The organism is Proteus sp. CA142267, assembly GCF_003336825.1.
Lineage (GTDB): Bacteria > Pseudomonadota > Gammaproteobacteria > Enterobacterales > Enterobacteriaceae > Proteus > Proteus terrae.
The window spans coordinates 461,372-576,714 of sequence record NZ_QPMG01000001.1 but is presented as its reverse complement, the minus strand read 5'-3'; the positions used below and the strand labels follow the sequence as shown (position 1 = coordinate 576,714).

The 115,343-nt window shown below is 37.1% G+C and carries 98 protein-coding genes, 1 tRNA gene and 2 riboswitches (2 of these 101 running past the window's edge); of the genes, 51 read left to right on the top strand and 48 right to left on the bottom strand.

Going from position 1 to position 115,343, the window contains the following annotated elements:
- The 3 genes from C0T34_RS02650 to fliZ form a co-directional block, all read left to right on the top strand.
- Window positions 1–605, top strand: partial view of a FliC/FljB family flagellin gene (locus C0T34_RS02650; RefSeq protein WP_109849664.1) — the 3' portion only. 514 nt of this gene lie to the left of the window's left edge; 605 of the gene's 1,119 nt are visible here — the last part of the coding sequence; the start codon falls outside the window, past its left edge; its stop codon occupies window positions 603–605.
- Between the two features lie 442 nt (window positions 606–1,047).
- Window positions 1,048–1,770 (top strand): RNA polymerase sigma factor FliA, encoded by a 723-nt coding sequence (locus C0T34_RS02645; RefSeq protein ID WP_036912728.1) that lies wholly within the window; start codon window positions 1,048–1,050, stop codon window positions 1,768–1,770.
- Between the two features lie 58 nt (window positions 1,771–1,828).
- A complete protein-coding gene (gene fliZ / locus C0T34_RS02640; protein WP_075673009.1) occupies window positions 1,829–2,359 on the top strand; it encodes a flagella biosynthesis regulatory protein FliZ in 531 nt (176 codons plus the stop codon).
- Between the two features lie 438 nt (window positions 2,360–2,797).
- Here fliZ and putA read toward each other — a convergent pair whose 3' ends face one another.
- A complete protein-coding gene (gene putA / locus C0T34_RS02635; protein WP_109849663.1) occupies window positions 2,798–6,766 on the bottom strand; it encodes a trifunctional transcriptional regulator/proline dehydrogenase/L-glutamate gamma-semialdehyde dehydrogenase in 3,969 nt (1,322 codons plus the stop codon).
- Window positions 6,767–7,243: 477 nt separating this feature from the next.
- Here putA and putP point away from each other — a divergent pair, with 477 nt between their 5' ends.
- A complete protein-coding gene (gene putP, locus C0T34_RS02630; RefSeq protein WP_098942453.1) occupies window positions 7,244–8,728 on the top strand; it encodes a sodium/proline symporter PutP in 1,485 nt (494 codons plus the stop codon).
- 106 nt (window positions 8,729–8,834) lie between these two features.
- On the opposite strand, the gene C0T34_RS02625 is transcribed toward putP, so the two are convergent.
- Together C0T34_RS02625 and C0T34_RS02620 are read right to left on the bottom strand one after the other, a co-directional pair.
- A complete protein-coding gene (locus C0T34_RS02625) occupies window positions 8,835–9,665 on the bottom strand; it encodes a hypothetical protein (RefSeq protein WP_098942454.1) in 831 nt (276 codons plus the stop codon).
- A gap of 227 nt (window positions 9,666–9,892) precedes the next feature.
- Window positions 9,893–10,741, bottom strand: coding sequence for a hypothetical protein (locus C0T34_RS02620; RefSeq protein ID WP_109849662.1), 849 nt, complete (start codon window positions 10,739–10,741; stop codon window positions 9,893–9,895).
- Between the two features lie 158 nt (window positions 10,742–10,899).
- Between C0T34_RS02620 and C0T34_RS02615 the strand changes: the two genes are divergently transcribed.
- From C0T34_RS02615 to C0T34_RS02590, 6 genes are all read left to right on the top strand, one after another.
- Complete coding sequence (locus C0T34_RS02615) at window positions 10,900–11,346, top strand: DUF6386 family protein (RefSeq protein WP_098942456.1); 447 nt, start codon at window positions 10,900–10,902, stop codon at window positions 11,344–11,346.
- A 651-nt stretch (window positions 11,347–11,997) separates the two neighbouring features.
- On the top strand, window positions 11,998–12,528 hold the full coding sequence (locus tag C0T34_RS02610) for a fimbrial protein (protein WP_075674142.1): 531 nt from the start codon (window positions 11,998–12,000) through the stop codon (window positions 12,526–12,528).
- Between the two features lie 61 nt (window positions 12,529–12,589).
- Complete coding sequence (locus tag C0T34_RS02605) at window positions 12,590–13,315, top strand: molecular chaperone (RefSeq protein WP_109849661.1); 726 nt, start codon at window positions 12,590–12,592, stop codon at window positions 13,313–13,315.
- 16 nt (window positions 13,316–13,331) lie between these two features.
- Window positions 13,332–15,860, top strand: a complete 2,529-nt coding sequence (locus C0T34_RS02600; protein ID WP_109849660.1) for a fimbria/pilus outer membrane usher protein — start codon at window positions 13,332–13,334, stop codon at window positions 15,858–15,860.
- On the top strand, window positions 15,857–17,236 hold the full coding sequence (locus C0T34_RS02595; RefSeq protein ID WP_226892283.1) for a fimbrial protein: 1,380 nt from the start codon (window positions 15,857–15,859) through the stop codon (window positions 17,234–17,236). The genes C0T34_RS02600 and C0T34_RS02595 overlap by 4 nt, the downstream gene beginning before the upstream one ends.
- 2 nt (window positions 17,237–17,238) lie before the next feature.
- Entirely contained in the window at window positions 17,239–17,928 is a 690-nt protein-coding gene (locus tag C0T34_RS02590; protein ID WP_098942459.1) for a molecular chaperone, read from the top strand.
- Between the two features lie 238 nt (window positions 17,929–18,166).
- Here C0T34_RS02590 and C0T34_RS02585 read toward each other — a convergent pair.
- Window positions 18,167–18,242 (bottom strand) — tRNA-Lys (locus C0T34_RS02585).
- Between the two features lie 260 nt (window positions 18,243–18,502).
- Between C0T34_RS02585 and cycA the strand changes: the two genes are divergently transcribed.
- The 3 genes from cycA to C0T34_RS02570 all read left to right on the top strand — a co-directional run bounded on the left by cycA (window position 18,503) and on the right by C0T34_RS02570 (window position 21,674).
- Complete coding sequence (cycA, locus tag C0T34_RS02580; protein WP_098942460.1) at window positions 18,503–19,915, top strand: D-serine/D-alanine/glycine transporter; 1,413 nt, start codon at window positions 18,503–18,505, stop codon at window positions 19,913–19,915.
- A gap of 293 nt (window positions 19,916–20,208) precedes the next feature.
- Complete coding sequence (locus C0T34_RS02575; RefSeq protein WP_075674138.1) at window positions 20,209–20,646, top strand: universal stress protein; 438 nt, start codon at window positions 20,209–20,211, stop codon at window positions 20,644–20,646.
- A gap of 209 nt (window positions 20,647–20,855) precedes the next feature.
- Window positions 20,856–21,674 (top strand): MBL fold metallo-hydrolase, encoded by an 819-nt coding sequence (locus C0T34_RS02570; protein ID WP_098942461.1) that lies wholly within the window; start codon window positions 20,856–20,858, stop codon window positions 21,672–21,674.
- A 74-nt stretch (window positions 21,675–21,748) separates the two neighbouring features.
- Here the strand turns inward: C0T34_RS02570 and C0T34_RS02565 are convergent, their stop codons facing one another.
- Together C0T34_RS02565 and C0T34_RS02560 are read right to left on the bottom strand one after the other, a co-directional pair.
- Complete coding sequence (locus C0T34_RS02565; protein ID WP_109849659.1) at window positions 21,749–22,333, bottom strand: GrpB family protein; 585 nt, start codon at window positions 22,331–22,333, stop codon at window positions 21,749–21,751.
- Between the two features lie 255 nt (window positions 22,334–22,588).
- On the bottom strand, window positions 22,589–23,035 hold the full coding sequence (locus tag C0T34_RS02560) for a universal stress protein (RefSeq protein WP_098942463.1): 447 nt from the start codon (window positions 23,033–23,035) through the stop codon (window positions 22,589–22,591).
- 235 nt (window positions 23,036–23,270) lie between these two features.
- Here C0T34_RS02560 and psiE point away from each other — a divergent pair, with 235 nt between their 5' ends.
- Window positions 23,271–23,684, top strand: coding sequence for a phosphate-starvation-inducible protein PsiE (gene psiE / locus C0T34_RS02555; RefSeq protein ID WP_023581865.1), 414 nt, complete (start codon window positions 23,271–23,273; stop codon window positions 23,682–23,684).
- A 147-nt stretch (window positions 23,685–23,831) separates the two neighbouring features.
- Window positions 23,832–24,647, top strand: coding sequence for a 23S rRNA (guanine(745)-N(1))-methyltransferase (rlmA, locus tag C0T34_RS02550; protein WP_098942464.1), 816 nt, complete (start codon window positions 23,832–23,834; stop codon window positions 24,645–24,647).
- A 92-nt stretch (window positions 24,648–24,739) separates the two neighbouring features.
- Here rlmA and mntP read toward each other — a convergent pair whose 3' ends face one another.
- From mntP to pabB, 4 genes are all read right to left on the bottom strand, one after another.
- Window positions 24,740–25,327, bottom strand: a complete 588-nt coding sequence (gene mntP / locus C0T34_RS02545; protein ID WP_098942465.1) for a manganese efflux pump MntP — start codon at window positions 25,325–25,327, stop codon at window positions 24,740–24,742.
- Window positions 25,328–25,412: 85 nt separating this feature from the next.
- Window positions 25,413–25,525, bottom strand: a riboswitch (yybP-ykoY riboswitch).
- Between the two features lie 508 nt (window positions 25,526–26,033).
- Window positions 26,034–27,395: an L-serine ammonia-lyase gene (locus C0T34_RS02540; protein WP_098942466.1), complete on the bottom strand. Its 1,362-nt coding sequence runs from the start codon at window positions 27,393–27,395 to the stop codon at window positions 26,034–26,036.
- Between the two features lie 184 nt (window positions 27,396–27,579).
- Entirely contained in the window at window positions 27,580–28,143 is a 564-nt protein-coding gene (locus C0T34_RS02535; RefSeq protein WP_098942467.1) for a CoA pyrophosphatase, read from the bottom strand.
- Window positions 28,130–29,515 carry an aminodeoxychorismate synthase component 1 gene (gene pabB / locus C0T34_RS02530; protein ID WP_098942468.1) on the bottom strand — a complete coding sequence of 462 codons (1,386 nt, stop codon included), beginning with the start codon at window positions 29,513–29,515 and terminating at the stop codon, window positions 28,130–28,132. The genes C0T34_RS02535 and pabB overlap by 14 nt, the downstream gene beginning before the upstream one ends.
- A gap of 112 nt (window positions 29,516–29,627) precedes the next feature.
- On the opposite strand from pabB, the gene C0T34_RS02525 reads away from it, so the two are divergent.
- Window positions 29,628–29,810: a YoaH family protein gene (locus tag C0T34_RS02525; RefSeq protein WP_069367593.1), complete on the top strand. Its 183-nt coding sequence runs from the start codon at window positions 29,628–29,630 to the stop codon at window positions 29,808–29,810.
- A gap of 96 nt (window positions 29,811–29,906) precedes the next feature.
- Window positions 29,907–30,296: a protein YebF gene (yebF, locus tag C0T34_RS02520; protein WP_075674065.1), complete on the top strand. Its 390-nt coding sequence runs from the start codon at window positions 29,907–29,909 to the stop codon at window positions 30,294–30,296.
- A gap of 103 nt (window positions 30,297–30,399) precedes the next feature.
- Here yebF and C0T34_RS02515 read toward each other — a convergent pair whose 3' ends face one another.
- On the bottom strand, window positions 30,400–30,633 hold the full coding sequence (locus C0T34_RS02515; RefSeq protein ID WP_075674064.1) for a DNA polymerase III subunit theta: 234 nt from the start codon (window positions 30,631–30,633) through the stop codon (window positions 30,400–30,402).
- A gap of 1,343 nt (window positions 30,634–31,976) precedes the next feature.
- Here C0T34_RS02515 and C0T34_RS02510 point away from each other — a divergent pair.
- Both C0T34_RS02510 and C0T34_RS02505 read left to right on the top strand, forming a co-directional pair.
- The gene (locus C0T34_RS02510) at window positions 31,977–33,449 is read left to right on the top strand and encodes a sodium:alanine symporter family protein (RefSeq protein ID WP_088495266.1); all 1,473 of its coding nucleotides are present in this window, start codon (window positions 31,977–31,979) and stop codon (window positions 33,447–33,449) included.
- A 99-nt stretch (window positions 33,450–33,548) separates the two neighbouring features.
- Window positions 33,549–34,388, top strand: a complete 840-nt coding sequence (locus C0T34_RS02505; RefSeq protein WP_098942469.1) for an N-acetylmuramoyl-L-alanine amidase — start codon at window positions 33,549–33,551, stop codon at window positions 34,386–34,388.
- Between the two features lie 108 nt (window positions 34,389–34,496).
- Here the strand turns inward: C0T34_RS02505 and brnQ are convergent, their stop codons facing one another.
- The 3 genes from brnQ to C0T34_RS02490 all read right to left on the bottom strand — a co-directional run bounded on the left by brnQ (window position 34,497) and on the right by C0T34_RS02490 (window position 37,466).
- Window positions 34,497–35,843, bottom strand: coding sequence for a branched-chain amino acid transport system II carrier protein (gene brnQ, locus C0T34_RS02500; RefSeq protein ID WP_098942470.1), 1,347 nt, complete (start codon window positions 35,841–35,843; stop codon window positions 34,497–34,499).
- A gap of 302 nt (window positions 35,844–36,145) precedes the next feature.
- Window positions 36,146–36,952 carry a sugar-phosphatase gene (gene yidA / locus C0T34_RS02495; RefSeq protein WP_098942471.1) on the bottom strand — a complete coding sequence of 269 codons (807 nt, stop codon included), beginning with the start codon at window positions 36,950–36,952 and terminating at the stop codon, window positions 36,146–36,148.
- A gap of 127 nt (window positions 36,953–37,079) precedes the next feature.
- The gene (locus C0T34_RS02490; protein WP_006533085.1) at window positions 37,080–37,466 is read right to left on the bottom strand and encodes a helix-turn-helix domain-containing protein; all 387 of its coding nucleotides are present in this window, start codon (window positions 37,464–37,466) and stop codon (window positions 37,080–37,082) included.
- A 360-nt stretch (window positions 37,467–37,826) separates the two neighbouring features.
- Here C0T34_RS02490 and mgrB point away from each other — a divergent pair, with 360 nt between their 5' ends.
- Window positions 37,827–37,982, top strand: a complete 156-nt coding sequence (gene mgrB, locus C0T34_RS18285) for a PhoP/PhoQ regulator MgrB (protein WP_226892284.1) — start codon at window positions 37,827–37,829, stop codon at window positions 37,980–37,982.
- 149 nt (window positions 37,983–38,131) lie between these two features.
- A complete protein-coding gene (locus C0T34_RS02480; RefSeq protein WP_098942472.1) occupies window positions 38,132–39,514 on the top strand; it encodes an amino acid permease in 1,383 nt (460 codons plus the stop codon).
- 115 nt (window positions 39,515–39,629) lie between these two features.
- On the opposite strand, the gene pagP is transcribed toward C0T34_RS02480, so the two are convergent.
- A complete protein-coding gene (pagP, locus tag C0T34_RS02475) occupies window positions 39,630–40,265 on the bottom strand; it encodes a lipid IV(A) palmitoyltransferase PagP (RefSeq protein WP_109849658.1) in 636 nt (211 codons plus the stop codon).
- Window positions 40,266–41,099: 834 nt separating this feature from the next.
- Window positions 41,100–41,188: riboswitch (TPP riboswitch) on the top strand.
- Between the two features lie 51 nt (window positions 41,189–41,239).
- On the opposite strand from pagP, the gene thiD reads away from it, so the two are divergent.
- A complete protein-coding gene (thiD, locus tag C0T34_RS02470; RefSeq protein ID WP_109849657.1) occupies window positions 41,240–42,037 on the top strand; it encodes a bifunctional hydroxymethylpyrimidine kinase/phosphomethylpyrimidine kinase in 798 nt (265 codons plus the stop codon).
- A 63-nt stretch (window positions 42,038–42,100) separates the two neighbouring features.
- Here the strand turns inward: thiD and fbaB are convergent, their stop codons facing one another.
- The 8 genes from fbaB to C0T34_RS02430 all read right to left on the bottom strand — a co-directional run bounded on the left by fbaB (window position 42,101) and on the right by C0T34_RS02430 (window position 55,442).
- Window positions 42,101–43,150, bottom strand: a complete 1,050-nt coding sequence (fbaB, locus tag C0T34_RS02465; protein WP_098942475.1) for a class I fructose-bisphosphate aldolase — start codon at window positions 43,148–43,150, stop codon at window positions 42,101–42,103.
- A gap of 49 nt (window positions 43,151–43,199) precedes the next feature.
- Window positions 43,200–44,093: a lipid kinase YegS gene (gene yegS, locus C0T34_RS02460; RefSeq protein ID WP_109849656.1), complete on the bottom strand. Its 894-nt coding sequence runs from the start codon at window positions 44,091–44,093 to the stop codon at window positions 43,200–43,202.
- Window positions 44,094–44,391: 298 nt separating this feature from the next.
- Window positions 44,392–45,771: a tRNA 5-hydroxyuridine modification protein YegQ gene (gene yegQ, locus C0T34_RS02455; protein WP_075674055.1), complete on the bottom strand. Its 1,380-nt coding sequence runs from the start codon at window positions 45,769–45,771 to the stop codon at window positions 44,392–44,394.
- Between the two features lie 120 nt (window positions 45,772–45,891).
- The gene (baeR, locus tag C0T34_RS02450; RefSeq protein ID WP_088495278.1) at window positions 45,892–46,599 is read right to left on the bottom strand and encodes a two-component system response regulator BaeR; all 708 of its coding nucleotides are present in this window, start codon (window positions 46,597–46,599) and stop codon (window positions 45,892–45,894) included.
- A 23-nt stretch (window positions 46,600–46,622) separates the two neighbouring features.
- Window positions 46,623–47,999 carry a two-component system sensor histidine kinase BaeS gene (baeS, locus tag C0T34_RS02445; RefSeq protein WP_109849655.1) on the bottom strand — a complete coding sequence of 459 codons (1,377 nt, stop codon included), beginning with the start codon at window positions 47,997–47,999 and terminating at the stop codon, window positions 46,623–46,625.
- Complete coding sequence (mdtC, locus tag C0T34_RS02440; RefSeq protein WP_098942479.1) at window positions 47,996–51,079, bottom strand: multidrug efflux RND transporter permease subunit MdtC; 3,084 nt, start codon at window positions 51,077–51,079, stop codon at window positions 47,996–47,998. The genes baeS and mdtC overlap by 4 nt, the downstream gene beginning before the upstream one ends.
- Window positions 51,076–54,207 carry an MdtB/MuxB family multidrug efflux RND transporter permease subunit gene (locus C0T34_RS02435; RefSeq protein ID WP_109849654.1) on the bottom strand — a complete coding sequence of 1,044 codons (3,132 nt, stop codon included), beginning with the start codon at window positions 54,205–54,207 and terminating at the stop codon, window positions 51,076–51,078. The genes mdtC and C0T34_RS02435 overlap by 4 nt, the downstream gene beginning before the upstream one ends.
- Window positions 54,207–55,442, bottom strand: a complete 1,236-nt coding sequence (locus C0T34_RS02430) for an MdtA/MuxA family multidrug efflux RND transporter periplasmic adaptor subunit (RefSeq protein ID WP_109849653.1) — start codon at window positions 55,440–55,442, stop codon at window positions 54,207–54,209. The genes C0T34_RS02435 and C0T34_RS02430 overlap by 1 nt, the downstream gene beginning before the upstream one ends.
- 562 nt (window positions 55,443–56,004) lie before the next feature.
- Here C0T34_RS02430 and dtpA point away from each other — a divergent pair.
- Complete coding sequence (gene dtpA / locus C0T34_RS02425) at window positions 56,005–57,471, top strand: dipeptide/tripeptide permease DtpA (protein ID WP_098942482.1); 1,467 nt, start codon at window positions 56,005–56,007, stop codon at window positions 57,469–57,471.
- A 164-nt stretch (window positions 57,472–57,635) separates the two neighbouring features.
- On the opposite strand, the gene C0T34_RS02420 is transcribed toward dtpA, so the two are convergent.
- Window positions 57,636–59,009 (bottom strand): MFS transporter, encoded by a 1,374-nt coding sequence (locus tag C0T34_RS02420; protein ID WP_098942483.1) that lies wholly within the window; start codon window positions 59,007–59,009, stop codon window positions 57,636–57,638.
- 770 nt (window positions 59,010–59,779) lie between these two features.
- Here C0T34_RS02420 and C0T34_RS02415 point away from each other — a divergent pair.
- Window positions 59,780–60,001 carry a hypothetical protein gene (locus tag C0T34_RS02415; protein ID WP_109849652.1) on the top strand — a complete coding sequence of 74 codons (222 nt, stop codon included), beginning with the start codon at window positions 59,780–59,782 and terminating at the stop codon, window positions 59,999–60,001.
- Between the two features lie 68 nt (window positions 60,002–60,069).
- Here the strand turns inward: C0T34_RS02415 and mgtE are convergent, their stop codons facing one another.
- The 6 genes from mgtE to purM form a co-directional block, all read right to left on the bottom strand.
- The gene (gene mgtE, locus C0T34_RS02410; protein WP_098942485.1) at window positions 60,070–61,533 is read right to left on the bottom strand and encodes a magnesium transporter; all 1,464 of its coding nucleotides are present in this window, start codon (window positions 61,531–61,533) and stop codon (window positions 60,070–60,072) included.
- 232 nt (window positions 61,534–61,765) lie between these two features.
- Complete coding sequence (ppx, locus tag C0T34_RS02405) at window positions 61,766–63,298, bottom strand: exopolyphosphatase (RefSeq protein ID WP_098942486.1); 1,533 nt, start codon at window positions 63,296–63,298, stop codon at window positions 61,766–61,768.
- 4 nt (window positions 63,299–63,302) lie between these two features.
- Window positions 63,303–65,384, bottom strand: coding sequence for a polyphosphate kinase 1 (gene ppk1, locus C0T34_RS02400; protein WP_075671908.1), 2,082 nt, complete (start codon window positions 65,382–65,384; stop codon window positions 63,303–63,305).
- A 46-nt stretch (window positions 65,385–65,430) separates the two neighbouring features.
- Window positions 65,431–66,021 carry a spermidine N1-acetyltransferase gene (speG, locus tag C0T34_RS02395; protein ID WP_098942488.1) on the bottom strand — a complete coding sequence of 197 codons (591 nt, stop codon included), beginning with the start codon at window positions 66,019–66,021 and terminating at the stop codon, window positions 65,431–65,433.
- Window positions 66,022–66,127: 106 nt separating this feature from the next.
- Entirely contained in the window at window positions 66,128–66,757 is a 630-nt protein-coding gene (gene purN / locus C0T34_RS02390; RefSeq protein WP_098942489.1) for a phosphoribosylglycinamide formyltransferase, read from the bottom strand.
- Between the two features lie 13 nt (window positions 66,758–66,770).
- The gene (purM, locus tag C0T34_RS02385; protein WP_098942490.1) at window positions 66,771–67,811 is read right to left on the bottom strand and encodes a phosphoribosylformylglycinamidine cyclo-ligase; all 1,041 of its coding nucleotides are present in this window, start codon (window positions 67,809–67,811) and stop codon (window positions 66,771–66,773) included.
- Window positions 67,812–68,042: 231 nt separating this feature from the next.
- On the opposite strand from purM, the gene upp reads away from it, so the two are divergent.
- The 4 genes from upp to hda all read left to right on the top strand — a co-directional run bounded on the left by upp (window position 68,043) and on the right by hda (window position 72,585).
- Complete coding sequence (upp, locus tag C0T34_RS02380; RefSeq protein ID WP_006533051.1) at window positions 68,043–68,669, top strand: uracil phosphoribosyltransferase; 627 nt, start codon at window positions 68,043–68,045, stop codon at window positions 68,667–68,669.
- A gap of 191 nt (window positions 68,670–68,860) precedes the next feature.
- The gene (uraA, locus tag C0T34_RS02375; protein ID WP_098942491.1) at window positions 68,861–70,162 is read left to right on the top strand and encodes a uracil permease; all 1,302 of its coding nucleotides are present in this window, start codon (window positions 68,861–68,863) and stop codon (window positions 70,160–70,162) included.
- Between the two features lie 287 nt (window positions 70,163–70,449).
- Window positions 70,450–71,655, top strand: a complete 1,206-nt coding sequence (locus tag C0T34_RS02370; RefSeq protein ID WP_088495294.1) for a mechanosensitive ion channel domain-containing protein — start codon at window positions 70,450–70,452, stop codon at window positions 71,653–71,655.
- A gap of 222 nt (window positions 71,656–71,877) precedes the next feature.
- Window positions 71,878–72,585 (top strand): DnaA inactivator Hda, encoded by a 708-nt coding sequence (gene hda, locus C0T34_RS02365; protein ID WP_006533048.1) that lies wholly within the window; start codon window positions 71,878–71,880, stop codon window positions 72,583–72,585.
- Between the two features lie 207 nt (window positions 72,586–72,792).
- On the opposite strand, the gene C0T34_RS02360 is transcribed toward hda, so the two are convergent.
- The 3 genes from C0T34_RS02360 to C0T34_RS02350 all read right to left on the bottom strand — a co-directional run bounded on the left by C0T34_RS02360 (window position 72,793) and on the right by C0T34_RS02350 (window position 76,574).
- Window positions 72,793–74,043 carry an MFS transporter gene (locus tag C0T34_RS02360; RefSeq protein WP_098942492.1) on the bottom strand — a complete coding sequence of 417 codons (1,251 nt, stop codon included), beginning with the start codon at window positions 74,041–74,043 and terminating at the stop codon, window positions 72,793–72,795.
- A gap of 693 nt (window positions 74,044–74,736) precedes the next feature.
- Window positions 74,737–75,093, bottom strand: a complete 357-nt coding sequence (arsC, locus tag C0T34_RS02355; RefSeq protein WP_109849651.1) for an arsenate reductase (glutaredoxin) — start codon at window positions 75,091–75,093, stop codon at window positions 74,737–74,739.
- An 8-nt stretch (window positions 75,094–75,101) separates the two neighbouring features.
- A complete protein-coding gene (locus tag C0T34_RS02350; RefSeq protein WP_098942494.1) occupies window positions 75,102–76,574 on the bottom strand; it encodes a M48 family metallopeptidase in 1,473 nt (490 codons plus the stop codon).
- A 154-nt stretch (window positions 76,575–76,728) separates the two neighbouring features.
- Here C0T34_RS02350 and C0T34_RS02345 point away from each other — a divergent pair, with 154 nt between their 5' ends.
- A complete protein-coding gene (locus C0T34_RS02345; protein WP_098942495.1) occupies window positions 76,729–77,805 on the top strand; it encodes an AI-2E family transporter in 1,077 nt (358 codons plus the stop codon).
- Between the two features lie 85 nt (window positions 77,806–77,890).
- Here the strand turns inward: C0T34_RS02345 and bcp are convergent, their stop codons facing one another.
- Window positions 77,891–78,361, bottom strand: a complete 471-nt coding sequence (bcp, locus tag C0T34_RS02340; RefSeq protein WP_088495299.1) for a thioredoxin-dependent thiol peroxidase — start codon at window positions 78,359–78,361, stop codon at window positions 77,891–77,893.
- 17 nt (window positions 78,362–78,378) lie between these two features.
- Window positions 78,379–78,936, bottom strand: coding sequence for a glycine cleavage system transcriptional repressor (locus tag C0T34_RS02335; RefSeq protein WP_036912784.1), 558 nt, complete (start codon window positions 78,934–78,936; stop codon window positions 78,379–78,381).
- A gap of 215 nt (window positions 78,937–79,151) precedes the next feature.
- Between C0T34_RS02335 and dapA the strand changes: the two genes are divergently transcribed.
- From dapA to purC, 4 genes are all read left to right on the top strand, one after another.
- On the top strand, window positions 79,152–80,051 hold the full coding sequence (gene dapA, locus C0T34_RS02330; protein WP_023581903.1) for a 4-hydroxy-tetrahydrodipicolinate synthase: 900 nt from the start codon (window positions 79,152–79,154) through the stop codon (window positions 80,049–80,051).
- A gap of 16 nt (window positions 80,052–80,067) precedes the next feature.
- On the top strand, window positions 80,068–81,114 hold the full coding sequence (bamC, locus tag C0T34_RS02325) for an outer membrane protein assembly factor BamC (RefSeq protein WP_098942496.1): 1,047 nt from the start codon (window positions 80,068–80,070) through the stop codon (window positions 81,112–81,114).
- A gap of 277 nt (window positions 81,115–81,391) precedes the next feature.
- Entirely contained in the window at window positions 81,392–81,982 is a 591-nt protein-coding gene (locus tag C0T34_RS02320) for a phosphatase PAP2 family protein (protein WP_098942497.1), read from the top strand.
- A 524-nt stretch (window positions 81,983–82,506) separates the two neighbouring features.
- On the top strand, window positions 82,507–83,220 hold the full coding sequence (purC, locus tag C0T34_RS02315; protein ID WP_109849650.1) for a phosphoribosylaminoimidazolesuccinocarboxamide synthase: 714 nt from the start codon (window positions 82,507–82,509) through the stop codon (window positions 83,218–83,220).
- Window positions 83,221–83,376: 156 nt separating this feature from the next.
- On the opposite strand, the gene C0T34_RS02310 is transcribed toward purC, so the two are convergent.
- Complete coding sequence (locus C0T34_RS02310) at window positions 83,377–83,988, bottom strand: glutathione S-transferase family protein (RefSeq protein ID WP_098942499.1); 612 nt, start codon at window positions 83,986–83,988, stop codon at window positions 83,377–83,379.
- A 92-nt stretch (window positions 83,989–84,080) separates the two neighbouring features.
- Window positions 84,081–84,779: a YafY family protein gene (locus C0T34_RS02305; RefSeq protein ID WP_098942500.1), complete on the bottom strand. Its 699-nt coding sequence runs from the start codon at window positions 84,777–84,779 to the stop codon at window positions 84,081–84,083.
- 224 nt (window positions 84,780–85,003) lie between these two features.
- Here C0T34_RS02305 and C0T34_RS02300 point away from each other — a divergent pair, with 224 nt between their 5' ends.
- The 3 genes from C0T34_RS02300 to C0T34_RS02290 all read left to right on the top strand — a co-directional run bounded on the left by C0T34_RS02300 (window position 85,004) and on the right by C0T34_RS02290 (window position 88,453).
- The gene (locus C0T34_RS02300) at window positions 85,004–85,888 is read left to right on the top strand and encodes a neutral zinc metallopeptidase (protein ID WP_098942501.1); all 885 of its coding nucleotides are present in this window, start codon (window positions 85,004–85,006) and stop codon (window positions 85,886–85,888) included.
- 61 nt (window positions 85,889–85,949) lie between these two features.
- Window positions 85,950–86,402, top strand: a complete 453-nt coding sequence (locus tag C0T34_RS02295; protein ID WP_098942502.1) for a DUF441 domain-containing protein — start codon at window positions 85,950–85,952, stop codon at window positions 86,400–86,402.
- Window positions 86,403–86,404: 2 nt separating this feature from the next.
- Window positions 86,405–88,453 carry a GNAT family N-acetyltransferase gene (locus C0T34_RS02290; RefSeq protein WP_109849649.1) on the top strand — a complete coding sequence of 683 codons (2,049 nt, stop codon included), beginning with the start codon at window positions 86,405–86,407 and terminating at the stop codon, window positions 88,451–88,453.
- Here C0T34_RS02290 and C0T34_RS02285 read toward each other — a convergent pair.
- The gene (locus tag C0T34_RS02285) at window positions 88,416–88,625 is read right to left on the bottom strand and encodes a YpfN family protein (protein ID WP_075671870.1); all 210 of its coding nucleotides are present in this window, start codon (window positions 88,623–88,625) and stop codon (window positions 88,416–88,418) included. The two genes, C0T34_RS02290 and C0T34_RS02285, sit on opposite strands and share 38 nt — an antisense overlap.
- A gap of 98 nt (window positions 88,626–88,723) precedes the next feature.
- Here C0T34_RS02285 and C0T34_RS02280 point away from each other — a divergent pair, with 98 nt between their 5' ends.
- Entirely contained in the window at window positions 88,724–89,107 is a 384-nt protein-coding gene (locus tag C0T34_RS02280; RefSeq protein ID WP_098942505.1) for a DUF454 family protein, read from the top strand.
- 2 nt (window positions 89,108–89,109) lie between these two features.
- Here the strand turns inward: C0T34_RS02280 and C0T34_RS02275 are convergent, their stop codons facing one another.
- The 3 genes from C0T34_RS02275 to C0T34_RS02265 are packed head-to-tail and all read right to left on the bottom strand — an operon-like array spanning window position 89,110 to window position 91,282.
- On the bottom strand, window positions 89,110–89,778 hold the full coding sequence (locus C0T34_RS02275) for a M15 family metallopeptidase (protein WP_109849648.1): 669 nt from the start codon (window positions 89,776–89,778) through the stop codon (window positions 89,110–89,112).
- A complete protein-coding gene (gene dapE, locus C0T34_RS02270; protein ID WP_098942507.1) occupies window positions 89,775–90,905 on the bottom strand; it encodes a succinyl-diaminopimelate desuccinylase in 1,131 nt (376 codons plus the stop codon). Before dapE ends, C0T34_RS02275 begins: the two co-directional genes overlap by 4 nt.
- Before the next feature lie 5 nt (window positions 90,906–90,910).
- The gene (locus tag C0T34_RS02265) at window positions 90,911–91,282 is read right to left on the bottom strand and encodes an ArsC family reductase (protein WP_098942508.1); all 372 of its coding nucleotides are present in this window, start codon (window positions 91,280–91,282) and stop codon (window positions 90,911–90,913) included.
- 206 nt (window positions 91,283–91,488) lie between these two features.
- On the opposite strand from C0T34_RS02265, the gene C0T34_RS02260 reads away from it, so the two are divergent.
- On the top strand, window positions 91,489–92,049 hold the full coding sequence (locus C0T34_RS02260) for a hypothetical protein (RefSeq protein ID WP_098942509.1): 561 nt from the start codon (window positions 91,489–91,491) through the stop codon (window positions 92,047–92,049).
- Window positions 92,050–92,128: 79 nt separating this feature from the next.
- On the opposite strand, the gene C0T34_RS02255 is transcribed toward C0T34_RS02260, so the two are convergent.
- Entirely contained in the window at window positions 92,129–92,752 is a 624-nt protein-coding gene (locus C0T34_RS02255) for a response regulator (RefSeq protein WP_069368881.1), read from the bottom strand.
- 555 nt (window positions 92,753–93,307) lie between these two features.
- Between C0T34_RS02255 and maeB the strand changes: the two genes are divergently transcribed.
- The 5 genes from maeB to C0T34_RS02230 all read left to right on the top strand — a co-directional run bounded on the left by maeB (window position 93,308) and on the right by C0T34_RS02230 (window position 102,075).
- Complete coding sequence (gene maeB / locus C0T34_RS02250; protein ID WP_098942510.1) at window positions 93,308–95,590, top strand: NADP-dependent oxaloacetate-decarboxylating malate dehydrogenase; 2,283 nt, start codon at window positions 93,308–93,310, stop codon at window positions 95,588–95,590.
- A 181-nt stretch (window positions 95,591–95,771) separates the two neighbouring features.
- Window positions 95,772–96,641 (top strand): ChaN family lipoprotein, encoded by an 870-nt coding sequence (locus tag C0T34_RS02245; RefSeq protein WP_109849647.1) that lies wholly within the window; start codon window positions 95,772–95,774, stop codon window positions 96,639–96,641.
- 45 nt (window positions 96,642–96,686) lie between these two features.
- A complete protein-coding gene (locus C0T34_RS02240; RefSeq protein WP_233063621.1) occupies window positions 96,687–97,469 on the top strand; it encodes a TonB family protein in 783 nt (260 codons plus the stop codon).
- A 27-nt stretch (window positions 97,470–97,496) separates the two neighbouring features.
- On the top strand, window positions 97,497–99,665 hold the full coding sequence (locus tag C0T34_RS02235; RefSeq protein ID WP_098942513.1) for a S9 family peptidase: 2,169 nt from the start codon (window positions 97,497–97,499) through the stop codon (window positions 99,663–99,665).
- 166 nt (window positions 99,666–99,831) lie between these two features.
- Window positions 99,832–102,075 carry a TonB-dependent receptor gene (locus C0T34_RS02230; protein WP_109849645.1) on the top strand — a complete coding sequence of 748 codons (2,244 nt, stop codon included), beginning with the start codon at window positions 99,832–99,834 and terminating at the stop codon, window positions 102,073–102,075.
- 107 nt (window positions 102,076–102,182) lie between these two features.
- Here the strand turns inward: C0T34_RS02230 and xseA are convergent, their stop codons facing one another.
- Window positions 102,183–103,565, bottom strand: coding sequence for an exodeoxyribonuclease VII large subunit (gene xseA, locus C0T34_RS02225; RefSeq protein ID WP_109849644.1), 1,383 nt, complete (start codon window positions 103,563–103,565; stop codon window positions 102,183–102,185).
- 169 nt (window positions 103,566–103,734) lie between these two features.
- Between xseA and guaB the strand changes: the two genes are divergently transcribed.
- The gene (guaB, locus tag C0T34_RS02220) at window positions 103,735–105,201 is read left to right on the top strand and encodes an IMP dehydrogenase (RefSeq protein WP_098942516.1); all 1,467 of its coding nucleotides are present in this window, start codon (window positions 103,735–103,737) and stop codon (window positions 105,199–105,201) included.
- 101 nt (window positions 105,202–105,302) lie between these two features.
- Window positions 105,303–106,880: a glutamine-hydrolyzing GMP synthase gene (guaA, locus tag C0T34_RS02215; RefSeq protein ID WP_109849643.1), complete on the top strand. Its 1,578-nt coding sequence runs from the start codon at window positions 105,303–105,305 to the stop codon at window positions 106,878–106,880.
- A gap of 81 nt (window positions 106,881–106,961) precedes the next feature.
- On the opposite strand, the gene C0T34_RS02210 is transcribed toward guaA, so the two are convergent.
- The gene (locus C0T34_RS02210) at window positions 106,962–107,585 is read right to left on the bottom strand and encodes an XRE family transcriptional regulator (protein WP_239450313.1); all 624 of its coding nucleotides are present in this window, start codon (window positions 107,583–107,585) and stop codon (window positions 106,962–106,964) included.
- 107 nt (window positions 107,586–107,692) lie between these two features.
- Complete coding sequence (locus C0T34_RS02205) at window positions 107,693–108,094, bottom strand: hypothetical protein (protein ID WP_109849642.1); 402 nt, start codon at window positions 108,092–108,094, stop codon at window positions 107,693–107,695.
- A gap of 338 nt (window positions 108,095–108,432) precedes the next feature.
- Here C0T34_RS02205 and C0T34_RS02200 point away from each other — a divergent pair, with 338 nt between their 5' ends.
- Both C0T34_RS02200 and C0T34_RS02195 read left to right on the top strand, forming a co-directional pair.
- The gene (locus C0T34_RS02200) at window positions 108,433–109,212 is read left to right on the top strand and encodes a nucleotidyltransferase domain-containing protein (protein WP_098942519.1); all 780 of its coding nucleotides are present in this window, start codon (window positions 108,433–108,435) and stop codon (window positions 109,210–109,212) included.
- Window positions 109,196–110,248 carry a nucleotidyltransferase domain-containing protein gene (locus C0T34_RS02195; RefSeq protein ID WP_109849641.1) on the top strand — a complete coding sequence of 351 codons (1,053 nt, stop codon included), beginning with the start codon at window positions 109,196–109,198 and terminating at the stop codon, window positions 110,246–110,248. The genes C0T34_RS02200 and C0T34_RS02195 overlap by 17 nt, the downstream gene beginning before the upstream one ends.
- A 128-nt stretch (window positions 110,249–110,376) precedes the next feature.
- Here C0T34_RS02195 and sra read toward each other — a convergent pair whose 3' ends face one another.
- Window positions 110,377–110,610 carry a stationary-phase-induced ribosome-associated protein gene (gene sra, locus C0T34_RS02190; RefSeq protein WP_098942521.1) on the bottom strand — a complete coding sequence of 78 codons (234 nt, stop codon included), beginning with the start codon at window positions 110,608–110,610 and terminating at the stop codon, window positions 110,377–110,379.
- Between the two features lie 331 nt (window positions 110,611–110,941).
- Window positions 110,942–111,250 (bottom strand): divalent-cation tolerance protein CutA, encoded by a 309-nt coding sequence (cutA, locus tag C0T34_RS02185; RefSeq protein ID WP_098942522.1) that lies wholly within the window; start codon window positions 111,248–111,250, stop codon window positions 110,942–110,944.
- A gap of 371 nt (window positions 111,251–111,621) precedes the next feature.
- On the opposite strand from cutA, the gene C0T34_RS02180 reads away from it, so the two are divergent.
- From C0T34_RS02180 to C0T34_RS02165, 4 genes are all read left to right on the top strand, one after another.
- The gene (locus C0T34_RS02180; protein ID WP_109849640.1) at window positions 111,622–112,605 is read left to right on the top strand and encodes a sugar-binding transcriptional regulator; all 984 of its coding nucleotides are present in this window, start codon (window positions 111,622–111,624) and stop codon (window positions 112,603–112,605) included.
- 254 nt (window positions 112,606–112,859) lie between these two features.
- The gene (gene modA, locus C0T34_RS02175) at window positions 112,860–113,615 is read left to right on the top strand and encodes a molybdate ABC transporter substrate-binding protein (RefSeq protein ID WP_098942524.1); all 756 of its coding nucleotides are present in this window, start codon (window positions 112,860–112,862) and stop codon (window positions 113,613–113,615) included.
- Between the two features lie 99 nt (window positions 113,616–113,714).
- Window positions 113,715–114,491, top strand: coding sequence for an ABC transporter permease (locus C0T34_RS02170; protein ID WP_098942525.1), 777 nt, complete (start codon window positions 113,715–113,717; stop codon window positions 114,489–114,491).
- Window positions 114,485–115,111, top strand: coding sequence for an ATP-binding cassette domain-containing protein (locus C0T34_RS02165; protein ID WP_109849639.1), 627 nt, complete (start codon window positions 114,485–114,487; stop codon window positions 115,109–115,111). The genes C0T34_RS02170 and C0T34_RS02165 overlap by 7 nt, the downstream gene beginning before the upstream one ends.
- 21 nt (window positions 115,112–115,132) lie before the next feature.
- On the opposite strand, the gene C0T34_RS02160 is transcribed toward C0T34_RS02165, so the two are convergent.
- Window positions 115,133–115,343: the 3' portion of a helix-turn-helix transcriptional regulator gene (locus tag C0T34_RS02160; protein ID WP_098942527.1), read on the bottom strand. It continues 482 nt past the right edge of the window; 211 of the gene's 693 nt are visible here — the last part of the coding sequence; its start codon lies off the right edge, out of view; the stop codon is at window positions 115,133–115,135.

Genomic DNA, 115,343 nt, shown 5'->3' with positions numbered 1-115,343 from the left:
ACGATAAGTTATATACCGAAACAACGGTTAAGAAAGGTGTAACTGAAAAGGGAGCTGCTGTGGCAAAAAGTGAGCTTAATAAAATTGTAGCAGGTGCAACTCAAATGTCAGGTGCTGACACTTTGTCTGCATATAAGGAAGATGGTAACGAAGTCACAGGAAAATATATCTATCATGATGATTCTGGTTCTAAAGACTATTTAGTTTCAGCATCTGATCTTGAATTAACAGGTAGTAAAAATGATGCAGTGAGCATAAAAGCAGCATCAAAAATGAAGGCTAACGAATTCACTTCCAGTGTAGGTACTGATGTTAAAACATTAACTGTAAATGATGATGCACTCTCAACATTAGATAGCGCGATTAATAAAGTAGACGAAGCACGTTCAAAATTAGGTGCAGTGCAAAACCGTTTTGAATCAACAATTAACAATCTGAACAACACTGTTAATAATTTAACTGCTTCACGTAGCCGTATTTTAGATACGGATTATTCAACAGAAGTTTCAAATATGAGTAAAAACCAAATCTTACAACAAGCAGGTACATCCGTCTTAGCACAAGCGAATCAAATGCCTCAAAATGTGTTATCATTATTACGTTAATTTTCTCTTGAAATAATCCTCAATTAACACCCACTTCAATTTTTTGCAGTGGGTGTTTTTTCATCAAAACAGTCGTTTTTTTAATTAATCATTTATGAGTATTCCAACTCGTGAATTAGACGCTAAAATCCCACAAAATAAAATACTATGATTTATATGTTATTTTTTTATGAACAGAATGCACATTCAATGCATCAATTTCTTTTAATGAGATAAATTATCAATTTAATTAACGGTTTTTCCAAGGATTAGCAGTGGATGTTTTAAGGTAAAGTAGTTCTCGTAATGCAATGACAAATTAATTTATCAATGAAAACCCGATTATTGCTGAAAATTTGGCATAGGTGAAAAAGAGGCGCTTTTGCTTCACTGTTCAGCCGATTGCTAAATTTATTTCGCCAGATAATGGTTTCCGGTCTTTTATCCAAAGGTGTCTTTTGTTGTGAGTGATTTGTATACCGCCGAAGGCGTGATGGACAAAAATAGCCTCTGGGAGCGATATGTCCCGTTGGTTCGCCATGAAGCATTACGATTACAGGTCAAGTTACCTGCGAGTGTTGAATTGGATGATCTTTTGCAAGCAGGTGGAATTGGGTTGCTAAATGCCGTTGAGCGTTATGACTCAATGCAAGGTGCTGCCTTTACCACTTATGCTGTTCAACGTATCCGTGGCTCTATGTTAGATGAGCTGCGCAGTCGAGATTGGGCGCCACGTAGTGTGCGTCGCAATGCAAGAGAAGTAACACATTCTATTCATCAATTAGAGCAGGATCTAGGACGACCACCATTAGAACAGGAAGTTGCTGATCATTTGCAGATTGAGTTAGCAGAATACCGGCAGATCCTATTGGATACGAATAACAGCCAATTGTTCTCTTATGACGAATGGCATGAAATTTACGGTGAAAGCTGTGAACCGTCTCAAGACGAAGATCATGATGACAATCCATTACAGATGTTATTAGAAAGTGATATTCGCCAAAGAGTCATAGACGCGATAGAATTGCTTCCCGAAAGGGAAAAAATGGTTCTTACTCTGTATTATCAGGAAGAACTTAATTTGAAAGAAATAGGCGCAGTGCTTAATGTCGGGGAATCCCGCGTGAGCCAGCTACACAGCCAAGCCATAAAAAGGCTGCGAGCACGCTTAAACCCAGAGAAATAGAAGTTTTGCTTATTTTTGTTTTTGTTTATTAAGACTACAACACAGGGCTTTATCTCTTATGTCTGTTTCAACACAAAAGAAACGGCCGCTAAGCCGTTACATTAAAGACTATAAACACAGCCAGACTCATTGTCTACATTGCCACAAGGCGCTTGATCGGATCTCTCTCGTATTCAATCGCCAAGTTATCAATAAAGAAGCCATTTCTGAAATGACTGATCTAATTGATGATGAAACGTGGGAAACGTTACAAGAGAAGTTCTCTGCGCTATGCCGTTTTTGTAGTGAGATTTACTGTAATAGTGAAACTGATTACTTTGACATTATGTCTTTTAAGCAGTATTTGTTTGAACAAACGGAGATGAGCCACAGTACTGTTCGTGAGTATGTGGTTCGTTTACGTCGGCTCGATGAATTACTGACTTCCACTAATTTTCCTCGTCAAGAGTTTACGACAGAGAAAATTCAGTCAGACCTGAGTAAAAAGCTCACTCCCTCTGCATTTAGTAACTACAATATTGCACTACGTAAGTACGAGCAATATCTTGATTGGTGCCAAGAGCCTCCATCAATGAGTAGCAGTCACTAATTGCGCTCAAGAGAGACCTTAAAAGGAGTAGCCTAGCCTGCTCCTTTTTCTATTCTATTAATCCTAAATCCTTCCTATTTTTTCTTGCTTAATTTCTTTTTTATTTCTAAAACTATCTATCAACGATAAAAAGCAATGTTGTACTAAGTAAATTGCATCAATAGATAAAAAAAGCGCCCACAGTGGGGCGCAAGTTTCAGGTATTCATAAAGATATAATTAAATCAACTTCTAGGTTGACTTGGGCATAAGTATATTTACTAAACTAATTCGTCGCGAATAGTAAATATAAAAAAAGTGAGAACAGTCACAGCATTAAAAAAAATAACACTTTTGACTATCTCTTTAGAAATAATAGGGTAATAAAAGAAAAAACCACCTTTAAGAAAACAGACTTTAAAGGTGGTCTCAAAGACAAGGAGAGAAAGAGAAGGGGTAATTAACTAATCGTCATTAAGCTTGCATTACCTCCAGCTGCCGCTGTATTAATGCTTAATGCTCTTTCATGCAATAAACGCTCTAACAATATACCTGTTTCACCACGAGAGAATCCTTGAACAGAAATTATAGCCCCTTTGCGTTGAGCAATTTTCTGGCAAGTCTCACGTAATTGGTCACCATCACCATGGTAAATCACAGCATTTATTTTCAGTGACTCATCATTCCAGCTTTCAGTCAATGTAATGGCTTTTCTGACAATATCAGGTAATTCACGATATGTTTTTTGTGAGAATGGGCTATTAACGACAATGGCATGACAACCAGAGGCGAGAACAGCAGCAATTTGAGTCAATGCATCTTGCTCGTTATCGGAAATACACAGTACATTGCCACAAGGAACTAATTGATAAGTATTGCGTTCGCCAGTAGGGCCCGGTAATACACGCAGTGTTCCTGCTTGGGATGCAAGGGCATATTTCTCTAAAGCTTCATAGTGTGGTTTATCCGCTTTGTTTGATAGCCATTCCATGTACTTATGATATGTCTGTAATAACGTATTACGCATAGAAGTATCAAGAGGAAGTGTCTCATCTTGGCGTGCTAGTGTTTGCGTTGCGGCATTTTCAGGGCGTTTAGATAACAAGCGATATAGATAAACAGGACCGCCTGCTTTTGGACCTGTACCCGATAATCCTTCACCCCCAAAAGGCTGAACACCCACAACTGCACCGACCATATTGCGGTTAACGTATAAATTTCCGACTTTAGCATTTGAGGCAACATAAGCAATGGTTTCATCAATACGCGTATGAACGCCCATTGTTAATCCGTATCCTGTTGCATTAATCTCTTCTAGCAAAGCGGGTAAATCTTGGCTTGCATAACGCACGACATGTAACACAGGGCCAAAGATTTCTTTCTTCAATGAACTGACTTTATCTAACTCAATTAAAGTCGGTTGAACAAAGGTACTGTGACTTTCAGCGTGTTTTGACAAACTATTGTGTGATGCTTGATAAATCTCGAAGCCAGTTGTACGCATAGATTGAATATGCTTCTCTATGCCTGATTTTGCTTCTTTATCGATAACAGGGCCAATGTCTGTAGATAGCAAACTTGGATCACCCATTGTTGCTTGTGCCATTGCACCTTTAAGCATCTCGATAGTACTCTCAGCCACTTCTTTTTGAATACATAACAGACGTAAAGCAGAGCAACGCTGACCTGCACTATCGTAAGCTGATGCCATTACATCAGTTACCACTTGCTCTGTTAATGCAGATGAATCAACAATCATGGCATTTAAGCCACCAGTTTCTGCCACTAAAGGCACTGGGCGACCTTCGCTGTCTAATCGACCAGCTAAGGTCTTTTGTAAAATATGAGCAACATCCGTTGAGCCTGTAAACATCACACCACGAACACGCTCATCTGCGACTAAACGTGCACCAATGGTTTCACCTTGCCCCGGTAACAGTTGTAGTGCAAAAGAAGGAACACCTGCTTGATGGAAAAGCTCAACGGCTTTCGATGCAATTAAAGGTGTCTGCTCTGCGGGTTTTGCTAGAACGGTATTACCTGCTGCTAAAGCTGCCGCAATTTGCCCGCTGAAGATAGCTAATGGGAAGTTCCAAGGGCTGATACAAACCACAGGCCCTAAAGGTCGATGTGTATTGTTATCAAAGTCTTGGGCGACTTGAGCTGCATAATAGTAGAGAAAATCAATGGCTTCGCGGACTTCAGCAATCGCATTGCTGTAAGTTTTACCTGCTTCGCGCACTAGTATTCCCATAAGAGGACCCATTTGTTGCTCCATTAATTCCGCAGCACGGATTAAAAATGAAGCTCTTTGCGCTGGTGGTGTTGCAAACCAGATTTCACCTTTTTCTTGAGCAATGGTTAAGGCAAAATCTGCCTCGGCTTCTGTGGCTTCTCTTACTGTACCGACAATATCCGCATGATTGGCAGGGTTTAATACAGATTGAGGTTCTTGTGTTTTTTCCGAAGAGCTAAACGTATCACCTAATAAAGGTTCGCAATGTATATTTTCAGTTGCTGATGTTAATAAGGCACTAGAAAGCGATGCCAAGCGATGTTCGTTTGACATATCAATGCCCGGTGAGTTCTTACGTTCATCACCATACAGTTTATGAGGAAGCGGAATTTTAGGATGAGAAAGTCCAACTTGGCCTTCGGCTTGAGCCATTCTATTCACTTCCTTGACTGGATCTGCCACTAACTCATCGAGAGAAATTGTGGTATCAGCAATTCGGTTTACAAATGATGTATTAGCTCCATTTTCAAGTAAGCGACGCACTAAATAGGCAAGTAATGTTTCATGAGTCCCTACGGGCGCATAAATACGACAAGGGCGGCCTAGTTTTCCGTCTGCAATTTTACCAACAACTTGAGCATAAAGTGGTTCACCCATACCGTGTAAACACTGGAACTCGTATTGTCCGGGGTAATAGTTTTGACCCGCTAAGTGATAAATTGCTGATAGTGTGTGCGCATTATGTGTAGCAAATTGCGGATAAATAAAATTAGGTGATGCGAGTAGTTTTTTCGCACAGGCTAGGTAAGAGACATCAGTATACACTTTGCGAGTATAAACAGGGTAATCTTCAAGTCCATCGATTTGAGCGCGTTTTACTTCGCTATCCCAATAGGCACCTTTCACTAAACGGATCATTAAGCGACGACGGCTACGACGAGCCAAATCAATCACATAATCAATAACTAATGGACAACGCTTTTGGTAAGCCTGAATAACAAAACCAATACCATTCCAACCTGCTAATTCAGGTTCAAAACAGAGTCTTTCAAGTAGATCGAGTGAAATCTCAAGTCTATCTGCTTCTTCTGCATCAATATTAATACCAATATCGTATTGCTTTGCTTGTAACGTTAATGAGAGTAGGCGAGGGTAAAGCTCTGACATAACTCGCTCATATTGAGAACGACTATAACGAGGATGTAATGCTGAAAGCTTGATAGATATTCCTGGGCCTTCATAAATGCCTCTGCCATTAGAGGCTTTACCAATGGCGTGGATGGCTTGTTGATAAGAGACTAGATAATCTTGTGCATCTTTTTCTGTTAATGCGGCTTCTCCTAACATGTCATAAGAGTAGCTAAAGCCTTTTTCTTCAAGTTTGCGTGCATTTGCGAGTGCTTGAGAAATCGTCTCACCAGTAACAAATTGCTCACCCATTAAACGCATCGCCATATCAACGCCTTTACGAACTAATGGCTCGCCACTTTTGGTGAGAATGCGATTTAAAGAGTTAGATAGCTTTTCTTCATTATGGGTAGAAACTAATTTACCTGTGAATAATAATCCCCATGTAGCTGCATTCACAAACATAGATTGGCTTTGTCCTAAGTGTGAGCGCCAGTTTCCATGACTGATTTTATCGCGGATAAGTGCATCACGAGTGGCTTTATCAGGAATACGTAATAAAGCTTCTGCTAAACACATTAAAGCGACACCTTCTTGTGAAGAAAGTGAGAATTCCTGTAATAGACCTTGAACTAGCCCCGAGCGTCCAACACCATTTTTCTGTTTACGTAATTTTTCGGCAATGGAATAGGCTAATTTATGCGTTGCTTGGGCTTCATTTTCAGGTAAAGTCGCTTGTTGTAATAACATAGGCACAGCTTGAGTTTCAGGTGTGCGATATGCAGAAGTAATTGCTGAGCGTAAAACAGACTGCGGGTGAATATGTTCAGCAAACTCCAAGAAAGGCTGATAATGAGCGGTTGGTATTTCAGTGCTTTCATCAATATCTTGCTCTGCAACTGTTGAGTGACCAAGATTAACCTGATCATTTTCGATTTGTTCTAGATAATCGAAAATAGCCTGTTTAATTAACCAATGCGATGTTCTATCTAATTTCTGTGCAGCTTCTTTTAATCTATTGCGGGTTTCTTCATCAAGTCTAACACCCATTGTTGTGCTACTCATGCAGTGCTCCTCATATTCTATTTCTAATTCACAAATACAGTTACCCGTTATTTTTATTAATATCATTCATGTTGCAACTTTGTGCAACATTGTTAACAATTTATTTATAAATAATGTGAAAGTAGTCAGGTTTTGTGGGTGATTAAAAATAGTGTAATTCGTTTTTTTTATTTATTTGCATATAAATCAATAAATTATATTTATTTTATTAATGTTTGCATTTATAATGTGACTTCGAATTAAGACAAATAGTGTGAAGTCATAAACAAAATTTAAACATTTAAACATTTAAACGTTAATTTCTTGTTAAATGCAGTTAACCTATTCTAGGATTGATGTGAATGCTTTATCTGTTGCTGTAAGAAATTATTTTAATTAAAAACTGAAAAGATCATTAATGCGCAACGAAGTGCAACGTTCCTGTACAAGTCAAAAGCATACCAATGATCGGAAACAGATTTATGGAGAACTGCAATTATGGCCCTAACTTCGCCAATGCTAATTACATTTACGATCTATATCTTAGGTATGCTTTTTATTGGCTACCTTGCTTATCGTTCAACGAAAAATTTTGATGATTATATTCTTGGCGGTCGACGACTAGGCAGTGTAGTTACTGCGTTGTCAGCGGGTGCTTCAGATATGAGTGGCTGGCTATTAATGGGATTGCCCGGTGTGGTTTTTTTCGCAGGTATTTCAGAAAGTTGGATAGCTATCGGGCTCTGTTTAGGTGCATGGTTAAATTGGCGTTTAGTTGCTGGGCGTTTACGTTTGCAAACTGAAAAAAATAATAATGCATTAACGCTGCCTGATTACCTAACATCGCGTTTTGATGATAAAAGCAAAATGCTACGTATCATCTCAGCGTTAGTTATTCTTACCTTCTTTACTATCTATTGTGCATCAGGTGTCGTTGCTGGTGGAATGTTGTTTGAATCTACGTTCCATATTCCTTATCACGAAGCGATGATTTATGGTGCACTTGCAACGATTGCATATACCTTTTTAGGTGGTTTTCTTGCTGTAAGTTGGACTGATACTGTTCAGGCAACTTTAATGATTTTTGCTCTGATCCTGACACCTATTATTGTTATTTTCTCAGTAGGTGGTATTGATACTTCTGTTGCCATCATTAAAGCAAAAGATCCCTCTTATTTGGATATGTTCAAAGGCCTTGATTTTATCGCCATTATTTCGTTATTAGCATGGGGATTAGGTTATTTTGGACAACCTCATATCCTTGCACGTTTTATGGCGGCTGACTCTAACCAAACTATTCGCAAAGCTCGTCGTATTGGTATGACATGGATGATCCTCTGTTTAGGAGGAACTGTTGCGGTTGGATTCTTTGGTATTGCTTACTTTGAAATGAATCCGGCACAAGCGGGTGCTGTAACAGCTAAAAATGAACGTATCTTTATGGAATTGGCTTCTCTGCTGTTTAATCCATGGATCGCAGGTATTCTGTTGTCTGCAATTTTAGCTGCGGTAATGAGCACATTAAGCTGTCAATTATTAGTCTGTGCAAGTGCATTAACTGAAGATTTATATAAACCATTTATTCGTAAAAGTGCGAGCCAAAAAGAGCTAGTTTGGGTAGGGCGTGGCATGGTGTTATTAGTGGCAATTATCGCAATCTTCTTAGCGCGTGATCCTAACAATAAGGTGCTTGATTTAGTCAGTAACGCGTGGGCAGGTTTTGGTGCCGCCTTTGGTCCTGTGATCCTTATTTCTGTTCTGTGGAAGCGCATGACCCGTAATGGTGCATTTGCTGGAATGTTGATTGGCGCTTTAACCGTACTAGTGTGGATGCAATATAAATGGTTTGGGTTATATGAAATTATTCCTGGTTTTATCTTTGCCTCTATCGCTATCGTTGTGATTAGTTTAATGGGTAAAGAACCAAGTAAAGAGAACCAACAGCGCTTTAATGAAGCTGAAGCTCAATATCGTAATACATAATAAAAGATAGCTATCAGCTAAATAAAAGGTCACTTTTTTTTAAAGTGACCTTTATTGTTTAATATCATTAATTCAAAATAGATAATTTTTATTAATAATAAGTAACTTATTCATAATATTCGAATTTATTATATATAGTTGCTGTACTTGTATCGATTATTATATCATCTTTTCTAACTTCACTTACCATATTCCAAGTTAAGCAGTTATTATATTTATCCCATTCTTGGCAAGTACTATCATATTCTCTTATGTCGTCATACATACTGGTAAATATTTGCATTTGATGTAAGACTTTACCATTTTCGTCATAATTAAATTCTAACATAACTTCATTATTATCAATTGCTTTTAAGAGACGGCCTTCATTATCATAAGAATAATAAATTGTACTTCCCTGATTTTTAGCGCTAGATTCAATTATTGTTTCTGATGCAATCTTACTGCCATCATAAAAAATTTTTGAAAAATCAGTACCTATAAGTGATCCATCTCCATCATAGAAATGAGAGGTTTTATCTATTAGCTGGTTTTGATTGTTTTTACCATATACTTCATGAAGATAGAGGGTATAGATCTTGTGTAAACTCTTCAGCTGGTATTTATATTTAATATTGTAAGGTGTTGACATTCTTACAAGATTTGTTTCTATTCGCTCATGAATATATTCTTGTGTAGAAGAATCAAATTTAGTGAGAGAGCCACATTCATCAAATCGAACTTCACCTTTATAGGCTTTAAATCGACCTTTTTCAGGTAATGTGCTAGTGATGATGATGGATTTTATAGGCCCATAATAAAACTCTAACATGGCAGGCATATTATTAGACTGGTTCACTTGTTTTTGTGATTTGTCACAAGATGCTGGCATTGCAAATGCTGGGAGTGAAATAAAAAGTGTGTATAAAGAAAAAATAAAAAGAAGTGATAATTTCATATAATGAGTCATCTTAAATTTTATTAAAAGTGAACACGCTATAAAGCATATTCATCATTAATTGATTTAAGTAGTTTTACACAAATTGTTTTTTAATGAAAGTATCACGAAGGAGTATCTAACCATAGATAAGAAGATATGTAATAAATATAAAAACCAGTCTATTTTTGATGGTCTGATTTTTATATTATTAACTTAAAGTTGATACGAAAAATATAATATAAATATTATTCGTAGTAAATAAACTCGTTATGAAGCATGGCCTTACTAAAATTCACCACATCATCATCAAATTTAATCGTACTCTCAAGCTCCTCTTTTGAACAATTAGCAAATTTGTCCCATTCAAGGCAAGTCGTGATAAAGGCTTTATCTTCTCCATTAATGCCCTTGATATAGTTCGATTGTTTGATAGTTTTTCCTTCTGAATCATACTGATACTCTACATTTACTTTTCCGTCTTCTATTACGGATTGTAGTTTTCCTTGAGGATTGTAGGTGTATTCTGTTGTGATAGTCTCAGTTGTAGGATCAGATGATTTGCTAGTTTCTTTGATAATGCGACCATCTTTATAGTCGAATTGGCTGGTGATAGTATCTAGTAAAGTGCCATCATCTGCGTAATATTGAATGACTTTTTTGTTGAACCGGTTCTGTTCATCTTTATGATAGGTTTCTTGCATGTAGATAGAATGTGAGCCATAGGTATTTTTTACTTGAAATTGATATCGAATAACAGAAGGGTTATTCGGTAATGTCCTTATTAAATTAGTTTCTACATTGCCTTCAAGATACTCCTGCATTGATGTGCTATTTTTCAATAATTCTCCACATTCATCAAAGTGAATTTCGCCTTTTAGTGCTTTAAAACGTCCGTCGTGGGGGATGGTGCTTGTCATCGCGACTGATTTAACAGGACCGTTATAAGAAGTGAGTAATATAATATTGTTATTGGCGATATTGGTTTGTTTTTCAGTATCGGAGCATTGAGTTGAAGCCGCGATTGCTGAAAATGAGGAAACCGCATAAAGGGAAAGGATGATAAGGAGTAGTTGTAGTTTCATAAGACCGTCCATGTATATATACGTATTCAAGCTACATTTTGATTCATAAAATATAGGTCTAGTATAGGGAATTAGTTTGCTAAATTGTATAGATAAAATCCTATATGATTAACTGGTATATAAAGAAAAAATAATTTGGTACGTTCAGAACTGTTTTTGGGAGCATTAAGATGTCAAACGTGTTTTCTTTTATGACTGATATAGCAACTCTGGCTATTTTTGATTTACAAGCGATCCGACATAGAAAATCAGATACAGCAGATTGGTGGAGCATACCAGATGATGAATTAGAGGAAATGAACAAGGGTAATATTGCATTTATTGGGTTAGGTAATGATGGCTTTTACACAATAAATCTATGCGACAACATTGAAGAGCCTGATGTGAAAATAAACATAAGTTGTCCATCGGGTGAAGTTTTTATTGGTGCTGGAGAGGACACTACTGGAGGTGATTTAGAGCCAGATGATCCGCAATATCGTGCCGGTGATATTATCTCGTTACCAATAGGAAATTATGAGATTTCATTAAAAAAGGCAGCAAATATTGTTTTTATTTCTATCACTCCAAGTAAAGCGAAAGCAAATAAATTTGAGAATGTTTTACGTTTAGATTAAAGAAATATATAAATGGAAATATAAAAATATAATAACAAGTGAAAAATACCGTTATTTTAAATATCGTTCTTGTACTTTATTAACAAGTTAACAAATATAAATTAAATTATTTTTGGTTATATTTAGTATGATATAGCGAATGTTATGGTTATAAATAAAATTAATCAATTAATAAAATATTAATTGATTAATGTAGTTTGAATATCACTGAAGGAAAATAGTGATATAAATAATTCCATAGTAATAAAATAAATAATGGAAAGTTTTTCATTTGTAAATTTAAAAGCGGTTGATGAATTTATTGATCTTATTTTATTAAAAATGACAAATATCAATTTAAGGCAAATTAACGTTATTTTTAATATTAATCCTAATAAAATTAACGTTTTTTTGTTAAAAAATGTGTAATAGTCGTATTTTGACTATAAGAATATACTTAAAATCGAAAGATATATACGTATTAGCCTCTATATACGATGAAGATAGTTGCATTTTATGAGTAAATAAGTTGATAATCATGCATACTTAAATATTAGCACGTAATAAACATGAAATAAGCTTATTAAGCAATTATTATTTCGTGTCTGCCTTTTCATTTATTCAAACCCAAAAATAAACTTATTTAGATATATTACCGGAGAGAGTTTTATTATGAATAAAATGCTTCTTGCTGCGATGATCGCAGGTATTTTTTCATCAACAGTTTATGCAGCTTCTGATAATACCATTCGTTTTCAAGGTGAAGTTTCTGATGAAACTTGTACTGTAACTGTTAATGGTAATTCAGCACTTCCAGTTGTTTTATTACCAACAGTACCCGTAACGGCATTAGATACAGCGGGTAAAACAGCAGGCCAAACACCATTTACTATCGCAGTGAGTGGTTGTACTGGTTCTAAACCAACAGATACAAATATTAAAACAATTTTTATTGCTAATAATCTGACAACAGAAGGTCGTATTGGTAATACTGCGGCAAATAACAATGTTAGCTTAGAAATTATTGATCCTGCAAAAACAGGCACCAAGATTGATTTAACAGGTGTAGGTAACGAAGGTTTAGTGTTAAAAGCAAACGAAAAATCAGCATCTTATGATTATGCTGTACGTTATTACGCAGATGATGTTGCAACAGCAGGCAAAGTAGAAGGTAGCGTGCAGTACTCTATCTCTTATCAATAATGCTTATATGTCTCCTTTATATAAAGGAGACATTTCTATTTATATAAGAGGAAGATAAGTAATGAAAAAAATAATAATGTTAATTGCCGTATTTTTCTTAAGTTATAGCACAGCATCGTATTCTAGTGTCACAATGCTAAAAACACGCATTATCTATTCTTCAGATTCACGCTTTGAAGTTTTAAAGTTTATGAATAACGATGAAATTCCTTACATTATGCAAATATGGGCGGATAAAGATAATCCTAATTCAACTCCAGATAATGCAGATGCTCCTTTTATTATTCAGCCTCCTGTCTTTCGTATCGACCCAAAAACAGGGAGAGATGCACGATTAATTTATACGGGTGAAGGTTTACCACAAGATAAAGAATCTATTTTCTATTTAAATGTGGCGCAAATTCCACCTAAAGATTTGAATAAAGATATAAAAGAAGGAAATAGCTTTACGGTTATTGTGCATCATCGATTAAAAATATTTTATCGTCCAACAGCGATTATCTCTCAGCTAAATAATATCGAGAAACAAATATCATTCTCGAAAGAGAGCAATGGCAATATAAAAGTCAAAAATGATTCACCTTTCTTTGTGTCATTTGTACAACTTGAAGCTACTAATGCGTCAGGACAAAAATTTGCATTTAAATCAACTATGGTATCTCCATTATCAACGGAAATATTAACCGCTGAAAATGGAGGGAAACTTTCATTTTCACCCGATAAAATAACCTATAAATACCTTAATGATCTAGGTGGGCAAAACAGCGCAACAGATTTAATTCATTAATAAAAATGGCATTGAAATGAAATTCATAGAAAAAAGCATAACGCAATTAAATAAGAGAATAAAAGTCGTATTTATAATCGGCTCATTTTCTCTATTTATTCAATCAATGCCTTCTGCATTCGCAGATGACTATGAATTTGATCCTTCTCTATTATTAGGTAGCAAGAATAATATCAACATTAATCAGCTTCATGATAGTAATTATGTGGAGCCTGGTGATTACGATGTTGATATCTATATTAATAATCGTTTTCTTGAAAGAAAAACAGTGAGTTTTCAATTAAATGATAAAGGTAAAGTGATACCGTGTTTTAATCAACAACAGATTGATGAAATGGGCATTTTGCTTGATAACGAGATCAACCAAGATAATGGTCAATGTTTAGTATTAAACCAGATCAATAAAAACATTGTAGATTCGTTTGATGCTTCTAACTTTAGAATAATGATTGCAGTGCCTCAAATCTTATTAAAACGAAGACCACAAGGCTATGTTAATGAAGACGATTTAGATGCAGGCAACACCATGTTGTTCACCAATTATTCGGGTAATTACTATAAGAATAAATCGAACGGACAAACTTCAGACTATGGTTTTGGTAGTATCAACATGGGCGTAAATCTGGGAACTTGGCAATTTCGCCAACAGGCGTCTTACTCTTATAACTCATCGAAATCGGGAAGTAATAGTGAATTTAATTGGATAAGAACTTATCTACAAAAACCTTTATTGACATTAAAGTCGATGTTAGTTGTCGGCGATATTTATACAACAGGCGCACAATTTTCAAGTCTGGCATTTAAAGGTATTCAATTAATGTCTGATGAAAGAATGTTACCGGATTCTCAAAAAGGTTATGCACCTGTTATTCGCGGAATTGCGACGACTACGGCTCGTGTGGTGATAAAACAAAATGGTATTGAAATTTATCAAACGACAGTATCACCAGGGCAATTTGAAATAGATGACCTTTATCCAACCAGTTATGAAGGGGATTTATTAGTCGAGATTAACGAGAGTAATGGCAAAGTTTCTTCTTTCACTGTGCCATTCACTGCATTACCTGAGTCAGTAAGGGCAGGTCGTTTCAAATATAACTTTACTGCGGGTGAAGTGAATAATTTCGGTTCAGAAAATAGTTATTTTTCAGATGTCGCCTTGCAATATGGTATGAATAACACTGTAACATTAAATACCGGGGTGCGTGTAGGACATCAGTATCAGGCAGTATTTGTCGGTTCTGTTATTGCCACAAAATTAGGGGCAATAGGTTTTAATTCGGCATTTTCAAATGCTGAAGTGGGTGGCAAAAATTATCAAGGTGGGCGTTTAGGTATTAGTTATAGCCGTACTTTTAGCCCAACAAATACCGTTATTACACTCGCAGGCTATAAATATTCAACAGAGAATTTCCGCGAATATAATGATGTCTTGGGGTTAAGAAAAAGTGCAAGCAATGACATGGAATGGAATTCCAGCAGCTATAACCAAGAAAGCCAGTTTACACTTAGTGTTAATCAGTCTCTTGATAAGTGGGGGCAACTTTATATTTCAGGCTCTATCAGTAACTATTATGGTAATAAAGGGCATGATGCTCAGTATCAAATTGGTTATTCAAATACCTATAAAGATATTGCTTATAGCCTTGCCTATAGTCGCCAAAAAACGGGTCAAATGACAGCGAATAATACCTTCACACCAATAACAACGGATCCGATATCAGAAGATATGGTGATGTTATCTGTTTCTATGCCATTAGGACGTTCTGATTATTCACCAATGCTATCGTTATCTTCTAGCCATTCTAGTGATGATTCGAGTTATCAAACGAATTTATCAGGGCTTTTAGGAGAAGATAAAACACTTTCTTATAGTGTAAATGCAGATTACGACACACAAAATAGAGCGGTAGGCAGTGGTTTGCATTTAATAAAACAGCTTCCTTTTACTACGTTATCAGGCAGTATCTCTAGTGGTAAACATTACACTCAAGGTAGTGTTGGTATTCAAGGTGCGTTAGTTGCACATAGTGGGGGAGTAACGTTAGGGCCTCGTATTAGTGATTCTTTTGCTTTAGTAGAAGCAAAAGGTGCAAGTGGCGCGAGTGTGAGTAATGGTATGGGAGCACGTATAGATCCCTTTGGTTATGCCATAGTGCCTTCTCTTGTCCCTTACCAATATAATAATGTTAGTTTGGATGGGAAAAATATTAGAAATAATAATATTGAGCTATTGGAAAATACTAAACAAATAGCACCATATTCAGGTTCTAGTACCAAAATCGTTTTTAAAACCCAAGTCGGATACCCTGTATTGATTTCGGTTAAGCCTGCAAATTCATTGGCATTAGGTGAAAATGTTTATGATAAAGATAGACATATTGTTGGTATGGTGGGGCAAAGCAACCAAATTTATGTCAGGGTTGAAAATAGAAACGGGACGCTGACAGTCGGTAAAGATGAAGATAGTTGTCAAATTGCTTACTCAATACCAGAAGAGAAAGAAGCCGATAAACTCATTTTATTATCAGGTCAATGCTTATGAAATTAAATCGTTGTTTACTTTCTTGTCAGTCCTCTATTTTATTGGCGTTGATGCTATTTCCTTCTTTAGCTTTGGCAACATGTTATAAAATAACAACCACAACAACGAATCCTAATAGTTCGTATTATACCGAACCCGGCAAAGGTTCAGCGAAAAGTTGGGCTGGTGCAAGAGATGATTCTGGCTCAATGGGAAGTACGCCAAAAGTAATTAATGTCAATAACGACCAGTTTCAAGTTCCGGGTACATTAGTGGCAAGTGGCTTTGTCTCTTTTTTTGAGGCTGGTTATGAAGTTTATGATCCTGAACAAATATTATTTCGTTGCACCGCCGATGAAGAGGGTAAATTAAGAGAGTTTTACTCAACTAATGGCGACTATAACTATGGTGGCAAAAATTTAGTTAATCCAGCATTAGGCTTAAATGATACTTATATTAGTCTGGCAAGAGGGTTAGGCATTCGTATTAAAAACACCATTACAGGCGAATATTATAGTCGCTATTGGAAATCTCGCGCTTTAGATAATTTAGAAAGAGATAGTTTAGGATGGATCTTAGTAAAAGCAAAAAACTTTTCTAATATGGAAGTCGAGTTATTTAAGATTAACTATGAAAGAACAAATGATATGCCACCTGCACAATCAAGTAGTGGCTTAATTACTTTTATTAATCAACCGGCAGGTTATATCGCTTTTCAAAGTTCTAACTTCTCTTATTTATTAAAAGATGGTTCAGATCACGCGACAAACTATCATGGCTTTTATGCTTATTGGCCTGCGGCTGTAAACATGTCTCGCCGTATTTATATTCGTAATGCATCCACTTGTTTTGTGCGAAATGTTACGCCTTATGTTTCATTTCCATTGGTCACTATTAATGAGTTAGCAAGTGGTAAAAAAGTGACTTTACCTATTACGATTGATTTTTATTGCCAATTAACACCACCGGCGAGTGATGGTATGAGCAATATTTCCAGTGGGACGGGGGCAGGACAAACTGCAATGGGATTTTTACCCAGACCTGCAAATGTTAATAAGGCAATTGAATTAGGATTAACAGTACCTAATGGTGCTGCAATTACCCATTTAGTGACAGACGGTTATGGTACTGACTCAAGTATGGCAAAAGGGGTTGGTGTAAGAATATATCGCCCATCAGGTGTAGCATTAAATTTATTATCAACATTAGCTAATGAAGGACAAGGTGAGGGCTACGGTTGGTATCCTGTTTATGATGATGCTAGTTCGGTCTCATTTAATAATGGTATTGCTGATTTAACTAAAACATTATATGCCTCATTAGAAGCGTTACCGAGAGAGAAAATAACTGCGGGTAAATTTAATGCGACATTACAAGTGATTATACAGGTGCAATAAATATGAAAAGGATCAGTATTTTTATTCTGTTACTGTGTTTTTCGTTTATCGCCAAAGCGAATTTAGCATTAGATGGTTCAAGAGTGGTGCTTTATCACTCGGACAGAGAAGCATCATTAAATATAAAAAATGATGGTGAGTTTCCGGTGGTGGTTCAAACATGGGTGGATGATGGTAACCCAGAAAATACCCCAGAAACCATAACCGATGTTTCCGCTTTATCACTGCCACCAGTATTACAATTAAAATCGAGTGAATCACAACAGGTACGAGTGATTAATAAATTTACCAATACAGATAAAGAGAAAGAGACACTTTATTGGCTGAATTTATATGAAATAATGCCTAAACCAGCGAATAAAAAATATGATGAAGGTTTAATTAATGTCGTCGTTAGATTACAAGTAAAAGTATTCTATCGCCCTGATGATTTAGTTATGGCGATTTCCGATGTCAGTAGCGCTCTTATTTTTACGAAATCAGATAAACAGTTAACAATTGAAAACCCGACACCTTTTTATGTCACCATTAAATCAGCATCAAGTGAAAATGACCCTAATATTCTTATTCCTATGATAGCGCCATTTTCCAAGCAGCAAACCAACCTAGTGGATAGTAGAATAAATACCATTCACTATGTTTTGATAGATGATTTTGGTGGGGAATTTAAAGATAAAAAAGAGATAAAATAGACTTTCTGGCGGTTTGTATTGAATTATCTAGATAAACTAGATTAATTGTTTGTTTTGATTGATTCTATTTATTGTAAATTTGGATGAAAAATAAGCGGATGCTATTTTCTTTAATTGCCGTATTATTTTGAGTGTTTAACTTAAGATAAATGTGACACTTTCGCGACAGTTTTATTCCAAAAACAAAAAAGCCACTTATCTCTAAGTGGCTTATCTGCCTGATTTCTCAGCGTAAATTTGGTGGGTCGTGGGAGGCTCGAACTCCCGACCAATTGATTAAGAGTCAACTGCTCTACCGACTGAGCTAACAACCCGATGCGCTGATTATTCTCCTCTCAAATGCGTTGGTCAAGCGCTTATTTTGATTTTTTTTCAAATGGATAAAATATCGCCGAGTAAATTAAAGAAAGGATCTTATCTGGTTATCAAAGCATCATTCATTTTACTAAAAGTGATCTTTTCATTACTTATACTGAGATTTGTGTCACAATAATTTCGCAAACATATTACCGCGTCAAAAAATAAAATAGCGGTGAAAACAACATCGAAAATATGAAAACACTTCAGGTATTGTATGGAAGATCAAACAGAAATTTCTCCTCCCGTTAGAGTGAAAAATGCCACTCTACAGCGTGGGCTAACAAATCGTCATATTCAATTAATTGCTATTGGTGGTGCTATCGGTACTGGTCTATTTATGGGATCAGGGAAAACCATTTCGTTAGCTGGGCCATCAATTATTTTTGTCTATATGATAATTGGCTTTGTCTTGTTCTTTGTAATGAGAGCCATGGGCGAGCTGTTATTATCGAATTTAGAATATAAGTCATTTAGTGATTTTGCTGGTGATTTATTAGGGCCGTGGGCTGGCTTCTTTGTCGGTTGGACATATTGGTTTTGCTGGGTCATTACGGGTATTGCCGATATTGTAGCTATAACGTCTTATATTAGTTATTGGGCACCTAATTTTCCTGAGTGGGGTACATCCTTTATTTGTGTGCTGACATTGCTTATTTTAAATTTAGCGACAGTCAAGCTCTTCGGGGAAATGGAATTCTGGTTCTCCATGATAAAAATAACCGCAATTGTCTCTTTAATTATTGTAGGTATTGTTCTTATCAGTATTGGATTTGAATCTCCTGCAGGGCACACTGCCGCACTAGAAAATATTTGGAATGATGGAGGAATGTTCCCTAAAGGACTAAGTGGTTTTTTTGCTGGATTCCAAATTGCTATTTTTGCTTTTGTTGGGATTGAATTAGTCGGTACCGCTGCTGCAGAAACGCGTAATCCAGAAAAATCCTTACCAAAAGCTATTAACGCTATTCCTATCCGTATTATTACTTTTTACGTATTAGCATTAGCCATTATTATGTCGGTAACTCCGTGGCGTTCTATTTTGGCAGATAAAAGCCCATTCGTTGAGCTATTTGTTATGATAGGAATACCTGCAGCAGCGAGTTTAGTAAACTTTGTTGTATTAACAGCCGCTGCTTCTTCTGCGAATAGTGGGATATTTTCCACAAGCCGAATGTTATTTGGTTTATCTAAAGAAGGTGAAGCGCCAAAACAGTTTAGTCAATTATCTAAGCGTGCAGTACCTGCGAATGGACTGTTATTTACTAGCTTATGTCTGTCATGTGGAATTATATTAATTTACTTTATTCCTGATGTTATGCACGTATTTACCTTAGTAACAACAGTCTCGGCGTTATTATTTATGTTTATTTGGAGTATGATTTTATGCTCTTATTTGGCATATCGTAAAAAACGTCCACAATTGCATGAGAAGTCTATTTATAAAATGCCTTTAGGGATTATTATGTCGTGGCTATGTCTTGGATTTTTTGCATTTATGACTGTGCTATTAGCCTTTGAACATGATACTCGCCAAGCATTAAGTGTGACTCCGCTGTGGTTTATTGCATTAGCAGTTGGTTATCAATACGTTAAGAAGAACAAACAGAAAAACGCTGTTCAAAAATAACATAGCGACGACCACATCGATTACATAGTAAAACGAGAGAGCCTTATTATTTAATAAGGCTTTTTATTAAAAATAAAATGTCATTACTAATAAAATAATTAATAGTATCTAAAATAAAAAATTATCAAGAATAAAGCTTATATTTATTTTCATTTTTTTACTTATTATCATCATTAATTTGAGTGAAAAATAGGCGTTATTTTTCCGAAATAAAATATTTTTAAAATATGTTAACTACATCCAGCATTTTTCTAAAAATACACTATCCTACAATTAAAATAAAAGGAGACGGTATGTATAAGAATATTTTGGTTCCCATTGATATTGATGAAGATAACCTGATGAACAAAGCAATTCCGTTAGTGGAAAATATTGCAAAAAATGAAGATCCTTATGTTCACTTTTTGTATGTACTTCCTAAACTTCCACAATCTTCTTATTATCGACTTGTTATGAATGGTGATCAATTAGATCAAGGATGCTTAAAAACGTCTGCGGAAAAAGAACTTAAAAAAATAATCGAACGCTTTGATTTACCTGACGATAGAATGCAAACTCACATTTGTATTGGTACACCAAGAGATGCAATATTGCAGGTTGCTGATGAAGTGAATGCGGATTTAATTGTGATTGGTTCGCATAATCCAGAAGATGATTCATATCATATAGGTTCAACTGCCGCAGATATTACACGTTATGCAAAACGTTCTGTTATGGTAGTAAGAAAATAGAGTAGTAAGATAAGCCTAATGTGCTTATAAACGATAAATAAAAATATTTGCAGATTTAGTGATATCGCTGTTATGTTCCGTTTGTGCGTAACAGCGATTATGTGGCTCAAAAGGTAAAGCAATCACACAGATAGACAGCTTTTATATTTTGAACAAATTCTTTTTTTAATTACTATAAGTTATCTCCTGATAATAATTAAAAAATCCCTATGTTAACGATCACCGCATTGCTAGAAAACAAATCAATTAATCCTGAACTTAACCACTATCCTGGTTTGTCATTATTGTTGGAAGATGATGAGTGCCAAGCTAAAATTCTCTTTGATACTGGAAAAGACCTTACTTTTATTTCAAATGCCAAAAAGATGGGTATTGATTTAACCACATTGAAAACAATTGTTGTGTCTCATGGGCATTATGATCATTTTGGTGGACTTACGCATTTGCCAGTAGATTTTTTTACTCATAAACCACGAATTATCGCTCATCCTCATCTATTTTCTGTTCGTTATTCAGCACTTTTTTTAGGCAATAAAAATATTAAATTTAAGCGATTAACGCCTTTATTTGATCGCAAAAAACTTGAAGCACAGTTCTCTTTTGAATTAACACAAGCACCGTTAGCAATTGAAGATAACTTTGTTTATTCGGGACAAGTGACCCAACGTCAAGTGAATAAACGCTACGGTGTAATTATTCATGAATCAGGTGAAGAAGATGACTATGTTCTTGATGATAGCTTTGTTGTTTGGCAAGGAAAGAAAGGCTTAGTGATTATTACAGGTTGTAGTCACTCGGGTATTGAATCCATCATTGGACACGCGAAAAGAGTAACAGGAAATAACCAAATTCAAGCGATTGTAGGAGGGTTGCATTTACGTTGTGCAACACCATCAGCATTGCAGCGTGCGAAAAAAGCCATAGATACAAATATTGATGTTTATGGATGCCATTGCACTGGTGTATTAGGACGAAAATATCTTAATGCGAAAGATTTTAATGCAGGGCAGTCTTTATCTTTTGAATAAAAACAAACGATAAAATTTATATCCTCACTTTAGGAATAGTGTGAGGATATGAAATAAAAAGGAGAATAGATTGCTTAAAGTGAATCAAAAATTCGCTGATAAATAACTTTTATAACGTGATCTTTTTTCTTATTATATTGATATACGTTTTCAACATCTTCTTTTGCATTAAGTTTTGCATCGATATACAGCTCTCTATCTTCTTTATGGTTAATTAACCAATCTCTAAATAAAATATGTCTAAGATGTTCAGGACAATTAGGCGCAAATACATGTAAATTCACCTTAGGTGTTTCTAGTTTCAACATACGATGTTGATACCACGAAGGCTCTCTTACTGTAAGTTTATAGCCTAACTGATTTAACCAAGGAATATAGCTGGGTTCATCAGCGGGATCTGCAACAATTAAGTCAATATCAATGATTGGTTTCGCATCTAACTCAGGTACTGCTGTTGAGCCAATATGTTCAATGGCTAAACATTTATCTTTTAATTTTTGGATAATATTTTCTTTTTGTTGATTAAATAATGTTACCCATAATTTATTATACGGTTCAATCTTTATTACACTTGGTGTTGGTTTTCCATTTATCCACGGATTTTCATCAGGAGAACCTTCTTCAAATGTACAGATTTTCTGTTTTAGTTCTTGATTCATAAGTGTCTAATTTAAGGTTTGGAAGATAGAGAATGAAAATAAATGTATTGGAATTAAATTAGAATAAAAGCAGAAATAGCGATAAAAAAGACCTGAAATTTTATTTTTTTAGTCTGTATTCTAACAAGTTAGCTCTTTTAAATGAAAAAATTAAGGCACATTTAGTGCTATTTATAATGAAGAAAATTGCAGACTTCTTTTGGCAATAAATAATCAAGTATTATTTATTGCCAAAAGAAAAGAAGGTGAGTGATTTTACTTGCGGATGACCATTACTGAACGTGACGTATTATTCACTATATAATCTGCTGTAGAACCCAGCAATATATTGCGTTTATTGCGTGAGCTGGAACCTATAATAAGGGTATCTGCATCAATTTTTTCTGCTAATTCTAGAATATTGTAATTAGGCGTACCAATAACGGCATGACATTGGTATTGTTCTTTGGGTAAGTTAAATTGTTGTTTTACACATTGTTCTAATTTTTCAGTTAATAGAACTAAAGCTTGTTGCTTTTTCTCAACGACAGACGTGCTATCACAATTAAGCCCATAAGCTTCTAAAGAGCGTAAATTAGGCATAACTGTAATGAAATGGAAATAATTTTCTGGTTTCCTAGCTAGGAAGTGAATATCTTCGATCATGCGCTGAATTCTGCTATCTTCTAATAAATCAATTGCAACGAGGTATTTGTTAGCCATAGTGTGCCTTTTCAATAAATTAGCCCTTAAATTAAGTATAAGTAAATTGGCTTACAAGTTGAAATTTAAAAGTAAATATTGCGATTATTGCATCATTATTCTTGGCTTTTTGGCTCTAAAAGATAAAAAATAGTGTGATGAATGCATAAATCCATTAAAATTTAGCCAAATTGCCTAATAGGCCTTTTATCATTTTTTACACATCATGGAATGATCCCACTAGGTTATAGTTTATATGAGAAAATCAAGCGAAGACTTACTGAAATGTATTGCCACTATATTACAGTGGGTACTTAATATTGGATTACTTATTTTAGCGATTGTATTGGTTAGTTTTCTTATCAAAGAAACTTACGTAATTGCTTCATTATTATTTAATTTAGGTGCAGAAGAGTCGTCTTATCAATTGCTAGAAGGTATTTTGATCTACTTTCTTTATTTTGAGTTTATTGCACTTATTGTTAAGTATTTTTTATCTGGCGGACATTTCCCTCTTAGATATTTTATTTATATTGGAATAACGGCAATCGTACGTTTAATTATTGTTGAGCATAAAGACTCTGTTGATACGCTAATTCAGTCAGGTGCAATTTTGCTGTTAGTTATTGCGTTATTTATCGCTAACACTGAAAAACTTAAACGAACTTGATTTGCCTATAAGTTGTGGCTGTTAAGTGACTTAGCATAGAAAGCATGATTTAAGATTAAAAATAAAGAGTAAGGTTTTCCGCAATATTGGGAGAGGTATGTTATTATCTCTCCCAATTTTATTCTGGGTTACACAAAAAATATTACTATGTCCTATCAATGTCCATTATGTTATCAGGCACTTTCTCTTCAAGCTCACAGTTGGGTCTGTGACAATAATCATCAGTTCGATTGTGCTAAAGAAGGGTATGTAAATCTGTTACCGGTGCAATTTAAGCGCTCAAAAGAGCCTGGTGATAGCGCTGAAATGATCAACGCACGCCGTGAGTTTTTAGATGCGGGTTTTTACCAGCCAATGCGAGATAAAGTGGCTGAGTTAATACAAACATTATTGCCTGAAGATAACAGTGTTGTATTGGATATTGGTTGTGGTGAGGGCTATTACACCAATCAGTTTTATCAAAATCTAAAATCACATAACCCGCAAGTGTATGGTTTAGATGTTTCTAAAGTTGCGATTAAATATGCAGCTAAACGTTATTCATCAATTCACTTTTGTGTAGCTTCAAGTCAACGTTTACCTTTTTGTGATGCTTCTTTAAATGCGGTTGTGCGTATTTACGCCCCTTGTAATAGTGATGAGTTAGCAAGAGTTATTGTGCACAATGGTTATATCATTACTGTTACACCAGCCCCTCGTCATCTCTATCAGTTAAAAGCACTGATTTATTCAGAAGTACATCTTCATCCATTAAAAGAAGAATATTTTGATGGATTTAATAAAGTATCTGAACATCAAGTTGCTTATATGATGAATTTAAACGGCAAGCAGGCTTTTGATTTATTACAAATGACACCATTTGCATGGCGTGCAAGTGAAGAAGTAAAACAGTCATTAGCGGAAAATAAAAATTTTGAATGTGAAACCGATTTTTTAATTCGTGTTTACCAACGTCATGCTTAATCACGCGAAATTAAAAATATTTTATTAAATTAATAAAAAAGCTTAGGTTGTAATATTTCAAACCTAAGCTTTCCAATATATTTTATTAGCGATTATTTGGCGTACATAAATAATTCTAAATGTTCGAAGACAATATTAAAGCCGATTGCAATTAATACGATCCCACCGATAATTTCTGCTTTTTTTCCAAGTACTGGACCAATATAACGGCCAATTAGCATACCCAGAGTTGCCATAATCATAGTCATCATACCAATCGTCATTGCGGTATGAACAATATTGACTTGAAGGAACGCTAAACCGACACCAATTGCCATTGCATCAAGGCTTGTTGCAATACCTGTTGCGATTAAAGACAGTGAGCCGTGGCGTTGTGGGGCATCTTCTTCACAAGGGCAATCATCATCACGTTTTAAGCTTTGGTAAATCATTCGGCTACCAAGAACAAACAGTAATCCAAAGGCAACCCAGTGATCCCATTGAATAATATATTGGCTAGTATATAAACCTAGTGCCCAACCAATAACGGGTGTGCTGGCTTCAATAATACCGAATATAAATCCAGTGCGGAGTGCTTCACGAAAACGAGGTTTGTGTAATGTGGCACCTTTACAGACTGCAACAGCAAATGCGTCCATAGAAAGGGCAAGGGCGAGAATGATAGTTGCGTAGAAACTCATAATAAAGCCTCGGTTGGGGTATTTCCATATACACACAATTGACCCCCAACCAAAGAAGTACAATCATGTGTCTATGGTCTTGCCAACCGTATTACGGCATCTGCACCACGCTAAATGAAAATAAGCGAGTATGTTGATACAGATTTCTTAAAATAATGTTTTTTATTTTAAGACAGGCTACTCCCCAATGACTTGGTGCAGAAGATAACATATTATTTTCGAAAGGCAACATATTATTTATTATATTTCAAAGATGATATTGATAATAATTATCATTATTAAGTTTGGCGGTTTTAAATATATTGTAAATAATAATCGGATGTTAAAAAAATGATAAATTTCAATATGATGAATAATTAACCACATAATAAACAATGGATTTTAATTCTTTTTATAATAAGAAATTAGTTTTTTTATAGAAATAAATACACCTAAAAATTATAAGATTTATTATTTATAAAATTAAATGCATACTAAATGAGCCTATATTTAATGCGTATATTTAATACGTATATTTAATACTTATGTTTAATATAGAAAAATAAGAAATTTTTAAATTATAGAAAGATATACGACTTAATTTTAAATGGTTACTTTATGATTATTATCTTTAGTTATCTAAGGGTTAAGCGATGATTAAAAATAAAGTAGCTAAAATAAAAAAGCCATTCATTTTGAATGGCTTTTTCCGTCTAAATAATGCTAATTAGTCACACTGGACTTTGATTGCAAGACCACCGCGTGATGTTTCACGGTATTTAGCATTCATGTCCTTACCTGTTTCATACATGGTTTCAATGACTTTATCGAGAGAAACACGAGGTTCACTGGTACGACGGATTGCCATACGTGCAGCATTAACGGCTTTAACTGAAGCAATAGCATTACGTTCAATACAAGGAACTTGAACTTGACCTGCAACTGGGTCACAAGTTAAACCAAGATTGTGTTCCATACCGATTTCAGCAGCAATACAGACTTGTTCAGGGCTTCCACCTAATAATTCAGCAAGACCCGCAGCCGCCATTGAACAAGCTACGCCAACTTCACCTTGGCAACCTACTTCAGCACCTGAAATAGAAGCATTCATTTTGTAAAGAATACCAATTGCACCAGATGCTAAGAAATAACGTAAGTAGGTTTCTTGTGTAACAGGTTCGATGCAACGATCGTAATAAGCCAATACCGCAGGAACAATACCACATGCACCATTTGTTGGTGCTGTGACCACGCGTCCACCTGCTGCGTTTTCTTCATTAACTGCCAGTGCAAACATATTGATAAGATCAACGACTTTCATTGGATCGTTTGACAGGCTGTTGCTTGATGTTAATAAGCGATTTAATGCAGCTGCACGACGAGGTACGCGTAATGGCCCCGGTAATACGCCTTCTGTATTTAAACCGTGTTCAATACACTCTTGCATTGTTTTATAAACATCAGCGAAATAAGCATTAATTTCTGCTTGAGTATGCAGATCTAGCTCATTTTTCATCATTAAGCTAGAAATGGATAAACCTGTTTCTTTACAGTGTCTTAATAACTCTTCTGCACTTGCATAAGGGTATGAAACTGGCTTGCTATTTAATGTTGATTTACCAAAATTTTCTTCATCAACGATAAAACCACCACCAATAGAGTAGTAAGTTTTTCTATAGACTTCTTTGTCGCCTGCAAAAGCATGGATTGTCATACCATTTTCATGTAATGACAGATTATCATTACTGAAATGCATACTTTCTGCTGGGAAATCGACCACTTTTAGGCCGTTTGCTAATGATAGCTTGCCAGTTTCTTCAACTTCACGAATAAAACCGGGAATGCTGTCAATATCGACAGTAGCTGGTGCGTTACCTGCTAACCCCATGATAATTGCGATATCAGTATGGTGACCTTTGCCTGTCAAAGACAAGGAGCCGTAAACATCAACAGCTACGCGAGTGACAGACGCAATCAATTCCTGGCTGACTAAATCATCGACAAATTCTTTACCCGCTTTCATTGGCCCTACGGTGTGAGAGCTAGATGGTCCGATGCCCACTTTAAACATGTCGAAAACGCTAATCACGTCAGACTCCTTAATAATAAGAGAGAGGGTTAAAAAGAATAAAATATAGTTATTTATAGTAAAGGGATCGTTTTTACGATTATATCGTCCCGTTAATGATGTAGTTTACAACATTTTTTTAAAATAGCTAAGTAGAGTTGTGAAGGCGGTGATAAAAAGCACAGGCTGAATATAAAATAGTGCATTAAGTAATATGTAAAGCGAGTCTATGTAAAATAGCAGCGGTTAATCCCCAAACAAGACGTCCATTATAGGGATAAAAGTAGATACGATGATTTTTACCAGCATGACGAAAATCTAATGGTTGATAATGTTGGGCATTAAGTACATGACTTAGTGGCATTTCAAAGATATAGGCGACTTCAGCAGGATTATGGCGTAATGGTAAACCTGCAGGAATAACACCCACAATTGGAGTGACTAAATATCCGCTAGAACTTTGTAAAGGGGCTAACTGACCAATAACGGATACTGCATTGGGTGGAATAGCCACTTCTTCATGTGCTTCCCTTAGTGCAGTTGCAATAAGGCTACTATCCTCAGGGTCACGTTTACCGCCGGGTAACGCGACTTGCCCTGCATGAGAGCGTAACGTTGATGCACGCTCAGTTAATAATAATGTTGGGTTAGGTTTATTGATAATCGGCAGCAAGACGGCCGCCGATTTTTGGGCATGAAGAGGTTGATTTACCTTGTCATCAGGTAATGTGAGTTGAAAACGATTGATAAAAGTATCAATGGGTGTCATCGATAGTAGACTCACTTAAAACAGTTAATATTTGCCCAAGTTTATCGAATGTTTCTTGGTACTCTTTGTCAGCAACGCTATCAGCAACAATACCACCACCTGCCCAGCAGTAAATTTTATTTTTTTCAGTCAATAAAGTGCGGATGCTGATATTGGTGTCCATTGTGCCACAAAAACTGATATAACCAATTGCACCACAGTATCCATGACGACGATGAGGTTCAAGTTCTTCAATGATCTCCATCGCTCTGATTTTTGGTGCTCCAGTGATAGAACCTCCGGGGAAAGCTGCTCTTAATAAGTCAGTTGCTGCTAAATGAGAAGGTAACTGTGCTGTAATTGTACTGACTAAATGATGTACTGCAGGGAAGCGCTCAACAATAAATAACTCTGGCACTTTTACTGAACCTGTTATTGCAACTTTACCAATATCATTACGCATTAAATCAACAATCATTAAATTTTCAGCGCGATCTTTACGCGAATTTGCTAATTGTTGTGCTTGTTCATCATCTTCTTCTGGCAATGCTTTACGAGGTAGCGTTCCCTTTATTGGGCGTGTTTCTATTTTATTATCAGCTAAATGAATAAAACGTTCAGGTGAAACACTAATCACAAAATTGTTGGGTAAACACATAAAAGAAGAGAATGGCGCTTTATTAGCTTGATTCAATGTTAAGAACGCATCCCATTCGCTACCTGTATAATTCGCACAAAAACGTTGAGCCAAATTAACTTGATAGCAGTCACCCGAAAGTAAGTATTGATGAATTTTAGCAATTTTATCGTTATATTCATCATTGCTAATGTTTGATTGCCAATCAGTTGTTAAAGCAAATGTAGTATCAATAGATGTGGATGCTTGGTTTTCTAACCACTGTAAACGCTCATTAATATTGTGATAGCTAATTAAAGTGGCTTTTTTTAAATGGTGATCAACAATAAGTGCCCAATCATAAATACCAATCGCCATATCTGCGAAATTAAGTTCATTTTTCGCTATTTCAGGTAAAGTTTCAAAACGACGGCCTAAGTCATAACTCCAAATACCTAAAGCACCTCCCAAGAAAGGCAACGATTCATTATGCTCTGGGTGGAAATTGAATTGTTCTAACGCAGATTGAATAAGTGTAAAGGGATCTTTTTTAGAACGTTTCACTGCACCATTTTTTTCTTTAATGGTTGTTGTTTGCTTACGCGTTTCCAAAGTTACAGCCGGGTCAGAGACAACAATATCAAAACGGTTATGAGGATGTTCGGCAAAGCCAGAATGAAGTAAACTAGACCAAGGCAATGACGCAATAGGAGAAAATACCCGTAATGCTAGATCAGGGGTATAAGTTAATTCACGTTGTTGTAATTGCATATCCATCTTATGACCATATAAACAAAGTGTGTTGTATTATTCGCACATTAAATTGTAATCAAAAAGATTACATTCATGTAAATACAAAATAGACGTTAATAAAGATAAGAGTAACATTATGTTTCTAGGAATGCCTACATTAACACATGAAGAGCAACAAAAAGCAGTAGAAAAAATTCAATCTCTTATGGCTGAGGGAATGAGCAGCGGAGAGGCAATTCAGTTAGTCGCCCAAGAATTAAGAGAGAAACATACAACCCGTGAATCTGTTTCCATCGTATTTGATGATGAGAATGAATAAAACAATTTTTTAACAAATGTCACAATTGTGTTATTGACCATGTGCTATGCTTAATGAAAACACATCCTGTTTTAAAGGATATTTTCGGGAGGTTATATGAAATTAAGCAAGTTTATTGGTCAAACAGGGATACTTGGAGCAGGTCTTTTACTTGCTGTTTCTTTTGGAGCATCTGCAGAAAGTATCGAAAAGGTTAATAAAGATATTGTGCGTTCCGCTCCCTTTGCGAGTTGCGTTAATTTAGATAATAATCAACTTGTTACGAGAGTAAAAAATGATTATCTACAAAATCGTTTACCTCGCTGGCAAGATGATAAAAATGCATTAGGCTCAAAACCTGTTGCAAGTATTAATGCCAATGAAGTTATCAAGATGGATAATAACTATCAGATGGTATTGAATGTAAGAGGAGCGAGAACAGATCTTCGTTACAATGTTCAAGTCAATTGTGATGACAATACTATTACTTATGTTTCTCCTAAATAATAGATAGACGATAGTAAGTTTTAGTTAATCTATTGAAAAAAAAGAGATAAACCTAGGTTTATCTCTTTTTTTTACCATTATCAAAATCACGGAGAATGTTTGACTATTTTTTTACCTGTGGTTCATAAGGTAAACGAGAATAGTGTTGGCTTCTTGCACGATAAAATACCAGCCTTTCTTGAAAGAAAGCATGAAAAGCTTGAGGTTGTTCTCTTAAAACAGCATCTGCTACAACGGGCATGTTATAGCGTTCTTTAAAAGCGACGCCTGAAGCAGCTAAACTTATATTTAGCTTATCTTTTTCTTCTTGTGTCAATTCTGAAAGGTTATAACCCATTATTTATCCCTCTGTAACGATATAAGTAAGGTAAAAGAGCATGCTTATTAATGCAAGCAAATAAAGATATTAGTCATTAATGTGTAGTAAAAATGATGTACTTTATTTGGGTCGATTTTTAATCAAGGTCATTAAATATAACAATAAAATCTTATTCCTTTTTAATTGTTATACCACTTTGTGGGTAATTCAAATAAGGCTAATGATAAAACAAACATTTTCAACCCTTATTAAATAGATTCTAAAATAGAGAAAAAAGCAGTTTGCCTATGAAAAGAGTAAATAATACGAATGTTTAATTTGATTTAGATCAATGAAAAGAATGAAGGATTTTGCATTGAAAATAGGTAAATAATGTTAATTTATCAATTGGATGTTTCATATGTTTTTATTTTGTATTGTTTGACAAAGAGTTATGATAAGACTCTGAAATATTGGGATAAAAAAATGCCCTGTTGGGGAAACAGGGCGAAAATTAATACAACACCAGGGAAAAACATAGTATAAATAAAATTAACCAAATGGTTAATAGGTAAACTTACGTGATTCTACATTTTTTTATTAATATGAAATAAAGTGTTATTAAACTTTAATTAATGTTCAAAGAAGAAGAGTATTATTAATGAATAGTAAGTGAATAAAAAAGAGAAGAGAAACTAATCAACAGCCTTCTTAAAAATCTAAGATAACAAACCATGTTAGAATTAATGCATTAGAGTCGTGTGATAAAATAAAAATGCAAAGTTTATTTTTTATCTAATCTTAATATCTTATTAATATTAAAGCATTTTATTAATGCGACAATATAAAATATTTATTGTTAATTGTTGTAAAAATCTTTATTTCTTAAATGTTAATTATCAAAATGTTAAATTAGATATTAAAAAATACTTTAATTAATGACTTTAGTAGTTCATTTAAATCTTATTTTAGATAAATAGAAAAGGTTATTAATTGATGATTTTTTAATCTGTTTATTTTTTTTCTAAAATGACTGATTAACTTAATGACTAAAGAGTTTACTTTACTTTTTCAAGTTAATAAAATAAAAAAATAATTATTTATCCTAATGATATGTATGGTTTTTTTATTTTGCAATATTGTTTATTTTAGTTAACGAGATAATTAAAATAAAATAATAACATGTAAAAAAATAAACAAAAAATATACATGTCACACAATATTGTGTTACATTTAGTTCGCTTTTCACACAGTAATCTTTGATATTACTTTAAGACGGATTCGATTTAGTAATTGACTCAATTACACGATATCTGCTTGTTTTTTTATTTCAATAGCGATGTAAGGATAGGTTATATACGTTATTATATAAGGGGATTAATTTGACAGGGCTAATAAACTTTGCGAATAACATTTTATGGGGATATGTTCTTATCTACTTACTTCTTGGAGTAGGTATTTACTTTACTATCCGTACTGGATTTATACAAATCCGACATTTTAGTCATATGTTCTCTATTTTAAAAAATAGCCACAAGTCAGATAAATCAGGGATCTCTTCCTTTCAGGCATTATGCACCAGTTTAGCTGCGCGTGTAGGTACTGGAAACTTGACCGGAGTCGCGATTGCTTTAACAGCAGGTGGCCCTGGCGCTATTTTTTGGATGTGGGTCGTTGCTTTAATAGGTATGGCGACATCATTAATAGAAAGTACGCTCGCGCAACTTTATAAAACAAAAGATGATGATGGTAATTACCGTGGTGGTCCTGCTTATTATATGACTAAAGGACTGAAAATGCGCTGGATGGGTGTTCTCTTCGCCATTTTCTTGATTATCGCCTTCGGTTTAGTTTTTAATGCTGTTCAAGCCAATTCTATTGCTCAAGCCACAGCTTCCGCCTTTAATTTTGATCCACTCTATGTGGGAATTTTTTTAGTACTAACCAGCGGATTTATTATCTTTGGTGGCCTGCGTTGGATTGCACGAGTTGCTGAGTTAGTTGTTCCTATTATGGCAACGGCTTATTTATTATTAGCTTTTTGGGTTGTTGCAGATCATATTGAGCGCTTACCTGAAGTTTTCATTTTAATTTTTAAAAGTGCTTTTGGATTACAGGAAGCTGCAGCGGGTGCAATTGCTTACGGTATTAGCCAAGCGATGACACAAGGCATTCAGCGCGGTTTATTTTCTAATGAAGCAGGTATGGGATCGGCACCTAACGCTGCAGCTTCAGCAACACCTTATCCACCACATCCAGCATCTCAAGGCTATATTCAAATGCTAGGTGTTTTTATGGATACCTTGGTTATTTGTAGTGCTACTGCGGTGATTATTTTATCATCAGGTGTACTCGATAGTTATCCGGAAGGCATTAACGGTATTCAATTAACACAATTGGCATTGTCATCTAGTGTGGGAGGTTGGGGGAGTACTTTTATTGCAATTGCCATTTTCTTCTTCGCTTTTACCTCTATTATTGCTAATTATGCTTATGCTGAAAGTAATATGATTTTCCTTGGACGTAATCATACAACAGGACTATTTCTTTTACGTTCAGCAGCTTTAGCTATGGTGATGTTTGGCGCTTTAGCAGATATGCCTCTTGTTTGGAAAATGGCCGATCTCTCAATGGGATTAATGGCAATGACTAATTTAATCGCAATCATCTTGCTTTCTGGTGTCGCCTTAAAATTAGTTAAAGATTATAACCAGCAACGACAAGCCGGTTTACTACCTACATTTGATATTCGTCAATATCCAGAGTTGCAAGATGATATTGAAGAAGGGATTTGGGATGAGAATATTGTTCCTGATGAGCCTTTAGTTCGATGTGAAAAAGTGGGCAATAACTAAAGTAATAATAAAAAAGCGTCAAAGCACATAACCCATATTCTTTAATATGGGTTTTTTTATTACAATTTAACTTTGGGAATATTAAATCAAGGATCAGAAATGAGGTCTAGTTGGTATTACATAGGATTACTTATTGTAATAAGTCTCTTAACCAGTTGTGCCAAGCAACCAGAATTTATTGATAGAGGTGAATATATAGTTAAAGTTATTCCTAATAAGCAGGAAGCTAATGACTGTGTAAAATATCTGGTGATGCACTATACCGCGCTAGATGATGAACGCTCACTGAAAGTTCTTACTGGGGGGCGAGTCAGTAGTCATTATTTGATCCCCACACATCCTTTATCTATTGACGGAAAACCAGTGATCACTTCATTAGTGGATGAAAGACAAGTCGCATGGCATGCGGGCATTAGCCAGTGGGGAGATGCGACTAGCCTGAATAATTGCTCCATTGGAATTGAGATAGTCAATCTGGGTTACCGTGATAATGGTAAGTTTAGGTATTGGTATTCTTATACCGCAGATCAAATCGTGACTCTGTCAGTAGTGATGAAAGATATTATTGAACGTTATGATATCGAGCCTCAAAACGTTTTAGGTCACAGCGATATTGCACCTCAAAGAAAAGTTGATCCGGGCCCTTTATTCCCTTGGGAAAGATTAGCAAACCAAGGAATAGGTGCTTGGCCTGATAAGGAATTAGTGCGAACTTATTTAGCAGATAGAGATCCTTCAGAGCCTGTTGATGTGGCAAATTTTCAAAAGTTATTACAGCAATATGGTTATCAAACACCAACAAATGGTGTGTTAGATAATAATGCACAAAAAGTCGTGAAGGCCTTCCAAATGCATTTTAGATCAACGAAAGCGAATGGGATCCCTGATGCCCAATCAGAATCGATTTTAAGGGCATTGATTGAAAAATATCGGACTTAAATTTTTCTGTGATAATTAGACAAGAAAAAAGCGCCTCCAATATGAAATTTGGTAGACGCTTTTTTATCAACTTACAATCAGCATTACAAATTAGGTGTTATATGCTGATTATTTCGCTGTATTTCCTACTGGAAGGTTTTCTTCTTTAAGGTTTAAGCTAACAACCAGAGAAATGACGAATGCAATCGCACCTGGTAATACCCAGCCTAAACCATAATCAGAAAGTGGAATATAGCTAAATAATTGTAGTAAATCAGCATTTAACCACTTCAATTGTTTCAATGTGTCGAAAAGGCTCATTAAGACGATGATTGCAATGGTAAAGCGATAGGTAAAGCGAGGTGCTTTTAATTTATTACGAATAAATTGCAGCAATACCAAGGTGACTGATGTTGGATAAATCATTAATAACGCAGGAATAGTCACCCGTAATAATGTATCAAGACCAAATGTTGATACGATTGTGGTCATTAATGTAAATACCACAACCCAGAAACGATAGCCTAAACGATGATGGAATGTCGCAAAGTAGTCTGCTGCGGCACTTGTTACACCCACAAGTGTTGTCATACTGGCTAATAAAACAATACCGCCCATCAACCAAGTCCCCACAGAGCCAAATAGTGCATCAACATAACGTGAGAAAATTTGACCACCGTTAGTGGCATTGAGTGCAGGATCAGCAAAGACTGAAACAGAGTGGCTTGTCGCACCTAAGTAGAAAAGGCACAGATAAAGTGCAGCTAACAGTAAAACTGAAATCATGCCGGCTTTTACGGTAATAAAACCGATTTGGCGTGGTTCAGTAATACCTTTGGTATATAAAGCACGAGCAACGATACCACCGAACGCCATAGCAGAAAGGACATCCATGGTTTGGTAGCCATCAATAAAGCCAGAGAAGAAACCATTAACAGCATAAAGGCCTGTTGGCTCACCAATTGGGGAAATCGGTTTAGCCACAACAGCAATACCTACAACCACCAGTAGGACTAACAGTGCCGGAGTCATAAACTTACCAATGGCGCTGATCATGGTACCTTGTTTTAGCATGAAGAACATACTAGTGATATTGAAAATAAGTGCAAAAGTAAGGTGTGTTGCCGTATTTTTCTCAATAAGCCCTAAAGGTAAGAAACCCATTTCATAAGCGGTATTGGTGACACGAGGCATTGCAAAAGTAGAGCCTACGATAAGATACAGTGCTACCCAGAAAATAACGGCAACCCATGAAGGCAAATCAACAGAAAGACGCTCACCACGTCCGCGAATTGCAACAATAACTAAGGTTAGGAAAGGGAGTAAGACACCGGTAACAAGGAAACCTAAAGATGTACTAAACCAGAGGTTTCCCGATTGAAAACCCGCCATAGGGGGAAAAATAATATTGCCGGCACCAAGGAAGAGTGCAAAAACCATCATTCCAAGAACGAGCATATCTTTTGTAGAAAGCATAACTTAAACTACCTGTCTGTGAAGAAAATATATAAATGATTTATATTTGTTATTCTACATCTAGCCTAATTAACAGCTTAATATGTTGTGAAAATGCAGTTTGAATAACGAAAAGTGAATTGATAGTAACAAATTCTGAAGGATATGTAAGAAGAAAGGCAGATTTAACGCTTATTTAACAGCAATTATAGAATAATAAAAGGCTATATTTTTGGTCGAAAAGCAGTGTGATCCTCTGCTAAGGATCACAATTGCTATATAATTTTGTAGACATTCACGATAAAACACAAAAAAGATCGTGTTTAAATAAATTTATTTATAGCGATTGCAACACCGTGCTCTTCATTAGAAAGTGTGACGAATTTAGCGACTTTCTTCACTTCTTCAGGGGCATTTCCCATCGCAACACCTAAACCTGCATATTTCAGCATTGCTAAATCATTACCTTGATCACCAATACACATGATTTTTTCTGGTGTAATTTTTAAATGTTCAGCTACTTTTTGAACCGCACTCCCTTTATTGACATTGGTGTTCAACACTTCAATAAAATAAGGAGCACTACGTAATATGCTGTATTGTTCATAAATATTAGTAGGAAGATATTGAATGGCATTATCTAAAACGGCAGGGGCATCAACAATCATAAACTTACTAAAATACATATCTGTTTGCATTTCATTTAATGGACGATAATAAAGCGGTGTCCAAGATAAAAAGGCTTCTTGGCAGGTGAAATGGCTAATATGACTATTGGTGGTATAAATCTTATTGTCACTAATAACGTGAAAATGAACGCCTATTTCACGAGCAAGGTTTTCAAAATAGAGGTAATCCTCGAAATTAAGCAGATCTTGAATAATCACTTCACCGTTATCTGCTTGATGGATTTGGCTACCATTATTGCTGATACAGTAACAATCAGAAGAATTAAGGCCGAGTATTTTTAAATAGGGAGAGATGCCATTAAAGGAGCGTCCTGAAGCTAATACAATCTTAACTCCTGCCTCTTTTGCTCGCTGGACTGCTTGTTTTACTTCTGGCGTAATTTCGTGTTGTTTGTTGAGCAAGGTTCCATCTAAATCAATAGCGATAAGCTTAATACTCATTAGCATCCCCATATTAAATAAAAGCAATCATGATAAAGGAAGGGCGAAGCGGTCTATCATCACATAGCTTGAGTATTATTTATGTGACATTAAAGGCTATCTGCATAATGCCACATAAATGGAAGGGTTAATCACAACAAGGTGATTGTAAGTGTAAAGGCTGTTTGGTTTCTAAAACGATCTCTTGATTTTGCCGAAAATCGAAAGGCGTGATGCCATACTCTTTACGGAACATATAAGTAAAGTGAGATTGTGAACCAAAACCGAAATCAAGGGCGATATCGAAGATAGAGCGCTCACTGGTGCGTAATAAATGAATAGCGCCAGCTAATCTACGCTGACGGATATACTTTCCTAAAGAGGTGCCCGTGACTTCTTTAAATATTTTTTGCATGTGCCAAAGAGAATATCCAGAATAAGCCGCCAACTCTTCAAGATGGATAACACGGCCTAAATGCTCCTCAATCCATTTACTTAACGCGCAAACCAATGCGAGATGATTATCTTGTGGCATTACAGTTCCATTCTATCAATGAAGTTAAGGTAAAAATCAAAATTAACTCCCTAATCTTATACAAAAAATGGCAGACAGAGAAACCCATATTAATGGATAGCTATCTCTAATCGTTGGCAAAATGTGTACTTAGAATAATATAAGACCATTTTGCATACAGTTTAGAGCGAAATAATGCAAATTATCTGAAGTCTGTCGAGGAAGCGTTTACCTTTCGTAATGAAAGTTATGCTAAATTTACTCATAGAGATAATTGATTGCGGATTTTATAACAACAACTCCCTGTCTTGTTATCGTATTTAAGCGAATGCTTATAATGTGATAAGTCATACTAACAAAATGTATTTAAAGGATTTTAAATTGAACGCAAAGAAAATAATTATTAGCTTAATTATTGCATTAGCCATTACCTTTGGCCTCTATCTTGTGGCTTTAGATAATTTTTGCGATCGTGGAGAGGATTTCCAACAAGGTCTTTGTCGCTTTACCACATTATTCCCCTCTAAACACCACTAAAAGATAGCTTTTCTTATTATTTTTCGCCTAGCATAAAATGTATTTGTTATTCAAGTCAGAATAGTGTTTTAATGGTGGCTTGAAATAAACAAAATCGTAAATATTAGTTTACACTTTAAGTTGATAAAATAATAAAGAGAAGAGGATGTATGGCGAGAGAGTCGCAACAGACAGAACTTAAGCGCGGTCTGAAAAATCGACATATCCAGCTGATTGCGCTGGGTGGTGCTGTCGGCGCTGGTCTGTTTCTTGGTATAGCGCAAACAATTAATATGACAGGTCCATCAGTTATCTTAGGATATGCTATTGGTGGTTTTATTGCGTTTATGATCATGCGCCAATTAGGCGAAATGGTTGCCGAAGAGCCAGTTGCGGGTTCGTTTAGTCATTTTGCTAATAAATATTGGAGCCCATTTGCAGGCTTCTTATCTGGTTGGAACTACTGGGTGATGTTTATTCTTGTCGGTATGGCAGAATTAACCGCGGCAGGTAAATATATTAACTATTGGTTACCCGATATTCCTGTTTGGGTTTCCGTTGCTATCTTCTTTGTGGCAATCAACTTAATTAATCTGATTAACGTGAAAATGTATGGTGAAACAGAGTTTTGGTTTGCCATTATTAAAGTATTAGCGATTGTCGGGATGATTTTGTTTGGAAGCTACTTATTGGCGAGTGGTAATGGTGGCCCTCAAGCTTCTGTCAGTAATTTATGGGAGCTAGGCTTTTTCCCTCATGGTTTTACGGGCTTTATGTCTGCATTAGCCATTGTTATGTTCTCTTTTGGTGGACTTGAGCTGGTGGGGATCACCGCTGCTGAAGCTGAAAATCCAAAAGTCAGTATCCCGAAGGCGACTAACCAAGTTGTTTATCGTATTTTAATTTTCTATATCGGTTCGTTATTAGTGTTACTTTCACTTTATCCTTGGACTCAAGTTGTTAAAGGTGAAAGCCCATTCGTTCTGATTTTCCATAACTTGGATAATTTCCTAATCGCGAATATTTTAAATGCTGTAGTATTAACAGCTGCACTGTCTGTTTATAACAGCGGTGTTTATTCTAATAGTCGTATGCTTTATGGTTTGGCTAAACAAGGTAATGCACCACATGCACTTTCTCGCATTAATAAACGCGGTGTGCCAGTTGTGTCGTTACTGTTATCTGCAATTGCGACTTCATTAGGTATTTTAGTTAACTACTTATTACCGAATCAGGCGTTAGAGCTATTAATGGCATTGGTTGTAACCACGTTAGTGCTTAACTGGATTATGATCTGTTTGGCAAATTTAAAATTCAGAGCCGCAAAAAACAAAGAGGGTGTAGAGCCTTTCTTCAAAGCACTTTGGTATCCATATGGTAACTATATCTGCCTTGCTTTCTTATGCATGATTTTAGTAATTATTTTATTTATGCCACAAGTGAATATTTCGGTGATTTTAATGCCATTCTGGATTGCACTCTTATGGGTTGGATTTAAGATTTCCCGTATGAAGAAAACACCTAATAGAACTCAAGCAAGCCAAGATATTTAAGTTATTAGAGATTGATTGAGTCATTTTGTTGAATAAGAAAAACGCATCTAAATGATGCGTTTTTTATATCCTATTTTTATTACTTGCATTTATTCTGATAGACAAAATAAGGAAACTATTGCCAACGTAACCAAGCAAATAATACGTTACCGTTGTTATAAGTGCCTGGTACATAGGTCGCTTGTAGTGAAAGATGCCCGTAGCCGACAGAAACTAACGGTAAAGGAAGTGGCATAGGAATATAGTTGTATTCATGGCGCGCTGTAATGCTTAGCGTAAATCCTGCCCCCATACGGAACCCGTCTTTATCACCGGGATACCACATTTTTTCAAAACCATAGCCCATAATAGGCTGCACTCGGTTATTTGAGTCCATAAATGCCATCGCATAAAGAGAGTGCCAATCACCGTCATTGTCATAACGATATTTACCCATACCAAAACCCCAAGGTGTTTCGTTATAGCGATTAGTTTTTTCTCTATCGTAAGTAAAACGGTTATGCCAAGTCCATACCGGTAAATAGTAATTATATTGGTCGTTATCCCAAGTTTGATTGACATTACGCTTAAATTTTCCCCAGTAGCTCTCTTCATTATTAGGTTGAGGCGCGTTACTAGTGGTTTGCTGGTTTTCTGTCGTAATAATCTGATGGGTATTTGTATTATTTTCAGAAGCGAAAGCTGAAGTTGTTAACGTAAGTGAAAACAACGTTGTGGCTAATACGCTAGGGTGAAAATAGGATGATGACATAATATAACTCCGAGTACGGCATAAACAGTGATTCTGGTGATGACAAATAAACATTACTAATAGTGTTATTTAATCGACAAGTATTTAAGATAAGAGGTATCTGAAACTTTACTTCTTAAATAAAATCTTAAGGGATTAGAATCGGTTAAGAAGAAAATAAATAGATTTATTGTACTTATGAACGTAATTTTGTCTGATATTAAATGCTGTTATTTTTTTATGATAATGTATTGTTTTTAATAAAAAATTAAGTTTTTATTAGATTTTAAATAAATAACTGATAAATAAGGCCTGTAAGATATAATTTAGGCTTAGTCATTTTCAACAGAAAAAATCCACAAAATATCTATTTTTATGACTTAATTGAAATATCGATATCAATAACATCAACTTATCAAAAGAGATAAATTTCCAGCAGGATAATAGAGTAACGAATAAGAAGAGTTAAATAAAAAAAAGAAAAACTCTGTGTTGGTTTATAAATCGTTTAAGTGGTGTAAGTTTTGTTTAGCGAAATGCCGATTTTTTGTGCAGATTATCCTAAAACAAAAATATTGTTTATTATTGAGATAATTTTTCTTGGCTAATGATAAGTAGCCGATGGGTATCGCGGTCTTTACTCCAGTAATAATTTATCAAGATTTATATCGTAATATTTATAGCTCATTGATTTTATTCTGTTATTTTATTTGGTGATTTATCATATTTACTTCTTCTGACAATTAATATATCGATTATCGTTAAAACGGATAAAAATAATATACAAGGCGATCCTCGCTGGTTACTAGCATCTTTATCTTGAGCGTGCGATACTCCTTATCGCCTGAATTTACAGGCTTTGGCTCGGGGCGCCTTATGGCTGAGATGAACCCGTATAACCTGATCTGGATAATGCCAGCGTAGGGAAGTCAAGGTAACTCTGCTGATTAACAGAGCCCGACTTTTCTGTAACTGGTGAAAGGAGGAGTTAATCAGTGAGATTCAATGCATTGTCTATCGCAGGCACCGATCCTAGTGGTGGTGCGGGTATTCAGGCTGATCTGAAAACATTTTCCGCACTGGGTGTTTATGGCACAACAGTAATAACAGCACTTGTTGCTCAAAATACCTGTGGTGTTCGTCGTGTCTATGATTTATCCCCCGATTTTGTTGCCGCTCAATTAGATGCTGTCTTATCTGATGTTCGAATTGATAGTGCCAAAATTGGTATGCTCTCTAATGTCGCGATTATTGATGTGGTTTGCGACAAGCTTCAGCAATATGCCATTCCTTTTGTTGTACTTGATACCGTAATGATTGCAAAAAGTGGTGATCCACTATTGCAGCCAGATGCGGTTAATAAAATGGTCAATCAGTTGTTACCTTTAGTTGATTTGATCACGCCCAATTTACCTGAAGCAGCAACACTGCTAGGTTGTGAAGTCGCTCAAGATGAAGTAACGATGAAGCAACAAGGTTATGCATTACTAAAACAAGGATGCAAAGCGGTGTTGATGAAAGGGGGGCATTTAACTGAAAATGAAAGTCCTGATTGGTTATTTACCCAAGATGGCGAGTGGCGATTCACTTCAAAACGCGTTAATACGAAAAATACTCACGGTACAGGATGTACTCTTTCAGCCGCGTTAGCTGCTATTCGTCCTCAAGTCTCTGATTGGCAAACTTGTGTTGAACAAGCAAAAATCTATTTACAGCAAGCGTTAGAACATGCCGACAGTTTAGAGGTTGGGCAAGGTTTTGGTCCGGTACACCATTTTCATCGCTGGTGGTAAGGCTGCCTACAACAACATTAAAAAAGCCACTCAGTTGAGTGGCTTTCACATTAAATCTATCAATTAAGCAATAGTGACAGATTTATTTAGATAAATATCTTGTACTGCATTAATTAGGGCAACGCCATCTTTCATTGACTTCTTGAATGCTTTACGTCCTAAGATCAAGCCCATACCACCCGCACGTTTGTTAATAACGGCAGTACGGACAGCATCTTCAAGATCATTATTACCTGAAGCACCACCAGAGTTAATTAATCCCGCACGGCCCATATAGCAGTTTGCTAATTGGTAGCGAACTAAATCAATTGGGTTTTCAGTGGTGAGTTTTGTGTAAACACGCTCATCAGTATGACCAAAACCAATCGCTTTAAAGCCACCGTTATTTTCAGCCATTTTTTGTTTAACGATATCAGCACCAATTGTAGCGGCTAAATGGTTTGCCTGACCGGTTAAATCCGCACTTGCATGGTAATCAACGCCATCTTTCTTAAAGGCTGGGTTACGTAAATAAGCCCATAATACAGTGACCATACCTAATTCATGAGCACGTTCAAAGGCCATTGAGATCTCTTCAATTTGGCGACGGCTTTCTTGTGAACCAAAGTAAATGGTCGCACCCACTGCAACAGCACCCATTTCAAAGGCTTGTTCTACACTGGCATATAGTGTTTGGTCATATTGCGCTGGGTAGCTTAGGGTTTCGTTGTGGTTTAGTTTCACAAGAAAAGGGATTTTGTGTGCGTAGCGACGAGAAACAGAAGCAAGAACACCATAAGTAGAGGCAACACAGTTACAACCCGCTTCAATCGCTAACTCAACAATATTTTTCGGATCAAAATAGAGTGGGTTTGCTGCAAAAGAGGCTGCGGCAGAGTGTTCCACACCTTGGTCAACAGGTAGGATAGACAGATAACCCGTTCCCGCTAAACGCCCGTGATTAAACAGGGTTTGCATTGAACGTAACACGCTATTAGGGCGATTGTTATCAATCATAACACGATCAACAAAGTCAGAACCTGGCAGGTAGAGATTTTCGCTCGGGATGGTTTGGCAACGATGTTCTAATAATGATTTCGCATCAGCACCTAACAAACTTACTATATCAGTCATTACATACTCCAGTTCATGATGAGATGAGAGTGATTGTCATTTATCTACATTAAGATAACAAGTCACATTGAGGCGGTAACCGGCAGTGGATCGCTTCAGGTAACACAATAAATTCAAATTTATCCCCTAAAAGGGGTTCTCCATCTAAATTAAATATCATTTCATGAGAAGCGCTAATGTTTACCCAGCGACTTTCTCGCTCGATTATCTTGTCATTCTTTTTGCTATCAAACATGCTACTTAAAATTGAAGGGAGAAGTTCATGAGCTTCAACAATGGTGAGATTAAGTTTATTGTCATTAATTAAGGCATCAGAACACAATTTTTGTCCACCGCCAGCTTGACGGCCATTGCCGACAGCCAAAATAAGAGACTCTCCTTCCCAGTGGAAATTTTCAGCTTCGATTGTGCAGTGATCCGCTTTTAAAGAATCGATACTTAAAAGGCCATTAATAAAATAGGCGGCTCCGCCCAATGCAGACTTTAACGCTTCAGGCGTTTCTGTTGTGATTTTGGTTCCAAAGCCCCCTGATGCCATATTGATAAAATAGTGGGTCTTATTCACGGCGATTACATCAATAGGTATTGCACGTCCTTTAACGGCTAAGTTAAGTGCATTTTCCATATCACGAGGAATTTGTGCGCTGGTGGCAAAATCATTTGCTGTGCCTAAGGGAATAATGCCAAGTGTCGGTAAAGATGAGGGTGAGAGGTGAATTAATTCAGAAACAACGCTATTAATCGTGCCATCGCCTCCTGCGGCAATCACCGTTTCGGCTTGCATATCGATAGCTTCTTGTACAAAACGTCGTATATCACTGGATTCCCAAGTCACTCTTACTTGGAGATTAAAACCTTCGTTACGTAATTGGTAAACCGCTTTTCTCAATGCGCTGTTGTCAGCGCTTTTTCCATTAATGATTAGCAAACTAATTTTACTCATTGATGAGTCCCTTTAATTGAATCACTCTTTTAAAGGTAATGGATATCGAGAAAATTACTATTTTTTTTACAAATGATAACGAAAAAGAGAATGAGCTGTATGCAAAGGAGAGCTATTAAGAAGGGTATAAAAAAGAAAAGGCAAATCCAAGGGAGATTGGATTTGCCAAGGAGGTGGTTCCTAGTCTTACTGTATTCATTCTAGTTCTTTATTTTTCGGAACTGATGATACGGTAAACAAATCATTATTGATGTGATCTGTATTTGAAATTGACCACTTTAAATCAGATTATGATGCTTTACTTCACTTCTACCGCATCAATTTTATGCGGTTGACGTGTTGTTGTACCTTGTAGGTTGCGGATCAGCAGAGCAAAATCTAAATCAACATCTTCAGGAACAGATAAATAAACCATGTGACCATTACCCGGTGCAACATCGGTTGGTTGTTGTTTTTTGTTAAACAGCTCTTCTAACGTGAATTGAATATTTCCAGTTGGTGTCATTAATTCTAGGCTATCACCTAAAACAAATTTATTTTTAACATCAACTTCGGCTAAACCGTTTACACGTTTACCTGTAAATTCACCGACAAATTGTTGAGTGTCAGAGACAGAGTAACCATATTCATAAGTTTGGTATGCATCATGGGTATGACGACGTAAGAAGCCTTCTGTATAACCGCGGTGAGCTAAGCCTTCTAATGTTGTTAGTAACGTTGGATCGAAGGGTTTGCCTGCAACCGCATCATCAATCGCACGACGGTACATTTGAGCTGTACGAGCACAGTAATAGAAGGATTTAGTACGGCCTTCAATTTTGAGCGAATGCACACCCATTTGAGTTAATTGCTCAACGTGTTCAATCGCACGTAAGTCTTTAGAGTTCATGATATAAGTACCGTGTTCATCTTCGAACGCAGTCATATATTCACCAGGACGTTTTGCTTCTTCGATCAAGTAAACTTTATCAGTTGGCGCGCCAACACCTAAAGTAGGCTCAACGTTTTTAACTGGGATTGGTGTGTATTTTTCGACGATATTACCTACATCGTCTTCTTTGCCTTCTTCGACTTTATATTCCCAACGGCAAGCGTTAGTGCAAGTACCTTGGTTCGGGTCGCGCTTATTGATATAGCCAGATAACAGGCAACGACCAGAGTAAGCCATACATAATGCACCGTGGACGAAAACTTCTAATTCCATATCAGGAACTTGCTTACGAATTTCGGCAATTTCATCAATAGAGAGTTCACGAGACAGGATCACACGAGTTAATCCCATTTGACGCCAGAATTTTACGGTTGCCCAGTTAACAGCATTGGCTTGCACTGAAAGGTGAATATCCATTTCAGGGAAGGCTTCACGCACCATCATGATCAAACCCGGATCAGACATAATCAGCGCATCAGGACCCATATCAATGACGGGTTTTAAGTCACGGATAAAGGTTTTTAATTTAGCATTATGAGGTGCGATATTAACCACAACATAGAAGCGCTTACCTAATTCGTGGGCTTCTTGAATACCTTTAGCAAGGTTTTCATGGTTAAACTCATTATTACGCACACGTAAGCTATAACGTGGCTGACCTGCATAAACGGCATCTGCGCCATAAGCAAATGCATAGCGCATATTTTTTAATGAGCCAGCAGGAGAGAGCAATTCGGGTGTAAACATGGTTAAATTTCCTGGTTCTGATTTCAAGTCAGTCCCCCACACATTGGGTAGGGGTATATCATAAAGGGGTGGATTCTAGCGCTTAAGTGTAGCGAGGTTCAATGTATTCCTGAAAAAATATCATCGAAAACGGTAAGCTTGGGTTTCCCAACGATAACCTTGACCATAAATCGAGCGAATAAATTCAATTTGATCGTTAAGTTGCTCAAGTTTACGTCGTAAGTTTTTAATATGACTATCAATGGTTCTATCCGTCACAATACGGTAGTCATCATAAAGGTGATCCATTAACTGATCACGGGTTAATATTTTGCCGGGTTGAGTAGCCAAGGCTTTTAGCAAACGAAATTCAGCAGTCGTTAAATCGAGAATTTTATTGTTGTATTGGATTTGATAAGCCTGTTCATCAATAACGACTAATTTATCGCTTTGAACAATATCTTGTGGTCGATAAAAACGACGCAATAAAGTTTTGACTCGGGCTACCACTTCTCTTGGGCTATAGGGTTTGCAAATATAATCATCAGCACCAATTTCAAGCCCAAGTAATCTATCAACTTCTTCTGTTTTAGCTGTCACCATAATGATGGGAATATCTGAAAATTGACGTAACTCTTTACAGACTGTAATGCCATCTTTAACTGGCAACATGAGATCTAACAAGATTAAATCGTAATGCTGTTGCTTTACACAATGGCTCACTTCTGCACCATCCGCTAACCAATGAGTTTGATAACCAGATGCTTGAAGGTAATCAATAAGCAATTGGGCAAGTTTAGGTTCGTCCTCAACAATCAGGATTGAATAGGGTGATTCAGATACTGTCATTTATTGGCTCAATGGTTATAGGCTTAAAGATCATCAGAATATGCAGGTAATTCTATAAGAATTTTCATACCACCTAAAGAAGAAGGCATGGCACTTATTTTACCATTATGAGCTTCAACGATATTTTCGCAAATCGCAAGACCTAAACCTGAACCGCCACTTGCACGATTTCGTGAGTTTTCTGCACGATAAAAACGTTGGAAAACAACTTCGTATTGCGCACTATCAAGCCCCGGAGCACTATCTTCTAATGAAATAAGAACATGTCTTTGCCCTTTTTGGGTGCTGATATGTAATTGGCCACCCGAATAAGTATAGCGCACGCTATTCTCTAGCAGATTATGGAAAAGCTGGATCAACCTATCAGGATCGGCTTGTACAATGAGTGGCGATAAATCATCTAATTCGGTGAGTAGAGTAATATTTTTAGTTTGATATGTGTGACGATAAGAAGCCACAGCCAGCAAAATAACCTCATTAATATCAATAAAATCTTTACGATAAGTTAAAGAGCCTCTGTCCGATAATGAAAGCTGGTGGAGATCATTAACCAGTTTTGTCAGGTTTGTGACTTCAAATAAAAGGGAGTTCAGCGTTTCTGTTGTAGGTTTTCTGACACCATCTTGTAGCGCTTCAAGTTCACCTTTTAAAATAGCAAGAGGGGTTCGCAATTCATGTGAGATATCAGCCATATAATCACGACGAATTTGCTCATTTTTTTCTAGTGTGCTGGCAAGTTGATTAAAGTCGGTAGCGAGTTGACTGATTTCATCTTTACTTGTGGGCGTTACTCGCACAGAAAAGTCACCGGCTGCTAATTTATGTGTCGCCTCAACGAGGCGTTTAACAGGGCGTATCATATTGCGAGAAAGAATAAGCGTGATAAATAAAGCAAAAAGAACCGTTAAACCTGCAATTATCCAACTGGTAAGCAGTTGTTGTTTATCAAAACTAATATCAGCTTCATTACTGATTTTATCTGCCGCACTGACAATTACCCACCCAACAATTTCGTCGTGAAAAGTAATGGGTTTTTTAAATGTCTCTGCGGGAAATTGATTGTCATGTCCAAATAGGCGCTTCATATCTTTATCAACGATCCAAAACTGTGTCCGCCAACCTCTGGGTGGCGGGCCTTCGCTACTTTGGCTTATTTGGTCAATACTTCGTAATATTTGATAAAGAGAGCGATCATCTCTATTGAGGAACCGCCAATCTCCCGTTAACGCATATTGTTCAGTTAAAGCTTCAGCTAAAAGAGTTGCACGCTGTTCACTGTTTTTCTTGATATAGCCAATGAATCCTTGCTGGAAGCTACCTCGAATACCAATATGCATGGCGAGAACAACCACCATACAAGTAGCGAAAATCACTAAGAACAGCTTGCTTCTCAATTTCATGCATTTGCCTCTTTTTTGCTGATACGTCGTTGTTGCCAACGTTCACGCAATCCATCAAAAAATAGATAAATAACAGGGGTTGTATAAAGGGTCAGTAGTTGGCTCATTAATAAACCACCTACAATTGTTATCCCTAAAGGTTGTCTTAACTCGGCACCATCTCCGCTACCTAACATCAATGGCAATGCCCCAAATAATGCGGCAAGCGTTGTCATAATAATAGGGCGAAAGCGCAGTAGACTAGCCTGAATAATGGCCTCTTTAGCCGATAATTTGCCTTCACGCTGCGCAGTAATTGCAAAATCCACCATAATAATGGCGTTTTTCTTCACAATACCAATCAGCAACATAATGCCAATAAGAGCAATCAGACTAAAAGGCGTATTAAAAAGCTGTAATGCTAATAAGGCACCGACACCCGCAGAAGGTAGGGTAGATAAAATAGTCAGCGGATGAATATAGCTTTCATACAGTACACCTAATACCAAATAGACCGTTATAATCGCCGCTAGGATAAGAATAAGCTGTGATTTGATGGTCTCTTGGAATATCTGAGCCGTGCCTGCAAAGGAGCCTCTGACGGTATTGGGCACACCTAATTCTGTCATTGTGCGTTCAATAGAATTAATGGCATCAGCTAATGTATAGCCTTCAGGAATATTAAAGGCAATAGTTGAAGATGCCGATAATCCTTGGTGATTCACACTTAATGGTGCATTCGCTGGATACCAACTTGCAAATGCGGATAATGGAATGCGCTCACCTTGATTATTGACCACATACATTTTATCTAACGCAGAGACATCTTGTGTATATTGTTCAGAGACTTCCATCACGACTTTATACTGATTTAACGGTGCATAAATAGTAGAGATCTGACGTTGACCAAAAGCATTGTTCAGCAGATTATTGGCATCACTGACATTAATACCTAATTGCGACATAGTATCGCGATCGTAAGTCAGTGCCATTTCGGCGCCTTTATCTTCTTTATCAGAGTTAACATCGACAAGCTGAGGCAGTTCACCTAAAGCTTTACGGACAATCGGCTCCCATTTACGCAACTCACTTAAGTCATCCGCTAATAATGTAAATTGATAACTGGCATTCGCTTGGCGTCCACCAGCTCTAACATCTTGCACTGGCATTAAAAAGAGGTTGGCACCCGGTTCATTAGCTAATTTTGCCCGTAGGCGGTTAATCACTTGATTTGCGCTATCGGTACGCTCTGACAGCGGATTGAGGGAAATAAACATAAACCCACTGTTAATACGCCCGCCACCCGTAAAACCCGTTACGCTATCAACGTCTTTATCTGCATTAATTTCTTGCATAAAACGAGCCATTTTTTCTTTCATCGATTGGAATGAAATACTTTGGTCAGCACGCACAAATCCCATTAAACGTCCCGTATCTTGATCGGGAAAAAACGTTTTTGGTGCACTGATGTATAAATAAGCATTTAAGCCCAAAGTGGCGAGAAAAATGGCCATAACCCAGCGTCGATGACGCAAGGCAGCTTGTAATGTGACACTGTAACCTTGCTGAGCGCGAAAAAGTAACTTACCAAAACCGCGTAAATGCGATTGCGCTTTGGGTTTCATTCCTTTGAGTAAATGTGCGCACATCATGGGTGTTAGCGTTAGAGAAACAAATAGCGAGATAGCAATAGCCGTTGTTAAGGTGATGGCAAATTCTTTAAATAATCGCCCAACAAGGCCATCCATTAACAGTAATGGAATAAAAACGGCAACAAGAGAAATACTCATTGAAAGGACAGTAAAACCGACTTCTCCAACCCCTTTTAAGGCGGCTTCTTTAGGTTTTAAACCATTCTCAATATGGCGAGAAATATTTTCAAGCACCACAATGGCATCATCAACCACAAAGCCTGTCGCCACGGTTAATGCCATCAATGAAAGGTTGTTTAAACTAAAGCCACAAAGATACATGGCTGAAAAAGTGCCAATTAATGAAACAGGTACAGCAACAGCAGGGATCAGCGTAGCGCGACCGGAGCGTAAAAATAAGAACACAACTAAAATAACCAGTGCTACAGCAATGGCTAACGCACGTTCAACTTCTGCTAATGATGCGCGAATAGTCGGTGTTCTATCTTGTGCGACTTTTAAGTCAACGCTTGCGGGAATAAGCTCACGTAATTCTGGAAGCTCATCACGAATACGATTTACAGTTTCAATGATATTGGCACCCGCTTCACGACGAATAACCAGCAAAATTGCAGGCTCTCCGCCGCTCATTCCTGCGGCTCGCGAGTTTTGTACTGAGTCGGTAACTTGTGCTACATCACTTAAACGCACGACTGCATCTTGATTGTAATGCACGATCACTGGGCGATATTCAGCCGCTTTACTGAGCTCATCGTTAGTTTGGATCTGCCAACGTCCTTCGTCATTATTGACAAAGCCTTGAGGCCGTCGCACATTCGCTTGGCTAATCGCTTTTCTAACATCATCGAGGCTGACATTTTGGTTAAATAACGCATCAGGATTGAGGGCGACACGTATCGCGGGCAATGAACCGCCACCAACCGAAACTTCACTGACACCTTCAATTTGTGAGATTTTTTGTGCTAACCGTGTTGAAGCGAGATCGTAAAGCTCCCCTGTATTTTGAGTATCAGAGGTGAGCGTTAAGATCATAATCGGAGCATCAGAAGGATTCGATTTATAATAACGCGGACGGCTTGGCATACCTGAAGGCAACAAGCTTTGTGAGGCATTTAATGCGGCCTGTACATCACGAGCTGCGGTATTGATATCCTTGTTTAAATCGAACACCAGCGTAATGCTGGTACTTCCAAGTGAACTGCTTGATGTCATTTCATCAATACCCGCAATTCGCCCTAGAGAGCGCTCAAGCGGTGTTGCCACAGATGACGCCATCGTTTCTGGTGATGCCCCGGGTAAGGAGGCGTAAATATTAATAACCGGATAATCCACTTGGGGCAATGGGGCAACAGGGAGCAACATAAACCCTAATGCACCACATAGCGAAATCGCCAAGCTGAGCAACGTGGTTGCTACAGGTCGTTGAATAAAGAGGGCGAAGAACTTCATGATACAGCCTCGTTATTATTCTCGACGTGTTTATTACGGTTGATGTAGAGCGATAATTTATCAAATAACAGATAAATCACGGGTGTCGTAAACAGGGTTAAGATCTGGCTCATAATTAAGCCACCAACCATACAAACCCCTAATGGCTGACGTAATTCTGCCCCTACACCTGTACTTAACATTAAAGGTAAAGCACCTAAAAGGGCGGCCATTGTGGTCATTAAGATTGGGCGGAAACGCAATAAACATGCTTGATAAATCGCTTCGTAAGGCGTTAAATCTTGCTCTCGTTCGGCAGCAAGGGCAAAGTCTATCATCATGATCGCATTTTTCTTTACGATCCCGATAAGCAAGATGATCCCAATGATTGCAATAATATCAAGCTCATTGCCTGCGGCAATTAAAGCCAATAATGCGCCGACACCTGCTGTTGGTAGTGTAGATAAAATAGTAATAGGGTGAATAAAGCTCTCATATAGCACACCTAATACAATATACATTGCGACAATTGCCGCGATAATCAGCCACAAAGTACTTGAAAGCGCACTTTCAAATGCTAATGTCGCACCTTGAAATTGAGTGGTGATATCTCTCGGCATAGAAATTTGCTCTTCAGCTAATTTCACCGCTTTCACGGCTTCTTCAAGAGAAGATTGTTCAGCGACATTAAAAGAGAAGGTCGCTGAAGGAAATTGCTCTTGATGATTAATAGAAAGTGGTGCTAAGCGTTGCTCGACGGATGCAATAGATAATAAAGGTACCATCGCACCATCTTTACCCGTTAAATGCACGGCTGAAAGTGCCTGTAATCCATCACCATTACGAATATCTTGTTCTAATACCACGCGATACTGATTGGCTTGAGTATAGATAGTTGAAATTAAACGCTGGCCAAAAGCATTATAAAGCGCGTTATCAATTTCACTCATTGAAATACCTAAACGGCTTGCTGAGTCTCTATCCACTTTGATATACGCCATCATGCCGTTATCTTGCCAATCACTGCTGATATCCGTTAATTCAGAGCTATCTTTTAATGCTTGAGAAAGTTTAGGCACCCAATAAGCTAATTCATCTAATGATGTTGCTTGTAGCGTAAATTGATACTGAGTACGGGAAACTTGCGTATCAATCGTTAAATCTTGAGTGGGTTGTAGATAGAGAGTCATTCCTGAAATCGAAGCAATACGTTCTTGTAAACGAGGAATAATCACATCAATACGGGAATCCCGCTGATCAAGAGGTTTTAATGTAATTTGCAAACGACCCGTATTTAAAGTTGCGTTGCTTCCATCAATTCCTACAAAACTAGCAATATTATCGATAGCAGGATCATCAATTAATTTATCAACGACCTGTTGTTGTTTTTCTACCATTGCTTGATAAGAAATGGATTGTGAAGTTTCAATGGTTCCTTGCAATAGCCCGTTATCTTGTAATGGGAAGAAGCCTTTAGGAATAAACATATAGAGCAATACAGTCAGCACTAATGTGCTAAGTGCTACGCCAAGGGTTATCCATTGATGGTTTAAAACACGTTTTAACCAAACGGCATACACTGCGATCATTCTTTCAAAGAAACGCTCGCACGCCATTTCAAAACGGTTGTGCTTGATTTCATTTTCAGGTTTTAGCAATCGAGCACACATCATTGGCGTCAATGTGAGAGAAACCACCGCAGAGATTAGAATGGCGACAGCAAGGGTGATTGCAAATTCTCTAAATAAGCGACCGACAATATCACCCATAAATAATAGTGGGATTAGTACGGCAATCAGAGAGAAGGTAAGCGAAATAATGGTAAAACCAATCTCGCCAGCGCCTTTTAGAGCAGCAGTTAGCGGTTTATCCCCGCGTTCGAGATAACGGGAGATATTTTCAATTACAACGATGGCGTCATCGACAACAAAGCCTGTAGCAATGGTTAATGCCATTAAGGTGAGGTTGTTGACAGAGAATCCACAAAAATACATCACGGCAAACGTACCCACTAATGAAAGCGGTACGGCAATACTTGGGATTAAGGTTGCGACACCATTACGTAAAAAGAGATAAATCACCATCACCACAAGAGCGATAGCTAATCCAAGTTCAAACTGCACATCTTTAACTGAAGCGCGGATCGTTGTGGTTCTGTCTGTTAAGATCTCAACACTAACGGACTTTGGTAAATTAGAGACTAAATCAGGTAATAAACTACGAATATTATCAGTGGTATCAATAACGTTAACGCCGGGTTGACGTTGAACATTAATAATAATCGCCTGCTCATTATTCGCCCATGCGCCTAGCTGATTGTTTTCAGCTGCTTGTTCAATAGTTGCAATATCAGATAGACGAATTGGTGCGCCATTTTTATAAGTAACGATTAATTGGCGGTAATCTTCTAATGATTTCATTTGATCATTAGCGGATAACGTCACAGAGCGAGTTGGCCCATCAAGGCTGCCTTTCGCTGAGTTAACGTTCGCATTATTGATTGCTACACGAATTTTTTCGTTATCTAAACCGTAAGATGCTGCGGCTTGTGCATTGAGTTTGACTCTAACAGCAGGGCGCTGACCACCAGCTAACGCCACTAAACCTACGCCATTAACTTGTGAAATTTTTTGCGAGATACGAGTTTCAACCATATCTTGTAGCTGTGTCATCGGTAAGGTTGAGCTAGTCACCGCTAAGGTTAAAATAGGCGGATCTGCAGGATTTACTTTGCTGTAAATTGGCGGATAGGGTAAATCTGATGGGAGCAGATTAGTTGCTGCATTTATCGCAGCCTGTACTTCTTGCTCTGCAACATCTAATGGTAATGTTAATTGGAACATCAGTGTGATCACCGAAGCACCACCAGAGCTTTGTGACGACATCTGTTTTAATCCAGACATCTGTCCGAATTGACGTTCTAATGGAGCTGTAACCGCTGATGTCATTACATCAGGGCTTGCTCCGGGATAGAGAGTAACGACCTGAATAGTTGGATAATCAACTTCAGGTAATGCAGAGACGGGCAGCATACGATAGCCGACAATCCCGGCTAAGAGAATGGCGACCATAAAAAGGGTTGTTGCAACAGGGCGCAGAATAAATAAGCGAGATGGTCCCCCACCTGTACCGTGTGTTTTTTCGGTCATTACGCTTTCTCCGCAACAACACGGTTATTTTCTTTAGTCTTTGGTGCTGTTGGAGTCACGATATCGACCTTCGCACCCTGTGTTAATCTATCCACACCATCGGTGACAACGCGTTGTTCTGCTGATAAACCGGAGGCTATCACGACTTTTTCCGCATTTTGTAAGGCAACTTCAACACGTAATTTACTCACTTTATTTTCGCTATCTACAACCCAAACAAAGTGACCTTCATTACCCATTTGTAATGCTGCATTAGGAATAACAACCGCTTTTTCTAATGTGGTGACGTAAAGGCGTACATTCACGAATTGATTAGGGAATAGAGTATTTTCTTGCTGAGGGAAGCGTGCTTTTAATTTAATGGTGCCAGTTGTTGCATCAATTTGGTTATCAACACTAAATAGTGTGCCTTGTGCTAATTCAAATTGATTATTTCTATCTAACGCCGTAACAGGCAAATCTGCATTGTTTTTACGTGCTTGAATAACATTCGCTAAATCTTGTTCTGGCAAAGTAAAAAGCACATCAACAGGGTCCATTTGATTGATAACAACGATAGGCGTGGATGAACCGCCAGAAATATAGTTTCCTACATCAACTTGCTTTAAACCCACTCGGCCTGAAATAGGTGCCGTGATTTTGCTGTAGGTTAATTGCAGTTGTGCATTGCTGATAGTGGCTTCATCAATACGAATACTGGCTTCAGACTGTTTTACTAAAGCTTGCTGATTATCTAGCTCTTGTTGTGAGACTAAATTGGTTTTTGCTAATTTCTGATAACGCGCTAAGTCAAGACGCGCATTAGCTAATGTAGCCTGATCTTTTGCTAGCTGTCCTTTGGCTTGGGCTAATTGTACTTCAAAAGGGCGTGAGTCAATTTCAGCTAAGAGATCGCCTTTTTGAACTTGTTGGCCTTCGGTGAAATGTAGCGCCATTAATTGACCTTCAACACGGCTAGTGACGGTTACGCTGTTAGTGGCTTTTACTGTACCTAAAGCAGATAAAAATTGAGGGACATCTTCTTGTGTTGATGTTGCAACTTGAACAGGCGGCAAAGGAGGACGACGAGATCCTGATGTACCTCGACTCTGTGAGTTTGTTGCTTGAGTCCCTTTATTTTCGGGCGACGCTGTTTTTGCTGCATTAAATTGCCAATAGGCGTAACCCCCTGAGATTACGACGATTAAAGCGATAATGAGAGAAACTCTTTTTTTAGCATTTTTGTTTTTATTCATTACTTTTGTGATCCCACTGGCAACTAGCTAATCAGAAATACTGAAATGAAAATCTGGAATGGTGACATTCTACCTGTTTCTTCACAGTTAAAAATGGAGGAAATATGGAAATTAAGTCAAGGAATGTGTTTTGTTGACGTTATTTTAATCAGTTAAAACAAATTGCTACTGGCATTATTTTATCGTTGTTATTCAATAAGAGATAATTTTGCAAAATATGGATAAGCAGTAGCGTAGCTTAATTGTTTATATAGGGATAATTAAGTGGAAAATAAATTATTGATTATCAGTGAGTTATTTTGTTTGCTGTTTTTTTAACCGCATAACTATTTTGTACAAATGCCTGTAACTATGATAAAACGCAATAGTTAGTTATAATTCTTAGATAATTATGCTTTCCAGTGATAGAATGCCAACCTTGTTTTTCTCTGCGTTGAACTCTTTTCAAAGAATAACAATCCAGTATGAAATTCACCGAGCTTTAACTCTGTCTTAAATAACGAAATTTTTGTAAAAAATTAGCCTAAATATAAAGGCGTAATAGAATAATTAGAGGTTTTTAGTGTCAACTGCAAACACACCTGACGATGGACAAAAACCGAGCCTGAATGCGTTTAAACAGCCTCGTGCGTTTTATCTCATCTTCTCAATCGAATTATGGGAACGTTTCGGCTATTACGGTCTGCAAGGGATCATGGCCGTTTACTTGGTTAAAATGCTGGGCATGGGTGAAGCAGAAGCTATCACTGTTTTTGCTGCATTTACCGCATTAGTTTATGGCTTTGTTGCTATCGGTGGATGGCTTGGGGATAAAATCCTTGGTACTAAAAGGGTTATTATTCTTGGGGCGATCGTACTCGCAATTGGTTATGCAATGGTGGCATTCTCTGATCACGATAAAGACGTGATTTATTGGGGACTTGCAACGATTGCAGTAGGTAATGGTTTATTTAAAGCCAACCCATCTTCATTATTAGCAACATGCTATGAGAAAGACGATCCGCAATTAGACGGTGCATTTACTATGTACTATATGTCTATCAACGTGGGTTCGTTCTTATCTATGTTAGCAACACCGTGGTTAGCGGCTAATTATGGTTGGGATGTTGCGTTTGCATTAAGCGTTGTAGGTATGCTGATCACCTTAGCAAACTTTATGGTTTGTCGTGGTTGGATCAAAGATAAAGGTTCTAAACCTGACTTTGAACCGCTTAATTATTCAAAATTATTATTAACGCTGGTGGGTATCGTTGCACTGGTCGCTGTATCCACTTGGTTGCTACATAATAATGAAGTGGCAAGTTGGTCTTTAGCAATCATCTCATTAGGTATCATCCTGATTTTTGCGCGTGAAACGTTCATGATGAAGGGCGTTGCTCGCCGTAAGATGATTGTTGCATTCTTGCTGATGGTTGAAGCGGTTGTATTCTTCGTTCTTTACGATCAAATGCCAACTTCTTTAAACTTCTTCGCGATCCATAACGTTGAGCACTCAATCTTAGGTTTCAGCGTTGAACCTGAACAATTCCAATCACTTAATCCATTCTGGATCATGTTAGCAAGTCCACTGTTAGCGGCTGTGTATAACTTTATGGGTGATAAACTACCAATGCCATATAAGTTCACCGTAGGGATGTTCTTAAGTGCGACTGCATTCTTAGTGTTACCACTGGGTGCAAGCATGGCAAATGAAGCAGGTATTGTGTCTTCATGGTGGTTAGTCGCAAGTTATGGTTTCCAAAGTATTGGTGAGCTAATGATTTCAGGACTTGGTCTTGCAATGGTTGCTCAACTTGTACCACAGCGTTTAATGGGCTTTATCATGGGCGCATGGTTCTTAACTTCGGCAGCCGCAGCAATTATTGCAGGTAAAGTTGCGAGTTTAATGGCAGTACCTGAAGATGTACAAAGCGCTCATGCTTCATTAGAAATTTACAGCAGTGTTTTCTTACAAATCGGTATTGTAACAGGTGTTATCGCAGTTCTAATGCTGCTCACAGCACCTATGCTGAGTAAAATGACACAGTAATTTTTGCCATTAAAAAAACAAAATTTTAAGAAGAATAAAGGGTGCCATAAGGCATCCTTTTTTGTATTTCTTGCCATAAAATTCAATTCAAAAAATACCGCCCTTATTAAGGGCGGTATTGTATAAAGGGATACTTACAGAACATATTTATACATTGATAAGGCTTAACCAATTACTTTATCAATCTGCAATGCAACATCTTTCTCTCTTGTTGTGGGTTTTACTGCCGCCCAACCTTTATACGCTAAAGGTAAGAAAGCGACTGCAATAGCTAATAATGATACGCCAGCGACATAATAGGCACCCGCCATTGCGGTTTTTTCTAACCATATTCCTGTTAACATCGGTGTTAATCCACCAAATAAGGCATAAGCCATATTGTAAGCAAAAGACAAACCAGAAAAACGAATTGATGGTGGAAATGCTCTTGTACTAACAATAGGTGTAGTTGCAATCGCGCCTACAAAAAAGCCCATCAAACCATAATTAAATGCTAACTGAAAACCTGACATTGCTGGATCTAAACTGCCATAGAAATGGAACGCGGTAACAATCAAACCACCCCATGATAATGTCATTGATGCGCGTGTTCCTAATTTGTCACCAATCCAACCCCAGAATATGCAACCTAAGGTTAAAGTTAATGTTGCAACACAGTTTGCTTCTAATGACGTTGTTCTATCAATTTTATAGATCCCTTCAACAATCACGCCGGGTGTCATTAAAATGGTGACAACGATAGCTGTTGATAAAGACCATGTTAACGCAGCCGTAATTAAGCACGCTTGCTTGTGATTCTTAATAACTGAAACTACGGGCATTTCTTGTGCTAACGCTTTTTTTGCCGCCATCTCTTTAAAGATAGGGGTTTCTTGTAAAAAGCGACGTAAGTAAACAGAAATTAAGCCAAATATGCCCCCTAAAATAAAGGGAATACGCCATGCAAAATCATTCACTTCTTGGCTGGTATAGCTACGTTGAACGATAATCGCAACGATGGAGCCTAATAAAATACCGCCTGTAATACCAGAGGTTAACGTTCCTACACCTAAGCCATAACGTTGTTTGGGTGTGTGCTCTGCAATAAATACCCAAGCACCTGGCATTTCACCACCAATAGCCGCACCTTGCATAATACGCATTAATAACAACAATAATGGCGCAGCAACACCAATGCTGGCATAAGTTGGTAATAAACCAATAACTAATGTTGGTACAGCCATTAAGAAGATACTTAAGGTAAACATACGTTTACGACCAATGATATCTCCGTAGTGTGCCATAATAATGCCACCCAGAGGGCGAGCAAGATAACCGGCTGCAAAAATACCTAATGTCTGCATTTGTGCAATAAAGGCGTTATCACCAGGAAAGAACAAGTGGCTCAATGTTTTCGTAAAGAAGACGAAGATCACGAAATCATAGAACTCCAAAGTTCCTCCTAGTGAGGATAAACCCAACGTTTTATAGTCGCTGCGGTTCAATGGTCTTGCCGTAGGTTGACTCAACGGCTGAGTGGAGTGTGATTGTGATGTCATAATAACAACCTATAATAATCATCGTGATAAAAATAATAAGTAATAAGTTCACAATTGAATTCTTTTTAAATTAGCGAATAAAATAGGGTGAAAATAAATAACAGCAAAAGGTTATTTAAAGGCTATTTATGCGAGAAAGAATAATGTTGTGATGATGGTTTAAGTTATAACAGGAAGCTCTTAATAATGTAAATAGATGAAATTAAAATAACATAATACACTATTTAATTAGGGTTTTTTGTTATCTTTGTTTTTAATTATACTATTTTCTGGATTAAAATATCAATATTTCAATGTTTATCAATATAAAGCAAAATTATTATGTGACTTACAAATAAGTAAGAATTCTGTATTTTTAAATAAAAAATGTTTAATGCTGAATATATTTATTCTAATTTAAATAGCCATAAAAATAATAAATTAAGAGATGCGTTAATTTATTATTTTCCAGAAATAAAGTTATTATTAGATAATTAAGAAAGCTAACAGTATTAATAATGAAAGATATGATCTGATAGAAAATGAATTATTAGAATATTCTACTGTATGTTAAATTGAAAATCATTGGTATTAGATTTTATCATTTTTCAGTTTATTGAAATTTAAATCTAATAAAATTTACAATGCTAACTTTATTTTTGTGTTTTTATGCATAGTGTGGTTTTTCTTTGTTTTATCGTTAGATTAAAAATAAAAACAAAAAGAGGCATCAAAAAAACTATTCTTGGTTATAATTACATCTGAAAGTCAATTGATATGTCGGAGGATTTATGGTCTCTATCTCAATGAGTGCTGTTCTCTTAGCTGCAATTGTTCTTTTTGCATCACTTTCTATCGTCGCATTAGGTGGTGGTTTAATATTAAAAACCATGCTTAATAACACTAATCAAAATGATAGCTATTTACTAAGTGCCTCTGTTAAAAAGACTTTTATTACCTCGTTGATTATTGCATTGTTACTTGTCTATTATTACCTTTCAACAATGGCTTAATTATTTATCGGTATAAAAAACGCCACTGTATTTTATTAGCAGTGGCGTTAGTGTCATTGAGGCTTTTCTTAGACTAAGAAGATAGTTGCTAAACCTAAGAAGATAAAGAAACCACCTGTATCTGTAATTGCGGTTATCATAACACTTGAACCAATAGCAGGATCTTTACCTAATTTAATCATGGTCATCGGGATCAATACACCCATCATGGCAGCCATTAAGAGGTTTAATACCATCGCCATTGTCATTACCGCACCCATAGCAAGGTCACCATAGAGGAGGAAAGTGACAATTCCCATTATTCCTCCCCAAACAACACCGTTAATAAAGGCCACGCCAAGCTCTCTTAAAATTAAGAAAGAAAAGCTTCCGGTTTGAATTTGGTGTAGCGCTAATGCGCGAACAATCATTGTGATAGTCTGATTACCTGTATTTCCCCCAATACCCGCAACAATCGGCATCAATGTGGCAAGAGCAACTAATTGGGAAATGGTATCTTCAAAGACACCGATAACACGAGAGGCGACGAAAGCAGTACATAAGTTGATAGCCAGCCAAGTCCAGCGCGTTTTAACAGCTTGTCCGACGGGTGCAAAGACGTCTTCTTCTGGGCTTAAACCACCCATACGACGAATATTGGTATCACTCTCTTCATGCATGTTATCAACGATATCTTCAACGGTTAATCGCCCCATTAGAAGGCCATTAGTATCGACAACAGCTGCTGAAATTAAGTCATAACGTTCGAACGCACCTGCTGCATCTTCACCTTTTTCTTCAGGCATAAAGCTAACGGTATCTGTTTTCATTACATCAGAGACAAGCTTATCAGGAGATTGGGTCAAAACGGTGGTTAATGGAAGCTCGCCCAACAGATGGTTTTTATTATCAATAACGAAAATTTTATCCGTTGCTTCAGGAATAGAGCCTCGTTGGCGTAGATAGCGTTGCACCGTTTTTAACGTGACATTGCCTCGCACAGTGACGAACTCAAAATCCATCATCTGACCGACACTGTCTTTTGGATATTGAAGAACTTCTCTTATTCTATTACGCAGGCTTGGTTCTAAATAGGTAAGAAGGCGACGCATTGTATCGCGAGGTAAGTGCTCTGCGATATATGCTTGCTCATCCACATGTAATGTGGCGACCGATCGTAATAATTCACGGTCAGTCATATCTTTAATTAAGCTGTCCCAAACGGCGACAGAAGCTTCGACTAAAACAGCACCACGTTCATTATTATCAACCAAGTGCCACAGAGCTAGACGTTCGTCATAGGGAAGGGCTTCAAGAATATCTGCAATATCTGCCGCGTGTAGATCTTGTAGTAATTCTCTAACAGTGGTGATTTTTTCATGAAGTTCATGGTGGCTCAGCCTATCATTTTCACTTGCTTCACCTAAAACGGTTTCAACAAAATGATCATCTTCGAGAAAGATGCTCAAAATTTGCTGACGCAGGTGTGCCACTTTTTGTGAATACGGATTGATGGCAGCCGCAGTATCATTGTTGATAGCTGTTTGAGACATGTTATTCCTTTTTAATTCTTACGAGGGAGATAACCATTGACACTAATTATTCCATTTTAGGATGATTATCGGTCTTCTCCGTATAAAAAATATGAATCTTGAACAATATTGCGTTGGTGATGTTCATATTATGGTCACAAATCAAACCTATGTTGTTATGTGATGATTGTTGTATGATAGATGCAACAAAAGACGCATTGGCTAGCGTCTTTTTCTGCATAATATCATATTGTTAAGCAGATTCCTCTTTTATATCTAGTTTCCAACCTGGAACTGACTGCCAATGCTCTTGTTCTTTTTCTAAATCCAATTCCATCAATGTGTTATCGGAAAGATACTTTTTAGGAAAATAAAGCGTCCAATGATTTTCATCTGTAACTAAACGCAAAGATGCGGGTTTTGTCGTCGATTGTCGCTGATTATTAAGTAAAGTTGCTAATCTTAGTATTTGTACGAGCGGAAAATACTGTTTCTTTTTATAAAGATTAAATTTTGGCAACTCATCTAGCTTGATCCCTTTTCGGTGATAGCGAACTAGGGTTGTTAATAACAGTTGTTGCTCTTGATTAAACCCGGGTAAATCAGTATTTGAAAGAATATAGGCAGAATGACGATGTAATCCGCTTAAATTAATACTTAATCCCACTTCATGTAACATGACAGCCCAGATTAAAATGGCTTCTAAATCAGGACGAACCAATTTAGGATTTTGCTGTGCCCACTGAGCGTAGAGAGATTGCATTGTTTCAAGAACACGCTTTGCTTGCTCTCTATCGATATTATAGTGCTCTGCAAGGCTTTTCGCTGTGCGTTGGCGAATATCTTGATGGCGAAATCTACCTTCCATTTCATAGAGTACACCTTCACGTAATGCACCATCAGATAGGTGTAGGGCTTTTAATCCTAAAGAATCAAAGATACCGCATAAAATCGCCAAACCTGGTACAAAAACATGTTTACGTTCATCGGATAATCCCGGAAGGGCGATATCTTTAAATTTCTTAAATCGTAAGATTTGTTTAGTAAGCATAAGTAGGCGTTCTGGTGTGATAACACCGTCTTTTTCACCAAACTCAACTAAGATCTCATGGGCCGCTTTAATTGTTCCTGAAGCGCCTAAAGCCACATCCCAGCCAGTCATTTTGTATTGCCATGCAATTTTTTCCATTTTACGCGCAGCTTTTTCTCGAGCTTTACGAAAAGCGGATTCGCTGATTTTCTGTTCAGGGAAAAATTGACGGCTAAAACTGACACAACCCATGCGTTGGCTTTCGATTAAGATTGGTTCAAAATTTTCACCAATAACCAATTCTGTTGAGCCACCACCGATATCAATAACGAGTTTTCGACCTTTTTCAGATTGAGTGTGTTCAACACCCATGAAAATAAGTCGGGCTTCTTCGTGTCCTGAAATAATTTCGATAGGATAAGGAATAACTTCTTTGGCGCGTTGAAGAAAGACTTTTGCATTAGTGGCGACACGCAAAGTATGCGTTCCCACAACAGTGACATTTTCCGCAGGAAAGCCCTGTAACCTTTCAGCAAAAAGAGAAAGGGCTGAGAGCCCACGTAACATAGCCTCTTCGCTTAATTCGTTATCATCATCAAGGCCATCAGCAAGATAAACTCGCTGTTTTAAACGGCTTAATACTTGTAATGCGCCATTAACAACCCGCGCAATAATCATATGAAAACTATTAGAACCGAGGTCAATAGCCGCAATTTCTAAAGGACGTGGTGAAGAGTCATCTTGTGATAAAGGCATAGAATTACGCTCGTGGATCTGGTTGTTCTAACAATTTAATGTACTCATAGACAGCAAGCTGGGAACGGATCTTACGTTTATTTCCACGAGGAACATAGCTATTTGTTAAATCTTTATCGATATAGCGTGCTTTTACGGTGTCATTAAATTGAATATCCAGAATATCAAGAACGCGCTGTTTAAGTTGAGGATCAAGCAAAGCCACTGCAACTTCAATACGATAATCAAGATTTCGCGTCATCCAATCCGCAGAAGAGAGAAAGATTTTTTCATCGCCTTTATTAGTAAACACATAGACACGATCGTGTTCTAAAAAGCGGTCAACAATGCTGGTTACCTGAATATTTTCACTAAATCCCGGCTGATTAGGGACTAAAGAACACATTCCACGTACTAATAATCGTACTTTTACGCCAGCTTCTGACGCGTCATAAAGGCGATTAACGAGCTCTTCATCAACTAAGTTATTCACTTTTAATGTGATCCCCGCGGGATGTCCGGCTTGGGCACTGTGAATTTCGTTCGTGATTAATTGATTTAACAGAATACGCGAGTTTTGTGGTGAAACCATCAAGTGTTCAAAAGTCACTGGACGATAAGGGTTTTCAATAAAACTAAAGACGCGACGCACTTCATTAGTAATTTCGGTATTCGCCGTTAATAGTGAATAGTCAGTATAAAGACGTGCTGTTTTTTCGTTAAAGTTCCCGGTACCGATATGAGCATAGCGAATAATTTCACCATTTTCTAAACGTGAAATGATAAATAATTTCGCGTGAATTTTCAGGCCCGGGGCAGAGAAAATAACGTGTACACCTGCTTCTGTCAGGCGTTTGGCCCAGTGGATATTTGCCGCTTCATCAAAGCGTGCTTGTAACTCAACGACAACAGTGACACGCTTACCGTTATGTGCAGCGTGGATCATCGAATCAATGATCCGAGAATCTTTAGCAACACGGTAAATATTGATTTTTATTGAGATAACACTTGGATCAAAAGAGGCTTGGCGCAACAACTCCAGTACATGCTCAAAGGTATGATAAGGATAATAGAGCAAGACATCTCGCTCACGTATCGCATCAAAGCCATTACGGAAATTATCAAACCAAACATGGCGTAAGCGAGGGATCACTTTATTTAAAAGAAATTTACTCCCTTCATTTGGGAAGTTAATAAAATCTTTGAAATTATGATAACGACCACCAGCTATTACGGAGTCATTATTCGATAAACCTAATTTACTGCGCAGTAGCGCTACCATTTCATCAGGCATATCCCGTTGATAAACAAAACGGACAGGCTCAGCGGTAAGGCGCTGTTTTAATGTCGATGACATCATTTCAAGTAAGCTTGATTCCATTTCTGTCGCAAGATCGTACTCAGCATCTCGCGTCATTTTCATGGAATAAGCACTTAATGAGTCATAATCAAAAAAGCCTTTAAATACCTCATCAAGGCAGTAGCGTAAAATATTATCCAATAAAATCATGGATTTTTTCTTACTGCGTCCTTGGTCTGTAGGCAGAATAACAAAACGAGGTACTTTATCTGATGGAATTTCTAGCAAGGCATAATGAATAATTTGTCCTTGCACAATTTCAACCGCTAAATAGGTATAGTCATCTTTAAGAAACTCAACCAAGTCTGTTTCAGGATTAATCAAGATGGGCGTGATGTGCTTTCTTAAATTTTGACGGAAGTATTGGCGTAACCAGATTTGTTGATTAGGTGAGATTTGACGTTCGTTAATTAAAAAGATTTGATTTCGCGCCATTTCAAGTAACAAATCATTATATAAGGCGTCAAACTCTTGGTCAGCTTTAGCCACTTTTGACTGAATTTTCTTTATAAGATGGCGAGCATGACTTGATGCAGAGCGTGAACCACGCTCTTCATTAATTAAAATACGGCGTTTGACATCGGCAAAACGAACCTTGTAGAACTCATCAAGATTATTTGAATAGATCCCCAGAAACCTGACTCTTTCAATTAACGGGTTTCGTTTATCAGCCGCCTCTTGTAATACACGTTCGTTAAATGCAAGCCAACTGATCTCTTTATCAATATAGAGTCGTTCCTGGGACATCTGAACTCCAACAAGGGTTAAAGTTAAAACTTAATATCTGAATAAATCAGACGTGTTGCTTAATGGTTGCACCCGGCTTAACAAAATTTTCGGGTTTCGCCTCTTTGGCTTTTTGTGCAAAATAAGGCGCTTGGAAAGTACACATTCTAATCGCAGAACGGTAGGCACCGTTAACAAAAAACTCATCTATTAAATCACCTTCTTTTTTAAAGCCAAGCTTTTCATAAATATGAATCGCTTTAGCATTCTCTTTATCGACGATCAAATAGAGTTTGTATAAATTAAGTACAGAAAAAGCATAATCCATCGCTAATTTTGCTGCTCGTGCAGCATAGCCGTGGCCTTGGTGTGCAGGTGCGATGATGATTTGGAATTCAGCACGACGGTGAACATAATCAATTTCAACCAACTCGACAAGCCCAACTTTAGTACCGTCACTTTCGGCAATAAAACGGCGTTCACTTTGGTCGTGAATATGTTTTTCATAAAGGTCGCTTAACTCGATAAAAGCCTCATAAGGTTCTTCAAACCAATAGCGCATAACGCTGGCGTTATTATCAAGTTGATGGACAAAAGAGAGATCTTCTCGTTCGAGAGGACGTAATTTTATAGGTGGAACTTTCTTACCACCGGACATAAGCACCTCGGTGAATGCATTGAATAAAAAGAGAAAAGGGTGACACAAAAAAAGTCACGCGAGCTACAGTGTAGCACAATGTGACTTTTTATCTTAAACGAAATAGTTAACCAAGGTTGTCGAAAAGCGCAATATCATCGAGAAAGGCTTGATTACTCTTCATTTTTAATCGCTCGTCAGCTAGCCAACCGATCGCTAATGGATAGATACGATACTCTTCAATTTGTATTCTTGCTTGTAATGATTGTTCAGTATCATCGGGCAAAACAGGAATACGTGCCTGAATAATCATGGGACCACCATCAAGCTCTTCTGTAACAAAATGGACGGTAACGCCATGAAAAGAGTCTTTATTCGCTAAAACTTGGCGATGAGTGTGTAATCCGGGATATTTAGGAAGTAAAGAAGGATGAATATTTAATAATTTATGCTGATAGTGAGTGACAAAATCAGGCGATAAAATACGCATAAAACCGGCTAAAACCACAATATCGGGCTGATAAGCATCGATTTGCTTAATTAACGCTTTATCGTAATCCGCTCTGTCATTATATAAAGTAGGATCAACAAAATAAGCTGGAATATTAGCCAGTTTTGCTCGTTCAAGACCATATGCATCAGCTTTATTACTTAAGACAGCAACCACATTACCTGTGATTTTATTTGCCCTACAGGCGTCGATAACCGCCTGTAGGTTGCTGCCGTTTCCTGAGATAAGGACGACAATATTTTTCATTCACATGCTTTCATTAGTTAATAATAACTTGTGCTTCACCAGCAGCTTGTGGCGCAACTTCACCAATTAACCATGCGTTTTCACCACATTCAGCCAGATGTGCTAATGTTTTTTCAACGTCATTTGGGTTAACGGCAATTAACAATCCAACGCCACAGTTAAAGGTGCGATACATTTCATGTGTACTGACTTGTCCGGCATCTTGTAGCCATTTGAAAACCATTGGCCATTCCCAACTTTTACTTTCAATACGCGCTTGCGTGTTTTCAGGTAATACGCGAGGAATATTTTCCCAGAATCCGCCACCAGTAATATGTGCGACAGCGTGGATGTCCACACTTTCAATTAATGAAAGTAGTGACTTCACATAAATACGAGTAGGGGCTAATAGGTGATCCGCTAATGATTTATCGCCTAATGGTGTGCTTTCAGCTTGCGTATTGCTGACTTCAAGAATTTTTCTGACTAATGAATAGCCATTAGAATGAGGCCCACTTGATGCTAAAGCGATTAGTGCATCGCCAGCTTTAACTTTGCTACCATCGATAATTTCTGATTTCTCAACCACACCGACACAAAAGCCTGCGATATCATAATCGTTACCGTGGTACATTCCTGGCATTTCAGCAGTTTCCCCACCGACTAGCGCACAACCAGATTGTTTACAACCTTCTGCAATACCTGTTACTACGCGTGCTGCGGTATCGACATCTAATTTTCCTGTGGCATAGTAGTCAAGGAAGAAAAGGGGTTCTGCACCTTGAACAATCAAATCGTTGACACACATTGCGACTAAATCAATACCGATGTCATCATGGCGATTTAAATCCATCGCAAGGCGAAGTTTAGTTCCTACGCCATCAGTGCCTGAAACTAAAATAGGTTCGCGGTATTTAGAGGGAATTGCACAAAGTGCGCCAAAACCACCTAAACCCCCCATAACTTCAGGACGGCGGGTTTCTTTTACTACACCTTTGATACGATCGACTAAAGCATTACCTGCATCAATATCGACACCGGCATCTTTATAGCTGAGAGAGGATTTGTTAGTCACGTAGAGCCCTCACGGCAAGTTGCTGTTAAGAAAAAATGTGTGCGAACGCTATTCTAACAGGCAAAGCAAACGTTTGCGAGGATCTTCTTTATAGGTCACAATTATTCATGTTGGTGTGGTTAAAAGCTGTGCGTTTGATCAATATCAATAGAAAAACGATGGAATGTTGGCAAAAAAGCGGTATAATCTCGCGATTTTTTTGTCAGGCTGCGTCGTACATTAGGAGAAATTATGAAGATCGTTGAGGTAAAACACCCACTCATTCAACATAAATTGGGGCTGATGCGAGATCATGATATAAGCACTAAACGCTTTCGTGAACTGGCTTCAGAAGTTTCCAGTCTACTGACGTATGAAGCTACCGCCGATTTAGAAACAGAGACGGTAACAATAGAAGGTTGGTGTGGTCCGGTAGAGATAGAACAGATTAAAGGAAAAAAAATCACAGTAGTTCCTATCCTCCGTGCAGGTATCGGGATGATGGATGGAGTATTAGAAAATATTCCTAGTGCCCGAATCAGTGTAGTTGGCGTTTACCGCGATGAAGAAACATTAAAACCTGTCCCTTACTTCCAGAAATTAGCATCCAATATTGAAGAGCGTATGGCTCTTGTTGTTGACCCTATGTTAGCAACTGGCGGCTCTATGATTGCCACAATTGATTTATTAAAAAATGCGGGCTGTACTTCAATTAAAGTATTAGTACTGGTTGCTGCTCCAGAAGGTATTAAGGCATTAGAAGAAGCTCATCCAGATGTGGAATTATATACTGCATCTATTGATAGTCATCTTAATGAGCACGGGTACATCGTTCCAGGTCTTGGCGATGCTGGTGATAAGATATTTGGTACAAAATAATAATTAAGCCGACTTTGATAGTCGGCTTTTTTTTGGATCACTTATTTGTTCTATACTCTAAATATTTTAAGGTGCCGCTAGATGACTCGTTCGAGTGAGCGTAGTTAGCAACATGGTGGCTTAAAGTAAGGTGAGTATAAAGTTAAAAATACAAACCAATTTCACATTCATATTAAAGAGAGGTCGTAAGCATGACTCGTCGTGCAATCGGGGTAGAAGAGCGCCCACCATTATTACAAACAATTCCGTTGAGTCTTCAACATCTGTTTGCAATGTTTGGCGCCACCGTACTTGTGCCAATTTTATTTAAAGTTAATCCGGCAACAATATTGTTATTTAACGGGATCGGAACCCTGCTTTATCTCTTTATTTGTAAAGGACGCATTCCTGCTTATTTAGGTTCAAGTTTCGCGTTTATCTCGCCGGTACTTTTACTGTTACCTTTAGGGTATGAATTAGCACTCGGAGGATTCATCGTCTGTGGCGTGTTATTTTGTATCGTTGCAGGTATTGTTAAAATAGCTGGGCGGGGCTGGATCAATGTGATGTTTCCGCCTGCGGCAATGGGCGCAATCGTTGCCGTCATCGGGCTTGAATTAGCAGGAACCGCTGCAGGAATGGCAGGATTATTACCAAGTGCTGATGCACCAGTTGATAATCAAACACTGCTTATTTCTATGGTGACTTTAGGTGTGACAATCTTAGGCTCTGTGATGTTTAGAGGATTCCTTGCTATTATTCCTATTCTTATTGGGGTATTAGTTGGTTATGCACTCTCTTTCTTCTTGGGCGTTGTTGATATTACTCCAATTAAAGAAGCTAACTGGTTTGCACTACCGACATTCTATTCTCCGCGTTTTGAATGGAGTGCTATCTTTATTATCCTACCTGCTGCATTAGTGGTTATTGCAGAGCACGTTGGACACCTTGTTGTTACAGCAAATATTGTGCAACGCGATTTAATGAAAAACCCAGGCTTACATCGTTCTATGTTCGCAAACGGTTTCTCTACCATTATTTCGGGTTTCTTTGGCTCAACACCAAATACCACTTACGGTGAAAATATTGGTGTTATGGCTATCACTAAAGTTTACAGTTCATGGGTTATTGGTGGCGCAGCAATTCTCGCTATCTTATTATCTTGTGTCGGTAAACTTGCTGCTGCTATTGCTGCTGTACCTGTTCCAGTGATGGGTGGGGTTTCATTACTACTTTACGGAGTTATTGGTGCATCAGGTATTCGTGTCTTGTTAGATTCAAAAGTGGATTACAACAAACCGCAAAACTTGATATTAACTGCAATTATTCTGATTGTTGGTGTGAGTGGTGCATCCATTCAGATTGGTGCGGCTGAATTAAAAGGCATGGCATTAGCGACCATCGTAGGTATTGTTTTAAGCTTAATCTTTAAATTAGTCAGTATTGTTCGCCCTGAAACAGAATTAGTGGATAACACCATTGAATCGGTGAGTGGTACAGCAAACAAAAAGTAATCGATTAAGAACATCTAAAGCAATATGCTGAAATTAATAAAAAAGGTGGATGATCTCCGCCTTTTTTTATTGTGTTTTATTTTTATGTCATATTAAAAACTAAGATTTTTGATGTTTTAAGTGTTTAAAACTCAGAAAAGCATGATTAATTCAATCATGATGTTTATTTAAATAAAATAAATGAGACAATGGGTGTCTGTTCTTATGCGAAATAGGCAATTTGTCTGCGGTTTGAGTGATATTCGTTTTAAGGTTGGAAGCGTTTCAAAAAAGGTATAACGTAATTTATGGAAAAGCTAATTGAAATTTATGATTTCATCACATCAAAGCAGATTTTTACCACAATATTTTTAGTTATTGTGTTGCTGGTAGTGTGGTTTCTCGCCAAAATGATTTTCCGCCGAATAGCAAAGCGTTTACTTTTTTTATTTACTGAACTTTCAGATGAAGAAACGATAGAAGATATAGCTAAAAAGAGTGCATCTATCGTTGCTGTTACACTCGTTCTCTATATTAATCAGCTATTACCGTCTTTTTCAGCTGAAATGAATATTATCTTTGAGACGGTTGCTCGCGCCTTTATTATCATCAATATTGCCTCATTGCTAAATAATGCGCTTGATATCTTTAATATTAGGCACGCCAAAAAAGCGTGGCATCGAAATAACTCTATCAAAGGCTATATTGAGATTGCCAAAATCGTGGTTTGGATTATCTCTTTTATCCTGATCATTGCGTTATTTACTGAACAATCACCACTTATTATTATCTCAAGCTTTGGTGCCATTGCAGCGGTATTAATGTTTGTTTTTCAGCATACACTTATCTCTTTTGTTGCCAATATTCTTATCTCTAACGGAAAAGTATTAAAGCTTTATGATTGGATTGAATTACCCAGTAGTAATATCAGCGGTGAGGTTATTGATATCGCATTGCATACGATCACTGTGCGTAATTGGGATAATACGATTTCACGTATTCCAACCAAAGATTTTTTGACTGAAAAATATACAAACTGGCAACCAATGTTTTCATCAGGAGGGCGCCGGATCAAACGAAGTTTTTATATTGACCAATCTTCGATTTCATTTGCAACACAAGAATTAGTATTAGAGTTAAAAAATACAGCACCGCTTCGTAAGAGCATAGAAACGATGCTAGAAGGAAAGGAAGAGGAGATTGGTGATATTAATGAATGGTTAGAAACAAAAGGGGTGACGAACCTACAATTGTTTCGTAAGTACATGCTAAATTGGATAAAGATGCGTGGTGATGTTCGGCCTGATATGTATTTAGTGATCAGAACAATGCCACCTACACCGATGGGATTACCTGTAGAGTTATATTGTTTTACGCGTGCAACTACGTGGGTTGAATATGAAGAGACTCAATCTGAAATTTTTGAGTATATAAATGCATCAGCCAAATATTTTAAGCTCGATATTTATCAGCAACCTTCAGGTAATGATGTTGCGAAATTAAAATTTAGATAATAAAGACGATTAATTAAACAAGAAATATTTTCTGATGTTGTACTAAACAATTTATGATACAGCTAGGAGACAAATAAATAAGTCACTAAGAGTATATAAAATAGGCTTATCACGATAATCTTGCTGTTATCTTAATCAGTGCAATGTGCTTTTTTAATATTGATTCTGACCTTGTGAGAATTTGTGTTAGAATCACCACGTTTATTAAACTATTCAGGTGAGGTGCTTCTGAATACGCCGTCACAGCTATCATTACCACTATCTCTGCCCGATGATGAGACATTCGATAGCTTTTATGCAGGGGAAAACGCGTCGTTAGTCGCGGCAATTCGAACCGCCATTCATCAATCACATGGCAGTTATATCTATTTCTGGTCTCGTGACGGAGGTGGAAAGAGCCATTTATTACATGCGGCTTGTGCTGAGCTTTCACTAAAAGGCGATGCTGTTGGTTATGTTCCTCTTGATAAACGCGCCTATTTTGTTCCCGATGTTCTTGAAGGCATGGAGCATTTATCCTTAGTTTGTATTGATAATGTGCAATGTATTGCAGGTGATGAAGAGTGGGAACTCGCCTTATTTAATCTTTATAACCGCGTTTTAGAGCATGGGCGAACCTGTTTATTAATTACAGGGGATAGGCCACCTCGCCAAATAGAGCTACAACTTCCTGATTTAGCATCTCGCCTTGATTGGGGGCAAATCTACCGCCTGCAACCTTTAAGTGATGAAGAAAAAATTCAAGCTCTACAATTAAGAGCAAAACTTCGCGGGTTTGAATTACCTGAAGATGTCGGGCGTTTTGTATTAAAACGTTTGGACAGAAAAATGCGCACCTTATTTGAAATGCTTGATGAGCTTGATCACGCCTCTATTGTTGCTCAACGTAAACTGACCATCCCATTTGTGAAAGATATTCTCAAACTTTAAATTGCCTCACTCATCTTATTCGGTGAGGCTAATAATCTAAATCCTATCTCTATTTCTCAAATCTAATATCTATTGAAGGTAACAATTCTTGTTTTTTTAAACCGTGATATTTCTATTTTCTCTGATAAAAAAGGATAAAAAAACCGCTTGTCTTTATACAAGGCAAGCGGTGAGAGACACAAATAATAAAGGAGGAGGGTTAAATAATTAGTTTGCTTCTACTACTTTGGCTTTCTTCTGAGGGACCAGTAAGAAAATCAGATAAAGTGCAGTGATTGCAACGGTGTAGCCTGTGAAGATTAACCAGAATGATTTCCAATCAACCGCGCCATTAGTGGTATATAAGTCAATCACCCAGCCACTTAACATTGCACCTAAATAAGTACCGAAACCGTTCACTAAGGTCATAAACATACCTTGTGCTGTTGAACGATATTGTAATGGGATCTCTTTTTCTAAGAACAGTGAACCAGAGATATTAAAGAAGTCGAATGCACAACCATACACAATCATTGATAACAATAAGACGATTTGACCTAATGATGTGTAGTCACCATAAGCAAAGAAACCGAAACGTAAGATCCAAGCAATCATACTAAATAAAACGATAGTTTCGATTCTTACACGTTTTAATAGCAGTGGTAGGAACAGAATAAATACGACTTCTGAAATCTGTGAAATAGATAAGAACACAGAAGGATAACGTGCAAAGAATGAATCATCTGCATTTGGAGACTGTGCAATATCTTGTAGGAATGGCACACCAAATGTATTAGTAATTTGCAGTACAGATCCTAACAATGTTGCAAAGAATAAGAAAACAACGACATTTTTCTTTTTAAATACTTGCAAGATATTAGTGATACTAAATGCCACTTCTTCGGCTTTTGTTTCGTTTTTATCAGCTGCTTTAGTTGCAGGTAAGAACATTGCAAATACAGCTAAAACAATAGAGGCGATCGCTGCAACAAAGAGCTGGTGGTAGCTATTACCTAAACCTAAGAAGCTAATCACCCACATGGCTGCAATAAAGCCGACAGTGCCGTAAACACGAATTTTAGGGAAATAGTTATTAGGCTCTAAATGCTTTTGTTCTAACAGTTCGAAAATGATGCTATTTGCCATTGAGATACTTGGCATAAAGAACAATAAATGTAATAGAGTTGCAAAGAATAGTGTGGTTACTGTTGTCATTTGCGACATTAGCACTAATGCTAATGCAGAAAAAATATGCAGGGTAATAAACACTAATTTACGGTTATTTATTTTATCTGCAATAAATCCCATGATGACGGGGGCGATAAGTGAGGCAAGTCCAAGAGCACTAAAAATAAGCCCAACATCACTACCTTTAAAATGCAGCTCTCCAAAGAGATACGAGGCAAATGTTACAAGCCAAGATCCCCATATAAAGAACTGGAGGAATGAGACAAGTTTTAATCTAAGTACGATATTCATCTGTTTTCCTATTAGCCTAGCAATCACCCGACACCAATAATGGTGATTGGTTAGTTTTAATTGCCCATAATGTTGGCTATAACGTTGTTTATTTCATATACATCTACAACTTCATTTCACACTGATTAATTGTCATCAAGTTAAAAAAACAACAATAAAAGAAGAGATAGAGTAAATAACAAATTGAAAGCTTATTGCTGTGTTGCAGTATTGTTTTAAATGTGTGTTTCTTGTTAATTTCTTTCTTGGATGATAATGAAAAAATATTTCGGCAAGAATTTATAGTTTATCAATTCTGCTATCATATTTTCTGATGCTCATGATATGTAGGAATGCATTTGTGTAAAGAGACATGAGTCACAATATAAATGAAACACGTGATTATTTTTTTCTCATAATCGTGAATTTATACGGTGTAGTGTGATCTCAATAAAAGTTTTCAAAAATGGCGGTTTCTTACTCATAAAAAATATGAAATTGAGATGAAAATTTTTGAAAGCATAAAGCGATAGGTTTTTTTCTATTGTGGAAATAAGAAACACTTCGCTAATTGTAATGTTTACAATTTAATAACATTTGATGATTGGCTTCTGATTTGAGAAAAGAGAGTAAACGGTTGCGAGATTAATAATGAAGTAGATAGAGAGAAGCCCATATATGTAATAACATAAACATGGGCTTTAATTTGGAAGATTAATTAAACAGTTCTTTCACTTGTTCTGGTGGGCGACCTAAACGGGCTTTATTACCTACAACCACAATAGGGCGTTCAATAAGTTTTGGGTTTTCATGCATTGCTTGAATTAATGCATCTTGCGATGTTTCATCAGCCAGTTTTAGCGTTTTATAAATTTCTTCTTTTGTACGCATTAATTCTCTTGCGTCATTAAAATCTAATGCTTTGAGCAGTACTTTAAGTTCCGCAACAGAAGGTGCTGTATCTAGATAGTGAATAACATTAGGCGTTATTTGCATTTCTTCTAGTAAATGTAAGGTTTCACGGCTTTTTGAACAGCGTGGATTGTGATAAATCGTCACTTTCTTGGTCATGTTGTCCCTTATTTAAATTGACTATCTCTTTGCTGAATTTTTCTTAATTGGTCTATACGAGCATCAAAACGAGCTTGATCGTTACTGCCTAATTTAACTTGTCGGCTTGCATCACCTAAATAACGAATTGCTGTTTCAAAGTCACCTCTTAGGGCCAAATCTTCTGCATAAGCGGCTAATTCATGAGCTCTATCACCTTGCTTAGCTGAATTTTCTGCCATTAATTGCCAACCAATAGGATCGTTTGGATTATCAAAGGTATAACGATAAAGCAGGCGGTTAGCTTCGTTATATTGCTTATTATGCATATATGAATTAGCTAAGTTGGCAATAAGAACATTGTCATTGGGCCTTTGTTTCAATGCATGTTGTAATCTTGCAACCGCATCGCCAGCACGGTTTTGTTCTAAATCGATATCCGTCATGGCATCAATTAACCAAATATTATTCGGCTCTTTTTCTAACATCGGAGTAAGCAGTTTTCTTGCGTCATCAAATTTACGATCACGAGAATAGATCAGTATTAACGCATAATTAGCCGCTGATTGTTCAAGAGCGGTGCCTTGCTTAAACTGATCAAGTATCGTTTGTAATGCATTCTCGGATGTTGGATTTTTCGTTAGCATGGTTAATACACGCATTTTGGCAAACAGAAAATCAGCTGACTGTGGGATCTGTCGAGCTGGAAATTGGCTTGCTCGGCTTCTTGCATCGGATAATCGGCTATCTGGCAAGGGGTGCGTTAATAGCATTTCTGGCGGTTTAGAGCTATATCGTACTTGGTCAGCAAGAATTTGCATAAAGTCAGGCATCCCTTTGGGATCAAACCCTGCACGATAGAGTGTTTGTATTCCGATACGATCTGCTTCTTGCTCGTTCATTTGCGTGAATGTGATCATATTTTGTTGCATACCTGCCATGCTTCCCGTAAAGGTCGCAAGGCCTGCATTCGGATTCGCCATAAATATCAGAATAGAACCTAATACCCCCGCAAGAGCAAGAGGCGTTGTTTTAGCCTGATCTTCAAGCATTCGTGCTAAATGTCGTTGAGTAACATGTGTGATTTCGTGAGCCATAACAGAGGCTAATTCACTTTCTGTTCGGCTATATCGAAAGAGCGCGGAATGCAAAACAATGTTTCCCCCAAAATAAGCAAAGGCGTTAATATTGGGGTTGTTAACTAAATAAAAGTGAAAAGGGGTTTTGACCGAACTGGCGTTAGAGACGAGTTTTTGTCCTAAATTATTAATATAGTTAGAAAGTAATGGGTCAAAAACTAATGGTGCACTATTTCGCAGTTGGCGAGTATAGTAATCACCCATAGCGATTTCTTGATTGATGCTTAATGTTGAACCTGCAGTGGTTCCCATATCAGGTAAAGAGTCTTCAATATCAATCGCAGCCTGAGCGGGTACTACTGATGTTGATAGCAACGCAGAAACAAGAAGCGCGACTAATGGTTTTTTAAGTCTGAGTTTCATACAACTGTATCCTGATAGCTATCTTAACGAAAAATTAATAATTAATGATGTATGATAGCAAAACCTAACGTAAAATCTGTCAAAAGATTATTGCTTATGTAAATGAATACATACAGCTCTATTATTCTGATTATTATAAAGGATCTTTATTTTCATGCTGGACTTGCTTGTTCAATGGTACAAACGCCGATTTGCTGATCCACAAGTTATCGCCCTTGTGGTCATTTTGATTGCCGGCTTTTCAATTCTGTATTTTTTCAGTGGCATACTAGCTCCTTTATTAGTGGCAATTGTGCTTGCTTATCTTTTAGAGTGGCCAACTCATTTACTCGAGAAATTAGGATGCGCCCGTATATGGGCAGTATCGATAATTCTGACACTCTTTATTGGTATTAGTGCCATTGTAATTTTGATTTTAGCGCCGACGGTGTGGCAACAGGGGATGACACTGATTTCAGATATCCCAAATATGATCAATAAGTTCAATGCATTTGCGCAGGAATTACCGGATCGTTTCCCCGCATTAATGGATGCAGGTATTGTTGATATGATGGCAGAAAACTTACGCAGTAAGTTCTCAACGGTGGCTGAATCTGTATTAAAAGTGTCTTTAGCTTCGTTAATCGGAATTATTACACTGTCGATTTATCTTATTCTTGTGCCTTTAATGACGTTCTTCTTACTTAAAGATAAGCAACAGATGCTTAATGCAGTTCGCCGTGTTTTACCAAAAAACAGAATATTGGCAGCTCAAGTTTGGATTGAAGTTAACCAGCAAATTACCAATTATATTCGGGGTAAAGTAACCGAAATGATAATTGTGGGTGTTTTCACTTATTTTGTATTTGCTTTCTTCGACTTACGCTACTCTGTATTACTTGCTGTTATCGTCGGTGTTTCTGTTTTAGTCCCTTATGTTGGTGCTGTTTTAGCAACGATCCCCGTTATTGTGATTGCATTATCTCAGTGGGGATTAGGTTCTGATTTCTGGGCGTTATTTATTGCTTATCTTGTTGTTCAAGGGTTGGATAGTAATTTATTAGTGCCAATTTTGTACTCTGAAGCCGTAAATATGCACCCTTTAGTCATTATTTTGTCAGTGATTATATTCGGTGGAATGTGGGGATTTTGGGGTGTTTTCTTTGCTATACCATTAGCAACGCTGATAAAAGCAGTATTGCATGCATTACCTGATGAAATTGCGAATGAGCAATATATAAAGAAAAGCTAAGTACCGCCTTGAATGTATTAACAAAAAATAAATAAAAAAACAGACAGTGCAAACTGTCTGTTATCTTATCAATTCAAAGCATTTATTATGGATGCTGAGCGAGATATTCGAGAACGACTTGATGGTGATTACTGGTTTTAAAGTTATCAAATACGTGTTCGATAACACCATTTTTATCAATTAAGAAGGTTGTACGATGAATGCCATCATAAGTTTTCCCCATAAATTGCTTTTCTCCCCAGATACCAAACTCTTCTGCAATCTTATGATCTTCATCTGAAAGCAACGTGAAATTTAACATCTCTTTTTCAGCGAAACGGGAAAGTTTTTCTGATTTATCTGTGCTGATGCCGAGTACTTCAACTTTAGCTTTTTTTAGTGCATCCATTTCATCACGTAAGCCACAAGCTTGAGTAGTACAACCCGGTGTCATTGCTTTAGGGTAAAAATAAACGAGCACACGTTGGCCAGCGAAATCAGATAAATTAATTGTTTCTCCATCTTGGTCGGGCAGACTGAATTGAGGCGCCTTTTCACCGGCTTTTAATGGGTTCATTAGGTCATTCTCCATTTTTACTGTTTCATCATCAGACTATTTACGATACTTATTGTGCCTTGAGCGTTCAGCTCTGTACATAATTGATTAAATTTCTCATTAATAACAAGACCATGATCATCTAATGGATTATGCGCCGTAATTTGTATTTCTAAACGGGCAGGTGAACCATCTTCCGATGGGTGTGTTTTAGATATTAATTCAGCAAGATTAAAATTATGTTGGCTAAATAGATTAGTAAAGCGTTCTACAATACCGGGCGCATCTTCAATATCAACTTTTGCTGCGATTGTTGAAGGATAGGTAATCGGTGCACCATTGGTGGTTCTTTTCATTACGGTCAATAAATCCAGTTCCGCACTTTTAATGGGCAACAACGCTTCTAATTGTGCGATAGCGTTCCAGCCACCTGAAAGTAGCATGATAAACGTAAACTCTTGACCAAACATCGCAAGTCGGCTGTCCTCGATATTACATCCGCATTGGCTGACTAATTGTGTAATGGTATCAACAATACCAGGACGGTCAGCACCTAATGCAGTAATGACGAGAAAATGTTTATCAGGTATGGGCAAAATAAGGTTCCTTTTGACTTTCAGTTTATTCTTAACAGGTAAACACAAATTTCGATTTCTGCCAAGATCTCAGGCTCACTATCTTCAATTATTATATCTCTTTAATTCATATCAAAGAATATTAGCAAATTTCATTAGAAACCTAGAGTTAAGTAGTTTTCAATAGAGCAATGAATGAGTACCATTGAATATACGTCTATCTCGGAGCAATGATTATGGTGAATAACGAATTTAATTTTACAGGCAGTATGGTGGCATTGGTTACACCAATGGACGCAAAAGGCAATGTTGACCGGGTTAGTTTACGTAAATTAGTTGACTATCATGTTAATGCAGGTAGTGCTGCAATAGTTTCTGTTGGTACAACAGGAGAATCTGCAACATTAAGTCATGACGAGCATGTTGATGTCGTTCTAATGACATTAGATATGGCTGATGGACGTATTCCTGTTATTGCTGGTACTGGTGCTAATGCAACATCTGAAGCAGTTTGGTTTACACAACAGTTTGAAAATAAAGGTATTGCAGGTTGTTTAAGTGTCACGCCTTATTATAATAAACCTTCACAAGAAGGATTATATCAGCACTTTAAAGCGATTTCTGAAAGCACAGCATTACCACAAATCCTGTATAATGTACCGGGTCGTACTGGATGCGATTTATTGCCTGTAACAGTTGCACGTTTAGCCAAGTTGGATAATATTGTGGCAATTAAAGAGGCGACAGGGAACTTAAGTCGTGTTAGTCAAATCCAAGAGTTGGTTAATGATGATAGTTTTATCTTATTAAGTGGCGATGACGCATCATCATTAGACTTTATGCAACTTGGCGGTCATGGTGTTATTTCGGTTACTGCTAACGTTGCTGCGTCAGAGATGGTAGAATTATGTCGATTAGCAAATGCAGGTGAGTTTGCAAAAGCACGTGAACTTAATCGACGTCTGATGGACTTACATCATCAGTTATTTGTTGAACCTAATCCAATCCCAGCTAAATGGGCGTGTCAACGTATTGGATTGATTGAAGACGCCACATTGCGCTTACCTATGACTCCGTTGACATCATCAGGTCAGCAAATTGTTGAGAAAGCGCTGTTAACAGCGGGAATACTGTAAAACTTAGGGAATTTTAATGGCAACACTATTGCATAAATCAAAGATTATGAAAGTCGCGGGTCTGTCGCTGGTGGTTTTACTGGCAGCCTGTTCAAGTGATCAGCGCTATAAACGTCAGGTCAGTGGTGATGAGTCTTATTTAGAGACGGCAGGGCTAAAGAATTTAGCGATTCCGGCGGGTATGGTGTTGCCTTTGCAAAATGGGGAATATGACATTCCAACCCCTAAAAAAACTGAACCTGTTGGTTTAGCGCTTGATATTCGTCCACCAACTCAAGCACTGAATCTGTTAAGTGGTTCACGCAGTGAAAATAATGCAGATAACAGCCGTTTGTTATTACCAAATTCACCTGAAAACACAACACTGTATGAGCAAGTTAGTTCTATCTTAAAAGAGAAAGGTGTTGCGATTGTCAAAAGTGATGCTGGGCAAAAAGAGATCCACACTGATTGGATCACATGGTTACGCGCAGATGAAAACGTACCTTTCCAAACACGTCAGCGTTTAGTGATTGCTCAGTCAGGTAATGTTATTTCGTTAACAGTGACTAACGAAGGTTTACGCCAAGGCGAAACTGAGATAACTGATCCGGCTGAAGTGAAGCGTTACAATATTTTAATGCTTAACGAATTGGTTGACGGCTTAAATCGTATGCGTAATTTAAGCGAAAATACGGCAAGCAGTAGCTTACAAGGTATTATTGATGTCCAAAGTGGCAGTGATAATGCGGGTCTTCCAGTGATTATCGTTCGTGCACCATTTGATGTGGTTTGGGATAGATTACCTATCGCATTAGAAAGTGTTGGTATGAAGATGGGCGATCGTACACGTTCTAAAGGTTCAATTGAAGTAACTTATAAAGGAATGAGCAGTGCGAACTGGAGTGCGTTAGGTGTTGATAGACCAACTGTTGAAGAAGCGGATTATAAATTACAAGTCGGCGATTTAAATAACCGCAGTAGTTTACAATTTATCAGTGATAAAGGTAAACCATTAACACAATCACAAAATGATCAAATGGTTGCTGCACTGAAAGCTGCTTTCAGTAAACCAGTTAAATAAGCATTATTTTTTAAAGATATGATAAGCCGCACAATAAACATTGTGCGGCTTTTTTATGATCTTAACTTAATTGTATTAATCTAAATTAAAATTTATTTATAAAAAGCTATCAAACTAAACATCATTAATTGAATGCTCTTTTAATGATAGGATTTAATTTAAATTTATTAATAATATTAATCTTAATGCAATACGCTTAAATTTATGCAATATTGCGTCAATTCTTATTCTTAAATAAAAATAACAAAGCATTCTCTGACTATATGAAGGGGTATTTATGAGTGCAGGTGATATGATTATTCACTTGATATTAAGTGGGATACTTATTGTAGGTGTTTATCAATTTTATTTTTTTACTCAACGATATACATTAAGAGAAGTGAAAATTATTAATTCACCAATTGATGAAAAAATTCCTTTTTGGCCATGGTGGTCATGGATCTATAGCTTTTTATATTATCCTGCAATTTTATATCTCAACTGGATCATTCAAGACTCAAGACAATTTATTATGATTGTTTTTAGTTATATTGTTTTGTTAGTCATGCAAATGTTTTTCTTTGTTGTGTTCCCAGTTGCAACCCCTGCACATTGGCGTACCTTAAACCCAGGAAAAACAGCGTCAGAGAAATTTCTTAAGTTTGTTCAGTATTTTGATGATTCCTCAAATTGCTTCCCTAGTATGCATGTTTCCGTTGCAACACTCACTGCATGCCTTGCTTATGCAACATTAGGGCCTTGGGTTTTCTTATTCCCATTATTTATTGCACTATCTTGCATGTTCACGAAGCAACATTACTTAATTGACTTACCTGCTGGTGCTTTATTAGGTTGGTTTGCTTATGAGATCTACTGTTACATTATTTAATTAAAGCATGATGTTATTAAGAGATAACATGAGCCTTTTTAAATATAAAAATAGATTAGAGATAATCATTAAAACTTGTTGATGCTAACACTGATAACCAGATTAAATTTCAATAAAAAGAAATTAATCTGGTTTTTTTATTATTGATTACTCAAAATAAATGTAATGTGAAACAGAACTAATACTTACTAAGAATATCATCTGAAAATAGAAATAATGGAGTGATATAATCTATAATTATTCTTATTCTGACTTTTTATTTTTTATATATTCTGATTTTATCAAGCGATTTTTGATTGGCGATTATAACTTTCGTTATCAGTGTAATTATTCAATAGAATTAATTGAAATATGGTTTCTAATAACAAAGATTATTTTTAATAAAAAAACGTTATGAACTCTGGATTAAAGGCGAGATTTTTTAGTGATAGTACTCACGTTTTAAAAGCTTTTTTGTCTGATCTAGAGTAGAGTATGGGAAGCAAATTTCTTGTTAAACCTATCACATCTTTGGAGTGTGTCAGATGCAGAAAAAAGCTGAGTTGTATCGTGGAAAAGCCAAAACGGTCTATGCCACTGAATCTTCTGATTTTCTTATCCTTGAATTCAGAAATGATACATCAGCGTTAGATGGCCAACGTATTGAACAGTTTGATCGTAAAGGCATGGTAAATAACAAATTTAACCATTTCATTATGAATAAACTGGAAGAAGCGGGTATCCCAACGCAGATGGAACGTTTGCTTTCTGATAATGAAGTGCTAGTAAAAAAACTCGATATGGTACCTGTTGAATGCGTTATCCGTAATCGTGCTGCGGGATCATTAGTCAAACGTTTAGGTATCGAAGAAGGTACACTTTTAAACCCACCAATCTTTGATTTGTTCTTAAAAGATGATGCTCGTCATGATCCTATGGTCAATGAATCTTACTGTGAAACTTTTGATTGGGTGTCTAAAGAAAACCTCGCAGAAATGAAACGTTTGAGCTATAAAGCAAACGATGTCCTTAGCGAACTCTTTGATAAAGCAGGACTTATTTTAGTCGATTTTAAACTTGAGTTTGGTCTATTTCGCGGCAAAGTTGTATTAGGTGATGAGTTCTCTCCTGATGGTAGCCGTCTATGGGATAAAAATACCTTAGATAAAATGGATAAAGACCGTTTCCGTCAAAGCTTAGGCGGATTAATAGAAGCATACGAAGAAGTTGCACGTCGAATCGGTGTTTCTTTAGACTAAATACGCAAACGATTACGTCAAGTTAAATAAGATGTAATTAGAAAAGGTCAGCTTAAAAGCTGACCTTTTGTCTTAAATGGGGCGTATTAAGTAGAATGCATTAAACAAGTAACTATAGCGATAGCTTAATTGAATGACGTTTAATAATAAGAAAATTTATCGTAATTCTAAGCTTTCTAATAATTGTTTAATTTCTTTATTAAGCGCAAGGCTATCAATATATTGGTTAATCAATGGTGTAGGTTGGATAAATGCATACTTGCACAAAAATATAAGGAAATAACCCACATACACATCAACGGCTGTCAGATTTTTACCACAAAGATAAGGTTTAGCGCTGGCTAAGCCCGCTTCTAAGCAATGAAAAGCGCGTTCAAATGAACCAAAACCAGATGATTTTTGTTGCTCTTCATTAAGGTCAATATCAAGCTCTTTTACGGTGAATGCCGCTTCAATAGGGCCTGCGGTAAAAAAGAACCAACGATAATAAGCAGCGCGCTCAGGTGAATTAAGGGCGGGAGCAAATTCTTTCTCAATAAACTTATCTGCTAAATAAGCACAAATTGCGGCTGTCTCTGTAACGACGATTTCACCATCAACTAATGCCGGAACTTTTGCCATCGGATTAATAGCAAGATATTCAGGGGTACGCATTGGTTCGCCATATTCTAATTCAACACGCTGATAAGGCACATCTAACATTTTTAAGAAAAGCTCAGCGGTGTTACCACGAGACATTGCATTAGTATAAAGAATAAGTTCACTCATAATGTTTCCTTACTGTGTTGATTAATATGATGTTATTTAAACTGAAATAGCTAAGCTAAGAACAGTAAGGAAGATATTACTCAAACTGTGTGTCAATTTTTGTCAGGAGTCTCTTTCAATATCTCTTTTTTCCAACGTGAGAATAAATAGCTTTTAGGATAAGGCAAATTATCACTTAATACTTCATAAGAGATAATTCTATCGAGCCTAAAATGGCGATAGCTTTGGCGTAATTCACACCATGCAGCAATAACCTGAGAATCCTGAAAATAACCCACGGCAATAGGCCAAATAATCCGAGTGCTTAGTTTTTTTTGGGCATCCTGATAATCTATTTTTGCTTTCTTTTCTTCGCGTAAACTAAAACGCATATCTTTAGCAATAGCATGGTCTACTTCAATAATTCGGTTAGTAGGAACAAACAATGTATTTTGTTCAAGCAAGGTTTGATGCTGTGCCGTTACCACGGCATTGATTTTATTAATTGCCCGTAATGCCGAGTGACTTAATTCTTTATCTGTATGACTTTCTACCCAACGTAAGCCCAAAATAAGCGCTTCAAGTTCATTAATATCAAAGGTTAATGGTGGCAGAAGTAAGCCTGATTTTAGTTGATAACCTATACCTGCTTCACCCGTGATTACAGCACCTTGATTACGCAAAGATTCGATATCACGATAAATAGATCTGACACTAATTTGCAACTTATCTGCCAGCGTTTCTGCCGTTATCGGATAGCGATTTTCTTTTAAAATCTGCAATAAAGTGAGTAAACGTTGAGTTCGAGTCATTAAATTATCTATTTATTAGTGAAGAAAAAACACAAGGGTAAGAAATAAGAATTCTATTATGAAATGATTAGGATGTGTTGAGTTATTTTCTCTAATAGTCTCTATTATCTTGTTCTCAAAAAATAGGGAATAGAGATTGCAATTTTTTGTTATTATCTCAAATCAAGTAACAAATTTGTTCATAATAAAGCTAAAGTCGTCTATTTAAACTGTGGGGATAAGTTATGCGTTGGAATGATCGCCGAAGAAGTGACAATGTTGAAGATAGAAGAGGGCAATCTTCCTCCGCATCAGGCGGTGGTAATCTCCCATTAGGATTAATTGCACTTTTATTACGCACTAAATACGGGTTTGTGGTTATTATTGTTTTAGTGATAGCCAGTTTTATGGGATTTGATCTTAACTCATTAACAGGTGAAACCAACCAAGCACCACAACGCAACGAACAACAAAGTGCCCTTTATAATGAAGCAGCAGATTTTAGTAGCGTTGTTTTAGCCAGTACGGAAGATTTTTGGCAAACTATTTTTGCACAAGCAGGCAAACAATATAGCTATCCAAAACTTGTGTTATATACCAATAGCACCACTACACAATGTGGCACTGGTACAAAAATAATGGGGCCTTTTTATTGCCCTGCGGATAGAAAAATTTATCTCGATCTCTCTTTTTATAATGAAATGAAACATAGCCTAGGTGGCGGCGGTGAATTTGCTCAAGGTTATGTGATTTCACACGAAGTCGGGCACCATGTTCAGCATTTATTAGGCATTACTAATCAAATGCGTGAAAAACAACAAATGGCACGCTCAAAAGCAGAAGCAAATCGTTTATCCGTAAAATTAGAACTGCAAGCAGATTGTTTTGCTGGAATGTGGGGACACTTTATTGCAGGTGAAGGTCGTATTGATGAAAGCGATTTATTAACCGCGATTAAAACGGCGCAAGCGATCGGCGATGACAAATTACAGAAACAGCAACAAGGCTATGTTGTGCCTGATAGTTTTACACACGGTACCGCAGAACAGCGTAAGACTTGGTTTATGCGTGGCTATAACAGTGGCAATATCAAATCTTGCGATACATTTGCTTCTTCGTCTTTGAACTAATACCATTCGTCAATAAATAAAATACAATTAACGCTATAAAGAGAAAGGCTTAGGAACAAACATGAGTAATGTTGATCCCTCACTATTAATTTTGCTGGTTCTCGCCGGACTTGGCATTATTAGTCATAATATGACTGTAACGTTAGCAATGCTTGCTTTGCTAGTGATTAAAATCACGCCTCTAAATCAATATTTTCCTGTTGTTGAAAAATATGGCATGACTATCGGGATCTTAATTCTGACCATTGGGGTAATGACACCCATTGCAACAGGGCGTATTTCAGGGCAAGAAGTGCTTAACTCATTTTTAAACTGGAGATCATTGTTAGCGATTGCAATAGGTATCGCGGTTTCTTGGTTAGGCGCACGAGGTGTTTCTTTAATGAATAACCAGCCTTCAACAGTTGCCGGCTTATTAGTAGGAACCGTCATTGGTGTCGCACTTTTCCGAGGCGTGCCTGTTGGACCATTAATTGCAGCCGGTATTCTTTCATTGTTAATCGGTAAATCCTAGCTGTGCCAGTTTCCTATTTACATCAATATCAGCAAAAGTTAGCCCAATTAGGGCAACGTCAGTTACTGCTATTAGCGGGTGATCCTATATGGCAAATGACGCAGATCCAGCAAATTACTCAATTATGCCAAGGAGACTGGGTCAAAATTTCTTCCAATCAACCTCATGCTATTTTGCCTGAACAAGCTATTCGTCTGCTGGGGCGTGAGTTTCTACATGCTGTTTTTGATGCCAATGAGGAATTTAATACTGATGCTTTAGCCATGTTAACAGGCACATTAAAAGCAGGTAGTTTATTGATTTTGTGTCTACCTGATATTGAAAACTGGGAGAGTTATATCGATAACGATAGTCAGCGCTGGAATGATGCTCAGGGCATACTTTCGACTCCAAATTTTATGGCATGGCTAAAAAATATTACTTTAGGTGATGTTCAAGTGATTGTCTGGCAACAATCAACGCCATTTCGATTACCGACATTGAGTGAAAAAACTAAGCTTTGGGCGCTTCCACAAGGTAAACCAACCGCAGAGCAGCAAGCGATTTTAGATAGTTTACTCTCATCGACATCCGGTGTTTGGAGTGTTATTGCACCAAGAGGCAGAGGAAAGTCAGCGCTGGCGGGAATGTTTATCGAACAATATCAGGGAAATGTACTGGTATGTGCGCCAGCTAAAAATAGTACAGATGTTTTATCTTCACATACCAATAAAGTCATTTCATTTTATTCTCCAGATAATTTATTAGCGCTATGTATAAATAACGAAATTCAAAGTGATTGGCTGATTATTGATGAGGCTGCTTCTTTACCTATTGCACAACTAGAAGCGTTGTGTGGTTATTTTCCTCATGTATTAATGACAACCACAGTGCAAGGTTATGAGGGAACAGGGCGCGGTTTTATGCTGAAGTTAGGAGATAACATTCCTAATTTGCGTACACTTCAATTACAAACACCTATTCGTTGGGCTAAAGATTGCCCATTAGAAAATTGGCTTAATCAATTGCTATTGCTTGATGAGCCTGAGTATGATTTTGAACGCCAGCAACAAGGTGAGGTCGATATCCACCAGCTCCAAGGAAATTGGCACAATAACATTTCACAACTACATGATTTTTATCAATTACTTACTAGTGCGCATTATCGAACAACGCCACTTGATCTACGACGTTTACTTGATGGTCAAAAGCAGCGTTATTGGTCAGCATCCATTAATAAAAAACTCGTGGGTGCTGTGTGGTGTATTGAAGAAGGAGGATTGCCTTTTGAACTGGCTCATGATGTCTGGCTAGGGACTCGTAGGCCTAGAGGTAATCTAGTTGCTCAATCATTAGTCACTTATGGTCTAACACCTGATGCAATGTGTTTGAATTCATTGCGTATTAGTCGCATTGCTGTTTTGCCTCAATATCGACGTCAAAAAATTGCCGCAACTTTAATTGCTAATATTGTAAAAGAGAGCCAAAAACAGACTATTGATTATCTTTCTGTGAGCTTTGGTTACACCGAAGTGTTGGCGCAGTTTTGGATGCAATGTGGCTTTCAAATAGTACGGTTAGGAGTACATAAAGAGGCGAGCAGTGGATGCTATGCCGCAATGGCGATTTATCCATTAACAGAAAAAGGCAAACAGTTATTGCACTCTTCTTTACGTGCTTTTGCTTTGCAATATCCGCAGATAGAACAGCAAACGAAACTCTGTTTAGCGGATAAGTTAATACCACGTCCTATTGCTACGCCACAAGACGACTGGTTAATGATGGCGGGTTTTGCATTTGCTCATCGGCCAGCCCTTACTGCTTATGAGAGTGTTGCTAACTTTTTGGTAGGTTATGAGCAACACTACCCGTTATTAGTGGCTTTTTTTGTAGACAATAAATCAGTTGAGCAGTGTGTGGCTGAGTTTTCTTTATTAGGAAAAAAAGTCTTAACTAAGCAATTAAGAGAGCAATGCGCGCAATTAATGGCTGAAAAAGATGCACAGTTAACATCGCGTTATCAACAGTGGTTAGCTACTTATTCTCATCCTTCTTGTTTTGATTTTGTTTAGGCCAATCATCTTCATCATCCCATTTATCATTAAAATCACGATGTGGCGGTAACTTTCGCTTATTTTTAAGAAATTGCTTGGGATCGATTTTGTTCATATCTTTAATAGCGTTAATAATAATTCCTACTAAAAGAATTAAAATTACCCACCAATAGTCAGCAAGCCAGTGCATAAATAAGCCTTATATTTTAAAATTGTTGTTGAGAATGAGGATCTTTTTTATTTACTCTATAAAATAACGCAATAAAGCATGAGTTGGAAAAGCACAGCATGAAACGGATATTATTGATTATAGCAGGTTGGTTATGTGTGGGATTAGCCACATTAGGGGTTATTTTACCTGTATTACCCACTACACCTTTCTTATTACTAGCCACATGGTGTTTTTCTCGTTCGTCAAAGCGTTTCCATTATTGGTTACTTTATCGCTCTTGGTTTGGCCCTTATTTACGATATTGGCAAACTTATCGCGCTATGCCTAAAGGGGCAAAACCTAAAGCCATCTTAGTGATCTTAATTACCTTTGCGATTTCTCTATGGTTAGTGTCTATGCTTTGGGTCAGAATATTATTGCTAATAATCTTAGTGTGTTTGTTGATATTTATGTGGAGACTTCCTGTTAATGATCAACAAGAAGCTCCATGTGAAAAATAACGTTATTCAGGCAAAACAATGTAACGTGCAAATATTTCATCAAGATTAGCTAATAGCCACTGTTTACCATAAATATTTTCTTCTTCTAACACCGATTTTAGAATATCAGGTGTGTAAGCAAGCGAAGCTTCATGAGAAAGAGGCCAGTAACTGATATGCCAAGGCTCGTAAGCAATATCGCTCTCTTTATGAGTAAAAGGGCGATAAAAATCATACGCTGACATATTCTCCGTTAACCATTCATTAAGCTCTGCAAAATAGCCACCTTCTTCGTATTCCCAAGGTTCTAATTGTAATGATTGACCTTCAGGTAAGCGAAAAGGATCGTAAATATCAATCTCAGTACCCCAATGATGGCGACTTGCACCGGGCAACGCCGACCATTTTAAAATAGCGAGACAGCGTTCACTTTCTGATAATGCATGAATATCCATTGGTTGACTCTGTGCATCTAAAACAGGACGACTGCCTTCAAACTTTCCATTCCATATCGCTAATTGGCGGTTAAAATCACGAAAAGAGCTAGCTGGCATTAATTTAAAGCCCGCTTTTGTGGCTTGTTGCTGTAACGCTAAAAAAGCTTTAGTGGCATTAAATTGTAAGCGATGCTGACCGGATAAAGTGACTAAATGGTCGGTAGAACGGCCCGTTAGCATTAAAGGCGTTATCATAAAATAAGTTGCTCCATAACCCGCTGATAAATTCGGCTAAGTTGTTGTAAATCGGCTGCATTAACACACTCATTAACTTTATGGATTGTTGCATTAACGGGGCCTAATTCGACAACTTGTGCTCCCATTTGGGCAATAAATCTACCATCAGAAGTGCCTCCGCTGGTGGAGAGTTCTGGCTCTAAATTGGTGTAATGCTTAACTGAGTAGCGTACTGCTTCAAGTAACTTGCCTTGTCCAGTAATAAAAGGCTGACCAGATAACGACCATTCTAATTGGTAGCGAAGTTGGTGCTTTTGTAATAACGCTTCTGTACGTTGACGAATTTCCTCATCTGTAATTGCGGTACTAAAGCGGAAATTAAATTGAATAAACAGCTCACCGGGGATCACATTATTACTGCCTGTACCTGCATGAATATTGGCAATTTGCATTGTGGTGGCTGGGAAAAATTCGTTGCCTTCATCCCAAACGGTATTAACAAGTTCTTGGATAAAAGGAGAGGCAAGATGAATAGGATTTTCTGCAAGGTGAGGATAAGCGACATGACCTTGCACACCTTGAATAATTAAATTTGCTGTTATTGAGCCTCGACGACCATTTTTTACCATATCACCTAAATGATGTTGGCTTGAAGGCTCACCCACAAGGCAATAATCAAGGCGTTCGCCTCGTGACATTAATGATTGTACGACCTTAACCGTACCATCTGCGGCTTTAGCTTCTTCATCTGATGTAATTAAAAAAGCGAGTCGCCCACGGTGATCAGGATAAGAGCGAACAAAGCGCTCAGCTGCTACAATCATGGCGGCAAGCGAACCTTTCATATCTGCCGCTCCGCGCCCATATAACATACCATCACGAATAGACGGTTCAAAAGGTGGATTATCCCATAAATTAGGATCACCTGTTGGTACAACATCAGTATGGCCAGCAAAAGCCAGCGTTTCACCTTCACCACCACGACAAGCCCAGAGATTTTCAGTTTCACCAAAAGGCATTCTTTCAATAGTAAAACCAAGAGGGGCAAGCCTATCAATAATCAATTGCTGACAACCTTGATCATCAGGGCTGATTGATGGACGCGAAATCAGTTGTTGTGCAAGCTCAATAACAGGACAGGACATAAAAATTAGGCTCCTGTAAAGGTCGAATAATCATTGGTATCAAAACCAACAATAAAACGGTTGTCAGATGATACAAGAATAGGACGTTTAATAATGGCTGGTTTATCTAACATAAGTGAAATTGCTGAGGTAACATCAGTGATTGTGTTCTTTTCTTCATCGGATAATTGACGCCAAGTTGTTCCTCTTTTATTCACAAGTGTCTGCCAATCTAAATTTTCTGTAAAGGTGCGTAATAATGCTTCCGTCAAACCCTCTTTGCGGTAATCATGAAACGCGTAAGGAATATGATTATCATCTAACCATTTACGCGCTTTTTTGATGGTATCGCAATTTTTTATGCCGTACATGGTATATGTCAGGTTTGTCGTGGACATGATATTTTCCTTATATGACAATACGTAATATTAGTATTGATGTGAATGAGTGTTATACAATTCCAAAATAACAGCTTTTGTTGTAGTGAAAAATCCTATTTACATTATAAAATATATCGGATATTAAACTGTCACGTTAGTGTAACGAATTGTGTAGCGTAGAGTAATACAAATACGAATAAAGATTTCCGTTGGTAAAAGAAAATATGAAAAGTATTTCACTGAGTCTTATATTGCTTTTACTCTCTTCTTTTAGCTGGGCAGACGAAGAAAAAAACAGTTCAAAAGTTGATGAGTATAAAATAGCCTTAGAGGCCTTTTTTAACAGTGATTATTTATTGTGTTTGGGCGAAGGGAAATGGCCTGTGTACAGCAATGAAGATGATGCACCATGGGTATTAGAAAGAATGCATGCATTAGTCGAAGCCGGATTGATTGAACAAACCGCAAATGGAGAAGAGTGGGTGTTCAATCTTAGTGAAAAAGGGCGCAAAGCTTGGCAACCTTATCAAGACTTCTGTTATGGTCATCTTTTCATTAGTCAGATAAAAGAAATTCAGCCAATAGGCTCAGGTAAAAGTAAAATTTATTTCTATTATGGAGTGAAAGGTATTCCTTCATGGGCAACCAATGAAGAAATACAATCTGCTTTTAGCGAACTTGATATTGTGATTAATGGGATAAATCGAGAGCTGTATCAGTTAAATATCGAAAAATTACCTGATAACCATTTTAAAGTATTGAGTTATCCAGTACCTATTGAGTAATAAATGACTTGATATAGTCTTAAATGGAATATTAAAACGATATATCTTATTACCCCGACCGAGTGTCGGGGTAAAACGTTTAGTACTGATGCTTAATAAGAATAAGACTGGCAGCTAAACGAGAAGTGACTTGCAGTTTCTTTAAAATATTACGAATGTGAACTTTCACTGTTTCTTCAGAAATAAATAAATTCTCAGCAATTTGCTTATTTTTCATTCCAGCAGACACTTCATGAAGAACATCCAATTCTCTTTTAGTCAACGCTGAAAGTGGATCAGAATAGTTTTGCCTAAGCTGAATATATTGCCACACTCGCTCGCTATAAACTGGATGCCCAACAGCTGCTTTGCGTAGGCTAAGTAATAGCATGTCTAACTCACACTCTTTTAAAAGATAACCGTTTGCGCCTGCATCCAACGCAGCATAAACATCATTACGTGAATCAGAAACGGATAAAACAAGAACATAAGATGTTAAACCAGAGCGACGAAGTGTTCGAATAATATCAATACCTGAACGCCCTTGTAGATTTAAATCCATCATAATTAAGTCTGGATTCAATTGTTTTGCAGCGGTTACAGCCTCTTGAGCATTGCCACTTTCGCTTACTACGACAAAATCCTTGTCTTTTTCTAACAATAGCCGTAATCCATATCTCATGATAGGGTGATCATCCACTATCATAATTGAGTAGCTAGGCATAACCCCTCTCCCTAAAAAAAATAATAATGTGTGTAATCTTTCCAATAGCAGAAAATAAAAAAGTAAATTCCAAATGAGGAATAAAAATTAGAATCAGACATCTTATTAAAAGAATAAGAAAATAAAATTGACGGTTGGCAATATTACACCAATTATTGTTACGGGTAAAAAAGAAAATAACCAAAAAGACTAACAAAAAATCCAATTCTATAAAATCTTTATAGTTACAATGGGTTGTGCAGGGATGGGGCTATTTTAAAAATAATCAACAAGTGAAAATAGTTATTGTTTTTTTAAACTATATAAAAAATTTAATTATTTTAAATGTTAATTTAATATCTGGTAAATAATAAACAAATATTGTCTTTTTTCTGTTCGAGTTTATTACACAGATGAAATTAAATAGTGTTAATAATATACCTATAATTAGGTATTAATTGTTTATAATGGATCTCGTTTACTAATTTGAAAAAAGTGTCGGAGCCGTCATGATTTAACGCTCCATTACCATTATACTAACGAAGCCCTTACTCTATTGATACAAAGGATATGAAGATGGAAGACAAATTAAAACAAAGCGCTCTAGATTTTCATGAATTTCCCGTACCAGGCAAAATCACAGTAACACCGACAAAACCACTCATAACTCAGCGTGATTTAGCATTAGCTTATTCACCGGGTGTCGCCGCTCCTTGTTTAGAAATTGCAGCCGACCCTCTTGCCGCTTATCGCTACACAGCCAAAGGCAACCTTGTCGCGGTGATTTCAAATGGTACTGCGGTACTTGGACTTGGAAATATCGGTGCCTTAGCGGGTAAGCCTGTGATGGAAGGTAAAGGCGTTTTATTTAAGAAGTTTTCTGGCGTTGATGTTTTTGACATCGAAGTTAATGAGACAGATCCTGATAAACTCGTTGATATTATTGCGTCATTAGAGCCAACATTTGGTGGTATTAACCTCGAAGACATTAAAGCACCAGAGTGTTTCTATATTGAGAAAAAACTGCGTGAAAAAATGAACATTCCTGTATTCCATGATGATCAGCATGGCACAGCGATTATTTCTACAGCAGCCGTTCTCAATGGCTTACGTATTATTAAAAAAGAGATCAGCAAAGTAAAATTAGTGGTATCAGGAGCCGGTGCCGCATCTATTGCATGTATGAACTTATTGGTTGCTTTAGGGCTAACACGCGAAAACATCACTGTATGTGACTCTAAAGGGGTTATCTACCGAGGTCGTGAAGCCAATATGGCAGAAACCAAAGCAGCTTATGCGATTGAAGATAACGGTACTCGTACATTAGATGATGTTATTAATAATGCCGACATCTTTTTAGGTTGTTCAGGACCAGGCGTGTTAACGCAAGAAATGGTCAAAAAAATGGCACGCGACCCACTTATTCTCGCGCTTGCAAATCCAGAGCCTGAAATTTTACCACCGCTAGCAAAAGCAGTACGTTCAGATGCGATTATCTGCACAGGACGTTCTGACTACCCAAATCAGGTTAATAACGTATTGTGTTTCCCATTCATCTTCCGTGGCGCATTAGATGTTGGTGCGACTACAATTAATGAGGAAATGAAACTCGCCTGTGTTCATGCTATTGCAGAATTAGCGTTAGCAGAACAAAACGAAGAAGTTGCTTCTGCTTATGGTGATCAGGAACTCTCTTTTGGCCCTGAATACATTATTCCAAAACCATTTGATCCACGTTTGATTGTAAAAATTGCGCCAGCAGTTGCAAAAGCAGCGATGGATTCTGGTGTTGCGACACGTCCAATTGAAGACTTCTCTGCTTATATCGAACACCTTAATGAGTTTGTTTATAAAACAAACTTATTTATGAAACCTATTTTCTCTCAAGCGAAAAAAGAGAAAAAACGTATTGTGTTAGCAGAAGGGGAAGAAAACCGCGTACTACATGCAACACAAGAGCTAGTAACATTAGGGTTAGCCACACCAATCTTAATTGGTCGCCCTAGTGTGATTGAAATGCGTATTCAGAAATTGGGTTTACATATTAAAGCTGGTAGAGACTTTGAAGTGGTGAATAATGAAAACGATCCACGTTTCAAAGAGTACTGGCAAGAATATCACCAAATTATGAAACGTCGTGGTGTATCACAAGAGCAAGCTCGCCGTGCAATGATTGGTAATCCAACACTGATTGGTGCCATTATGGTTCGCCGAGGTGAAGCGGATGGCCTGATTTGCGGTACAGTAGGTAGCTATTCTGAACATTTTGAAATTTACAAAAATGTGTTCGGCTTACGTGAAGGAATGGAAACGGCTGGCGCAATGAACGCACTGTTATTGCCAAGTGGTAACACCTTTATTACAGACACTTACGTTAATGAAGATCCAACCGCAGAACAACTAGCCGATATTACGATTATGGCTGCTGATACTATCCGTCGCTTTGGTATTGAGCCAAAAGCAGCGCTGGTTTCTCGTTCAAGCTTTGGCTCATTCGATAGCCCATCTTCAATCAAACTCAGAAAAGCATTAGAGATAATCAAACAACGCGCGCCTGAATTAGAAATTGATGGTGAAATGCACGCAGATGCGGCATTAGTAGAATCTATTCGTCGTGACGTGATGCCAGATAGTCCATTAAAAGGCTCTGCAAACCTGTTAGTTATGCCAACAATGGAAGCCGCACGTATTAGCTATAACTTATTGCGTGTAACTAGCTCTGATGGTGTAACAGTAGGACCAGTGTTAATGGGTGTTGCTAAACCTGCTCACATCTTGACGCCAATTGCGTCAGTACGTCGTATCGTGAATATGGTGGCATTAGCTGTTGTTGAAGCTCAGGCACAATCTCAAAATTAATTTTTACTAATTAGATAGTTCCATCCATAAAGCGCCTTTTATCAGGCGCTTTTTTGTGTCCTTAAAATAGGCATAAAAGCATTAAATGCGAATTAATGTAAGAATGATATTGATAATTATTAGCAATAATATTAACCTATTTACCTAACTGAAGTAAGTATATATAACTAATAGGATGATTATGTTTTTCTCAATATCAAAAAGGATCTTACTACTAGTTTCATTAATTAGTCTTTCAGCATGTCATTCGATAGAAAAACAACCTGCATCACCCGTAGATCTGGCAATTATTCAGTCGGCAAACATCATTGATACTCAGACTGGGCAATCCATCACAGCAGATACACTGTTAACACGATTAGCAAGTCAATCACGTGTGATTATTGGCGAAAAACATGATAATGCTTATCATCATGATATTGAATATTGGTTGATGACAGAGTTACCTAAAAAGCGACCCCAAGGCGCTGTTTTACTCGAGATGCTAACACCAAGCCAGCAATCCTTAGTTGATAACACAAAGAAACGTTATTCAGGCTCTGAATACTTACGTGATGAGCGATTAATGGCTGCATTAAAGTGGAATTCAGGTTGGCCTTGGAAATGGTATGGCAATATTGTTAAAGCAGGACTAAGCGCCGATTATCCTTTATTAGCCGCCAATATTGATCGCAGTGAAATATCTAGTGCGTATAAAAATCCTCCTATTATTGATGGTGTACATTCAACTGATAAATCCGTTCGCCAACTTATTCAAAAAACAATCGAGCTTTCTCATGGTGGCGAGCTTGATAAAACACAAGCAGAAAAAATGACAGTTATCCAGCAATTGCGTGATCGTGCAATGGCTAAAAGTTTATTAGATGCTCCGACACCCGCACTTTTAATTGCTGGCTCTTTTCATGCCACAAAAGTAATGGGTGTACCTTTACACGTTGCTGATTTAGCGCCGAATGAAAACGTGACAGTCGTGATAATGACGGAAGAGGGAAGTGATATCACTCCAGTTCATGCCGATTATCTTTGGATAACACCTGTCGCATTACCTTAATTTATTGATAACACGAATATGCTTATTTCTTCTTGTATGGATCAAATGCCAAAATTTCAGCTTTGCAGTTCTAAAGCGTTAATTTTGGCTATCGGTGTACATGCTATTTTTGTTATGGCTTACTTTTTTCTCAATAAAGAAAATACGGTATTAATACAAGAGCCTGAATTAGCTGTAATGATGAGCTTAAGTGAAAATGTACAAGCGCTCAGTGATGAAAAACAGGTTGTAGGGGTCGATCAACAACTGGCAGTGGCAAGCCAAAAAAAGGTAGAGCAAGATGTTGCTGAAAAGCAACCTGATCTTATGGTGAATGAAAATGCTGATATTTTGATCAAAAAACCCCAAAAAAGGGTCAATGTAGAGCAAACTGCTAAAGTAACTCCTGTTACCTCTCCTGTAAAACCTGCACCGATTATGAGTGAAAATGTGTCTAGCCAATCAGCACCTTCAAGTAGTCGCTCTGCGGCGAAACAGCAATCTAATGATGTCAGTGCAAATTATGACAGCGATTCAGATAGCTCAGAAAGCGCATTAGCATTATGGCAAGCTAAAACAAAAGGACACCTTAATCGCTATAAAGCCTATCCTGAAGAAGCAAAAAGCAAAGGCAGAAGTGGTGTTTCTAAAGTACGCTTTTTTGTTGATGAACAAGGTTATGTCATATCCAGTGAATTAATTCTCAGCAGTGGTGTGCGCTCTTTAGATAGAGAAGCACAAAGAGTACTCAAACGTGCAGAGCCCTTACCGATACCGCCAATCGAGTTATTGTCGAAAGGTAAAATAATGGTTGAAATGCCAATTGAGTTTTCTACACTAACGTTCTAACGACAGGTCAAAAGGAAATAAAACGTTATGCTAATCGCAACAAAAAAACGGATGACGTTGCAATTAACGAGTGCGATCATGGCATTGTTAATTTCAGCAACACCTGCATTGGCTCAAAATCAGAAGGACTCCCTAGTGACGCCACCAAAAGCGAACAAAGTACCTCATGTGATGACAGAACATGGCGATGCACGCACCGATAATTATTATTGGCTAAGAGATGATTCACGCAAAGATCCTAAAGTGCTTGATTATCTTAATGCTGAAAACGCTTATACCGAATCGGTAATGAAAGAAGGTAAGGCATTAGAAGAAACACTCTTTAATGAAATGGTGAGCCGCATGGCTCAAAATGATGAGTCTGTGCCTTATATTTATAATGGCTATACTTATCGTACTATTTACCAAGAAGGTAAAGATTTTCCTATTTATCAGCGTAAGGCAGTTAATAGTGAAGGTGAATGGGAAGTTCTCGTTGATGGAAACGAACGTGCTAAAGGGCATGAATTCTATCAATTAGGTGATTTGACCATTAGCCCTGATAACAAACGCATTGCCATTGCAGAAGATAAAGAAGGGCGCAGAAACTATAATGTTGCCTATAAAGATTTATCGGATAACACATGGAAAGAGAATGTGTTAACCAATATCTCAGCAAACTTAGTGTGGGCAAATGATAGCAAAACACTATTTTATGTTGATAAAGATCCGCAAACACTGTTGCCTTATCAAATTTATCGCCATCAATATGGCACAGATCGTAAACAAGACGTCAAAATCTTCGAAGAAAACGACGATCGTTTTTATACCTGGATGGGTAAAAGTAAATCTGAAGATTACATTCTTGTCTCTATTGAAAGCTCAACAACCTCTGAGTCTCGCTTAATTGACGCTAATGCTCCAGAAAAACCAATGGTTATCTTCTCTGCACGTCAAGAAGGGCGTGAATATGATATCGACCATTTTAATGGTGAATTTTATATTCGTTCGAATCATGAGAGTGAATTATTTGGTCTTTATAAAACATCATCAATTGATAAGCCTTGGGAAACCGTCATTGCGCCACAAAAAGATGTCGATTTAGAAGGTTTTGATCTCTTTAATCGCTGGTTAGTGGTTGAAGAAAGAAAACAAGGCCTAGTGTCATTACGCCAAATTGATTGGAAAACAGGTCAATCAACCAATGTCACATTTGACGATCCTGTTTATATGGCATGGTTAGGATTTAACCCTCAAGCAGATAGTGAAGAGCTTCGGTTCGGTTATACATCCATGACAACACCATCTTCAACTTATCAATGGAATATGCAAACACATCAAAAGCAACTGCTTAAACAGCAAGAAGTGAAAGGCTTTGAACGTGATTTGTATGAAAGTGAGCGCATTTGGGTAAAAGCACAAGATGGTGTTGAAGTTCCCGTATCATTAGTTTATCGCAAAGACTTATTTAAGAAAGGTGAAAATCCTATCTTAATTTATGGTTATGGCTCTTACGGTAGTAGCATTGATCCTTCATTTAGCTCACCTCGTTTAAGTTTGTTAGACCGAGGTTTTGTTTATGCGATTGTGCATGTGCGTGGTGGTGGTGAATTAGGTAAGCGCTGGTATAACCAAGGTAAAATGGAACATAAGGTTAATACTTTTACTGATTTTATTGATGCCACTAAATACCTAATTGCTGAAGGCTACGGAGCGCCTAAACACGTTTATGCTATGGGTGGTAGTGCGGGTGGTTTATTAATGGGCGCTGTTGTGAATATGGCACCAGAATTATACCGTGGTGTTGTATCTCAAGTTCCATTTGTTGATGTTGTGACAACCATGCTAGATGCATCAATCCCTTTAACAACAGGGGAATATGAAGAGTGGGGAAATCCTGCCGATAAAGACGTTTATTTCCGCTTAAAATCATATAGCCCATACGATAATGTCGTTGCTAAGGCTTATCCTCATTTATTAGTCACAACGGGATTACATGATTCACAAGTGCAATATTGGGAGCCTGCAAAGTGGGTTGCTAAATTGCGTGAATTAAAAACAGATAATAACCTACTATTACTTGATACGAATATGAGTGCAGGGCATGGTGGTAAATCAGGGCGTTTTAATCGCTTACGCGATACTGCAAAAGAATATGCCTTTATTCTGATGTTAGAACAACCTGAAGTCTATTTTAAAACTCAAAATATAAAATAGAATAATCTGTAATAATAAATAAGTTTAATAAAATTAGCCTGTCTCTCTTTAAGAGAGACAGTGCTATTATTTAAAGCGAATATAACAATAATAATATTTTCTAGTTTAATTACTTTATATAAAGCAACGTGAGCCTATTTAAATAAAAATAAAGAATAGGTTTATTATGAAATTTACAAGGAAAATACTTAGCACTCTTATTTTATTTTCGGGTATTAATCATCTTGTCATCGCATCTGAAGCGGATAAAGCGGTTCAATTTAGTAGCTTAAAAGTTTCATCAGCACAAAAAGAAACACCAGAACAAAAAGCATTGGGAAAACCAGGTGCTTATAGTTCTATTGGTGAAATTAATAATCTAGAGTCTGTTGAACAAGCATTACGATCAACACCTGGGACTTACACTCAAATGGATGTAAGTCAACCCGGTGTGAGTGTTAATATTCGCGGGCTTAGTGGTTTTGGGCGCGTTAATATGATGGTAGATGGTGTTACGCAAACAACATATAGCACATCTCCTAGCCAAATTAGCCATGGTGGTCAGCCATATAATCAATTTAATAGCATGCTTGATCCAAACTTTATTGTTCAAGTTGATATTTCTCGAGGTCAACAAGATGGTGAAAATAGTATCAATGCCTTAGCAGGTAGCGCTAATTTTAAAACTATTGGTATCGAAGATATTTTATTTAAAGGAAATTCATGGGGAGTAAGAAGTAAAGCAGCTGGTGGTACTAATGGGTTAGGTTATAACGGTATGGTCGCTTTTGCAGGACAACGTTCATTATTTAATGATAATGGTACAGCTGGTGCAATGATTGCGTTAAGTGGACACAAAATAGAATCTTCTTATAAAAATGGTGCTGGTTTTAATAGTGAAGAATTTGCGACTAATAAACATTTTAATCAAAAGCCCCATTCAGAATTAGCAAAAATTAATATTAAACCAAACGATTCCCATGAATTAGAATTAAGTGGTCGATTTTATAATAATAATTTTAATCGACGTAAAATTGATGCTAAAGATTATTATGCAAAATATCGCTATACACCATTAAATGATCTTTTTGACAGTGAAATTCGTTTGAGTCACAGCCAAGCGTCTCAAAAATTTGAAGGCGATTCTTTAATGAGCTTGCGTAATGCAAATGCCAAAAATACCTCTGATTCTCTCGTAGTTAAAAATACCAGCCGTTTTAATTATGGTGAAATTGATATGGCATTAACACTCGGCTCTAAATTAATGTCAACAGAATACAAGCGTAGTGTTATTGCGCCTTCTACGGACCCGTGGCAAGCAAATAATATGGTTGAAAATAATACATTTGCACCACAAGGAAAAAATGATTTAACTAGCTTCTTTTCACAAATGAAATTTGAATACGATATTTATACTCTTGACCTAAATTTAAATTATGTGGATTACAATATAAAAGGATATAAGCCAGCGTGTGCGGCTCGTGATGCATGTTTCCCTGAAGGTGAAATGAATGTAAATCGTCATGATAGAAATTGGGATCCTGGGGTGTTACTTTCCGCTGAAATTATTTCTGAATTTCAACCCTTTGTTAGTTATGCTCACACCATGAGAGCACCCACTTCACAAGAGATCTTTTTTGCCAATGAAGGTGGTGCTTCAATGAATCCATATTTAAAGAGTGAAAAGGCTGATACATTCCAGCTTGGGTTTAATAGTTACCGCCCTGATTTAATTATCGAAGGTGATAGCTTTCGATTTAAAGGATTATGGTATTACACAAAGATCAAAAATTATATTTCTAGTGAATCTTTTATCGTGTGCAAAGGAGGGATCCGTTGTAGAGCTGATGATACATTAACATTGGATGATTACGCCAATATGGAAAATGACGGTAATATTAATCTTCATACTAACAGTATCGATCCTGTGGTTTTACGTGGCTATGAGTTACAAGCTAATTATGATGCAGAAGTATTCTACGCTAATCTGTCATATAGTGATCAACGCACATCACAACCCACATCAATTGCTAGCTTAGATTTTGGACAATCACCAGCTTCTGAGCTTCCTAAATATTATGCCACTATAGATACAGGTATTCGCCTCTTTGATGACAGGTCATTAGAACTGGGTACGGTTATTCAAATAACAGGTAAATCACGAAAATCTTCACCAGAAGGTGTTGATTACGATTTAGGTATAGTGCCAATGGTTGAACAAGAAAAAATCCCAACGATAATTGACGTTTATGGTAATTATCAAATTAATAAAAATATCTCACTGAAATTCGCAGTACATAATTTAATGAATAAAAATTATTCTAATGCGCTTGATAGAAGTAATTCATCACCAATTATGCAAGATCCGAGTGCTAATACACAAACAGCTCGCGGTAGAAGTTATCTTTTTGCAGGAGAAGTACGTTTTTAATGTAACGTAATGATTATCATAAAATATAAATAATAAAAAACGGCATCAGTATAATTCGGATGCCGTTTTCCTTTTTTATTTATGTTGAACTAAACCATTTGATATGGCTAATTCTCATTTTTAGAGGCAGTCTTACGTTTAGCTTTTATCTTTTGTGTTTTAACCACTTCACTGGTGATCCAACCATCTTCAACACGCGTTTTTAGCGGATCGCCCACTTTCACCTGTTTGGTATTTTTCAGCACTTCTCCAGACTCTGTTTCGCTAATACTGTAACCACGAGAAAGTGTTGCGAGAGGACTCACACTTTCTAAGCGAGAACAGCTAATAGCGAATTGTTCACGTTGACGAGACAACTGTTGTGAAATACTTTCTCGCATACGGTAAATCAACTGTTGTTGTTGGCGAAGTAATGCTTGAATTTGGGAACTAGGCTCTTGGTAATTAAGGCGTTTTTGTAGTTGTGTTTGTTGATGTTGTTTGGCTTGCAATAGTCGCTGAAAACTAGAAACTAAACGCTGTTGTGTTGAAGCCAATACATTTTGCTGACGAGCAAGACGTAAATGAGGATGCTGTTGTTGTAAACGATGATGAAGTTGTGTTATTGCGCGTAATTTTTTTGCTAAATAGTAATCCATCGCCATTTCAAGGCGTTGTTGTTGTGATTGTAATTGGCGCAATAGCTCGAGCTTGTTACGGCTGATTAGTTCTGCTGCTGCAGAAGGAGTTGGTGCTCTAAGGTCGGCAATAAAATCAGCTATGGTTACATCAGTTTCATGGCCAACGGCACTTACAATCGGGATTTCACTGGCAAAAATAGCACGAGCAACGCGTTCATCATTGAATGCCCAGAGATCTTCTAACGAGCCACCGCCACGACCAACAATTAAAACATCACACTCTTTGCGGCGGTTAGCAAGCTCGATGGCATGAACAATCTGCATAGGCGCTTCAGCACCTTGAACCGCAGTTGGATAGATAAGAACAGGCAAAGAGGGGTCACGACGACGAAGAATATTTAAAATGTCGTGTAGTGCTGCTCCGGTTGATGAAGTGATAACACCAATTTGTTTAGCGGGTGATGGCAGGGGTTTTTTATGAATAGCATCAAATAAACCTTCTGAACTGAGTTTTTGTTTTAATAGCTCAAATTGTTGTTGTAAAAGTCCGTCGCCAGCAGGTTGCATACTCTCAACAATCAATTGGTAATCACCTCTTGGCTCATACAATGTAATTGTTGCACGCACTAAGACTTGCTGGCCATGTTGAGGGCGAAAAGTAACTTTAGTATTTTGCCCACGAAACATCGCGGCTCTAATTTGGGCATTAGTATCTTTTAACGTAAAATACCAGTGACCAGAAGAGGGTTGAGTAAAGTTGGAAATTTCAGCACTGATCCAAATGCGACCCATTTCCATTTCTAATAACTGGCGAACGGTCTTATTTAGACGGCTAACAGTAAAAATATTATTGTTTATCGGTAGTGTCATGTGAGCCAGATCAAATTTTAAAACAAAGACTTAATTGATTGATACTACCTAAGTTAGTGGCAGGATCAATAAAAATTTTGAAAAAAAACTAGAAGCAACCGATTACGGTGTGTATAATTCCGCGGCAATATTTTCTATTTCCTAAAAGCCGCCTTGGTGAGATATTGCTATGTTACGAATTAAAAAAGAAGCACTTACATTTGATGATGTTTTGTTAGTTCCTGCACACTCCACTGTTCTTCCTAATACTGCCGACTTGTCCACTCAACTGACTGAAACAATCCGCCTAAATGTTCCTATGCTTTCTGCTGCAATGGACACTGTGACTGAAGCGCCTTTAGCTATCGCATTAGCTCAAGAAGGTGGAATTGGTTTTATCCACAAAAACATGTCTATCGAACGCCAAGCTGAAGAAGTTCGTCGTGTGAAAAAACATGAAAGTGGTGTTGTCACTGATCCTATTACCGTAACACCAGAAACTTCTTTACGTGAAGTTCAAGCAATGACTGAACGCAATGGTTTTGCGGGTTACCCAGTTGTGACCAATGACAACGAATTAGTGGGTATTATTACTGGTCGTGATGTTCGTTTTGTTACTGATTTAGACCAACCTGTTACAGCAGTAATGACACCAAAAGAGCGCTTAGTGACTGTACAAGAAGGTGAAGCACGAGATGTTGTCATGCAAAGAATGCATGAAAAACGTGTAGAGAAAGCCTTAGTGGTTGATAACAACTTCCACCTGAAAGGAATGATCACTGTAAAAGACTTCAAGAAAGCAGAACGTAAACCAAATGCTTGTAAAGACGAACACGGTCGTTTACGTGTTGGTGCTGCTGTTGGTGCGGGTGCCGGTAACGAAGAGCGTGTTGCTGCATTAGTTGCTGCAGGCGTTGACGTTTTACTTATTGACTCATCTCACGGTCACTCTGAAGGTGTCTTACAGCGTATTCGTGATACTCGTGCATTATATCCAAATCTACCTATTATTGGTGGCAACGTTGCAACCGCAGAAGGTGCATTAGCACTAGCAGATGCTGGTGTGAGCGCGGTTAAAGTAGGTATCGGCCCAGGCTCAATTTGTACAACACGTATCGTAACAGGTGTGGGTGTACCACAAATTACGGCTATTGCAGATGCTGTTGAAGCGCTGAAAGATCGCAACATTCCTGTTATTGCAGACGGCGGTATTCGTTTTTCTGGCGATATCGCAAAAGCATTAGCAGCAGGTGCAGCTTGCGTTATGGTTGGTTCAATGTTTGCAGGTACTGAAGAATCTCCGGGCGAGATCGAACTGTTCCAAGGCCGTTCTTATAAATCTTATCGAGGCATGGGTTCATTAGGTGCGATGTCTAAAGGTTCATCAGATCGTTACTTCCAAACTGATAATGCAGCAGACAAATTAGTACCAGAAGGTATCGAAGGTCGTGTTGCTTATAAAGGTTTATTGAAAACTATCGTTCATCAACAAATGGGTGGTTTACGCTCATGTATGGGCTTAACAGGCTGTGCAACAATTAAAGATTTGAATACCAAAGCTGAATTTGTTCGTATCAGTGGTGCGGGTATTCAAGAAAGCCATGTCCATGATGTGACCATCACAAAAGAATCTCCTAACTATCGCTTAGGTATGTAATTTATTCCGAGAAAGGCTTGTTTTAGTTATTACTTTGTTTTGATTATAAATTAGCAAGCCTTTCAACTTTATGACTTTATCTGTTTTGGAATTCACCACAAATGACAGCAAATATCCATAATCATCGCATTCTTATCCTTGATTTCGGTTCACAGTATACGCAGCTTATTGCTCGTCGTATTCGTGAAATCGGCGTTTATTGTGAACTCTGGGCATGGGATGTTACAGAAGAACAAATTCGTGAATTTAATCCTAATGGTATTATTCTGTCTGGTGGCCCTGAAAGTACTACTGAAGACAACAGCCCTCGCGCACCAGAATACGTATTCAATGCAGGCGTTCCTGTATTAGGAATTTGTTATGGTATGCAAACGATGTCGATGCAATTAGGTGGCGACGTCGAAGTTTCTGGTGAGCGTGAATTTGGTTATTCACAAGTTGAAATTCGTGAAACTTGTGCACTGTTCCGTGATATTCAAGATTCTGTTAGCGAAGATGGTAAACCATTATTAGATGTATGGATGAGCCACGGTGACAAAGTTACTGCTATTCCATCAGATTTTGTAACGGTAGCGAGCACTGAGACTTGCCCATTTGCTATTATGGCGAATGAAGAAAAACGTTTTTATGGTGTTCAATTCCACCCTGAAGTTACACATACCCATCAAGGTTTAGCGATTTTAAAACGTTTTGTTTTAGATATCTGTGGTTGTGATGCGCTATGGACTTCTGCCGCAATTATTGAAGACACGGTTGCTCGTTTAAAAGAGCAAATTGGTGATGATCACGTTATTTTAGCGTTATCAGGCGGTGTTGACTCATCAGTAACTGCATTATTGTTAAACCGTGCGATTGGTAAACGTTTAACATGTGTATTTGTTGATAACGGCTTATTGCGTCTGAATGAAGCAGAACAAGTCATGGAAATGTTTAAAGGTAAATTTGACCTAAATATTATCCATGTTGAAGCGGAAGAGCGTTTCTTAACTGCGTTAAAAGGCGAGAATGATCCTGAGAAAAAACGCAAAATCATTGGTCATACATTCATTGAAATCTTTGATGAAGAAGCCGTTAAACAGCCACAAGTTAAATGGTTAGCACAAGGCACTATCTATCCTGATGTGATTGAGTCTGCTGCATCTGCAACAGGTAAAGCTCATGTAATTAAATCGCACCATAACGTGGGTGGCTTACCAGAAGATATGAAGCTGGGCTTAGTTGAGCCATTAAAAGAGCTGTTTAAAGATGAAGTGCGTAAGATTGGTTTAGAGTTAGGCTTACCATACGACATGCTTTATCGTCACCCATTCCCGGGCCCAGGTTTAGGGGTTCGCGTATTAGGTGAGATCAAGAAAGAGTACTGTGATTTATTACGTCGTGCTGATGCTATCTTTATCGAAGAACTGCATAAAGCTGATTTATATAACAAAGTAAGCCAAGCATTTACCGTGTTCTTACCTGTGCGTTCAGTGGGTGTTATGGGCGACGGTCGTAAATATGACTGGGTTGTTTCATTACGTGCAGTTGAAACTGTGGACTTTATGACAGCACATTGGGCACATTTACCATATGACTTCTTAGGTCGTGTTTCTAACCGCATTATTAATGAAGTTAGTGGTATTTCCCGCGTTGTTTATGATATCAGCGGTAAACCACCAGCAACGATTGAGTGGGAATAAAATAACGTTTATCAGTAATCGTTGATAAAGGTTAAAAAACCAATAGCCATCAGTAAGTTACTGGTGGCTTTTTTGTATATTTTATTCATTAATGATAGGATTATTTTTATAAATAATAAATTCAATAAAGTTTTGAATTGATATTTGCTCACTTAAAGGTAATTTAGAATAGGCTTTTCTATCGTAATTAATAGCACTTTTATCATTCTTAGGTATTAATAATTCATAAGCATGACGACCCATTGCTTTAGCTATGGCATCAATACTTTCAGTCGTGCCACTTGCTTCACAATTAATAATGCGGTTAACCGTTGACTGTGCAAGACCTGAGTCAATGGAGAGTTTAACTGTTGATTTTATTCCATCGTTTAACATGAATGTTGTGATGTTATCTGAGAGTATTTTGCTAATTTCTGTCGGAATGTATTCTTCTTTTTCTGATCCAGCATGACCTTCTTTCAAATGATCTACATCCATCCAATATTTACTAATTTTAGTCACGTATTCAATTTTTCGTGACATGGGATCGGTAAGTTCACGATGGCTTTTTAAATCTTTTGGTGATAGATAACGAGAAATCATGCTTGGTGCCACACCTAATGCATCAGCAAGTCTTTTTTGTTTGCCTTTATAATGATGTTCAAGAATATAAATTAAATTGTTTTTTCTGATTTCTGCAATACTTCTTATATCATCTGTGTTCATAGAAAACCCCAATAGATAAAAAATCATAAATAGATATTATATGGGGTAACATTACCATTTTAGCTATTTTTATCTATTCTGTTTTGAATGAACCGTGATTAAATTCATTAGCATGAACTCTCATTCCTAATAACCTTCCTTAATTCTTTTCTAATATCCTCTTCAAACCATGTACTATTATCAATAATAACTATACCTTCAGTTTTATCCGCTAAAATAATTTCTGTGTTAATATCTCTCTTATTTAATAATATCTGTACATGTTGTAAATTACGGCGTTTACCAGTAAACCAATTTTTATTAATAGTGAGTAAATTAACGGTGTCGGTATATCCGTATCCTAGCCATTGTTTTAAATTAAGTAATGCGATTTTGTTTTCTTTAGAAAAGATAGGGCGAAGAAGATAAAACTGACTGCCAGCGGCTTGAGCATCATAGATATCTTGCAGAAAATCCTCGACATTCTGTCCACTGCCAACGATATCAATTTTACCCGTATAGGTATCCACTAAATAGGCATTTACGCCAACATAACAGTGTTCTAGTTGATTATAAATAACATAACGTTCAGAGTTACAACGGATTATCCAAAAATCTTGCTTAGCCGATAATTCACAAAATAAATAGCAAATCGCTCATCACAAGGTGATGAATGACAGTGATTAAGAACGATATCTCGTGCTTGTTGTGAGGTAATCATTTAATTTATAAACCACCTAATTACACATGGGGGAAAATGAGAATTTGACTAAGTTTGTATTGGCTTATGTCTGTGTTATAACCATAGAATATTAGCGTTGAGATGTAAATTGGTGAAAAAAGTCACAAATAAAGGGATAAGGACATCATGCATAATGAGATATTAAAAAAATTACCGCAAATAGAACAAGAGCATCAAGTTAAATTACTTTATGTTGCAGAAAGTGGTAGCCGAGCTTGGGGATTTGCCTCAACAGACAGTGATTATGATGTGAGGGGTATTTTTATACGCCCTCGCAATGCCTATCTTTCTATCGATAAACCTAAAGAAACCTTTGAATGGATAGAAAACAGTTGGTTTGATGTTGGTGCTTGGGATATCACCAAAGCACTGCATTTATTACGTAAATCGAACTGTATATTATTAGAGTGGCTCCAATCACCAATAATTTATCAAGAGTATCCTAATGTTCAAAAAGAGTTATTTGAGCTTGCAAAACTCTTTTATCAACCCAAAGTGATTGTTCACCATTACCGAGGAATTGCTAAAGTTGTAAGTGGATATTCTCCTGAAAATAACTCAAAGAGTGAGATTAGTGCAGAGCCAATAAAATTAAAAAAATGGTTCTATATGCTACGTTCTCTTTTATCCGCTTATTGGACAGTAAAAACGGGTGATATCCCACCAATGGAGTTGAATAAACTGATAAAAATTTTAACTAGTGAAGAACAAAAAGTCATCAAAGAGCTAGTAGAATTTAAATCAGATAAAAATGAGCACTTTATTTTGATCCCAACAGATGCGATGCAATATTTAGTGATTTTTTTATGGCAAGAGACAAATGTTCAATTAGCAAAAAGAACAGTGCCAGACAATGATATTTTAAATAATTGGTTTAGGAAGAAATTAGATGAAACTGACCATTGAAGATATAAAACCTTACCTTTTATTTGAAAGCATCGCTGGAAGTCGTTCTCATAACCTTGCGACGGAAACATCAGATACGGATATTAAAGGCATATTTTATCTCCCTAAAGATCTTTTTTATGGGTTGGAATACACGCCACAAGTCAGTAATGAAACCAATGATATCGTTTATTATGAACTAGGACGATTTATAGAACTATTGTGTGCATCTAATCCTAATATTTTAGAATTAATTAATTCACCTGAAGATATGGTTATTTATCGACACCCTTTAATGTCATTAATAAAGCCAGAATGGTTTCTATCTAAAACTTGCGTTCAAACATTTGTGCACTATGCACAGGGTCAGATTAAAAAAGCGCAAGGGTTAAACAAAAAAATAGTCAATCCGGTCGAAAAAAAATTAAAAACTATTCTCGACTTTTGTTATGTGATTGAAGATGGAAAAACAATTTTAATCAATACTTGGTTAGAGAATCGACATTGGAAACAAGAACATATTGGATTAACAAAACTTGCCCATGCTCAAGATATTTATGCAATTTATTATGATGATAAAGCGACTTATCAAGGAATAATAAAAAAAGAAAGTGCTAATGATGTATTGCTAAGCAGTATTTTTAAAACAGCAAAATTAGAAGGTTATCTCAGTTTTAATACAGAAGGTTATAGCGCATATCGCAAGCAATATCATGAATATTGGCAGTGGGTTGAGCAACGTAATAATGTTCGTTACCAACAAAATATCGATCATGGGCGAAGTTACGATAGTAAAAATATGATGCATACCTTTAGATTACTCTATATTGCATTAGGGATCGCACAAGAAGGAAAAGTAAAAGTTTGGTGTGATAATCGAGATGAATTATTAGCAATTAAAGCGGGTCAGTTTAGTTATGATGAATTATTAGAACGCAGTAAAACTCTTATCAAGAAAATTGAGAATGCATTTCACCTAAGCACATTGCCTGATGAAATTGAACCTTCAATTGCAGAAGTTGCACTTATAAATATAAGAAAAGAGCTTTATAAATAGTGGGAAAATAAACTAATCTAGAAAACTAATATCCCTTACGTAATGTAAGGGATATGCTATTTTTAATATTTTAAGTATATAAACTGAATACAAAAATATTTATCAAATAGCGTTGGCGTATAACCATATCAATTGGTTGCAAGATACTCTGGATAAGCATCTATTAACTTCATATAGACACGCTTGTGCTCTGCTTTCTTTCTGAAATCCTGTTTTAAACAGACTTTACTTGAGTTTTTTAACTCAGCAGGTATGTTTTCAGCGTTTGTAGAGGCAATAATGGAAAAACGCACTTTCTTTTTAGACCGGCTTAAATTATAAGGTAAACCTAAAATACGTCTTGCGACTCTGTTTGTTTTCACAACTCACTCCTTTTTGCATGTAATTTAGAGAAAGCCTGCTCATTATAACAGAAAATAAAAAGAATAAGATGTTGGTAAGTTTATTAATTTAGCATTAAAAACTATTTAACCTATATATATTTAAAATATATTCATACCAATAAAATAAATAATCTCCTATTTATTATTTAAAATGTCTGTATTAATTTAAAATAAGAAATTTAATTTAACATTAACAATAAGTTACTTGTCTAATAATTGAGATGGTATAAGATAATTTTATTTACAATTCATTATCATTTTTTTTGAAAAAATATTAAAAAAGAGATCTCACTAAAAATTTAACATTGTTTTAATTCAAGGATGTATGGAGCCAATTAAGATAACCTTTAAAACCATTTTCAATCGGTATTATAATTACTTCAGGAGTATCGTAAGGATGTATTTTGACAAGAGTATCAATTAAGTTTTGCTGTTTGCTCTTTTCAGATTTTATCATCATAAGTATTTCATTATCTTCAATAATTTCATTATTCCAATGATAAATAGATTTGACTTGAGGGATTAAATTTACACAAGCAGCAAGTTTCGCATTGATGAGGTAGTGAGCAATTTCATTAGCGATTGTTTCATTTGGTGCTGTGGAGTATGCAATTATCATTATTTTTCCTGTTAAAATTAATTTGATTTTTCATAGCAACAATAAGGATTGGGTAGTTTTAATTTTATCAAAATAAAACTTTTTAAAACTTAAAGCTAATATTTTTATTTTTAGCGAAATAAAATAGCATTTTCAAAAAAAACTTTCTCGATATGAACTGTTTACGGCATTATTAAGGGCTTTTTACGTATTATAAGGTTCTTGTAGTAAAGAAAAATATCAGGGTGCCGATATTATTAGTAGATTAATGAAATGTATCTATTTGTGTTATAAGGCTTAATTTTGCCAAAGGCATTTTTGTCTTCAATAATATCTCTAATATAAAATAAACTAATTAGTCATAAGATTTATAAAAATTTGTGGGGTTTAAAATGGATAATAATTCGCTAAAAAACGCGAGTTTATTTGATAATGATCCCGTTCTCTATGCTGCTTGGCTTTACTATCAGGACGGACTCAGCCAAAGTGAAGTTGCAAATATAATGGGTGTTTCTCGTGTCACTGTAGTGAAATATTTGCATCTAGCTAGAGAAAAAGGATTCGTAAATATTAACTTGGATTCATCAGTATTTTCTACGATTGATTATGCCATAAGAATAAAAGCAAAATTCGATCTTAATAATGTGCTTATTTTACCTGATGAAGAAAAGAATAAATCGCAACATACTTTAAATATGAACAGAGAAAGATTAGCAAAAGCAGGAGCGATGTATCTTTCTCAGATAATTAATGATGATGATATTTTAGGTGTTGCTTGGGGACGAACAATTTATAAATTGGGTAATTATCTTCCACCCAAGTCATTAAAAAATATCACAGTACTACAAATGATAGGCGCAGTGGCACCACAGCCTGATTTTAAAACAACAGAAGCAGCCGCGTTAATCGCAAACAAGTTATCAGGGTGCAGCATTAATTTACATGTACCTGCGGTGGTGTCTAGCGCACGCCTAGCAATGGAACTTCAAGCGGAGCCTATTATTAGGCGTAATTTTTCAGCGCTAAATCAGTGTAATAAAGCTCTGTTTGTTGTGGGTAATACACGCGATGACAATCCTTTGGTAACAACGGGGGTTTTAACGAGCAGTGAAATGGCTCAATATCGTGATTTGGGTGCTGTTGGTGTAATTTGTGGGCGTTTTTATGATGCGCAAGGCAATCCTTTGGTTTCTGATATTGATCTTAGGATTATGGGAATAAGCCTTGCTCAATTAAGACAAATAACACAGCGACTTTTTATTGCAGGTGGTGTGGAAAATATTCAGGCAACAATAGGGGCGATAAAAGGAGGTTACGCCACGGATATTGTGATTGATGAAGTGACAGCGTTGGCATTATTAGAGCTAGATAATTAGTCATAAAATCCTCGTGAAAGCGAGGATTTGTCGGCAAACCGTTAGTTTAATATCTACTTGTCTCTGATAAAAAATAAAATATTTGAAGTATTTATTTTGAGTAGTTTCTTTTGTAAAGCTTACACATAAAGGAAAAGATAAAAATGATAAGTTGTTAACATTTTTCTCTTTTTTTATATGAGCCTCTTGCCTTAAACAGTTATATCATTCATTATATAAAAAATTATATAACGATAGTTAGGGTCTCCACTTTTATGAAACGCCAATTGCTTGCTGGTTTAGGACTAGCATTAGGATTAATTTGTCATAATACATTTGCAGCCGAGCTTCATCTTTATGCGGGAGCTGGGTTAAAACAACCTGTAGAGCAAGTTGTAAGTGTATTTGAAAAAGAGACAGGAAATAAAGTCACTATTGAATATGGCGGTTCAGGTCAAATATTAACACGCTTTAATTTAACTAAGCAGGGGGACTTATTCTTTCCTGGTTCACAAGATTATGTGGAAAAGTTAGATAAAGAAGGGCAAGTCGTTAATCAGTATTCTATTGTTCGTCATATTCCAGTTATTGCTGTGCGTAAAGATAAAGTGGGTGATATTAAAACACTAGAAGATCTTGCGAATAGCTCATTAAAACTAGGAATGGGTGATGCTAAAGCTATCGCATTAGGAAAAAGTGGCGAGCAACTCATTGATGCGTCAGGTCAAGGCGATAAATTACGTAATAAGGTTGTTGTGCGCACTGCAACGATTAAACAATTGCTTATGTATTTATTAAATGGGGAAGTGGATGCCGCCATTATTGGATATGCAGATGCAATGAAAAACCAAGATAAACTTGTTTTACTTCCAGTTCCTGAAGGCAGCCCAGAAGAAGTGGCAACACTTGCTGTTTTAAAAACATCAGCAAGCCCAAAAGAAGCACAATTACTTGCTGATTATTTTACGCGTGCTGAAGGGATAAAGGCTTTTACTGATTATGGTTTTCTTCCTGTAATTTCGAAACCATAGATTTTTTCTCACATAAATTGTGTTTTTTCGCCACCAACTCACTGGTGGCTTTTTTCATTATTACAGCAAAATAAATATCTATCTTAAAAAGGAAATAACGTGTTTCGATGGGCATTGATTCCACTTTTTTTGTTGTTATTTCTGATCTTAGGATCGCTAATTGCACTAATATGCCAGCTTTCTTATGTTGAATTGAGGCAAGTTATTACTGATCCTGAATTCCATTTTGCTATTGGTATGTCACTTAGTACAGCGTTAACTTCTTTATGTCTGGCTATTATCCTAGGTGTGCCAGCAGCATGGGCGATGGCAAGAATTCCTTTTAAAGGACATCGTTTTATTGATGCATTATTAGATTTACCCTTGGTGACTCCTCCATTAGTTATCGGTATCGGATTATTATTATTGTTAGGAAATCAGGGGCCTTTAGCAGGAGTTCTCCCTGAATTATCTCGTTCTCTCTTTTCACCATTGGGTATTATTATTGCCCAAACTTATGTTGCCAGCGCGATTATTATGAGAAATAGCCTCTCTGCTTTTAAATCTGTTGATCCTGCTTATATTCAAACTGCACAAAATCTAGGATTAACGCCAACAAAAACATTTTTCCTGATTGAGATCCCTCTATGTTGGCCCGCTTTAATGAGTGGAAGTATCATTGCATTTTCTAGAGCTTTAGGTGAATTTGGCGCTACATTAATGTTAGCTGGTGCGACAAGATTAAAAACAGAAACGTTACCTATGGCAATTTATTTAAATATCGCCAGCGGAGACTTCACCCTGGCAATAGGTTGTGCACTTGTTCTTATCGCTATCGCGATTACTTTACTATTTGCATTACATCGTTTGCAGCGAGAAAGGAAAAGATCATGCTAGAAATTCGTTCATTAACAACGGGTATATTAAAAGATGTTTCGCTGAACGTAGAGAAAGGAACATGCTTAGGAATAAGTGGTACATCAGGAAGTGGTAAAACAACACTTTTAAATGCGATTGCTGGATATACTTCATACTCTGGTGATATCTACCTTGCAGATAAAAATATAAATAAACAACCAGTGTGGTTACGTTCTTGTCGATATTTAAATCAACGGCTTTATTTATTTCCGTTTATGACGGTGACACAAAATTTATGGCTAGCACAATATGGTGCAAAACAGAAACGAAGCAAGGAGAGAGAAACGGCGATATTAGAGCAGATGGGAATTGAACATCTCGCAGCACGTTATCCTCATCAAATTTCAGGAGGAGAGCAACAACGCGTCGCATTGGCTAGAGCTCTTATTAGCCAACCCAAACTTTTACTACTGGATGAACCTTTTTCGAGTTTGGATTGGGAAACACGTTATCAGTTTTGGGATTTAATTGATTCCTTAAAATCTAAGGAAATAACAATGATCATGGTTACTCATGAGCCACGTGAAATCAGAGCGCTAGCAGATAAAACGATTTTATTATCTAAAGGACAAGTTGTTACTGAAAATTCTATACTATGAAATTATTGCCTTGCTTATTGATTACCAAGCCATTACTGACCAATGGATAATACGTCCCATAATTTTTACAGAATCAGTTTCCGCAGATTCATCAGGAAACTCGTCTTTATTATAGCTACGTATAATCAATTTACCGCCCGGTTGACGGTAGAGCAGCTTTATTCTAAATAAGGCATCTTGTTCGATAGCATAAATGCCACCATCAACAATACGTGTGTTGCCTGTATCAACG

Excerpts from the sequence above, each read along its gene's own strand:
- modA (WP_098942524.1), top strand. The coding sequence starts at position 112,860 with ATGAAACGCCAATTGCTTGCTGGTTTAGGACTAGCATTAGGATTAATT.
- C0T34_RS02210 (WP_239450313.1), bottom strand. The coding sequence starts at position 107,585 with ATGAACACAGATGATATAAGAAGTATTGCAGAAATCAGAAAAAACAAT.
- baeR (WP_088495278.1), bottom strand. The coding sequence starts at position 46,599 with ATGACAGTATCTGAATCACCCTATTCAATCCTGATTGTTGAGGACGAA.
- C0T34_RS02420 (WP_098942483.1), bottom strand. The coding sequence starts at position 59,009 with ATGACATCACAATCACACTCCACTCAGCCGTTGAGTCAACCTACGGCA.
- C0T34_RS02275 (WP_109849648.1), bottom strand. The coding sequence starts at position 89,778 with ATGATAACGCCTTTAATGCTAACGGGCCGTTCTACCGACCATTTAGTC.
- C0T34_RS02430 (WP_109849653.1), bottom strand. The coding sequence starts at position 55,442 with ATGAATAAAAACAAAAATGCTAAAAAAAGAGTTTCTCTCATTATCGCT.
- C0T34_RS02305 (WP_098942500.1), bottom strand. The coding sequence starts at position 84,779 with ATGACTCGAACTCAACGTTTACTCACTTTATTGCAGATTTTAAAAGAA.
- C0T34_RS02245 (WP_109849647.1), top strand. The coding sequence starts at position 95,772 with ATGTTTTTCTCAATATCAAAAAGGATCTTACTACTAGTTTCATTAATT.
- C0T34_RS02480 (WP_098942472.1), top strand. The coding sequence starts at position 38,132 with ATGGCGAGAGAGTCGCAACAGACAGAACTTAAGCGCGGTCTGAAAAAT.
- dapE (WP_098942507.1), bottom strand. The coding sequence starts at position 90,905 with ATGTCCTGTCCTGTTATTGAGCTTGCACAACAACTGATTTCGCGTCCA.
- purC (WP_109849650.1), top strand. The coding sequence starts at position 82,507 with ATGCAGAAAAAAGCTGAGTTGTATCGTGGAAAAGCCAAAACGGTCTAT.
- fbaB (WP_098942475.1), bottom strand. The coding sequence starts at position 43,150 with ATGACTGATATAGTAAGTTTGTTAGGTGCTGATGCGAAATCATTATTA.
- C0T34_RS02350 (WP_098942494.1), bottom strand. The coding sequence starts at position 76,574 with ATGAAACTCAGACTTAAAAAACCATTAGTCGCGCTTCTTGTTTCTGCG.
- yegQ (WP_075674055.1), bottom strand. The coding sequence starts at position 45,771 with ATGTTTACACCCGAATTGCTCTCTCCTGCTGGCTCATTAAAAAATATG.
- C0T34_RS02255 (WP_069368881.1), bottom strand. The coding sequence starts at position 92,752 with ATGCCTAGCTACTCAATTATGATAGTGGATGATCACCCTATCATGAGA.
- C0T34_RS02260 (WP_098942509.1), top strand. The coding sequence starts at position 91,489 with ATGAAAAGTATTTCACTGAGTCTTATATTGCTTTTACTCTCTTCTTTT.
- C0T34_RS02265 (WP_098942508.1), bottom strand. The coding sequence starts at position 91,282 with ATGTCCACGACAAACCTGACATATACCATGTACGGCATAAAAAATTGC.
- C0T34_RS02285 (WP_075671870.1), bottom strand. The coding sequence starts at position 88,625 with ATGCACTGGCTTGCTGACTATTGGTGGGTAATTTTAATTCTTTTAGTA.
- speG (WP_098942488.1), bottom strand. The coding sequence starts at position 66,021 with ATGTCCGGTGGTAAGAAAGTTCCACCTATAAAATTACGTCCTCTCGAA.
- C0T34_RS02535 (WP_098942467.1), bottom strand. The coding sequence starts at position 28,143 with ATGACACCCATTGATACTTTTATCAATCGTTTTCAACTCACATTACCT.
- C0T34_RS02165 (WP_109849639.1), top strand. The coding sequence starts at position 114,485 with ATGCTAGAAATTCGTTCATTAACAACGGGTATATTAAAAGATGTTTCG.
- purN (WP_098942489.1), bottom strand. The coding sequence starts at position 66,757 with ATGAAAAATATTGTCGTCCTTATCTCAGGAAACGGCAGCAACCTACAG.
- bamC (WP_098942496.1), top strand. The coding sequence starts at position 80,068 with ATGGCAACACTATTGCATAAATCAAAGATTATGAAAGTCGCGGGTCTG.
- cutA (WP_098942522.1), bottom strand. The coding sequence starts at position 111,250 with ATGATAATTGCATACTCCACAGCACCAAATGAAACAATCGCTAATGAA.
- yegS (WP_109849656.1), bottom strand. The coding sequence starts at position 44,093 with ATGAGTAAAATTAGTTTGCTAATCATTAATGGAAAAAGCGCTGACAAC.
- C0T34_RS02590 (WP_098942459.1), top strand. The coding sequence starts at position 17,239 with ATGAAAAGGATCAGTATTTTTATTCTGTTACTGTGTTTTTCGTTTATC.
- pagP (WP_109849658.1), bottom strand. The coding sequence starts at position 40,265 with ATGTCATCATCCTATTTTCACCCTAGCGTATTAGCCACAACGTTGTTT.
- yebF (WP_075674065.1), top strand. The coding sequence starts at position 29,907 with ATGAAATTAAGCAAGTTTATTGGTCAAACAGGGATACTTGGAGCAGGT.
- C0T34_RS02595 (WP_226892283.1), top strand. The coding sequence starts at position 15,857 with ATGAAATTAAATCGTTGTTTACTTTCTTGTCAGTCCTCTATTTTATTG.
- C0T34_RS02415 (WP_109849652.1), top strand. The coding sequence starts at position 59,780 with ATGGTCTCTATCTCAATGAGTGCTGTTCTCTTAGCTGCAATTGTTCTT.
- C0T34_RS02620 (WP_109849662.1), bottom strand. The coding sequence starts at position 10,741 with ATGGACGGTCTTATGAAACTACAACTACTCCTTATCATCCTTTCCCTT.
- maeB (WP_098942510.1), top strand. The coding sequence starts at position 93,308 with ATGGAAGACAAATTAAAACAAAGCGCTCTAGATTTTCATGAATTTCCC.
- C0T34_RS02230 (WP_109849645.1), top strand. The coding sequence starts at position 99,832 with ATGAAATTTACAAGGAAAATACTTAGCACTCTTATTTTATTTTCGGGT.
- C0T34_RS02195 (WP_109849641.1), top strand. The coding sequence starts at position 109,196 with ATGAAACTGACCATTGAAGATATAAAACCTTACCTTTTATTTGAAAGC.
- C0T34_RS02565 (WP_109849659.1), bottom strand. The coding sequence starts at position 22,333 with ATGAATCAAGAACTAAAACAGAAAATCTGTACATTTGAAGAAGGTTCT.
- C0T34_RS02240 (WP_233063621.1), top strand. The coding sequence starts at position 96,687 with ATGCCAAAATTTCAGCTTTGCAGTTCTAAAGCGTTAATTTTGGCTATC.
- C0T34_RS02560 (WP_098942463.1), bottom strand. The coding sequence starts at position 23,035 with ATGGCTAACAAATACCTCGTTGCAATTGATTTATTAGAAGATAGCAGA.
- putA (WP_109849663.1), bottom strand. The coding sequence starts at position 6,766 with ATGAGTAGCACAACAATGGGTGTTAGACTTGATGAAGAAACCCGCAAT.
- C0T34_RS02360 (WP_098942492.1), bottom strand. The coding sequence starts at position 74,043 with ATGAATATCGTACTTAGATTAAAACTTGTCTCATTCCTCCAGTTCTTT.
- C0T34_RS02180 (WP_109849640.1), top strand. The coding sequence starts at position 111,622 with ATGGATAATAATTCGCTAAAAAACGCGAGTTTATTTGATAATGATCCC.
- rlmA (WP_098942464.1), top strand. The coding sequence starts at position 23,832 with ATGTCCTATCAATGTCCATTATGTTATCAGGCACTTTCTCTTCAAGCT.
- C0T34_RS02605 (WP_109849661.1), top strand. The coding sequence starts at position 12,590 with ATGAAAAAAATAATAATGTTAATTGCCGTATTTTTCTTAAGTTATAGC.
- C0T34_RS02515 (WP_075674064.1), bottom strand. The coding sequence starts at position 30,633 with ATGGGTTATAACCTTTCAGAATTGACACAAGAAGAAAAAGATAAGCTA.
- C0T34_RS02615 (WP_098942456.1), top strand. The coding sequence starts at position 10,900 with ATGTCAAACGTGTTTTCTTTTATGACTGATATAGCAACTCTGGCTATT.
- C0T34_RS02600 (WP_109849660.1), top strand. The coding sequence starts at position 13,332 with ATGAAATTCATAGAAAAAAGCATAACGCAATTAAATAAGAGAATAAAA.
- C0T34_RS02200 (WP_098942519.1), top strand. The coding sequence starts at position 108,433 with ATGCATAATGAGATATTAAAAAAATTACCGCAAATAGAACAAGAGCAT.
- putP (WP_098942453.1), top strand. The coding sequence starts at position 7,244 with ATGGCCCTAACTTCGCCAATGCTAATTACATTTACGATCTATATCTTA.
- C0T34_RS02570 (WP_098942461.1), top strand. The coding sequence starts at position 20,856 with ATGTTAACGATCACCGCATTGCTAGAAAACAAATCAATTAATCCTGAA.
- C0T34_RS02610 (WP_075674142.1), top strand. The coding sequence starts at position 11,998 with ATGAATAAAATGCTTCTTGCTGCGATGATCGCAGGTATTTTTTCATCA.
- fliZ (WP_075673009.1), top strand. The coding sequence starts at position 1,829 with ATGTCTGTTTCAACACAAAAGAAACGGCCGCTAAGCCGTTACATTAAA.
- guaA (WP_109849643.1), top strand. The coding sequence starts at position 105,303 with ATGACAGCAAATATCCATAATCATCGCATTCTTATCCTTGATTTCGGT.
- C0T34_RS02320 (WP_098942497.1), top strand. The coding sequence starts at position 81,392 with ATGAGTGCAGGTGATATGATTATTCACTTGATATTAAGTGGGATACTT.
- C0T34_RS02310 (WP_098942499.1), bottom strand. The coding sequence starts at position 83,988 with ATGAGTGAACTTATTCTTTATACTAATGCAATGTCTCGTGGTAACACC.
- dapA (WP_023581903.1), top strand. The coding sequence starts at position 79,152 with ATGGTGAATAACGAATTTAATTTTACAGGCAGTATGGTGGCATTGGTT.
- pabB (WP_098942468.1), bottom strand. The coding sequence starts at position 29,515 with ATGGATATGCAATTACAACAACGTGAATTAACTTATACCCCTGATCTA.
- arsC (WP_109849651.1), bottom strand. The coding sequence starts at position 75,093 with ATGACCAAGAAAGTGACGATTTATCACAATCCACGCTGTTCAAAAAGC.
- C0T34_RS02575 (WP_075674138.1), top strand. The coding sequence starts at position 20,209 with ATGTATAAGAATATTTTGGTTCCCATTGATATTGATGAAGATAACCTG.
- psiE (WP_023581865.1), top strand. The coding sequence starts at position 23,271 with ATGAGAAAATCAAGCGAAGACTTACTGAAATGTATTGCCACTATATTA.
- C0T34_RS02505 (WP_098942469.1), top strand. The coding sequence starts at position 33,549 with ATGAGGTCTAGTTGGTATTACATAGGATTACTTATTGTAATAAGTCTC.
- xseA (WP_109849644.1), bottom strand. The coding sequence starts at position 103,565 with ATGACACTACCGATAAACAATAATATTTTTACTGTTAGCCGTCTAAAT.
- C0T34_RS02345 (WP_098942495.1), top strand. The coding sequence starts at position 76,729 with ATGCTGGACTTGCTTGTTCAATGGTACAAACGCCGATTTGCTGATCCA.
- C0T34_RS02300 (WP_098942501.1), top strand. The coding sequence starts at position 85,004 with ATGCGTTGGAATGATCGCCGAAGAAGTGACAATGTTGAAGATAGAAGA.
- guaB (WP_098942516.1), top strand. The coding sequence starts at position 103,735 with ATGTTACGAATTAAAAAAGAAGCACTTACATTTGATGATGTTTTGTTA.
- ppx (WP_098942486.1), bottom strand. The coding sequence starts at position 63,298 with ATGCCTTTATCACAAGATGACTCTTCACCACGTCCTTTAGAAATTGCG.
- bcp (WP_088495299.1), bottom strand. The coding sequence starts at position 78,361 with ATGAACCCATTAAAAGCCGGTGAAAAGGCGCCTCAATTCAGTCTGCCC.
- C0T34_RS02280 (WP_098942505.1), top strand. The coding sequence starts at position 88,724 with ATGAAACGGATATTATTGATTATAGCAGGTTGGTTATGTGTGGGATTA.
- brnQ (WP_098942470.1), bottom strand. The coding sequence starts at position 35,843 with ATGCTTTCTACAAAAGATATGCTCGTTCTTGGAATGATGGTTTTTGCA.
- yidA (WP_098942471.1), bottom strand. The coding sequence starts at position 36,952 with ATGAGTATTAAGCTTATCGCTATTGATTTAGATGGAACCTTGCTCAAC.
- C0T34_RS02435 (WP_109849654.1), bottom strand. The coding sequence starts at position 54,207 with ATGACCGAAAAAACACACGGTACAGGTGGGGGACCATCTCGCTTATTT.
- C0T34_RS02235 (WP_098942513.1), top strand. The coding sequence starts at position 97,497 with ATGCTAATCGCAACAAAAAAACGGATGACGTTGCAATTAACGAGTGCG.
- C0T34_RS02370 (WP_088495294.1), top strand. The coding sequence starts at position 70,450 with ATGGAAAAGCTAATTGAAATTTATGATTTCATCACATCAAAGCAGATT.
- upp (WP_006533051.1), top strand. The coding sequence starts at position 68,043 with ATGAAGATCGTTGAGGTAAAACACCCACTCATTCAACATAAATTGGGG.
- C0T34_RS02625 (WP_098942454.1), bottom strand. The coding sequence starts at position 9,665 with ATGAAATTATCACTTCTTTTTATTTTTTCTTTATACACACTTTTTATT.
- cycA (WP_098942460.1), top strand. The coding sequence starts at position 18,503 with ATGGAAGATCAAACAGAAATTTCTCCTCCCGTTAGAGTGAAAAATGCC.
- baeS (WP_109849655.1), bottom strand. The coding sequence starts at position 47,999 with ATGAAATTGAGAAGCAAGCTGTTCTTAGTGATTTTCGCTACTTGTATG.
- C0T34_RS02490 (WP_006533085.1), bottom strand. The coding sequence starts at position 37,466 with ATGCCACAAGATAATCATCTCGCATTGGTTTGCGCGTTAAGTAAATGG.
- mntP (WP_098942465.1), bottom strand. The coding sequence starts at position 25,327 with ATGAGTTTCTACGCAACTATCATTCTCGCCCTTGCCCTTTCTATGGAC.
- ppk1 (WP_075671908.1), bottom strand. The coding sequence starts at position 65,384 with ATGTCCCAGGAACGACTCTATATTGATAAAGAGATCAGTTGGCTTGCA.
- C0T34_RS02525 (WP_069367593.1), top strand. The coding sequence starts at position 29,628 with ATGTTTCTAGGAATGCCTACATTAACACATGAAGAGCAACAAAAAGCA.
- mdtC (WP_098942479.1), bottom strand. The coding sequence starts at position 51,079 with ATGAAGTTCTTCGCCCTCTTTATTCAACGACCTGTAGCAACCACGTTG.
- uraA (WP_098942491.1), top strand. The coding sequence starts at position 68,861 with ATGACTCGTCGTGCAATCGGGGTAGAAGAGCGCCCACCATTATTACAA.
- mgtE (WP_098942485.1), bottom strand. The coding sequence starts at position 61,533 with ATGTCTCAAACAGCTATCAACAATGATACTGCGGCTGCCATCAATCCG.
- C0T34_RS02295 (WP_098942502.1), top strand. The coding sequence starts at position 85,950 with ATGAGTAATGTTGATCCCTCACTATTAATTTTGCTGGTTCTCGCCGGA.